Origin of the sequence: Aquimarina pacifica, from assembly GCF_000520955.1 — a bacterium.
GTDB classification, from domain to species: Bacteria; Bacteroidota; Bacteroidia; order Flavobacteriales; family Flavobacteriaceae; genus Aquimarina; species Aquimarina pacifica.
Genome location: NZ_JACC01000001.1, coordinates 1 through 115343, shown reverse-complemented (window position 1 = coordinate 115343; position 115343 = coordinate 1). Strand labels below are relative to the sequence as shown.

Genomic DNA, 115343 nt, shown 5'->3' with positions numbered 1-115343 from the left:
GTATAATAGTGGCGAAAAGCAAATTACATATGTCTTACCTAAAGAGATGAGTACAAAAAACTCTTATGATATAAGAATAAGTTTAATTCCCCCAGAATCAGCTACAAGTAACTCTATTAAGGAGTCCTATACTAAACAGAGTTTTGATGACGAAGGGAATGATGAAAATACGGTAGAGATTAAATCTAATTCTTTAGAAGGATTAGAAATAAAAGGTGATGAACGATTACTATTAACCTATAGTTTCGGTACAAGTGAATATACCACTTTTGCCAAAAAAATGGCAGATGCGGATAAGGTATTTGATTTATACGATCATATTCCTTACCCATATGGTGTTGCGCTCAAAACACGTATACAACCGATGGAACCTTTTGATATTTCAGAATTGACAGGAACGGCATATTCGGGCAACCAACCTCTGGTAGTAGCACGAGCAGTGATGGATAATGATTTTTATAAAAAGAAAGTATATCCATTATTGTATAAAGAATATCCATTGGCAGGTCAGTTTTCTGTACGTCGAAGCACAGAAAAAGTAGGAGTACCCCCAGTAGAAGGAGTAGAACCAATATCCTGGTATCTAACAAGTTTAGAAAATGATATCCCCGCAGATCAGTATAACTATTTTATTCCTTACCGATATGATTTGGGACTATATTACTATAGAGATTATGAAGATTTAAGGTATCAATTAATTAGTTCTGATTTGAATTGGGAACATATGATACAGTACGAACAACTGATTACAAAACCTTTCCCATTAATGGATAAGGGTAATTATAAAACCACACTAAAATACATCCTACCAGGGGCTATCAAAGAAGGAACAAGTGAAAATAGAAAATATTATAACCCTATTTATGAATAGATATTTAGTACAGGCAATTTTAATAATATTGATTAGCTTCTCTTCTGTAGCCTATGCCCAACAACCAATAGGGGATGAAGAACCAGAGGTAAAAGTAATCAGTGTAGCTACCAAAGATGCGATTAAGTTGCGATGGGGAGTTACTACTCCATTGGCATGGAAATATGCAAATCAATACGGGTACGTAATAGAAAGAAAAACTATTGCAATTGGAGATGAAATTCTAAAAGAACCTATTGTAAAAAGATTGACAGTAACGCCAATACTTCCTAAACCTATGATGGAATGGGAAAATTTTGTCGACGGAAATGACAATGCAGCAATTGCAGCTCAAGCACTATATGGAGAAGATTTTGCTGTTGATATGGAAGAAGGAGGAAATGCCTTAATGCAGATCATAAATAAAGCCAAGGTATTAGAACAACGGTTCTCATTTGCATTATTTGCTGCAGATCAAGATTATAAGGTTGCTGAGTATTCTGGATTGGCCTATGTTGATACTGATGTGAAACCTAATGAACGGTATCTTTATAGAGTTTATACCGCGATCCCAGAGGAAAGAATAAAGGTAAAGTTCGGAGGAGTATATACAGGATTATCAGAGTATCGACCACTACCTAAACCACAAGAGTTTATTGGGATTTTTAAGGACAAACATGCGTTATTAAGTTGGAATTATAAGTTGCTTAAAAGAGAATACACAAGTTATATCATTGAGAGATCTGTAGATGGTACTTCATTTGCTAAACTTAATGATAGACCCTTGGTTAATCTTAATGATAAAGATGAAAAATCATCAGAACGTATCTTTTATATTGATAGTTTACCACAAAATGACAAAACGTATTATTACAGAATTAAGGGAATCTCACCTTTTGGAGAGGTTGGCCCTACATCAGAAGTGATTTCGGGAGTAGGAAAGGCTCCTTTATTACATAATCCGGGGATTATAGAAGCCAGATTATTACCCGATAACCGCAGTGCAGTAATCAGTTGGGAGTTTCCTGAAGAAGGCATAGAGACTCTCGATCATTTTGAGTTATTCAGATCGGATATGGTAAACGGAAAATATACTGCCGTACGATCAGATATCCCAAAAGCTAGTAGAACTATTACGGTTACTCAACTTAACACCATCAATTATTTTAGTATTACCGCGGTTGGTAAGGATGGGAGTAGAAGAAAATCATTTCCTCAAATGATTCAACCAGTAGATGACACCCCACCAGCAGTTCCGTTTGGACTTATAGGTACAATTGATTCTACGGGTGTAGTTCAACTGCAATGGCAAATGAATACAGAAAAAGATTTTTTGGGATATCGCGTGTTTAGAGCAAATCTAGAGAATGAAGAGTTTACACAAATTACGATAAAACCAACCCCACAAAACAGGTTTATAGATACCATAAAAATTAAGAACCTAAACCCCAAAGTATATTATAAAATACAGTCTTTTGATAAGAGATACAATCCATCAAATTTTTCTGAAGTATTAACATTGGTAAAGCCTGATGTTGTGCCACCCACACAACCCGTGTTTGAATCTTTTAATGCAGAGAATGGAGTGATTGAACTTACTTGGATTACCAGCAGTAGTGTAGATGCAGCTAAGACATTAATATATAGAAAAGAAAAAGGAGCAGAGACCTCTTGGGCGCTTATTGCGGATATCAATATACCAGAAACTAAACATAGGGATACCAGTGTGCAATCTGGGATTACCTATCTGTATACCTTAGTTACTATAGACGAATCAGGGCTAGAATCAGAACCCATAACACCGCTAACCATTAGATCAGCAAAGCAAACAATAAATCCTGAGATTGATAAATTCGATGGACTTGTCAATCGTGACGAGAAAAGAATAATATTACAATGGAAATACAAAGAGGGCGAGATTAACGAGTTTTTACTCTATCGAGCAGAAGAAGATGAAAAACCAACACTCTATAAAGTATTTACTGATCAGGAAGAAAAATTTATAGATAACAACTTAAAAGTGAATACCCATTATACCTACTTGTTAAAAGCAGTATTAGATTCGGGTACTTCTTCGCCAATTAAGAAAATTGAAATAAACTATTAGAGATGATGAATGATATGAAAAAGATAATCTGGGTAGTTATATTGCTTTTTAGTATAGTGAATATACATGCGCAACAGACCGAAGAAGAGCGTGAATATGTAGTACGTATTTTTGGGTATATCGGACAAGGAAGAGCAACTTGTAGAAGTCATGGTTTACAATATATTGGACTTCATTTCGAAAATGGAGATATAGAGTATATTACAGGAGATCCCGATGATAATAGAGGGTATTCTAACCGATCTTTTTTTCCAAGAGCCCATACATTCACGAGTGATAATCCCTTGACACAAATAGAATTTTTGAGTTTTGACCGTAATAGTGGTTTTAATGGCTGTTCTTCTGCGATTAATAGGGATCATATATTTTTCGATTTTAGAAACGTAGATTACAATTGTTATTTTAGAGAATATACTAGGGCAGAGGTTTTTCCGCGGCAAACAAGGGGAAGAGAAGGGTTTGCACAGGTGTCCATTGTACCCAAAACGGAACTCTGGTATGCAGATACCGATGCACATGTGGGTTCTGTCCAGACAGGGTGTACCAGTAGCGGTATTGATATCGAAGCATCTCCAGGGTTTTCTGCAGTAGCATATCAGTGGGAGTTTTTAGACCCTATTAATACTGAAACCATTACACACCCAGATTATCAAGCTGTGTTAGATGCGCTTACTGAAGCCGAAGATGAAGAAAATGACTGTGCTAATGATGATGAAGGAAGCTGTGAAGAAGAAGAAGAAGCAGTTGAAGAAGCCCGACAAGCAGTAGAAGATTATGAAAATGCGGGATATCCATTGACCGCTCAAGCTCCTGTCTGGAATAGGATAACTCCGGTTCAAGGAGAATCATCATTTACATTAACCCCCGAGGTTTTATATCCTAATAGTATAAGCGATCAAGAGGCTATAGCAGGAGACTATACTATTTCTGTAAGAATTCGTACAGATTGTAATAATGACCTATATATAATACGAACGGATGAACAGGAATCCAATATTTTAACAGTTGATTTTTTACCACCTCCTCCAGAGCTAGTCGGTGATCCAATTGTTACACAATCCTGTGCAGATACTCCTGCCAGTATTGCTTTTGTATTTAACAGAAATTTGTATACCGATGAGGAGTTGTACATTAACTTACTTAAGTATAGACCAGATGGTACTTTGGATTCTGATGCCAATAATATATTACCAGCAGAAGGTACATTTGTTAATGTTGGGGGGCAATGGAGATATAATTTTGATACCAAAGACGTTGATATTACCGATGGTACTTATCGGTTAGAAATAGGAGGGTATGATGGTGGCTCAGCAACCTGCCTGACAACTAGTGACGATTTTGATATCGAAACATTAGATCCTATAACCTTTACAATGGAGGCAAGTACACCTACTTGCGAAACCGGAAACACAGGACGTGCTGTGATCACTTCATTAGATGGTGGATCTGGGGCATATCAATTCAGTGCAAATAACGGTCCCTGGTATACGATTACATCACTTCCAAGAGTGATTCCTGGTTTATCATCAGGGATCAATAGGGTACGAGTAAGGGATAGAAATAGTACCGCTTGTGAATCAGAAGAAGTAACAGTACGAATAGAAACCGCAACCAGAACAGTTTTAAACGATGTTGAATATTTTCCTCCAGCAACTGCAAATACTGCCACGGGATATTTAGAAATTGGCTCAATTACCGGAGATGTGCCTTTTGAAGATACTGATGGAACGTTGTATTATTTAATGGATGAGGCCATTTATGATTTAGATACAGGAGAAGCGGATAGAGATTCTTCTGGAATTCCCGTACCGATTTCAGGGTTATTAAGAGATAACTTGGGAGAAGGAGAATATAATTATCGGTTTTATGGGCAAAGTAGATGTTCAGTGAGTCTAAATTTTACATTAATAGATGCCGACCCTATTACTTTTTCTGAATCAGATATTCAAAAACAAGATCCAAGTTGTTCATCAGCTGAGGACGGTGTGCTTACATTATCAGATGATGATATAGAAGGAGGAACCCCTCCGTATAGTATATCTTGGAGAGAACAAGGAGATACAGTAGATACGGTTGGTAATTCTATCACTGGGGGAGATGGCATATATCAGGTGGTAGTAACTGACCAAAGAGGAATTGAAGCAGAACTTACCAATATTAGATTTGAGAATATTCCGTTACCGGTTGTAATATCTAATGTTAGTATAGGCGATATAGATTGTCATGGAGAAGAGGCTACAGTTACTATTACTGCCCGAGGAGGAACGTCAGGTGAATATCAATATGCCTTGTGGCAAGGAACCACGAATACCACTTGGCAAAATAGTAATGTTTTTTTGCTAAATGGTAATACAAGTACTGGCTATCGTTTTAGAGTTCGAGATCGCAATGTTACTGTTTGTACCTCTGATATCTCGGGAGTATATACCATCGCACAACCCGATGAAATAAGAATAACCCCACAAACCGTAGTTGATAATACTGTTTTTGAACAAGCCAATGGATCTATTACCATCTCGGTAGGAGGAGGAACTAATCCATACAACATTAGTTGGCAGAGAGCTGGAACGCCTCCTACAAATGCAGGTACAGGAACAACGATTAATAATTTGATTGCAGGTAGTTATATAGCTACGGTTACAGATGCCAATGATTGCGTACAACAATCGACTCCGATAGAAATTACAGAGCCCGAAGAATTATTAGTGTCTATTGATGCTCCTGCCATCATATGTAATGCTGGGATTATAACAATTACGGCCGAGGCAGAGGGAGGATCAGAAACCTATACGTATCAATGGTATAGAAACGGATCTGCTATAGCCAATGAAGATGACATTGAATTAAGCACAGGTGCAGGAACCTATTTTATTGAGGTAAACGATGGCTATACCACTGCCAGATCCGAAGAGTTAGTCATCTTACAACCAGAAGCTTTAAGCTTGTCTCTCTCTAAAACCGATGTATCATGTTATGGACAAGATGATGGTACAATTATATTAAATCCAGGAGGAGGAACACGACCCTATTCTTTTTCTATAGATAATAGGGTGAATTATATATTAGAGAGTGATTTAACTAATTTAACAATATCTAATCTAGAGCCGGAAACCTATGAAGTTTGGATTAGAGATGTTAATGGATGTGAGATAGCTGTTCCCCAGAATATTGTAATTGATGAGCCAACTGAGATTTCAATTACTCCGGTACTAGTAACAAATGCAACTACTGTAGATGGTACCAATGGCGCTATTGATATAAATATTGAAGGAGGAGTAGGGCCTTTTACATACACATGGTCCAAAACTGATGATGTATCATTTAGTGCTGCTACCCAAGATATCACTGGTATTTCTGCCGGTGAGTATGGGGTAATCGTAATCGATCATACAGGATGCGAGATGAGTAGAACTTTTGAAGTTATAGAACCGGATCCATTAGAGGTGACTATAGAACAAACCAATCCAATCCTTTGTTATGGAGATTTATTGGGAGAACTTCGAGCAACGGTGGTAGGAGGATACCCTATTACAGGTGCAACACCGGCAGATTATACGTACCAGTGGTATGTAATTGAAGAAGGAACAGAATCTCCGGTTACTACTGATTTAACACAAACCAGTATTGATGGTCTGGCAGCAGGAACCTACAGAGTGCTTGCTACTGATAGCCAGGGAGCAAGTGATGATGCTTTTTTTGAAATTATGCAACCTGATGATTTGACAGTAGTTTTGAGCGAAGAACCCACGAATGTAAACTGTTATGGAGAAGCAACAGGAGCTATAGATATTACAGTAAGCGGAGGTCCTCGGGATGAAATTACAGGCGAATATTTGCCGTATATTTATAGATGGACTAAGATAGAGGATCCAAGTTTTTTAGCATCCACCGAAGATCTAGAAAATATAAGTGCTGGGACGTATGAGTTGGTTGTGATTGATGATAATTTGTGTACGACGTCATTGAGTGAGTCTGTGGTTATTACTCAACCAGATGCTGCACTAGAAATTTATGATATTGAGCCAGTTAATTTGACAGGTTTTGAAACCCGTAACGGAAGTATATCTCTAGAAGTAAGAGGAGGAGTCTTACCATATCGTCATGCATGGAGTCGAATAGATGGAGTAGGTTACAATTCTTCGAGTCAAGATATTAATGGGATTGCCGCGGGAGTGTATCAATTAGTAGTTACAGATGCAAATAATTGTACCGCAACAATAACTCAAGAAATTACAGAACCAGATCCATTAATTGTTCTAATAACACCTCTATTACTAGAAGAAGGGATACAATGTTTTGGAGAAGAAACAATAATTCCGTTAAATACAACAACAGAAGGAGGAGTATCGCCATATTCTTATGAGTGGTATCAAGTAGGAGGAGGTTCTGATCCAATATTTACAGGCCCACAAACAATGACTACTGTTCTTGCAGGAACTTATATTGTTATAGTTACCGATAGTAATGGAAATACAGATAACACTTCTTATGAAGTCACAGAACCAGCAGTTCTTGAAATTGAATCTAGCGTAACTCATTTATTGTGTCGGGGATACGAAAATGGCCAGATTGATATTACAGTAGATGGTGGTGTGCCTCCTTACTCATATAGTTGGAGTAATGGAGAAGTTACAGAAGATATTTCCTCATTACGAGCAGGTAATTATACGGTCACTGTTACCGATGCAAATTTATGTACAGTGCAAGCAGAAATAGAAATAGAGCAACCCCCAGGTCTTTTTGTTAGCGGTGCAATTGTAAGGTTATATCCTTCGGTTAGCGGAGCTAACGACGGAAGTATTACGTTAACAATCGGAGGAGGAACACCGCCCTATCAGTATGAGTGGAGAGATTTTGATAATACTATTCAGCCTTCTACTATCAATGTGCTTGACAACATAGGTACTGAGGGATATGCTGTCACAATTACTGATGCCAATGGATGTATTCTTGAAATCGAAAATGTTGATTTATATGAACCACCACCATTAGAAGTAATCGTAGAACAGGTTAATGTAGTTTCATGTTTCGGAGATGAAAATGCTAGTTTAAGTGCTATTGCAGAAGGTGGAGCCCCATTTAACGCATCAAAGCAATATATATATCAATGGTTTGATGCCGATAGTAATTTAGAAGTAGGGGATGATTGGTTTTTATTAGAAGATAGAGGCTCTGGTACTTATTATGTAATCGTTTCTGATGCTGTTGGTACTACTGTTACAAGTACTACTTTTCAATTAGGACAACCGGATATATTAGAACTATCCTTAGAGGCGAATTTTGTCTTTTGTGGAGATGGTAATGACTGGACTATTACCCCACAGGTAGAGGGTGGAACGGCACCTTATAGCTATCAATGGAGCAATGGTGAGACTGGCGAACAATTAGAAAATATAGTTGCTGGTACCTACACCCTAGAAGTTACCGATATACGAGGATGTCAAATTACCGATCAGATTACTTTAACTGTACCACAGGCATTAGAAATAATACCGTCGTTAACTATACCCACATGTTATGGTGGATGTGATGGAATCATCTCTTTAGAAACCTTAGGCGGAACTCCTCCGTACACCTATATGTGGAGTACAGGTGAGACCACGAATAATATCAACAACCTTTGTGCAGCAACCTATACAGTAACAGTAACAGATAGTAAGCAGTGCCAAATAACAAGAGAGATTCTTCTGGATAACCCAGAAGAATTAGTTATTGATTTAGGAGAGGATGTTACATTATGTCTAGATCAAACCATTGTTTTAGACGCAACGATAGAAGATGATAACGCCACATATCAATGGACTTCTGAGAATGGTTTTAGGAGTTCTGAATCTACTGTAGAAGTTAGTGATTCTGGCATTTATGAAGTCCTAGTTACAGATTCTGATGGATGTACAGCTGTAGATTCTATTTTTATAGATACTACTACAGATACTATAGGATCGCAGTTTATTGCTTCTACACAGGTGTTTGTAGGAGAGGAGTTTGTGCTCGTTGAGAACAGTGATCCCTTTCCTGATACAGTAGAATGGATCTTTCCTGAAGAGGCAATAATAACTTATGAAGATGATAATTATGCCGAAGCATTTTTTGAAACTCCCGGAGAGTATGAAGTCACTTTAATAACATATAGAGGTTTATGTACTGCAAGTACTACAAAAACCGTAGTTGTTGTAGATAAAGAAATAGAAACAGAGGAAGGAAGCGAGAGTGGAGGTTCAAATACTGTACACAGTTATATTGACTATACTGCATACCCTAACCCATCACCTACTGGAAGCTTTACAGTAGATGTTGCCTTATCAAGTGTGCAATCGATAAATGTAAAAGTCTTTACAATGGTTGATAATAGAATTTTGGACTCAAGAATGGGAGAAGGTTCAGACACCTATGCATTTGAATATAATATGCAGCAGTTGGCCGCAGGTGTCTATTTTATTTTATTAGAAACATCGACAGTAAGTCAGGTTAGAAAACTAATCATCGAATAGCTGAATATTGATATCAAATCATAAGTAAGGAGTGAGATACTCAATAACTTAAAACCAATGACCAGAGAAATTTAGAATTCAATTTCTTTGGTCATTTAAAGTTTTAATCATGTATGTATATTTATTAAACTAAAAATTGATTAATAAGGAGATAGGGCAATATTTTTGTTAGTTAAAAGTTATTTTTTTGTGTTGGATTTGAAAACAAGATCAAGTAGATATTTCAATTTTGTTTTTACATAAAAATATTTTGAAAAGCCTCTATAGAGGTTTTATTCATGAATACAACTCAGTAATAAAAGTAACAGTAGGAATAGATCACATCCATATAAATCAACAGCCTTTTTAGAGTTTGATCATCTGAAAAGTTTATTTTTACAAAGCATATAAACTCAATATTTCAATATCATCATATTTTGAAACCACTGTCCAATTATCTTGTTCTTTTTTTAGTTTTTTTTTTCGCGTCACAAATGTTTTGCCAAAAAAGTCAATATGGGTATGATGAACTCGAAAAAAAACTTAAAAACATCAATGATCTTGATCATGATGATTTTTTTGCATTAGTAAAACCTATTCTTAAAAATAAAGATCAGCATTTAAAAGGGTTGAATTATTTAGGAAGGTATTTTATGGAAAAAGAGATTCCGGATTCGACTATTTACTACGGGAATAAAATTTATGAATTGTCTATTCGAAAATCAGACTCTCTATCGTATGCTATGCTTAGCAAAGCATATAATATGCTAGCCATTGGATATGGATTCAAAGGGCTTACCGGTATTAGAGGGCAATATCATTTAAAAGGACTAGATCTCTATGAGAACAAATTGGTTAGCAAAGAAGTTTCTGTTCACCATATAAGGGGGTTAGCAGATTACTACTCTGATGAAGGAGAATATGATAAGGCAATTCCTCTATATAAAGAGAGTATAGAAATAGATAAAAACAATCATACCATATACTTTGCATACAATAATTTGGGGCAGATATATACCAAAAAAGGAGCGTATGATAATGCTTTGTTATATTTAGAAAAAGCATGTAAAGCGCCCAGTGGTCATAAAGCAAGGGGGTATTGTCTAGAAAGCATAAGTGCATGTTATCTAAAGATGGGGAAATTAGATGAGGCGATAGAATATGGACTATTAGCAAAAAAAATGTTTGGGGATAAGGACTTAAAATTTATACTACTCTCTGATAATACAATCGGAAAATCATACCATCAGAAGCAACAGTACGACAAAGCCATAACTATTTATAAAAACCTTCTAAAAAAAGTACAGCAAAAAGGCTTTATAGATATCGAAATAGAAATTTTAGAGAACTTAAGTAACTCGTTGATTGCACAGAAAAATTATCAAGATGCAGATAAGTATACTATCAAAAAGTATAAGCTAAAGGATTCACTCGTTCAAATTCAAAAAAATAAAGAAAATAAAGAGTTAGAAGTAAAATATCAAATACTGCAAAAAGAAAAAGAAATTGAATTATTAAAAAAGGATCAGCAGCTAAACGAAAATCGACTCGAATCAGAAAAAAAGATGAAGCAGTTGATGTTTATCGCTTTATTAATAGTTTTAATATCTAGTGTTATTCTTTTGATTGTCTATTATCAAAAACTGGTTGCCAAGAATAAGTTAAGCAAAAAGCAGGAAGAAATAAATGGAGAAAAGATAAATACATTGATAAAAGAACAAGAGTTAAAGTTGATTCGGTCGTCTATAGAGGTGCAAAACTCAGAAAGAAAACGTATCGCACAAGATTTACATGATAGTATAGGAGGTAACCTTGCTGCTATAAAATTACAACTCGATTCAACCGAAAAGAAAGACACAGCGTTTGATATTATAAAAGGGCAAATAGATGAGACCTATAATTTAATACGCAAAATATCTCATAATTTGATGCCCGAAAAATTCTATCAAAATAAATTTACTAATCTTGTGCAAGAGTATTTGAATGATATCGGAACCGTTCATAATCTAACGGTTACTTTAAATGTATTTCCTGAAAATGAAATAAATGAAATTAGTGAAGATTTAGGTGTTGAAGTTTTTCGAATTATTCAAGAACTGTTAACAAATACACTAAAGCATGCGAAAGCTTCAGAAATACATATTCAAATAGATCTATTGAATGATAATATTCACATTATCTTTGAGGATAATGGCATAGGGTTTAAAACGGAACAAGTCAAAGAAGGTATAGGTTTACAAAACATAGAAAATAGATTAAAAAAGTTTGACGGAACTCTTCAGATCGACTCAGTGTTAGATAGAGGTACTATTTTGAATATACAAATCAAAAAAGTATAAATAGGTAATTAGAATTAGATTAAAAACAATGCTAGACATGTTATAATCTATAATGTCATTTTTATAATTACGCATCTAGTGAACTTTCATTTTTTAAATTTTAGAATTTTTTTTGATGGTATTCGTTTACAGCCTCATCCTTTTTTTCGGTTTAGATCATTTTCCGAAATTTCAGAAAGTAGAAATTATTTCCACGGATTGGTGGCATAGTTTTCTAAATATAATTTGATTTCTCCGTCATCGTAAAATTGATAAAGTACCCTAAGACCGTAATAGCTTCCCGAAGCACTTTTGTTTTGTTTGCCGAAACGTTCAATCTTTTTAGATTTTTTAAACGCCCTGAGATCTATTGTTTTTTTGAATTTTTTTGGGTTAGTTAAATTCCAATTTTTGCAATTTGATTTGGTATAGTATGCTTTAGCTATTTCTAATTCTCTTTTAAGTAGAGTATCATTAGAATTATGAATTTCTTTTATAGAAGGAATTAGTTTGACAATATCCCGAGTTCGCTTTAAGTAATACTCAGCTAGTTCCCATCTCATAACCACAGTGTCTCCTTTTTGGTAGGGTTTATAATCTTGTAAGAATTGTAGTTTAATGGTTTTGTCTTTGCGTGATACAGAACATTCAGAAATAGCAGCAAGTTGATATTCGAATGTAATATAATTAGGTAGTTGGTCATGAGGTACCCCTTTAAAATCATTTAACCACGTAGCATTCGCATGCTCTACAGAGGTTGTGGGATATATGTAAAGCTTACAAAAGTTATTTGCTCCAATTTTAATAGGAAGTGCAGCAGTAGTATGAGGAATTATTTTATTTATAATCACACCATAACCCTGTTCAGAAACTGCTGTGATTCCTATTTGATATTTTTTAGGTTTTGAACAAGAACTTAAAAGACCAGAAATCAAGATCATCAAAATGATATGTATATATCGTTTATTAATGTAATTCATATTTTGTACAAGTTATATCATTAGGATATTGTGAAGGGCTATCAAATCTAAAACCTATAAGTTCTTCAATCGTCCTGTGATGCCATTCATAAAATAGTCCTTGCCAAGTTATGAGTAGTCCTTCTTTTACCAAGTTTGGATCAATAGAAACGATTTGTCCTCGTTTATGCCCTTGTGGAGCCAATTCCTGAAAAGAGGTTACCACACCATCTGGGTGTACAGTAATAATTTGTTTTCCATAGACCCATTTTTGTTTAATAGGATGAAAAAGTAAAGAAGACATACCTTTTCTTGGCAAGGATATATGTAACAGTGTTACTAAATCAAAAGGTATATTTCTGTCTAAAGCATATTTTTTTAAGGCATTTTCTCGATGTATAGACTGGGGTAGTTTTATTCCGTTTTGAAACCAATCCCTTTGGTAAACATCAAAATTTTCTCCAAAACAAATACTATGTGTACATAAAGTTCCGTCCGAATAATATTTATACCCATATTCTCTACTATTTTTATGTTCTGAAAAATGAAATATTGTTCTTTTGGTTTTTTGAACAGTATCTGAGAGTTCTTTATTCATTAAAAAATATAGTGGATGCCCCAATAGTATAAATCGGTCTTTATATTCTGCTGCTATTATTTGATCATCTTTTAGGGTGTTTGTGGTTAGGTAATCTGCCAAGTGAGAGATGTCAGAACTTTTTTGCTTTATTTTTAGACCCAAAGCTGATATTGATTTTGATACGCGATCTCGTAAGAAAAACCCTTTTTTCTTTTCTACAATAACACAACCGAAGGTTTGATACATTGTTTAAACTATTGTGTGTGAATATTAATAATAAGAATTTTCGTCAGAATAAAAAAGCGGAATTTGCCTCTATCTGATTAAATAATTGATAAGTAGAGCTATTTTAAAGCGTATTGGTTTTAATCGAAAACTATCTAAAATCAAGTAGAAATATATAAAAAAAGCGCCTTAAAAAGACGCTTTTTTGTTGATTTTTGAATCAATTTTTCTGTATTTGTAGCGAGAGGGGGGCACGATCCCCCGACCTCCGGGTTATGAATCCGACGCTCTAACCAACTGAGCTACCTCGCCTTTTATATATCTCCCAAATAACAACATTATTTTATATGTATTCCTTAGGAGGGTGCAAATATAAAAACAAAATAGATTGACGCAAACATTTATGCATAATTAATTTTTTTTTCAATGTACTTTTAAAGTCGACAATTAATCTATATATTGGCTTATTAACAACAATGATTATGTCTGAAAAAACAAAATATGAACTTGAATTCGTGGTAAAGTCTTCTCCACAATTATTATATCAATATATTTCCACGCCATCAGGGCTCTCAGAGTGGTTTGCTGATAACGTGAATTCTCGAGGAGAGTTGTTTACTTTTATTTGGGATGATTCTGAGGAAGAGGCAAAACTACTTAGTAAAAAAAGTGGGGAGCGAATCAAATTTAGATGGGTAAGTGATGATGAGGATGATAATGATTATTTCTTCGAAATTCGTATTCAGGTTGATGAGATTACAAAGGATGTTTCTCTTATGGTTACTGATTATTCAGAGGATGATGAGATGGATGAAAATAAAATGCTTTGGGAGAATATGATTGGTAATCTTAAACATGTTTTGGGCTCGGCATAACTTCTCTTTTTTAATACAAAATATGTACTACCCATTCACATTTCTAGGTAATGGGAATTTTTTATGATTAATATCGACGGAAATTTATTAGACGATGACAAGGCTACGTTGCCTGTTAATAACAGAGGATATGCATACGGAGATGCATTATTTGAGACAATACGTGTTAATTCTGGTAGCATTCTTTTTTGGGAAGACCATTATTTTAGATTAATGGCTTCCATGCGCATTCTTAGGATGCAAATACCCATGCAATTTACACCAGAATTCCTTGAGAAGGAGATTTTGGATTTGATTACAGAAAATGGACTTACTAACAAGTCTGTAAGGGTCAAATTAATTGTAAATAGAGTTTCGGGTGGGTTGTATACACCTATATCAAATGAGGTTACCTATTGTATTACGATGTCTCAAATAGCGTCACCTTTTTATACTATTACTGATCAAGCATATGAAGTGACTTTGTTTAAGGATCATTATGTTGCAAAAGATCTTTTGTCTACATTAAAATCAAATAACAGATTAGTCAATATCCTTGGGAGTATTTTTGCTAAAGAAAATGGTTTTGATAATTGCTTGCTTCTGAATGCTGACAAAATGATTATAGAAGCACTTAATGGTAATTTATTTTTGGTCAAAGGAACAGTAATAAAAACACCACCTGTAGCAGATGGTTGTCTTAAAGGGATCCTAAGGACTCAATTATTAAGACTTCTTAAGAAATTACCAGAATTTCAAATTGAGGAAGCCTCAGTATCTCCTTTTGAACTTCAAAAAGCAGATGAATTATTTGTTACTAATGTAATTACAGGAATTGTTCCGATTACTCGCTTTAGAAAAAAAGAATACGATACAACAATTAGTAAAAGAATTGTGGGGTTACTTAATAGTAGAATCCGTTTAGGAGATTAATTGTATGCGGGGTTTTCTGGTGCATTTGACCATAAGATGTATTCACCTCCCAGTTCTATCATTTTTTCTTTCCAGAACGTGTCATATGATTTTCCGAAAATATTTTTGGTTGGATCATTTTCTACAATTACCCAAGAATTAGCTTCTAGTTCTTGATTTAGTTGTTTTGAATCCCAACCAGAATATCCAAGGAAAAAACGAATTTCATTTGGGGTGATTTTATCTTCTGCAATCAATTCTGACACAATACTAAAATCACCACCCCAATAAATACCACTAGATATTTCTACACTGTTAGGGATTAATTCGGGTATTTTATGAATGAAATATAGATTATCCTGTTCTACAGGGCCTCCATTATATATTTTGAACTCTACATCAATTTCTGGAACTAAGTCTGCAAGATGAAACTCCAGAGGTTTATTCATTATAAAACCAATAGACCCTTGTTCACTATGGTCAGCCAAAAGAACTACAGAACGATTAAAAGAAACATCACCAATTATAGATGGCTCTGCAACTAGCAAATGTCCTTTTGAAGGTTGAAATGATATCATGCGATGGTTTTATTCTTATTAAAGCTAAATAATTATTTTTAATAATCAAAGAAAGTTCAGCGTTTTTTTATAATAGAAACCATAAAAAAAGCTCCTTATTATTAGGAGCTTCTGTAATAATATCTAAAAAAGAACTGATTAGTTTACTGAACTAGATAAATCAGCACCAGCCTTAAACTTCACAACATTTTTTGCAGCGATTTTGATAGTTTTTCCTGTTTGAGGGTTTCTACCTTCTCTTGCAGCTCTTTCTGAAACCGACCATGATCCGAAACCTACTAAAGAAACACGTCCTCCTTTTTTAAGAGTACCTTCAACATTCCCTAAGAAAGATTCTAAGGCTTTTTTTGCTGCTGCTTTAGTAATTCCAGCGTCAGCTGCCATTGCATCGATTAATTCTGTTTTGTTCATAATTATGTTTTTTAATTAATTGTTTGGTTAGACCAATTTTTTATGTTAAACGCTTTACAAATTTATACGGTTTTATGATTCGTGCAAGGATTAGCCCAGTAAATACGGGGTTTTGTTGATAACTCAATGGGATTGTTAATAAACATTGTTGTTTTTTATCAATTTTTAAACCCTTATAAACACTAGGTTTTAACTCATTTTGGCATCTCTATAAAAAGTATAACCATTTAATAAGGCTTTTGATTCCATTGCTTTCTTACCCGGAAGTTGTAATTTATTAAGTATCATATACCCGTTTTTAACAGCTACTTTTATCACAGAATCTTCTATTATAATTTTTCCTGGCGCATGGGCATGCATTTCTTCAACGGGGTGACTATGGTATATTTTTACATTTTCAATATCATCATTATTCTGTAACTGGCACCATGCCGATGGATAGGGGCTTAATCCACGAATAAGATTATGTATAGTTTGCATATCGGCTTGCCAGTCAATTTTGGTGTTATCACGATTTAGTTTGTAGGCAGTCTTAAAATCACTATTTTCTGGTTGAGGTATTACGGTAACCGCATCATTTTGGATAGCTTTAATTGTTTTTATAACTAATTGTGCACCTTTGACCATAAGAGTGTCATGTAATATGCCCGCAGTATCATCTTTGTTGATATCAACTTCTTCTTTATAAATGATATGACCTGTATCAATTTTTTCATCTATAAAAAAGGTCGTAATTCCTGTTTTTTGTTCTCCATTAATAATAGCCCAGTTAATAGGAGCAGCGCCTCTATAATCAGGAAGCAGCGAAGCATGAAGATTAAAAGTGCCATATTCTGGCATATTCCAAACTACTTTGGGGAGCATTCTGAAGGCAACTACAATATTGAGATTAGCATTTAACGTCTTTAATTCATCAATAAATTTTTCGTCTTTTAAGTTGGTTGGTTGCAATACTTTTATTTTTTTTAACTCGGCAAATTCTTTTACAGCAGATGCTTTAAGTTTTCTTCCACGCCCTGCGGGTCTATCAGGAGCTGTAATCACACCGACAACTTTAAACTTATTTTCTAGAATTGTTTTTAAAGTTTCAACGGCAAAATCCGGGGTGCCCATAAAAAGGATTCGAATGTCTCTCATTATTTGTGTGCTAGTTGATAGTTGTTATCAAAATTAATTTTTATCACCCGATGTTCGTTCATTTGGCGTAATACAGTTAAGATTATTTTTTCGGGATACAACAATTTACTTACAATATCTCTTGAAGATAAGTTTTTTACTTCTAAAAGCTCGATAATCTCGTCTTGTATTTTTTGAGTATCTATGGGTTCAGTTGTATTGGCTCTAGATATACATACATCGCAAATGTTACAGTCTTCGGTATCTTCTTCGCCAAAATAGTGCAATAGTTGTCTGCTTCTGCAAACACTATTGTTTTTGGTGAATGTTAGTATGGCCTCTATTTTCTTAATTTTTGCAGTGTTTTGAGTGTGTAAATGATTGGCGATACGATGGATGGTATGGCTGTCTTCTCTAGGGACTAAAAATATAATTTCTGCATCAGAGCGCGTATAGGTGAATTTAGCGATTTCTACATCATTAAGACGCTCTAAGATGTTTACTATTTCTTTTTCTGGAGTATCTGTTTTTTTAGCAATTAATGGGATGTTGATAGAAACTTCTTCATCAAAAACACCACCATAAGTTCTCAAAATAGCCTTGGTAACCAATTCGTATTCTATATTACTCTTAAGAAATGTGAGAATATGATTTCCCGAGGTAAGCATCTGGATACTGCTTTTTTTGGTAAAACGTTGTATAAATCTAATTACACCACAGCGATCAAGAAACAGTAAGGTGTTATAGGTTAAAAGAGTATTTAGTTCATAGGTTTTGCAAAATTTTGTAAACTCAAAGTTATGACTTGTTTGTTCACCCTCACCGTAGGATATTCTGAAGTAATTACATAGTTTTCGATATACTAATTTTAATGAAGAGATATCGGGTAATACTTTTATAAATTGAGAGTTTAGACGATGAGTATCATGTTCATTTTTTAATAGAAAAGCATAAGAAGCCAACCCATCTCTTCCTGCTCTTCCTGCTTCCTGAAAATAACTTTCAATACTCTCTGGTGTAGTATAATGAATTACGGTTCGAACATTAGACTTGTCTATTCCCATCCCGAAAGCATTGGTCGCTATCATGACCTGAATATTTTCTGTTAGCCATTCCTGAAAACGTTTTGTTTTTTCTTTGGCATCAATACCGCCATGATAATATGTCGATGAATATCCATGAGATGTTACAAAATCACTTAATTCGATAGCTGATTTTCGATTTCTAACATATATAATCGAAGTGCCAGGGTACTTCTTTAAAATTTGTATTAATGCATGTTTTTTGTCTAAAACATGAGCAACCCGATACCCCAAATTTGGTCTAAAAAAGGACTGGCGAAATACCTTGGGACAAAATAAATCAAGTTCTTTAATAATATCTTCTACTACTTCTTTTGTAGCAGATGCTGTTAACCCTATCATCGGTACAGTAGGATGCAATTCCCTAAGAATAGCTATTTTTTTATAGGAAGGCCTAAAATCATTTCCCCATTCTGAAATACAATGTGCTTCATCTACAGCAATAAGATTAATATTCATTTTTCTTATACGCTCCTGTACAATTTCTTGTTGTAGACGTTCTGGCGATAGGTATAGAAATTTATAATTGCCATAAATGCAATTGTCAAGTAAGGTGTCTAATTCTTTGTATTTGATACCACTGGTTAATGCAATGGCCTTTATGTTTTTTTTTATGAGTCCATCTACTTGATCCTGCATAAGCGCTATTAATGGAGAAATAACAAGGCAAATTCCTTCTTTTACTAATGCAGGGACTTGAAAACAAACTGATTTTCCTCCTCCCGTTGGTAGCAAGGCAAATGTGTCATTACCCTCTAGAATAGAAGAAATAATTTCTTCTTGCATGGGTCTAAAACTACCATGCTTCCAGTATGTGTTTAATATCTCTAGAGGGCTACTCATTTATAAGTTATTGGCAGTTTTGAAGAATGAAATCAGACCGTTCACGAACAGTTCCAAAAGGAACCTCGATACACTTATATCCTAGATCAGTATATATCTTTTTAAGAGAAAGGTGGATTTCTTGTGCTTGTTCAAAACTTTCAAATCGTTCCTCATCAGATACGTAAATCTGTTCCCAGGGTGGCAGCAAAAAAACATAATCATAAACATGATTCTGACACACTTCAATAAACCCCTTTTCATATTCTTGTCCAAAGTAATTCATGTATGCTAATACATCAGGAATTCCCCGGTCATAAAAAAGAATGTCTTTTTCTATTTCTTGAGCAGTAACAAATTGTTTTGTTCGCTCAGTAAGGATTTGTTTGTTAAACAGGTAGGGGTCAGAGACAGAAACAATAGGGTTGGATATCATTGTCTTCGAACCCTCCTTCTTTTTTGCTTCCTGAGTCATGGTTCGTATAACTTCATGAAAACAGAAAAAATGTGTTTTTTCTAATTCATTAATAATGGATGTCTTACCTGTGCCGGGAGCCCCGGTAATTACAATTCTTTTTTTTGCCAAAGGAACGGTTTTTTACAAATTTCGTAATTATAAAAGAATTTTGAAAAGAAGTTGATCAAAGTTTTCCTTACAGATTAAGCTTTTTGGTAGGATTTACATAAAATCAATATGTATTATTGGTTATTAATAGTAGTCCTCAATTATTTTTTTTTACTATAAAGGTCTGTTAAAATCAATTTTTAAAAAACTATTTTTTAGTAACTTCCATGGGAAATTAATTTCAGATCACCTTATTTAGACTAGTTAAATATAAAATTTAAAACATACGTTTCATGCCAATTTATAATTTAAAAGTAAATGGTCAATCTCATGCCGTTGAGGCTGATCAGGATACCCCTCTTTTATGGGTGTTAAGAGATCATTTGAATATGGTAGGCACCAAATTTGGTTGTGGTATTGGTCAATGCGGTGCATGTACCATTCATTTAGATGGTTCAGCTACCAGAAGCTGCCTACTTCAGGTTTCTATGGTTGATGATATGGAAATTACAACAATAGAAGGATTATCAGAAGATGGTGGGCACCCTGTACAGCAGGCCTGGAAAGAAGTAGATGTTCCGCAATGTGGATATTGTCAAGCAGGGCAAATAATGACAGCAGCATCCTTCTTGTCTCAAAATAATACACCAGATACATCAGAAATTAGAGATGCCATGAGTGGAAATATATGTAGATGCGCTGCATACAATAGAATTGAAAAGGCAGTAGCTGTTGCTGCAACTAAAATGAAGTAACCAGTTCAAAAAAAGTTTTAAAATGAAGAATCCTTTATCACCTTCATTAAGCAGAAGGTCTTTTATAAAAACATCTGCATTAGCGGGTGGCGGAATGTTAATTGGTTTTAATCTATTTCAGGCATGCAAACCAGAGGTAACTCCACCAGTTGATATAACCCAACTTAATTTTAATGATTTTAATGCCTTTATCAAAATAGCAGATAATGGAATGGTTACTATTTTTTCACCTAATCCTGAAATAGGGCAAGGAGTTAAAACAGCTATGCCTATGCTAATCGCAGAGGAGCTTGATGTATCTTGGGATAATGTTCTTGTAGTACAGGGAGCTCTGGATACCAAGAATTATACGAGACAAGTAGCAGGGGGAAGCCAATCAATTCGACATGGTTGGGAGCCTTTGCGACAAACTGGGGCAACAGCAAAGCAAATGCTTATAAATGCAGCGGCAGCGCAATGGGGTGTTAAGGCATCAGAATGTACTGCAAAAAATGGAGTGATTTCTAATTCTAGCGGAGCTACTCTCGGTTATGGTGATGTAGTTACAGCTGCAGCTGGACTCGAAGTACCAGAAAATGTAACTTTGAAAGACCCCAAAGATTTTACCATCATAGGAAAAGATATCCCTAATGTTGATCTTGATAAGATTATAACAGGTAAATCGCTTTATGGGTTAGATTACAAGGCAGATGGTATGGTATATGCCTCAGTACTGAGGCCTCCTTCTTTTGGTAAAAAGCTTATAGATTGCGATGAAACTAGTGTTAAAAAAATAACAGGTGTACTAGACGTAATTAAGTTTGGGGATAAAGTAGCAGTACTTGCTAAGGATACATGGACTGCCATGAAAGGTAAGAAAGACTTAAAAGTTACTTGGGAAGTAGATTCTAAATTAGAAAACACAGAAGATCACGATCAAATACTTACTAGCCTGTTAGAAGGTTCTGAGTTTAAGACCATGAGAAAAGATGGTAATGTTAAAGAAGCATTTGCCCAAGCAGATCAGGTAATAGAAAGAACATATGAGTCTCCTTTTTTACCTCATAATTGTATGGAACCTATGAACTTTTTTGCCGATGTTACAGATGAAAAAGTTCGTTTAGTAGGCCCGATACAGACACCAGCAGGAACGGCAGAAAGAGTCGCTAGGTTGTTAGAGCGAGATGTAGAGGATGTATCTGTAGAAATGACCAGAATGGGAGGTGGTTTTGGAAGACGTTTGTATGGTGACTTTGCTTTAGAAGCAGCAGAAATATCGAAGCTTGCCAAAAAACCGGTCAAGGTTGTTTATTCTAGAGAAGATGATATGACAGCGGGTATATATAGACCAGCTATAAAATATAGAATAAGTGCATCTATAAAGGATAATAAAATTACAGGATATCATCTGAAAGAAGCTTCTGTCAACTCAAACATGTATGGGCTAATCCCTAATTTTTTTCCTGCAGGTGCCATAGAAAATTATCAGGTCGATGTAGCAAATTACAAAAGTAACATCACCACAGGAGCTTGGCGAGCACCATATACCAATTTTTTGTCATTTGCAGAACAGAGTTTCTTTGATGAATTGTCAGAAATATTAGAGATTGATAGAATTAAACTTCGATTGGATCTTTTACAGAAAGTAAAAGGAACCACAGATGAAAAAATAGAGTATTCTCCAGAACGTTTGGAGAAAGTAATCCAATTAGCGGTAGATAAATCTGGTTGGGGTAATGCGAAAGAAGGAGTATACCAAGGGTTCAGTGCGTATTATTGTCATAATACTCACGTGGCAGAAGTGGCAGAGGTGGTATTAGAAAATGACTTGCCCATAGTTAAAAAAGTTACTTGTGTTGTGGATTGCGGAATTGTTGTGAATCCCTTAGGGGCAAAAAATCAAATTGAAGGAGGAGTGATTGATGGGATTGGGCACGCAATGTATGGTGATTTTGCATTTAAAGATGGAGAACCACAATATAAAAACTTCAATACTTACAAATTGATTCGCATGAATGAAACACCACTGGTCGAAACTCATTTTGTAGAAAGTAATGCCTCTCCGACAGGTTTAGGAGAACCTACCTTACCTCCTGCAGGTGCAGCTGTGGCTAACGCTATAAAAGCTGCAAAAGGAATTCGATTATATAAACAACCCTTTATTAAAAATATGAAAAGTAAGGATTTGTTAGGATAATATTACCAAATGACACACGAATTTAAAGAGATAATCACGTCTTATAAGACAGCACTAGAAAAAGGAATTCCTGCAGTGATGGCTACTGTTGTTGATGTAGATGGCTCATCGTATAGAAGACCCGGTGTCGGAATGTTACTATTACAAAATGGTAAAATTACAGGTGCCGTTAGCGGTGGTTGCGTTGAGAAAGAAGTGTGGAGACAAGCACAATCGGTTTTTAGTACAGGTCAATCTCGAATAATGATATATGATGGTAAATATCGTTTGGGGTGTGAGGGAACATTATTTATATTAATAGAACCTTTTTCTATTGATAAAAACAAGGTTTTGACAATACAAAACTACCTCAAGTTAAGAATACCTTTTACGATATCTTCATGGTATACAAAAAACGATACTAGTAAATCTATTGGTATGGGATCAAAGGTCACTTTTGAGAGTAATGAGGATATTGTTTTTTCTAATAAAGTTACTGGTGACCAAGACATTTCTTTATTATGTTTTTCACGAAGGGTGCACCCATGTTTTAGATTGATAATTGTCGGGGTAGAACATGATGCTATTCAACTTAGTGCTTTAGCATCAATTACGGGTTGGGAGGTGATAATCGTGGGGTCTTCAAAAAATGGTTTGAATCATAATGATTTCCCAGGAGCACTTCAAGTTTTATGTACTTCTCCAGAAGAAATGGATGTAGAAGGGATTGATGGTCAAACGGCTGTAGTACTTATGAATCATAATTTTGCAAAAGATCTTCTGTATTTAAGAGCTCTTAAGGATACTACACCTGCGTATATTGGTCTTTTAGGGCCAGCAAAAAGAAGAGAGAAATTACTTTCAGCATTTATAGAATATTTTCCGGAGGTGTCAGATCATTTTTTAGATTTGATTCACGGTCCGGCAGGACTTAATATAGGGGCAGAAACACCTCAGGAAATAGCAATATCAATTATTGCCGAAATTTTGGCCGTAACACGTGAACAAAATCCTATTTCGCTTCAAGAAAAAAAAGGTGCTATACATGATCAATCAAAACAGAAGGAAGTAAGAATTATTAGTGACTCACATTAAAAAAGTCTAAAGTAAGAAATGTATTAGGAGTTTTGTAATGAAGTTTTAGTCATCGGGTTTTTGAAATATATTTGTGGGTTCAACCCGCTTCACTTCGTTAACCCAGTTTACAATAAAAATTTTTCTTTGCAATTGAGTTTATGGAAGGCAAAACAGAAAAAATAGAAATTGAATTTTTGGATCATGTAGCAATTCGTGTATCTGATATCGATGCATCCGTGAAGTGGTATGAAAAAGTATTGGGACTAAAAAAATATAAATTATCAGAATGGGGAGATTTTCCCGTTTTTATGTTAGCTAATAAATCCGGTGTAGCCTTATTTCCTGCCAATAGTAAGGATAGAGTATTGGATCCAAAATCTAGAAATGTTAAGATTGATCATTTTGCTTTTAATGTAACAAATGAAAATTTTAAAAAAGCCAAAAAACAATACGAACACCTCAATTTAGAATTTAATATTCAAGATCATCATTATTTTCATTCAATTTATACAAAAGATCCAGATGGTCATACTGTTGAATTGACAACGATTATGGTAGATGAGAAAAGCTTTTATAAAAAATAAAATAATTACCGGGCAGCTAGAGATTTTGTCTTTTTAAATGTTTTTTTTGCAAACATCTACCTTAGAAGAAAACGAATTGATAAGCTTTTGTAATTAATATGAATGTTTTTTTTTTGGTGATTACAATTTTTCAGATTTTGATTGCGTTTGATGCGTAGATAGGGAAAGAAAAAAGATAATCTTTAGCGATAGCGTTATTTTTTTAGGCACGATATATAATATTTGTGAGTAATTAGGATAATTTATAGTGTGTTTTTTTTGTTGAAAAAAATATATACAGGTGTTTGGTTTACTTTTATATTTATTTTTGATAACCGTATCTTTGGCACTTGTTTTTTTAGCAATACAATTTGTATTTTGAAAGGACATGAAAAAGAGAACATCCTGTCGTATTCAACTTAGCTATTTAATTAATGTAAAGAGTATTGATAAGAAATTAATAACATAATTATAATTTATTTGTGAAGGACTCCGAAGAATTTTATAAAAAACTAAAAGAACAATTAGCTGATACTGCCATGTGGCCAACAGCATATTTATATAAGTTTATTGTACCTACAGACACTGCCAAGATAGAACAAATTGAAGCTATTTTTGATAATTTAGGTTCAGTAATTAGTACGAAACAATCTAAAAATGGAAAATATACAAGTGTATCTATAAATGTTCGAATGAAAAACCCTGATGAGGTAATTAAGAAATATAAAGAAGTTGGGGAGAAGGTTGAAGGTGTGATTTCTCTATAGGGTTTAATTATTAGATGATTTTAAAATCATTAATGTTTAGTAGTTTCATCTTGATATAAACCACTGTGATTATGGGATGTTAAGAATAAATTTGATTTGAATATAGCTTCCTTGTTTTATTTTAGTATTTTGCGAAACGAATTATAGAATGGTTCTTAAGATTATCAATTGTCAAAGCTTAGATGCATAGTGTTCAAAACAAGTCTCTAAACACTCATTCTGACAACACTTATATATTGATTTTTTGAACTGTCTCTACACAATTTTTACATAGATTTTATGGATATTTATAATTTAGAATACAATACTGAGCGCGAAAAGCTCATTATACCCGAATATGGTCGTCATTTACAAAAAATGATTAATCATGCTGTGGCGATAGAAGATAAAGAAGAGAGAAATAAGGTGGCGAAGTCCATTATTGCGGTAATGGGTAATTTACAACCACACTTACGTGATGTGCCTGAATTTCAGCATAAATTATGGGATCAGTTATTCATAATGAGTGATTTTAAATTAGATGTTGATACTCCATTTCCTGTACTAACCAAGGAAAAATTACAAGAAAGACCAGACCCATTAGAATATCCTCAGAATTTCCCTAAATATCGTTTTTACGGAAATAATATTAAGAGAATGATTGATGTGGCTAATAGTTGGGAAGAGGGTGATATGAAATCAGCCCTAACACTTACCATCGCTAATCATATGAAAAAATGTTATCTTAATTGGAACAAGGATACGGTGGAAGATGGAGCTATTTTTAATCATTTATACGAGTTAAGTGATGGTAAAATAAACCTAAAGGGAAGTAGTGAAGATCTAACAGACTCCTCGAATTTGTTGAGATCTAAAAAGAAAAAACATTCTTCGAATAACAGTGGTTCTAAAAAGAATTACAGAAGTAACAATAATCGCGGTAAGAAACGTTACTAAACCATAACCATATAAACTAACCAATAATTTCTTTTAACTACATGGGTACTTTTCAAATAGAGGGAGGACATAAGCTAAAAGGGGAAATCACACCTCAAGGAGCAAAAAATGAAGCCTTACAAATTCTTTGCGCAGTATTATTAACTCCAGAAGAAGTGATAATTAAGAATATACCCGATATTCGTGATGTTAATAAACTTATTGATATACTTAAAAACCTAGGAGTTAAGGTTTCTAAGATTGGTAAAGGAGCGTATACTTTTAAGAGTGATGATCTTAAACTTGAGTACTTAGAAAGTGAGCAGTTTAAGATAGAAGGGAGCGGACTTAGAGGTTCTATTATGATTGTTGGACCTTTATTGGCTCGATTTGGAAAAGGATATATACCACGCCCTGGAGGAGATAAAATAGGTAGAAGACGTTTGGATACTCATTTTGAGGGGTTTATTAATTTGGGTGCAGAGTTTCGATATAATAAGGAAGAACGATTTTATGGAGTAGAAGCACCCCAAGGATTGACAGGGACCTATATGTTGTTAGACGAAGCTTCTGTTACAGGAACTGCTAATATCGTAATGGCTGCAGTCCTTGCTAAAGGAGTTACCACTATATACAATGCCGCATGCGAACCGTATTTACAGCAGTTATGTAGAATGCTGAACTCTATGGGAGCCAAAATTAACGGAGTAGGTTCAAATCTTTTAACAATAGAAGGAGTTGATTCACTAAAAGGGTGTGAGCATAGAATTTTGCCGGATATGATCGAAATAGGATCATGGATAGGTTTGGCGGCAATGACTAAAAGTGAGGTTACTATAAAAAATGTAAGTTGGGAAAACTTAGGAGTGATTCCTAATACGTTTAGAAAATTAGGAATTACCTTAGAAAAAGTTGGGGATGATATTTATATCCCTGCGCATGTTGATGGATATCAAATAGAAAGTTATATAGATGGGTCCTTTATGACCATTGCAGATGCACCATGGCCGGGTTTTACGCCTGATTTATTAAGTATTGTTTTGGTGGTAGCAACACAGGCTAGAGGAGAGGTGATGGTACATCAAAAAATGTTCGAAAGTCGTTTGTTTTTTGTAGACAAACTAATTGATATGGGCGCAAAAATAATATTGTGTGATCCGCATAGGGCAACGATAATAGGACATGATTTTAAGTCTACCCTAAAAGCGACAACAATGGTTTCTCCTGATATAAGAGCGGGAATTTCACTTCTTATAGCGGCATTGGGAGCTAAAGGTACTTCTGTTATTCATAATATAGAACAAATTGATCGTGGATATGAGAATATTGATGAGAGATTAAGAGCAATAGGAGCAAAAATTATAAGAACCTCTTAAAAAGTATTTTTATGTAGGATTATAAGGGATTGTAAAATGAAATGTAGATCCTTTATCTTTTTTGCTTTCTAGCCATATTTTTCCGTCTAGCATATCTACATATGCTTTAGCTATAGATAGTCCAATACCGGCGCCTTCAATTGCATAACGCCCCTCTATTTCGGCTTGTACAAATCGTTCAAAAATTGCTCTTTGACGGTTTTTTTCTATACCTAAGCCAGTATCTTTTACATAAAAATATAGTGTCTCATCCTTTAAGGAATACCCGAATTCGATACTGCCTTCATTTGTGTATTTAATTGCGTTTTTAACCAAATTTGTTAGTATGGCATAGAATTTTTCTTTATCCGTATTAATAAGTGCATCATCTCCTGTTAACCCGTCTTTGTATGACAGTAGAATGCCTTTCTGATCTGTTTGAGGTTTAAAAAAGTTATATAAATATTCTGTTTGATTATTTATATCAACGGCACTCATGGTGATGCTTACTTGTCTTGCTTCTATTTTTGAGATGTCTATAATATCTTTAATAATATTAAGCATGCGTTCTCCACTTTCCTTAATTAGGTCAAGATACAATAGATGATCTTTACTGTCTAAATTAGGTTCTGTTAATAGTTCAGCAAGCCCCATTATACCGTTCATAGGTGTTCTAATCTCATGACTCATGTTGGCAAGAAAAGCAGATTTTAATCGATCACTTTCTTCTGCTTTTTCTTTGAGCTCACTAAGCTCTTGTTCATATAGTTTAATATTCGTGATGTCTGTAACAGTGCCTACATAACCGATGATTTGTTGGTTATCATTGTATTCAGGAATTGCTTGTCCTAGCACCCATATTATGGTGCCGTCGGGTTTGAGAAATCTATATTCAGAATGAGAAATTTCTTTTTTAGAGGCCGACTTTTGCCAATCTTGTTTTAATTTTTTTCTGTCTTCGGGGTGAACAGCATTAAACCATCCGTTTTTAAGTACGTCTTTTTGCGATAATCCCGAAATCGCACTCCATTTTGGGTTTACAAAAGATGTTTTCCCGTCTAATCCAGTCATAAAAATACCAACAGGAACAAGATTTGTTAATGTATGATACCTGTTTTCTGTATGCTGCATTGCCTTCTCTATAACTTCAAACTTTTGTTTGTAAGTGAGGGGCTGAAAAAAATCTTTAAACATTAAGTAATTAGGTTCGAATTTATCCTTCTCAAAATATTTTAAATATATAGTAGATAAGATGCTATATAAGAAAACGATCACTGCTTTTGATAGTACCCCCGAGTAAATAATGTTTTTTAGATTGTCGAGGTGCCAAAATGCAATCAATGTAAAAAGTATAGTGTCAAAACTCAATACTAATAGCATGGTAATTAATATTCTAAAAAACAATATGGATGTTCGTTTTGAAACAAACTCAAATAAATACATGATAAGTAGTGAATCTATATAAAGTATAAGCGCCCCTATTAGTAATACAGATATATTGGTATAGAAGAATTCTGTAGAACCATCAAAGGATGTGAAATTTTGACCTTCTCCAATATTGAGTCTAAAAACTAGTAAGAGAAAACAAAGTACAATATTTGCGATCACTAGCGAATAGATAAGCTTTCTTGCGGTACTGGCGTCTTCTTTAACATAAATCAGTAATATAGTAAATAAGGTAGCAGAAAATAAAATAGTGGACCCAGGAGAGATTGAAATAGTATCTGATATTTTAAAATAGATACTTCTTGCCAGAAAAACCTGAATAAACTGAAATAACCCTAAAGAAGTATATAGAACTCCCAGACCAAACATTGTTCGCAATCGGAATAGCAGAAGTGTCAAGAAAATAACTACGACTCCCTGCAATAAAAAAATTAGTATTTGATAAAAAATTATTGAGTCCATGAGGTGTAAAACCAACACATTACTGTGATAATCTGGTTTGTGATAACACTGACCAAATCTTTATTTAAATTTTTTTCTGTTTCCCTTGTTTTTATAAATCTACGAACAATTGTCAAGTTTTAGAGGGAAATAGAGCTAAAAAGTACTATAATTCAGTAATTCTCTATTATTAATAAAGATTTTTTAAGATAATTCTTCTTATTTCATGGTTTATTGGTGTTAAGTTTTTCGAACGTTACTCTCTTTCTTTTCTTTACTCTCCAATATTAGAGGGGGTAAGTCTACCTTTTTTAAGGTATCTATATCAATTTGGATATAGGACTCTTAATAATTCTTTAAAAATTGAAAAATAGTTTATTCTACTTCAGGTTTAACTACCTTACCTTAATTCAGCACCTAATTTATTCTCAAAGTTATGCTGTAATTTATTCATTATTTTATCGATTTGTTTATCTGTAAGAGTCTTTTTATTGTCTTGTATAGTAAAGCTTACAGCATAAGATTTTTTACCTTTAGGTAAGTTATCACCTTGATATACGTCAAAGAGATTGACATTTTTTAGAAGTTGTTTTTCTGTTTGCTTAGCTATTGTATGAATTTCTTCGAATTTTATAGAATCGTCTAATAAAAGAGCAAAATCTCGCCTTACTTCCGGGAATTTTGGTATTTCAGAAAACTTCACTTTGTTACGTTTTGCAAACTCTATTACAGCATCCCAGTTAAAGTCAGCGTATAATACTTCTTGAGTGATAGAAAAGTGTTTTAAGACACTTTTTTTTACGATCCCGAAATCTACTATATTAGTTTTCCCGATTCGCAATGAAACTCCTTCAGAAAACAAATCATTTTTTGTAGGTGCCGTCTGTGTTTTATTTAACCCTAGACGTTCTAATATTGATAATACAATACCTTTTATGTAGAAGAAGTCACTATTTTTTTGACGCTCTAGCCAACTTTCTTGATGGTTATTACCCGAGACAATTAGGCTAAGGTGTTTGTTTTCTATTCTTTCTTTTGTATAGTTATGATATGTTTTTCCGAATTCATAAAGTTTGAGATCCGTTCTTTTTCTATTGATATTGTAGGATATCGTTTCTAATCCCGAAAATAACATTGATTGTCTTAAAACAGCTAAATCATTACTAAGAGGATTAAGCATTTCTATATTATTTTTTATATCTAGTTGCTCGCTTAAATCAATATAGTTGGCTGTGGTCAGAGAATTAGTCATTGTTTCATTAAACCCTTGTCCAACCAATTGATTAGATATTGTATTTTGTAAAGTATGATCAGAGAATTTATCAATATTAGCGATTGATGCATTTAGTTTTTGGGTAAAACCAATATTATTATATCCATATACTCTGAGTACCTCTTCTATAACATCAGCCTCTCGCTGTACATCATTTCTATATGAAGGAATTGTGAGTCCTATTCCTGTTTCGGTCACACTATTTACCTTAATATCAAGAGAAGCCAGAATACGTTTTATGGTTTCTTGCGGAAGTTCTTCGCCAATTAGCTTAGTAGCATTTTCGAAAGATAGAAATACTTGAAAGTCTTCGATTTTCTTTGGGTATAGATCTGTAATTTCGCTAGAAATATTACCGCCAGCAATTTCTTGTATTAATAAAGCCGCTCTTTTTAATGCGTATTCTGTTATGTTAGGATCAATACCTCTCTCAAATCTAAAAGAAGCATCAGTATTTAAGTTATGTCTTTTGGCTGTTTTACGGATACTTACAGGATTAAAATAAGCACTTTCTAGAAATATAGAAGTGGTTTTTTCTGAGACTCCAGAATTTAACCCTCCAAATACTCCGGCAATACAGAGGGGTTTTACTGCATCACAGATCATTAAATCATCCTGATGTAATTCGCGTTCTGTTTCATCAAGAGTGGTAAATTTAGTGCCACTGGATAGGGTTTTTACTTCTATTTTATTTCCCTCTATTTGTTGCATATCAAAAGCATGCAGAGGCTGACCCAATTCATGGAGGACATAGTTTGTAACATCAACAACATTGTTTTTTGGAGTTATTCCTATCGCTTTTAGTCTATGTTGAAGCCATGAGGGAGATTCTGCAATTTTGATATCAGAAATTGTTAAACCACAATATCTAGGAGCCAAATCACTATTTTCTACTGATATGTCAATTTTATTTAATCTGTTTTCTACTCTAAAATTACTTACCGAAGGGGTTATAAGTTCTATGTTCCGGTCTTTTTGTTGTAAGCCAGCTTTTAGATCGCGTGCTGTACCCCAGTGACTCATTGCATCTGCTCTGTTCGGGGTTAACCCAATTTCGAAGACATGGTCATTTTCAATATCAAATATATCAGAAACATTTTTTCCTACGGCCACATCTGCATTCAACACCATAATACCATCATGACCATTCCCGAGACCTAATTCATCTTCAGCACAGATCATACCATGACTTTCTTCTCCTCTAATTTTCCCTTTTTTTATAGTCCACTCATTTCCATCTTTATCATACAACTTTGTTCCTATTGTAGCGACAGGAACTTTTTGCCCAGAAGCTACATTAGGAGCTCCACAAACAATCTGAACCGGATCTCCAAGACCAATATCTACTTTGGTTACATTTAATTTATCGGCATTCGGATGTTTGGTACAGCTAAGAACCTGACCAACAATGACTCCTTCTAATCCACCTTTAATACTTTGATATGACTCAATCCCTTCAACTTCAAGCCCTAAGTCGGTAAGTAGCTCACCAGTTTTTTCGGCATCCCAATCAAGGTTAATAAATTGTTTTAACCAGTTGTATGAAATCTTCATTTGTGCTCTTTATAAATTCAGGCGGTAAAGATACTATATTGAATAGAGGTTACAAACTAGAACGATTTTATCTTCATAAAAAAGTGATACTCTAAGTGAGTTTGAAGAAACAATTTTGGTTTTTGTTCGTTAACCTTATTTTGTTGAATGATACTTTTTGTGACTGTTATTACTTTTTAAAAGGCAAAAAATAATGTATATTTAAAAATCGTGTCAACTAACATTATACACAAATGAAAATATGTATTAAATTAATTTTTTTGTTGTTTCTTATAGGAATTACTTCTTGTAAAGATCTTAAGAAGGAGGAAGAAGAAACAAAAGTGATAGTAGAAAAAATAGAAGCTATTGAGACAGAATTAGACCAAATTTCTGAAGATGTCGATGCAAAAGTTAAAGAGCTAGAGGCATCCTTAGAGGATTTAGACAGTATTTAGAACATTTCTAAAAAGTATCTTTAGAAATTTCATTAATTAAAATTGTGAAAAATGAAACATATAAAATATTTAGTAATTATTGTAATTCTAGTTTTAGGGAATCAAACGATAAGTGCTCAAGAAGAATCAAAAAGTGCAAAGGAGAAAGAAGAATATACTTCTGAGAAAGGCAAAAAGAAGATGAATGGAGTAGAGGATAAGGCTATGGATATGCGAAAATATAAAGCAGAACAACGGGCAAAATTAGAAGGTTTAAAAGGCAAAGAATTGGGAGAGGCCAAAGTAGAACAAGTTAAGAAAAAGACCAAGTTGCATGTGACCAAGTTTGAAAAAGGAGAAGATAAAGTAAAGATGGGGCGCGAAAAAATTAAGGAAGCAAAAGAGAGGTTAGCCATAGCAAAAGAAGGAAAGGAAGGACAAGCTAGATTAACACAAGAGCAGATAGCGCAAAAAGAAGCAAAAATTGCAAAAGCAGAAAAGCAAGTAAATGATTTAGAAGAGTCTGTTAAAAAAGGAAAACAGAAAGCAAAGAAAGGAAAAGAAGCTTTAGACAAAGTTTATTCAGAAAAGCACTAGTAGTAGTGCTTTTTGAAATAAGAAAATATCCATTCAAAAATGTAAACCGAATGGATATTTTTTTAGAGGAAAGGGATGAAAAATTTATTCCAATAATCATAAATTTAATTAAATAAAAGGATCGTTTTTAAATATTATTTTAATTACGCTTCTATGTTAATTTAGTACATTAGTCAATCGTTACACACCAAGTTTTTAATACATGAGTAAAGCTGTTTATATTGCTACTATAGAACCTAATAGTGGTAAATCTATTGTTGTTTTAGGTTTAATGCGTATGCTTTTAGGTAAAGTTGCAAAAGTGGGGTATTTTAGGCCTATTATTGATGATCTTCCTGATAATGAAATAGATAATCATATTAATACGGTTGTTTCACATTTCGAATTAGATATTAATTTCAAGAATACATATGCGTTTACTAGAAGTGAGGTTTTACAGAAGTATAATCAAGGTAAGCCAAATGAGGTCATTGATGGTATTATTGAAAAATATAAGTACCTAGAAGAAAAGTTTGATTTTATTCTGGTAGAAGGAACTGATTTTTCTGATGAAGGCAGTATTATAGAGTTTGATATAAATGTTATTATTGCCAAAAACTTAGGTATTCCTTCTATAATTGTAGCTAGTGGTAAGGACAAGACATTAGAAGAGGTGGCAGGTAATCTTAAATTGGCCCACGATACTTTTATATCCAAAGACGTCGAAGTAGTTGCAGTAGTTGCGAATAAAATAGCAAACGGTTATGATTTGCAATTAAAGGCTCAATTAGAAGAAGATTTTGACACTCCAGTAGAACAAATAATAATACCAGAAATTAAATCACTTATTCTTCCAACATTGAAAGAAATAGTTAAAGAGTTAGATGGTAAGGTTTTATTCGGAAAAGAATTTGTGAATAATCAAACAGATAGTTTTGGTGTAGGAGCTATGCAGTTAAGAAATTACTTGACGCATTTAAAAGAGAATAGTTTGGTGATTACCCCTGGAGATAGGGCAGACATTATTCTAGGAGCATTACAAGCAAATTTATCTGATAATTATCCTAAAATTTCGGGGATTATCTTAACCGGAGGACTTATCCCAGAAAATTCTATTTTGCGATTAGTAGAAGGAGTTTCACCTTCAGTGCCAATTGTTTCTGTGCCTCAAGGTACATTTTCTGTTACCAATAGAATAGGTGCTATCAAATCTAAAATCTATGCAGATAATGAACAAAAAATTAATACATCAATTAGTGTGTTCGAGAAGCATGTGGACCAAGATAAGTTAATAGATTCTTTGATTACTTTTGAATCAGATAGTCTGACGCCAAGTATGTTTCAATATAATCTTTTGCGAAGAGCATTACAGCATAAAAAGCATATCGTTTTGCCAGAGGGTGAAGATGAAAGGATTTTAAAAGCAACTTCTAGGTTACTAGAATCTGGTGTTGTCGATATTACTTTAATCGGAGACGAAAAAATCATAAAGAATAAAGCGGTAACACTTGATATTGTAATTGACTTTAAAAAAGTGAATATTGTCTTTCCTACAAAATCTCCCTTTTATGAAGAATATGTTACGACTTTTTATGAATTAAGGAAACATAAAAACGTAAATATGGATATGGCCAGAGATATGATGGCGGATGTATCTTATTTTGGTACTATGATGATTTATAAAGGACATGCCGACGGAATGGTTTCTGGAGCAATTCATACAACACAACATACTATTCGCCCCGCATTACAATTTATTAAAACGAAACCGGGTGTAAAAGTTGTCTCATCGGTGTTTTTTATGTGCTTAGAGGATCGAGTTTCTGTTTTTGGAGATTGTGCTATAAATCCCAATCCCGATGCAAAGCAATTGGCCGAAATAGCAATTTCTTCTTCAGAATCGGCTTTGGCATTTGGTATAGAACCTAAAGTGGCAATGCTATCATACTCATCGGGTACTTCAGGAAAAGGCGAAGATGTAGAGGTGGTTAGAGAAGCCACAGCAATTGTCAAAGAAAGCCATCCAGAACTAAAAATAGAAGGCCCAATACAATATGATGCAGCCGTTGATATGCGGGTAGGTAAAAGTAAACTTCCAGATTCTGAAGTTGCAGGACAGGCAAGTGTATTGATATTTCCGGATCTCAATACAGGTAATAATACCTATAAAGCTGTACAGAGAGAAACCGGTGCTTTGGCAATTGGTCCGATGCTTCAAGGGTTGAATAAACCCGTAAATGACTTAAGTAGAGGGTGCACTGTGGATGATGTGTATAATACAGTTATTATTACAGCAATTCAGGCACAAGGTCTTTAATTAAAATATAAAAAAGTGTTGACCTTCTGATCTTAGAGGGTTGACTTGTAAGAAAATATGCAAATACTCGTTTTAAATTCAGGAAGTTCTTCAATAAAATTTCAATTGTTCGTAATGCCAGAAGCAAAGGTTGTTTGTTCGGGTTTGGTAGAACGTATAGGTTTAGAAGATGCAGTAATTAAGTACCAATCAAATGATAATACGATTGAAAAAGTTGATACAATCAAAAATCATAAAGAAGGATTGCAATTAATATCAACATACCTTATGGATGCCAATGTGGGGGTAATTCGTTCGGCTTCAGAAATTGATCTTGTAGGACATCGAGTTGTTCATGGTGGAAGCACTTTTGCTAAAACAGTCGTAATAAATGACGAAGTAAAACAAAAAATAGAAGAACTTTCTTCCTTGGCACCTTTGCATAATCCGGCTAACTTACAAGGAATATTGGTTGCCGAGGAAATTTTTTCTAAAGCAACACAAGTAGCTGTTTTTGATACTGCTTTTCATCAAACGATTCCTGATAAAGCATATAGATATGCTATTCCCTCAAAGTTTTTAGATGAAGAAAAAATAAGACTATATGGATTTCATGGTACGAGTCATAAATATGTTTCAGAAAAAGCAATTGATTTTTTAGGAAAAACGAGTTCTAAAGTTATTACGATTCATTTAGGTAACGGATGTAGTATGACCGCTGTAGAAGATGGAAAAAGTATTGATCATACCTTGGGTTTTGCTCCTATGAATGGTCTTATTATGGGTACAAGATGTGGAGATATCGACCCTGCCGTGATTTTTTACTTGGTAAGCAATTTGGGTTATTCGATAGAAAAAGTAAGCACTCTTTTGCAGAAAGAAAGCGGTATGTTGGGATTAACAGGTTATAGTGATTTACGAGATATCGAATCTGAAGCAGAAAAAGGAAATAAACAATGTCAACTTGCCTTAGAGATGAATGCCTACAGGATTAAGAAGTTTATTGGTTCTTATTGTTCTGTACTTAATGGCCTAGACGCTATTGTTTTTACTGCTGGTATCGGAGAAAATTCTGATTTTATGCGACAATTGGCTTGTGAGAATCTAGATTTTTTAGGGATCCAGTTAGATGAAGAAAAGAACAGTGTGAGATCTAAAGAAATCCGTGATATAAGTACAGTTTCTTCAAAAGTAAAAATACTGGTTATCCCTACAAATGAAGAGTTAGAAATAGCAAAACAATCATTTGATTTGATATCATAATTTTTCTAAGAGGTACATTCATCAAATGTAAGATGAATGTACCTTTTTTTCAGGTTAATAGAGAAGTCTACAAATTCCTGTAGAACAGTCTCCTGGTTCGCAAATGCTTCCTCCTGGGAATGAAATTCTACATTTACTTCGGCTACAACAAGTAATTGCCGTTGCACTTCCTGAAATTCGCTGTTGTTGTTTTTTTGAGAGTTCTTGAACCCCTTTTAAATCTAAGATTTTTTTCATGTTATAATAAGTTTGAATTAGTAATGCTTAAATGTAAAAATGGTTCCCGAAAACGAATGCACGGTTTTCAGTGATTATCATTATTTTAACCAATATCAAAAGATGGATGCCAAAAAGTACTTTTTGTATGTTTGACTTAACTGGGCTAAAAAAGAGAAGTAGTAAGGTTTGTGTGTATATATTAGGTGGTCAAAAGTTATGTTTAAAGCTACATTGATTAAAAAAAGCAAGCTAAAAAAGCTTGCTTTAGATCTAGTTTTTAAAAAAATAGTTAATAGAGTATACAGCTGCTTCCAAAACGATTACATCGTCCCGGTTCACAAAAACTAGCTCCACTAGAAAGAGTGATTCGGCATTGGTTAGTGCCACAACAACTTATGTAAATAGCACTTCCTTTGATTTGTTGCTGTTGTCGCTTTGAAAGTTCGCGAACTCCTGATAAATTTAAGATTTTTTTCATTGTCTGTGAGTTTGAATTAGAATATAAATTTAAATTAAATATTTGAAAATCAACAAGGTGTAATCAGTAGAAAAAGTAAGGAATTTATCTCGATAAGTACTTGTTTTCGGTTATATTAAAGGAGGCTAAATAGATTTAGAATTATGAAAGAAAAAATAGTAACAGAGGCTATTGAATATAGGAGATCTGTGCGTGTTTTTAGACAAGACAAAGAAATCGATACCGAGTTGGTGCGAACATGTATAAAGAATGCCACATTAGCTGCAACTAGTAGCAATATGCAATTATGGGAATTCTATCATATTACGACTCCAGATACAATGGTAAAAATGACTAAAGCATGTCTTGGTCAAAACGCTGCGAAAACGGCAAAGCAATTAGTTGTAGTTGTTGTTCGGAAGGATTTATGGCGAAAGCGCAGAAAAAGCAATATAGAATTTTTGAAAAGTGTATATGGAAACAAAAGTTTTGAGAGTTACTCTAAAAGAGAAAAATTTGCTTTCAATTATTATAAAAAATTAATACCAACTGTTTATTTTGATTTTGCTGGAATTTTGGGCTGGTTAAAATATGGCTTTTTTTGGTCTATTGGACTTTTTAAGCCAATATATAGACAGGTACGAAAAAGTGATATGAGAATTGTTGCTCATAAAAGTTGCGGATTGGCTGCTCAGAATTTTATGATTAGCATGGCCGCAATTGGTTATGATACCTGTCCGATGGAAGGAAGTGATACCCTAAGAATAAAGAGTATTTTGGGTATACCGCATGGGGCAGAAATCAATATGGTTATAGGATGTGGTATACGTGATGAAAAAGGAATATATGGACCTAGATTTAGAGTTCCTTTTAAGGAAGTCTACTACGAGGTATAAGTCATGAATAAGTCTCATCGAAATAACTTATTAACATTTTTTTTGGTTTTTAAATTATTCTTTTTCAGTGTTTTAACACTTGAGTTTTGTTTAATATCTATATTATCAACAACTTACGTAACTATTTGGTAACGTGCGCTGCTTGCTATGTTAATATTATAGCGTTAGTTTAGATCGCTTAATTATAATTTGTATATCACAAACTCACCACAAACCATGAAAAATACATTTTTAGTAGTATTCCTATTAATTTCTATTTCAGGATATTGTCAAATTCCTTCGTATTATGATGATGTCGATTTGACTCTTACCGGTCAATCATTAATGAATGAATTGTCGGATAAAGTAACCAATACACATACTAATTTTTTGTCCTATACCCCTGGTGTTTGGGATGCTTTAAAATTAGCTGATGTAAACCCAACAAACTCTTCTCAAGTTATTTTAATTTATGGATATGATGATACTGATGGAGACTTATCAACAGATAGAACTCGTGGGGTAGACGAAAATGGAGGTAATTCGGGTAATTGGAATCGCGAGCATACCTATCCAAAATCATTAGGGGAGCCTGATTTAGGTACTTCGGGTCCGGGAGCAGATGCACATCATCTAAGACCTTCAGATATTACTGCTAATTCTAGTCGAGGAAATAAAAAGTTTGCAGATGGATCGGGTAATGCCGGAACGACTTCTCAAGGGTATTGGTATCCTGGGGATGAGTTTAAAGGAGATGTAGCTCGTATGATGATGTACATGTATATTAGATATGGTAGTCGATGTTTACCTACTAACGTGGGGGAAGGAAGCTCAGTTTCTAGTGATGCTAATATGATTGATTTATTTCTGGATTGGAATGCTGAAGATCCGGTTTCTCAACTAGAAGAACAGCGTAATCCTATATTAGAAGGGTTGCAAGGTAATAGAAACCCATTTATCGATAATCCTGCTTTTGCTACAGAAATTTGGGGAGGAGCACAGGCAGAGGATTTATTTGGAGATGGAGGTACCGGTGATGGAGGAGGAGATAACGAATTATGTGATGCTACAATAACTTCTTTTCCGTATAATGAAAGTTTTGAAAGTGGCTTTGGTCAATGGAAACAAGCTTCTACAGATGATTTTGATTGGACAAGAAATTCAGGGTCGACGGCATCAAGTAATACAGGACCTAGTTCAGCAAGCGCAGGTTCTTATTATATTTATATGGAATCTTCGAGTCCGAATTACTCGAGTAAAGAAGCAATTTTATATTCACCATGCTTTGATATTAGTAATGCAAGTCAAGCGGACTTCTCTTTTCAATATCACTTATATGGTTCAAGCGCAATGGGTAGTCTTAGTTTAGAGATCAGTCTTAATGGTACAAGTTGGACTTCTATCTGGAGTAGATCTGGAAATCAAGGAAATTCTTGGCAAGAAGCATCGGTGGATTTATCATCTTATCTAGGAAGTGAGATTCAGTTGCGTTTTAATGGAGTTACCGGTACAACATGGCAAGGTGATATGGCAGTAGATGATATTAGTTTTTCTACTTCGGGAGGAAATACTGGTGGAGGTGATTCTTCAGTAGATGTGGCGCTAACAATAACTTTTGATAACTACCCAGAAGAAACCAGCTGGCAAATAATTGATGATAATAATTCGATAGTGTATTCTGGTGGTACTTATGGATCCCAAAGTGATGGGTCTACGATCACTCTTTCGAGATCGTTAGATGCTGGATGCTATACTTTGATTGTAGAAGATGAATATGGTGATGGTATCTGTTGTAGTTATGGTTATGGATCTTATGAATTAACAGAGACAAGCACAGGGACTACTTTGGCTTCTGGCGGAGCATTTAGTAGTATAGATTCAAATGCTTTTTGTGTAACAACCTCATCAAAAATATATGATGAGTCAGTAGAAAAAGAGTTTACTAATGTTGATTTTGAGTTGTTTCCTAATCCAGCCAAGGATATTATTACGATTAGAACATTGTCTAAAAATACTACTTTTAGTATAGTTAATCATATTGGTCAGATAATAAAGAAAGGTCAAGTTATAAGTAATACTCCTATAGAAGTGAGTTCATTATCTCCTGGATTCTATTTTACAATTGTAGAAGAAGAAGATGGAAAACAAATAACCAAAAAGTTTATTAAGAAATAATGTAGTCATATAGAGATTATTTTTATTTTATCAGAAACTCCTTACTTCTTAAGTTTATAAGAAGTAAGGAGTTTTTTGCGCATTATATTAAGGTGTATGATTGTTTTTATTTACTGATATATGTGTAGTGTAAAGATGGGGTTCATTTAATCAAATTTTAAAAGGAACTGTGGTTTATGTTTTTACATTTCTAGGGACTATACATACTTTGTTAAAATTTACTTGTGAATAGTTTAAGGTTTATTCTACTGATTTAATGGGGTTTATGAGGTTTTACTGTTATACCGCATTAATTATGCGTTCTTTAAACGAATACATTTAACAATTTGTGCCTATATTTATTATGGCATTTGGATATGTGTTTATAACTAGTTTGATACATGGTTCGTGCTTTACTTTTTGTATTTATATATTATGGTAATAATCAGGTATCAATATTTTAGAAGTAATAAAATTTAAATAGTAATAACCCTGCAATTTTAGAACTTAGGCGAGTCAATAAAATTGGGGTTTGAATAACGATTAAATCGTAAATCAATTATTGTGAATAGGCTATCAATTCGAGTTTTCCAGATTTTTTTACCTAAAAGGAGGTATTTATTATTACTCTAAGTGTTCAATACATTTAGAGTTAAAAATAACATCTTGAAATTACTCAATATATTGTATGTTTTTATGGTAGTCTATGATCTGTACTTTTTTGATTATTGGGGCTGTTTGTTAAAGTAGAAAATTATTATGGGGACCTTATAAACTTGACTGGACAGGTAGTGTGTTTAATAAAAGGATGGTTTTAACGAATCATTCTTTTATTAACGACTACGTTATGCATGATTTTATTTATAGTCTTCATTATTTTTTGGGATTCTTCTTATTTTACTGTTAATCTATCAGGTAATAACTATTTGGTTTTGGTGTGGCGAGAGTTCGCCAAGTAAAGAGTAAATAGTGTATTTTGTTGTCTCTAAAATTGATACAATTATCTTAGTTTGTTTTTGAAACATGTTCTTTCAGAATTTTACTTTGTGATCTTACTCTAGAAGTATTGGTTTAATGTGGTTCTTTTCTGTAAAATTGGTTGTGATTCTATAAATAGTAGATGTTTTTTATATTTTAGCTTTATATGATAGATATAGAACTTTTAGAGTATTTAGAATCATTTCTTACACCAAGACGTAAGGGGTTAAATAAAAAAGTATTGAATGATAGGACGCATCATTTTACTGTCGCTGTAGAAGATGTTTATCAACTTCATAATACAAGTGCTGTGATTCGAAGCTGTGATGTTTTTGGGATTCAGGATGTACATGTTATTGAAGAAGTTAACGTGAAACGAATTGATAGAGAGATTGCTATGGGGGCACAGAAGTGGGTAGATGTTCATAGATATCCGACAACAAAAGAATGTATACAGACATTAAAAAATAAGGGATACCAGATCGTAGCTACAACTCCTCATGATGATTCTAAGGTGTTGTATGATTTTGATGTTAGCCAACCGGCTGCGTTCTTCTTTGGCAGAGAGCAACAGGGATTAAGTAATGCTGTACTGGATGCAGCAGATAGTAAATTGCATATTCCTATGGTTGGTTTTACCGAAAGCCTTAATATATCAGTATCGGCGGCTATCATTTTACAGCATGTTACCTCAGAATTAAAAAAAACAACGATCGACTGGCAATTATCAGAAGAACAAAAATTAGAAAAAAGAATGGACTGGGCTAAGAAAGTGATCAAAAGTCATGATCAGATTATTGCTAGATATAACGGCGAAAAGAAGTGAAATAAATGTAGGGTTTGAGTACTACTTTCTTTCCAGAATTTTATATTCTTCGTAACATTCGCTTATTGCATCCAAAATCTGAAGATCATTGGCGTATTTGATAAAATCAATTGAGTAGTTACAATTGCGTAAAATCTCATCAATATCCATTCTCTCAATTTGTAGTAATGCCATTAAGGTAGCTCGATCAAACTTGGTTTCTAGCAAATTTCGAATCTCATCATCTTTCTTCATTTTTCGAAGTTTTCGAAGCTCAGTAGATCGTTTACTAAACATATTATACAGGAAATCTGCGGGGTTAAAAATAGCACCTAATACTTTGTTCACCGCTCCAGGTTGTTTACTTCCTCCTTCGTATCCAGAATTGAGTCCTGCAATTCCGTATCTATAGTTGTTGTATATAGGTATTTTTTTTGCGTCTACTTCTAGGTATCCTGTGAGTTGTACATCGGCAACAACAATTTCTTCGAGAGCTATTCCTAGTTCAGTCATTTTTATTCTTACCTCTCCATATTTAATCCAATCATTGGTAACTCTTGCTCGCAAAGGTTTGTATCCGATATACGAAAAATACAGTGTATCATTTACTTTGGCTTGTATAGAAAAATCACCATCACTACTGGTTATAGTACCTATTACTTGACTAAGATTAACGATATGAACATTTTCTAACGACTTATCTGTACTTGCATTTAGAACTTTTCCGTTTACAATACCCGAATCGGTTGTTTGCGAATACATAGTTAAACTAACAAGTAATAGGATGTAATATAATATGTTTCTCATGTAATATTTTATAGCTATCAATTTTGATTTAAGTAACATAAAAATCAAGCCAAAAACAGTATTACTGTGTTAAAGTTTACAAAATTCAATGATTATTAAATAAAAGTAATACTATTAAATATTTGATTTTAATTAGTTACGATCACTACGTTTTCTTCTGTCTCTTCTCCCATTATTGCCTCTATCATCTTTGTTATAAGAATCAAAACGCTTCTTGTTTTTTGGCTTAAATCCATCGCTTCTTCTTTTTCCTTTATATCCGCCACCTTCATTACGACGTTTAGGACTTCTTCTTCGAGAATCTTTAGAAATTTCAACATTAACATTTCTACCCTGTAATTTGAAATCTTCAAAAACCTCAAGGACCTTTTCTTTATCTTCGGTATTGGTATTAAAAAAAGAGAAACTTTCTTTGACGTCAACACGCGTTAGGCTATCACTTCCTAATGAGAGAGCATCTTTAAGGAAATCTTTAAGAGTCATCCAATCAAACCCATCTTTTTCTCCAACATTTATAAAGTAACGCGTACTGTTTCCGTTAGATGTATATTCTCCTCTGTCTCTATCATTGACAGAAGTATTTAGGTCTCGTGATTTTTTATAATAATTATGAAAACGAGAAAACTCTACAGAAAAGAATTTTTTAATTAATTCTTCTTTGGTAAATTCTTCTAAAACTTCATTAATAGAAGGTAGGTAACTATCAATTTCGTGATTTATTTCTGATTTTTTAATATCACTAGCTAAATGAAATAATTGTATTTGACATATTTCTTCGCCACTAGGAATTTCTTTTTTCTCGAAACTTTTCTTGATAATTCGTTCTACAGACTTTATTTTTCTAAGTTCACTTTTAGAAACAATAACCATAGATACACCACTTTTTCCTGCACGTCCTGTTCGACCGCTTCTGTGGGTGTATGTCTCTATCTCGTCAGGTAGTTGGTAGTTAATAACGTGAGTAACATTGTCTACATCAATTCCACGAGCAGCAACGTCTGTAGCAACCAACATTTGTATTTGTCTGTTTCTGAAACTTTTCATTACCAGATCTCGCTGATTTTGACTTAGGTCACCATGAAGAGCTGCTGCATTATAACCATCTTCGATAAGATTTTCTGCCACCTTTTGGGTGTCTCTTTTGGTTCTACAAAATATGACCGAAAAAATATCAGGATTGGCATCAGCTAATCTTTTTAATGCCGCATATCTATCTCTAGAATTTACAACATAGTATTCGTGAGATACATTTTTAGAGCCTGTGTTTTTATGACCTACAGTAATTTCTACAGGGGCACTCATAAAACGCTTTGCTATTGTTGATACCTCTTTGGGCATTGTAGCTGAGAATAACCAAGTGTTCTTTTCTTTGGGAGTATGAGATAGTATGGCATTAATATCTTCATAAAACCCCATGTTTAGCATCTCATCAGCTTCATCTAGTACGCAGTATCCTATGTTAGAAATATCAACCATCTTACGGTTAATCATATCTTGCATTCGTCCGGGAGTAGCTACAATAATTTGAGCCCCACGTTTTATCTGTTTTGCCTGATCACTGATACTTGCTCCACCATAAATAGCAACAGTATGTAATCCAGGAATAAATTTGGAATAATTTTTTAACTCATTTGTTATTTGTAAGCAAAGTTCTCGTGTAGGGGATAAAATCAATCCTTGGGTAATTCTGCTACTACTATCCACTTTTTCAATCAACGGAAATCCAAACGCTGCAGTTTTTCCTGTCCCCGTTTGTGCTAAGGCTACAATATCTGTATCTTCATTCAGCAAAATGGGAATTGCCTTTTCTTGTACTTCACTAGGGGTTTCGAATCCCATATCTTCTACAGCCTTAATAACGGCTTCGCCCAGACCTAATGCTTCAAATTTGTTCATATAGCTAAAAATAAGCCGCAAAGGTACGGTTTATTATTCGTCTATTACAAAAACGAGTTACTTATTATGATGTTGCAAATTTTTAAGAGCGAGCAATATTTAAACTGATCGCTTTTTGTTTGTTATCCCATGTGCTTAAGTTGTTTATGATAACACTTGCTAATATATGTAAAGGATATTTTTTTAATTGTGTTTTACTTTTTGATTACTTCTATTTCAAACAATTTGTCCCAGTTTTTGCCAGTTACAAAAAGTTGTTTAGAATCTGGTTTGTAGGCAATACCATTTAAAACATCGATCTGGTCATGTTGTGTAACTTTTTTGCGTAGTCCACTTAAGTCAATAACGGCTTCTAAAGCACCATTTTTGGGATTAATAATAGCAATACCATCTTTTTGCCAAGTATTGGCATAAATTTTTCCATCAACCCATTCTAATTCATTAAACCTTGATTTTACACTTTTATTAGTAGTAATCTGTATGTAGTGTTTTTCTGCCAGAGTATTGGGGTCAAGTATCCAGATTTTATCTGTTCCGTCACTCTTATATATATTTTTACCATCATTACACAACCCCCATCCTTCTTTACTTTGGGTATATGCAAAGCTTCCTGTTTTTTCTAAAGTAGCAAGGTTGTAAATAAAACCTTCTTTAGCTAACCAGGTTAATTGCATTACTTTGTCATTAAGTATCGTAATCCCTTCGGCGAAATATTGCTTTGCTATTTCTTTTTTTACAAGTACCTCTCCAGTCGTATAATCAACTTTTCTTAAGGATGAAAAACCTTTTTTTCCAGTACTTTCATAAAGTGTATCTCCAGAGAATTCTAATCCTTGCGTAAATGCTTCTTTGTCATGTGGATATTCTGCCTTGATGGTATAAGAATAAAGTTTTGGTGATACATTATTGAGCAGCGTTATCTTTTTACTAATAGTATCAATGTTTCCGTCATAAAATACTTGAGCCTGTATAACATGATTCCCTAGTTTTTCGTCATCTAATTTTTCAGAATACTCAAAAGGTGGTGTTGCAACCGATTTTTTATTAGCAAGAATATAAATGACAGAATCAATTTTTATATTTTGATTATTTACAATAGTTGCTTTTAGAGTTTGTCCTAACGTAAGTTTTGTCTTACCATCAGCGATTGACAAAGAAAAATATTTTTTTTTCTTCTCTTGGTTACTTCCACAAGAAATTATTAATGTGCTTAAAATAATGATGATAAGAGAGTTACGAATATTCATTTGTGAATTTAAATTTTGATGAAAGATATTTATTTTATTTGGGTTTAAAAAATCATTGTTTTATTTACTAAAGATCGTATCTTTGCACCCGGCAAGTCCTACACAACTAGCTCCTGTTGAATCCTCCAGGGCGGGAACGCAGCAAAGGTAGATGGTTGTAGCGGTGTGATGTAGGTAGCTTGCCTTTTTTTGTACCCTAAAATGAGCAAACATCTTCTTCAAGATAACGTTAATTACTGTAATTATTAAGTTTAATTAGTACATCAGAATTGTATATTTGCGCTATGAGTGCAAATCATAAAAACAAGGTTGTTTTAATAACAGGAGGATCTTCTGGAATAGGGAAATCCATAGGTATATATCTTACAGAAAAAGGGTACATCGTTTATGGTACAAGCCGTAATCCGTCAAAGCTCAAAGACTTTAATCATTTTACATTATTAAAATTAGATGTAGCAGATACAATAAGTATTGAATCTGCTGTTGCGGTTATAGAACAAAAGCATGGGCAACTAGATGTATTGATTAATAATGCAGGAGCAGGAATTACAGGTCCAATAGAAGAAATTCCTGAAGATGAAATTATAAAAAACTTTACAACGAATTATTTTGGTCCTATAAATGTGACTAAAGCTGTGTTACCGCTAATGCGGAAACAAGGAGGTGGGCTTGTAATTAATGTCACTTCTATTGCAGGATATATGGGGTTGCCGTATCGCGGAATTTATAGTGCTTCTAAAGCTGCTTTAGAAATGACAACTGAGGCTTGGAGAATGGAGCTAAAGGCTTTTAATATTAAAATGACTAATGTAGCTCCAGGAGATTTTGCAACTAATATTGCAGCGGGACGATATCATGCCCCCGTAATAAAGAGCTCACCCTACGAAAAACCATATGGAGATACTTTAAAAATGATGGATTCGCATGTAGATTCAGGTAGTGATCCTTTAGAAATGGCAAAAGTAGTATATAAAATAATACGAACTGATACTCCTAAGGTGCATTATAAAGTTGGAGTTTTTATGCAAAAATTTTCAATTGTTCTAAAACGAATTTTGCCAGATCTGGTATACGAAAAGTTATTGATGAATCATTATAAATTATAATTTTAGTTGCCCGGACTCGGACGATTATTTTTATATTCGCATACATAAAAATGAATATATAAAATCTAAATATAAGAGTATGAAGTTTTTTATTGATACCGCAAACCTTGACCAAATTAAAGAAGCTCAAGACTTGGGAGTTTTAGATGGGGTTACGACCAATCCATCTTTAATGGCTAAAGAAGGTATTACAGGCAAAGAAAATATTATTAATCACTACAAGAAAATATGTGAGATTGTAACTGGCGATGTAAGTGCAGAAGTGATCTCTACAGATTTTGAAGGAATGATTAAAGAAGGAGAAGAGTTGGCAAAACTTCATGATCAAATAATAGTAAAAGTGCCTATGATTAAAGAAGGGGTAAAAGCTATTAAGTATTTTAGTGATAAAGGAATTAAAACAAATTGTACACTTGTGTTTTCGGCAGGACAAGCCTTATTGGCGGCAAAAGCTGGAGCTACCTATGTTTCTCCATTTATTGGACGATTAGATGACATATCTACTGATGGACTTAACTTAATTGCAGAAATTAGACAAATATATAATAACTATGGGTTTGCAACTCAAATATTGGCAGCCTCTGTAAGACATACTATGCATGTTATTGATTGTGCTAAGATAGGCGCAGATGTGATGACTGGACCTCTTTCGTCTATTGAAGGGTTGTTAAAACACCCACTTACTGATATAGGTTTGGCAAAATTTCTTGCTGATTATAAAAAAGGAAATTAAATAAAAACCATCCATTTTTATTTTATTACGATATAAAAAAGTTACTTCTTTGTGGAGTAACTTTTTTTAGTTTTCAATACTAGCCAACTGCGTATATTGCATTAGTTGTTTTTCAAAAATAGATGCAAATAAATCCGCTCTTGCATTGATGATTTTACCCTCATTATCCACTAGTATTACCTTGTTCCTGTAATGAATTACTAGTTCTTCAAAAGAACATTTTGGGTATTTGAACCCATATTCTTGGTTTAAGTTATATTGATGTCTTTTTACGGTATTCAACCAGTTTTCGGTTTCGTTATCATCAATATTGACAGCTATAAAATTAATATCAGGATATAGAGTATTGAGATATGTTGCTTTTTGATGTGCACGAACATAATGATTTTTATGATTCATAGACCAGAAATAAAGAGCAGTAATAGGTTTGTTAAATAGAGAAGATAGCTGTACCGTTTCACCTTCTAAATTGACAAGTTCTTGATCAGGAATTACACTATTAGGTCTTAATTTAGAAATTGCATGGTAGAGTGTGGTCATTTTTGCTCTCGACTTTTTATTAGAAGTAGTTGCCAAAAATTGTGTAAGAATTGAATCTGACTCAATATTGTTTTTACTATTTAATAAAAAATTTAAAGTTGATCTTCGTAATAAATTATTCTTAATATTGGGATTCTCTACTTTGCAGTCGATCAGATTGAGTTGATGCTGTGTTTTTTTAAAATTAGTAGAAAGTTTAGAAAGATTCCCCTTATCGTCTGTTAATGCCAAATTTGTAAAATAGTGATGCAAAAATCTATTGTAAGAATATAACCTTTTTAAATGACTATCGTTAAAGTTGATTTGATTTCGATATGCATAAAATGATGCAGGGATTTCTTTTAGAACACTTTGATTTCCTTGGTCATACTGGCTTTTAAAATATTGCTCATGTCTGTTATAATAGCCAAATATAAAACTAGATTCGGTTACTTTTTTTGCCAAATCGGTAAGTTGATATTTATTTACTAATTTTTGAAATGATTTTTGATGAAACTTAAGGATTGAATCTTGATTTTCTTTAAAAAGTTCTGGGGTCTGTGCAAAACGATTTTTTTTGAGTTTGTCTAAATCCGTTTCGTTTTTTAAAAACACATCAATCAAAAAATTATTTTTACGTGCACCAATACCTGTAAAAACTAGAGATTCATCAAATTCTAATGTGTTAACTCGAATAAGGATACTATCTCCTTTTTCTATTAACATGATTTGATGCTCTGGATTATGCTTAAATGAATACAATCCGTCCTCAACATTTTCGATTTTATGCAAAAACCGGTTGTTTTTGTCTAGTAATATGGTGTCCTTATGTCCTCTGGTATTTCTCAGCACTACATAATCGGTGAGAGGGTTTACAATTTCTCCACCAAAATAAGTGTATGCTCTACTTGTGTTTTCTGGAGCAGAACAACCTACTAAAAGAAAATGTAATAGAGAAGTAAGAACAAGACTCCGTGCGACGATAAATGGCATTATAATGACTGTATTATTGCTAATTTTTGTTTCAAAAATAGTAGGAAACTTTTGTCAGACTAGTTAATAATACGTTAATTCTATTTGGATTACATTTTTTTGATTTTTTTTTATTACGGTTTTTCTACTTTAATTTTTCAAGTTTTACATTTCCAAATTATATGAATACAAATTAATCATTGATTGTTTCAAGTTGTGGAACCATTTTTCTACTTTTGCGGGAAATTCAAACAATACAATTTTTATAAACATGCTATCAGTTTCTAATCTTTCGGTTCAATTTGGTAAACGAATACTTTTTGATGAAGTGAACACCGCTTTTACTCAAGGTAATTGTTACGGTATTATTGGCGCCAATGGTGCTGGTAAATCTACTTTTCTTAAAATTCTTGCGGGAGTCATGGAGCCTACTTCGGGCCATGTGCATTTAGAGTCAGGAAAAAGGATGTCTGTTCTTGAGCAGAACCATTATGCATATGACGAATATACTGTCTTGGAAACTGTCATTATGGGAAATAAGGATTTGTATAAGATCAAGACAGAAATTGATGCATTGTATGCAGATTATACAGACGAAAATGCAGAGAAAATAGGAGAACTTCAGGTGCAATTTGAAGAAATGAATGGTTGGAATGCCGATAGTGATGCAGCTTCTATGCTTTCTAACCTTGGGATTAAAGAAGATTTGCATTTTACCCAGATGTCTGATCTTGATACCAAGCAGCGTGTACGTGTATTGTTGTCTCAATGTTTATTTGGAAATCCAGATGTTTTAATCATGGATGAGCCGACAAATGATCTTGATTATGAAACCATATCATGGTTAGAGAATTTTTTGGGGAATTATGATAGTACAGTTATCGTCGTATCTCACGACCGTCACTTTTTAGATGCTGTATGTACTCATATATCTGATATTGATTTCAGTAAAATTAATCATTACAGCGGTAATTATACATTTTGGTACGAGTCCTCACAATTAGCAGCAAGACAGCGTGCTCAACAAAATAAAAAGGCTGAAGAAAAGAAGAAAGAGCTACAAGAGTTTATAGCTAGATTTAGTGCCAATGTAGCTAAGTCTAAGCAAGCTACTTCTCGTAAGAAGATGATCGACAAGCTTAATATAGAAGAGATTAAACCTTCTAGTAGAAGATACCCAGCGATTATTTTTGAAAGAGATAGAGAAGCCGGAGATCAAATTCTTAATGTAGAAGGATTAGCAGCTAATAGTGAAGAGGGAGAGGTGTTGTTTAAAGATGTTAATATCAATTTAGCAAAAGGTGATAAAGTAGTCGTTTTTTCTAAAGATTCTAGAGCTACTACAGCTTTTTATCAGATTCTTAATAATAAACAAGAAGCAGAAGCAGGTACATTTGATTGGGGGATTACTACAACACAATCATATTTGCCTGCAGATAATAGTGAGTATTTTCAGAATGATTTATCTCTAGTAGATTGGTTGCGTCAGTGGGCAACAACCGAAGAAGAAAGAGAAGAGGTATTTCTTAGAGGCTTTTTGGGGAAAATGATTTTTAGTGGAGAAGAAGCATTGAAAAAATCTAATGTACTTTCTGGAGGAGAAAAGGTACGTTGTATGCTCTCTAAAATGATGATGACCAGAGCAAATGTTTTAATGCTCGATGAACCTACAAACCATTTGGATCTTGAGTCTATTACTGCATTTAATAACTCTTTGGCAAAATTTAAAGGTACCGTGTTGTTTACTACCCATGATCACGAATTTGCCCAAACGGTTGGTAATAGAGTCTTAGAGTTAACACCTAACGGAGTAATTGATAGGTATGCAACTTTTGATGAGTATATGAGCGATCCTAAAACTAAAGAATTACGAGAAAAAATGTATGCAGTGAATGCATAAAAGTAGTATTCTCAAGCAAAATAGAATAATTTAATTTTTAAAAAAGTCTAAAGGGGATTATCACCTTTAGGCTTTTTTTTAGAGCATTATTATTTGATATAAAATGTGATTTTAGGCTAATAACCCGTTTCTTTTTCTAGTATTTTTTTTCCAGAAAAGTAAATCGTGGCTATGCTTAATTTTTATAGTTTGGACTAGTAAAATATTTTAAACTAGTTATACTTATAATTGCTTTTTCAATGATATTATTACACTATTGCTATCTATATATTATCTCAATATAATTTGTAGAGGGTTTAATGAATAGGCCAAATAAAAGGATCAATCTTTTTTAGAATTCTGAAAATGACGATATACCAAATATCCGCCATACCCTATAAATAATAACGTAAACATTGCTCTAAAATCCCAGTCAATATTTGTCTTAAATTGATTGTAAAGGCGAAGTCCGCCAAAGACCACCAAAGTGATCCCGATCATAAGGTCCCAGCTTTTTCGTTGAGAGTCATTTTCTTCTGGCATACTCAGATTTTGATTTTTACATGTTTTTTTCGATTAGTGTAAGGGCCTTAGTATATTCCTCTTTTTTAACAAAAAGTTGAATGTGGTCAGGAACTCCACCTCCGAAACCTGCCATCATTCCTGATTTCATATCATCTCTGGTTATCGAAGTAATGCCTTGATCAATTAATAGGGTCTGAATAAATTGTACATTAATCATACTCCCGGTATACGCTCTCTCATATTCACTTTCTGTAAACATAGTTTTGTAGTTTAAGTTATGCATTAAAATATTTACTATTCCATATAGCAGTATTAAAATTTTTGCCCAGAGCGAATCCATAAAATAAAACAATGGCCGCAACGGATTTAAACATAAATAAAAATACCATAATGTGTGTAGAGGTTGTACTTTGTTTACTAAATAATCCTTCAGGGATCATAAAGGTGCATACAACACTTACCAAAAATGTAAGTAGGAGTAAGTTTTCAAAACTTTTAAAAAACCACATCATTATTTTTCGAAATGGATGAAGGTCATTTCCCCATGTATGAATGAGGTAAAAATAATCATTTCCCATAGGAGCAAAGAGTAGAGGATCATCGGCATTTTCTAATTTGAATAGCTTAGATGGCGCTATGATTTTAAATCCTTTTAACTCGGTTTGATGTTTTTTTTCGAGCTCTTTGATCTCGGAAATAGCCGAATACGGTAGTTTTCCCTTAAAATATTTTGAGTCTAAAAAACGAAGTCGATAGTCAATACAGATTTTTTTTATTTGATCAATATGATAAATACGATGCGTTTCTAATTGATCAAAATCGAAGGTATTACAAAGTATTACAGAAGAATTTTCTAAATTTTGAATTATTTGCTGGCTATGCTTTTCTTCTTGTTTAAAGATTTTATGAATTTGATGTTTCCATGTACTAGGGTCAAACTCTTTGGACCTTACTTTATCTAATTTTTGTTGAATGTTTGTTCTGGGAAGTGAGAGTTTCATGTTTTCTTTTTCTTTAGCCTTACTAAGTTAATGATTTACCTTTGGTTTTGCAAGCTAAAGAGCTGAGTAGGAGGTGCGATGCTAATAGATACTTCAAGTTTATGACTTTATTTTATTTTGTAGTATATTTTTTTAAACTAAAACAGCCACATCTTTTTACAAATGCGACTGTTTTTACTATATTTCTTACTGTTATCTACCAATCTGATACGGCACGAAGTCAGAAGATATTCGCGTAGTAATACACTTTTTATTTAATCCCTCTTAAGAGAGCTGGGAAACTAACCGTAGCGCATACTAAACAAGTGGGGCAATATATATTACTGTAGATTCTCTTATCCGTGATTTTAGTGCTAAAAAAGCATATGCCTCGTTAATATAAATTACAAATTGTTACGATTTCTTTTTCTTTTTTAGGAATAAAATTTGTTGAGAGTTTGATTTTTTCAATTTTCAAAGAAGGGTTATCCCAATCTTTATTTAGTATAAATTTATCACTATAAATTATTCTATAATAGTTCAAATAATTAGAATTGTCTAAATAAAATAGTTTTTCATCATTAGATAAACTTTTGAGCATATACGTTTGATTATTTTTAATATCTATTATAATTACGTCGTATAAATTTGACATTAAACCGGTTGCATTATCTGGAAGCAAAAATCCAATAATTAACTTTTTATTGTCATTGTACACCTCATTTATAAAAGGTTCATTTTTATTTGGATTATTATTGAGCCATTGCTTTATTGAATGATTAGTACTATACTCACTTATATCCAGATTTTTATATTTAGTGGTAGTATTTATAAGTAATTTTAAGCTATCTATACAATTATTCTCATTTATGCTTTCAATATCACTTTTTAATGATAACTCATTTTTATTATTCTTACAACTCAATACAACTATTAGAAGAATAGCTACATATATAAATTTTAGTTTAGTTATTGTCCATTCCATCTAGTACTCCCATTTGCGCTTTGCCAAGCAGTTGTTAATCGCATAAAAGTTGTTCCTCCAGAAGCTCCAGTAGATTCGTATTTATAAAGCCAACTATGCTTCGATTTATGATTTCCTAAATTCCATAAATCATGTGCTGTATCAGTAAATTTAAACCCTACCAAATAATAACTTTTGTATGCTTGCCAGTTCTTTTTTCCAAAATCAGTACCATGCCAAAAATAAGCTCCTCCTGAAGTATCTGCATTAAAATATCCGTTCCTTACACCTAAATAAGAATTATTTACCTGTGCCTTGTTTGCGTATATACTATTTATCTTATCTCTGTGTCCCCAACCATAAATACCACCACCAGAAGCTATGTCTAAAACTGTTTTTCCATCTGCTGCTGCTCGATTTTCCATTACAGAGTATATACCTGTTGCTTCAGCAACAGACATTTGAGTGCTTCCTTCTGCAAATAATGTACCTGCAATATCTTTGAAATTAGCATGCGACATTTTAATGATTTGACTATAATCTGATAAATGTCCCCAGTATGCTGATTTATGACCTCCTGTCCATAATGATGATAATGTCCCAAATACTCCCGAATCAACAAAAGCAACTTGGTCAATTCCATCATCAATATTACCTAAATATGCTCCAGAATCTTTATCGTAATAATCAGTAGGTGGACTAAAAGCCCCATCAGGGTCAACTTGATTTGCCCAATTATTACCCATGGACATATAAGGCGAAGCATATTGTTTAGCAGGGTCAGTAGTCATCCATCTATTTATTCTTGGGTCATAGAGGCGAAGTTCGAACGCCACTTTCCCAGTCTCTGGGTCAGTTTCGGCAAATTCTCCTTGATAGCCATACCTATAATCTCCAACCATATTCCTATTAGGCATCACCATCCCACCAGGATAGTAATCTGTAGCACTTTTGATTTCGAATTCTGTACCATCTGTAGTTTTACCCACTACAGCTCTTACATTACCCAAATGATCGGTAAGTTGATATAGACTTGTGCCATCAGATTTATGCACCCCTAATCGATTGGTTCCATAAATGGTATTTTCTATAACTGCACCATCACGATAAATAGCCATCGCCGTACCCGAAGCATCTCGTACATAATGTTCGGTATATGTCAAATTACCATTCTCAGGGTTATAAGATTCTTTTCGTACTCTATGGTTTTTGTCATTGTAAAAGAACTTCACCAGAGGTATGTCATCTTTTTGTATCTCGGCTACCAATCCACTGGTATTGTAAATATAGCTAATATTTTCTTCATTATTTTTGATCAGTTGTCCGATGGTATTGTACTCATAGTTTTGACCATTTTGGTCCCCAATATCATCTGCACCTGCCACATTTCCTGTGGCATCATCAACACGTAATAATTGATTTGGTTTATCGGTTTTGTATTGATAGGATAGTTGATCCATTTTGTTAGCAGCACTGCCTCCATCTTTATTACGATTTAAGGTCTGGATATTCCCATTGGCATCATAGGTGATGTCATATACGTTATAGTCACCATTACTGTTGACCCCAGCCCCATTAGATATTTTGGCTTTAAATGTTAAGGTATTTGTGGCGGTAATACTAAAACCATCAGTTAACTTCACTTTTTTAGTAGCTTCTGCGATTTCTGAAGTTAGAACAGGTTGGTTTCTGAGTTCTTCTGGTTCTAAACTAGAGTTTATCTCAATTTCTTCATTAAAACTTGCTCCTTCTAGCCAGTTATTTTTGTTATATTTATAATAATATCTATCCTTATCACTATGTCCATTTGTACTCCAAATGATAGATTTAATATTTCCATTGTATTGATCAATACCTTCTGGTAGGGAAGGTACATAAGTTGGTGTATTTGTTCTTTTATAGTCACCATTGTAATAATTAATGGTCATTCCAAAGAGATCTTTATTGTCATTACCAGGGTCGCTACCGGCCAGATTCGGATGATTTATTCCCTTTAGTGCTCCATTGAGGTTATAAACATAGTCAATACCTTGTAATCCTTCTGCTAGATTTAATCGTTTTAGAGCCCCTGTTTCGTAATATTCATAGGATGCATGTTCGGTATAGGTACTATTGTCTGTAGAGGTTTCTACTTTAACAAGACTATAATCAACAGGATCATAGGTATATCGATGAATAAATGTATCAGAATTATCCCCTTTTTGATACCAGACTTTGTTGACCTGATTTGTTATAGGGTGATATTCATAATCAATCGTTTTATAACCGCTAAGCCCTTCAATACGCTGTACTATCCACTTTACACGTCCATAGATATCATAACTGTACCAGGTGGTTGTATTTTCATTTTCTGTTTTGGCTATATTACCAGATAAAAAAGTTGGAAACTCATAATCATCAGGTAAAAGATTAGTATAGCTAGATACGTCATATTGGGTTTTATGTACTTCGCTACAATTTACATCTGTTAACCCATCACCATCTTGTGTGTCAACAAGATTTTTTAAGGAAGTTTTAAAAGCTTCCGTTGCACTAGTTACAGTATTACTATAGACAGCAAGATAGTCGAGGTTGACATCAGAATATACTCCACTTTCTATGGGGCGTCCTTTTTGGTCGTAATTAGTATATGAAAATTCTTTATTTTCCCATTGTTTGCTATTGATAGAAAACCGAATCTGTCCATCTTTTCTATATAAGAACCAGGCATCTCCTTCATCAGGACTATGGGTTTGGGTGAGTTGCCCCAGAGCATTGTATTCAAAGGTGCTTTCTAGTTGTTGTAGTGGTTGTTTGCTGCTAATAATTCGTCCTGCTTCATCATATTCATTTAGGCTATAATCGTAGTAGTTTTCTGGATAGGTCACAGTCATACCGTCTTTAGGGTATATATCCGGTTTACTCATGGCGATTCTGTAGAAACCATTCGGTAAAGCTCCGGTAGCCATAGTTTCTTGTTCCTCTGTAATAAGGTTGTATACTTTATATCCCATGTTTGTTGAATTATTAACACTAATCCCAGATCTTCCTACAGGAATATGAATGTCTACATAGGCTTGCTCGCCAATTTTTACGTATGATGTTCGCCCATTTACAACATTACCCGTTTCATTGCCACTGCGGGCTGAGGCTATTACTTTACCATCGGTATCGGTAAAAACAACAGATTCGACTCCATGAACATCTCTAGAAACGGTTTTAATAATTTTATAGTTTTCGGGATTATATGCAGGATCTCCAAAAGCTACAGAACGAGCCAATTCTTGTCCAGCAGGCATGGAGAAGGTATATCCATTTTTCCATGCTCCATCTATTTTATTACCTCCAATAGTTTTGTTTACCGTGCCTGGGTTGAGTTCACTATATATGGTTCTGGAGTAGGGGCGAGGAGTAACATCTTGATAGTCATTTCTGGTATTATTTTCACTATAATACCAGCCCAATGTTCCTTCTCTGTCATTTTCTACTACTGAAGGATCTTCTATATCATCTTTTTCATAATCCGTTATTGATATTCGTGAGAGTTTATAATCTCCTTCTATCTCCCCTAAATTTGTAGGAGCAGAAAGAGTTTGTAAGGCTGCTCTTCCCTGATAATCATAAAAAGTTTCTGACATCCAAATTGTATTGGTTTTGAAATCCCAACTTATAGTTTTATTAGGTTTGGCGAGGGCATCAAAATAGTTTACACCATGTGATTTTATATTCCCTAGTCGATCATAACTTTTTGTTCCTACAAGGTTTTGATTATAGGAGTATTGTGGGATTTCTACAGGACACCCATCTAATGTACCATAGGTGTATGGACAAAAATCTCCTTGATCATCTTGTATATTACCGTTTTCACTCCAATTACCATCTGTTACCCATCCCGTATATGGTGGACTAGTCGCCATAATAGGCAAGGTACTTGAGTACCCCAAACCATCTCCGTCTTCATCAGGATACCAATATTCTAAATCCCCTTTATTTTGATATACAGGGATTCCATTATCGCTATAGGTCACTCTATTACCATTGCCATCATATATAAACAATCGAGCACTTCTGCTACTTGGAGTAGTGACCGGTGCACAAATAACCTTTAAGTAATATTCGGTATCCCCAAGTTCGTCGTTTTCATAATAACTAATGGATGCACTCGTTATCCACCCTTCTTGTGTCCCTACATAATCGATCTCAACATACGCATCATCAGTGTTTGCCAAGTAACAGTCAGAACTAGGGCCATTACTGGTATAACTATCCATTTTAATTTCAATTTCCCCACCATTATTACCAAAGCTAAATGCTTGATTGGTATCTAATTCTATACATGTTTGTGCTGTCAAGAAATTACTTATGAATAAAATAGTTCCTAAAACAAATATTATTTTAAAATACTTTCTCATCTCTAGTTATATTGATAGTTATAAAAATTCTCAGTTGTTTTTTTAAACCCTCCAGAATCATTGGTGTTGTCTATTACTTCTGTATAGGTCGTTTTTAATTTTCCTGCATCATTATATTCGTATTTGATAGCCAGATTATTTGGTCCTATGATATAGGTGAGCTCATTCCATTGATTATATACATATGAAGTCATAGAAGATTCTGGTGGTAACATTCTAAAATCATCATAGATTGCATTGCCAGTGGTATTAAATATGTGTACTTCTTCTGCTGTTGTAACATCATCAAGATAGAAATTGAGTAGTACCCAATCCCCAGCAGAAACTACTTCAAAAGGATTATAGCTAATAAGAGCACTTTGATTTTCTATCTTTACTTGGGTATTTGTATAATTATATCCAGTACCCTTATATGCCCAAACGGATATCTTGTAATTTCCAGCTTCAGGTTTGACAGCAAATGCTTTAGTATTTGCACTTACCTGAACAGCTTTAGATCCTGTGTGGAAGGTGTCAGAGAGTACCGCATTTGTTCCTGTATAGACTTGCCCACTAAAATAATTGGTTTGTATATCCAGATCTTCAGCACCCGAATAGAACATTTGATCATACGCAGCATTACCCACAGCATAAACCTTAGAATTATCATCTCCCATTTTGGTACTTGCTTTATTGCCATTAATATCTTCTGATTCTAAGGGCATAGAGTAGTGGTCATACAGGGTAGTGGTACTGGTGCTGATCCAGTCAGTATTTGTTTGATCGTTAGGGTTCAACCAGGTAAAATCATCATCATCATCTGTGTATCCGTCATATGCTCCGTCACTATCAAGTGTTCCTTTCCATATAAAAGTTTGATGTTTACGCCAGATTTTTGCATCACCTATTGCAGGAGTTTCCTGGGATCCATCATAGGTTCGATAGTCCCAATCATTGTTCCAGGTTGTAATTGCTGAATTTATAGTTTTCCAGTTATCATTATCATCTTTTAGTTGTGTTAGTGTGAGAGCAGTTTGTGCCAACATGTTTTTGGCTGTGGCATTATCTACTTTTGCACCCATCCCATAGTCATATACCGAGCTACCATACGATGTGATTTGATAGGCAGGAATGGTTTTTGTTTTAAACTCTATGCCCTCACTGTTAATAGATCTTGTTTCTAAAACTTGTCCCGTTAGCATATCATGGTTTTCGTAGTAAGTAGTATTCGAGAAGCTTCCCTGAATGGTTGTAGAGCTTTCTATCAAGCTAGGATAGTCTACTTTACTAGAAGAACTTATCGTATAACTTGCAACATCATTTTTCTGAATCTTTTTAAGCGTTTTATGAGATTGTTGCGACACCCCAATTTGTCCATCACCATCGAGGTTTTGTTTGTAGTTTGAGATTGTTTTATTGAGTAATTGACCCTTAGCATTAAAAGAAGCGACGGATTTTACACGACCAATATCCGATAGCTTGTTGTAAATGGTGTATTTATTTACTTGAACTTCATCATTGATAAATGTTTCATTCTGTTGTTCTTCTACCTTAAAGAAATCTCCGAGACAGAATAAATAATTAGGATCTTCTTCATAAGGTTCAAGGACATCAAACTCATAGGTTGTACTCCCTAATAATTTGTCATTATGATCATAGTTTTTCATAGTTACGTTACCATAGGTAACCAATGGAGCAGGTAATTCACTTACATATGGAATCCCTTTTTGTTCTTCTGAGGGAGCATAGGATGTTATTCCTGATATATTAGTGTCATTTAAATTGGTGTAGTCATATACTGTTTTTACAGAAGTATCATTTCCGCTAACTTCTATACTGGCTACACGAATACCGCCACCTTTACGACCGTTAGGATCGGTATTAGTATATACTACATTTGGTGCCTTAGTACTTTTAATAGAAGGTTTTGAAAAACAATAGGAAGAATGACAGTATTCACCGCTACTTCCTAAATTAGCGATAGCATGATTATTTATATGAATATTCCATCCCTCATCTTCATATTCTGTAACTTCAAATAGTATTTTCTTATTAGTGTTATCAATATTAACAGCTTTTACTATGATTTTTGGCTCAAAATCTCCACCACCAATTGCACTTATACGAAGGTGTAAAAATAAGTTTGTATTTACATTTAAATTGAAATACTGAGTAAGGTCAATACTAGTATCTAAAAAATCAATTTCTATTATATTGCTATCTTCATTTTTATTGATTACTATATTGTCAATACTCTCAGTAGCATCGTAAGCAGCTTCAGAATAATACGAATCAGGTTCATGATTAATAATTATTTTTCCACCTGTTGGGGTGGTTATTTTATTCAGACTCCAGGTTTGTGGTACAACTTTATGGTACCCCCATTCATCTTGATTGGCTTTGTCATATTTTGTAGACGAATAGGCATAATCAAATCTATATGGAGGAATAACAGCAACTCCTTGTTTTCCTTTGAAATTAACTGATTTTAAAGTTAATCTACCTTTAGAAGTATCCCAGTCAGAATTAAATCCGGGTACTTTGGGAGCATCAGAATTTGGAGATTGTGTAGCTAAAGAATAGTCATAATTAAAATTAATAATTTGACTAGCGTTTTCTTCTAGATTTAACCCTATAATATCATTCTCATCCAGTATGTTATAGTCCTGATGTACATTAAAACTTTTAATATTTGTAGGTTTTTTTAAATATACACCACTGGGAAAAGGAAATAAATTATTTTCGACACACTCTTGCGTTTCTTTTTTTATAAGATCATAATGACAGGAGTTAATATTAGTATAACCGGTATTTTGAATAATGTGTCCAGTTTTTGTAATTATCATATTATTTTGATCCTTACTGATATCGGATTCTTGATTTTTTACTAATATGATTTTTTTTAACTTAAGAACTTTATTCTCTGGTGCATCTATATATCTTGCTGATGTTTTGTTACCTCTAAGTACCTCAATATGATTTGCGTAATAAGGCCATCCATCAATATCTGGAAGGGTATAAGTAGATCCATCATCTTTATAAACAATATCATTTGGGTATCCCATAATGGGCCTTCTAAACATATCTTCATTGGATTTTATTATCTCACTATATTCACCGACATTGAACGTACCACCGGTATACTTTTTGTTATAAATTTCGAATTCTTGTGATTTGTTATCATCACGCAAGTCTTTTACAAAAAGTGCCGTATGCGTTCTGGTTTTAACAGCATCTAAATAATAAATCTGCTTTCTTCCCCAATAATATGAGTATGTTTTGTCATTTGGATCTTTAGCATTGATGTGTTCATCATATCCGTCCACAGGACCTTTCCAGACATAACCGTCAGTCCATTTTCCATAATCAAATTCAACCCAATATCCATAGTCAGCTTTATCAACTTGTCCATTAGAATTGGTGTCGATATAGTCAGGGCCTGTGATAGCGGTTAATAACCAATGAGTAGCGTAAGGTTCTGTTTTTTGGATTTCAAAGAAATTTTGGTCTTCATTATCCTTATTTTTGAAATTTTTATAAAATAGCTCGTAATTATACACAGGCAATGAATAATGATATGTTTTTCCGTCGAGAGCCGTAATTCTAAATGCTCCTATTCCTTCATCTAAGAACGTATCTGTTTCTTGAATTCTATCAATATGTTTTGCTTCTATAAAACCTGTTGTGTTTTGGTTATTTCTTATTTGTTTGTTTGTGAATGTTTCTATGTAATTACCTGTACGTTTTTTACCACCCAGACCCGTCATATTTTGATTAAAATTTCCTGAGTCATTTGTCCCAAAACCATTAAGAAGTTCCCATCCACCTGCTTGGGGAGCAAGAATTGGATTATGATAAATCGATGCTTTGTCATTACGTAAAAAAGAACTTATTTCATTTTGAAAATAAAAGTTAGTGAGATATCCCAGGTCATAGGCCCCATCAGCACTACTAAAGCTTTCTCCTATATAACCAGTCAGTTGTTCATCTGCTGCACCCTTAGTATTTCCTCGATTAGTTAAGTTAAGCTCTTCATATGTTTGAGGCGCAATACTCCCAGATAAGCCTTGTGATGTTACTGTATATTTATCATATGCGGGTAACGTCATATTATTTTTACCCTCAGTATAGTTTTGATCAACCAGATAATCTAAGCTCATATTTTGATGAGAATATGGAAGAAATTCATCAACATCCATAAAGTGATTTTCTTTAATTTGAAAACTAGTTGTTGATTCTGTTTCTAAAGCATGATATGGGTACGCTGAACCCGATACGGTGAGATTATTTTGCTTAAATAGCGAATATTCAACTCTTTTATGTCCAAAACCAATATAAAATATATAGATAGGAATTGACGTTTGAAAAGCATCAACATTTATATTGTAGTCATTACTAGATATTCCATAATTTGCTGTAGAAATACCGCTGCCTTTGCCATTAATAGATCCACTTAATGATGGTCCGTTTGCACTAAAACTAATACCAACTGATGCAGATTTTGTTCTTCCTTCTTTTCCATATGTTGTGTTTGATCCGGTTATTGATATTCCTCCTGATAACCCTGAGTTATAATTATAATTGAGACTAAGTCCGTAGCCCATCTCACTCCCTTTACTAAATTTACTGCCGTATCCAATACCAACTCCATTTGTCCCCATACTAATGTTGAATCCTTTGTATCCTACACCTATAGAAGCTCCATCAGTTCCGATAGATGTATTTACTCCTATTCCTTCATATCCATAACCTAACGAAACAAAACCGCCTGTAGAACGGTGAGATCCCCAAGAGGCTCCTAATCCTATATTAAAACCATATACATCTACACCAACACTAAAATTATATTCATCTTCTGTCCACCCAGCATCATAAAAGAATTCTTCATACCCCGTTTTTCCCCAATCATCAGGGAAACCATTTATATTTCGATTAATAGACCCTGGATTTAGGTTCCAGCCTAAGCCCACCCATGATGCTTCTTGATTATGTGCAATACCTCCATGATATGACAAAGACAATGGATATCCTCCTTCGGGAGAGGGGACATTAAGTAGAGGTAATACATATGAAAAATCACCGGTTAATAGATTTACCATATCAGTAGCATCCACAGGCTCAAAAGCAGCCGCTTCTGGCGCATTTGGGCCATTATTATTTGCCCAGATTTGATTGTACGGGATGAGTGTTTGTAAAAAGGTAAGCACAAAAAATAATGCAATTGCTCTGTGAGAAAGAGGATGAGCTCCTCGACTCGAAAAGGTAGCCCCTGACTTTTTATACCTTGATAATATGTCAAGTAACTTCTTTGTATGGATAAGAAGTGATTTCGTGAGTATTGATTTTAGATGCATAGATTTATTATTTTTTATAAACTATTTTTGTTTTCGCATTAAGCTTGAATAGGTTAATTCTGTTCTTGTTTCTAAGCCAAATCCTAGTGTTTTCAATCTGATTTTCTGATTAAAATTTCAACTTAGGTTCATTATTCATCACTTTTGTAGGTATCTTAAATTTGACCTCGCCTGTATAAAAGCCTAAATCCTCAATACTAAGTGTTAAATATTCTTGATCATTTATTTTTTCATCTCTTGGATATACTAATAACATAGTGGTAGCTCCGCTCATGCCGTACATTCTGGGATAGATATAGTCTGCCATGGTAATCGTATCCTTTTTTTGGGTGTAGAGATGTGCTTTTTGTTCCATACCAAATGCCAATTCGTTAACCATCGCTCCAAACTGTTGTTTATTGCCCGCAACATTACTGAGTAGTTCTTGGTTGTTTTTGGACATGGATAAATTGAAATAGAGGTATCGATTATATTTATCTCGTACACTATCAATTTTTGATGACGACGCCTCTCCTGATAGTTCTTGCTCTACCAATAGATCTGTTGGTTTATAGAATAGTGTATACTCAACTCCGTTGATGTTTTTGCTATAGAAATACTCATTTTTGGGATTTTTTAGATATGCCCACATTTCTTCTGATGTTTCAAAACTTTTGGAAGAGCATGAGAACAATAACAAGAGTTTTGTAATAATTAGTATAGCAATTTTTTCCTTTGGCATTTTGATTGTTTTTTTGTTTGAAGTCCTAGGTCAGATATTCATAGTTTTAACAAGAGAATCTTTTACTCTTGAGTCAGACCTAAGACTTCAATCCCCAACTTATTTTCCTTCAAACTCAGCATTTAGTTCTTCTAATACTTGATCTGTAAGATCTGCGGATTCCTCACCATACATGATGGTTCCACTTCCTGTGGCTCCAAAAATGACTTTGTATCCTTTTGTCTTACCATATTCTTTTACAAAATCATTGATGTCATTAATTACTGTTTGAGTAACTTTTTTATCTTCTTCTTGTAATTGTTTTTGTACGGCCTGCTGATAATTATTGATTTGTTGTTGTTTGTTTCCTAATAATTCTTGTTTTAATTCCAATTCTTTTTTACTTAATCCGGCACGCTCTTTTTCGTATACTTTTAATTCATTTTGCCACTCAGATAAAAGGCTATCGACATTGGACTTCATCGTTTTTGCTTTTTCGTCGAATGCCGCTTTTACGATCTTTGTACGTTTATAACCATCTAATAGTTTGTTGACATCTACGTACACTAGATCTGATGATGATTGGAGAAAGAAAAATGAGCTTATCGCAGCTATAAGTGCGATAAGTGCTATAGGTAATGCTAGTTTATTCATTTTTGTTTTTTTATTGTAATCGGAAACCAGAAGTCTGATATCAGAAATTTTATGAGGTGAAACTTCTTTGTTGATTTCCGTCTTCCAATTTTTTATTTTTTTAGTAATAAAGATTCTAACCTTGCCAAACGTTCATTTTGAGCTTTGATTTTTTTCTCTTGATCAATGGTGTATAATGTCAGTTCTTCAATTTTTTCTAAAAGTTTTGAGTTGATTTCACCTAATTTGATACCTTTTTCTAGTACTTCAGTTTCAGAAGGGATATTGATTAAGTGGCCTTTTTCAATGATATGCTCTTCTACCTGTTGCAGCGTAGGTAGGTCATATTCTTTTTTGAAAACATAATCAGGCCAGCCTTCTAAGTCAACCACAACTTCTTGACTATGAATACTTCCGTTTACGGCGAGTTCGTATCCTTGGGTATCTGTGGTTCCGATTCCGATGTGTCCATTAGTGTAAATTGCATCCTCGATCATTGCAGGACCACCTTTTACTACAAGATTATATCCTTTATCAGCTAGATATCCACCATATTCTCCTATTACAATTCTTGATTTGGGTAATGGCATATGAATGTATGTTAGGTCATCGGCACTAGAAACCTTAAAGAAATGTTGATTGTTATGATTGTCTAAATCAATCCAAGTATGAGTGTTTTTTGATACGAAGTCATATCGTAATATTTTTGATTGATCTGTTATGCCAAATGAAGTATATCCAGAACCTGTATCGGTAGGGGCTACGACAAATTCGAAAGTTCTTCTGTCGGTATCGTATTCACGTCCTATAGAAACAGGGATCCAACCATCATCCCCACGACTACTTGAATCAAATATGCCGTGAAGTGCAGATAATTTTCCGTTCACCTCAAAATCCCCATTGTCGTGATATACTAATTGTTTACTCCAATCCCATTCGTTATTATTTTTTGGTGCAATAAATAAACGATTTGATGTATCTGTCCAATGCTGAGTATGAAAAATAAAGTCTTTGTGGGTACCACCAATTACCATACTACCGTTTTGAATATCTAATTCGGCACTAGGAGTGATGGTGCCAATTCCTATTTTTCCGGATGTGATGATGTCTCCTGTAAAATCTGCACTACCATCTATAGCAAGAGTGGCATAATCAGGGATGGTTTTGGTGTTAATTCCTACTTTATTACTAGCAAAATCTCCAAAGATTAACGGTGTTGAAGTACTTGAATTGTCAATATAGAGTTTGTCATTACCAGTTTCATTATACCCAGCAGCATATCCAAGGAATACGTTTCCTATTCCTGAGATGTTTTTCATTCCCGCTGTAGCTCCTAAGAATGTATTGCCTCTACCTGTAGTATTGTTTGCGCCAGCGGAGCTTCCCAAAAATGTATTAAAATATCCGGTAGTAGTTACTCGACCAGAAAAGTTTCCTATAAAGGTATTGCTAAATGCGGTAGTATTTGCGGACCCTGTTTGTGATCCATAAAAAGTATTAGAATGTCCAGTAGTATTAGCAAATCCAGCATTAGTACCTGTAAAGGTGTTTTGAACACCTGTTGTATTTCTGTTTCCTGCATTATCACCAATAAAAATATTGCCGTTTGCGGTTGTGTTGTAATATCCTGCATTGTTGCCGATGAATACATTTTGGTAGCCTGTCGTATTATTAAAACCAGCAGATCTTCCTAAAAAAGTATTAGAATGTCCGGTTGTATTCAAATAGCCTGCCGTAGCTCCGTAAAAACTATTTACATCACCAGTGGTAAGAGATCCTGATGCGTATCCAAAGAAACTATTGCTGTTTCCGCCAGTTCCTGATCCTTCTCCAATATTAGTTGTTTTTGTAGTTGTTTTTTGTGCAGAAATTATATTAATAAATAAGATATGTGTTATTGCGACAAGTAGATAAGTTTTTTTCATTTGACGTGATTGATTTTAGTTATAAGTTCTTGAATTATATTCCTTTTTTTTATTGTATTTATGTTAATGATGTTGTCCTAAAAAAACATAACAACTTTTTTTTAGGGGAATGAGTTTTTTGTTCATTTTCTGAATTTAAAAGTTGAAAATACATACTCAAAAAAAGTATAAGGTTTTTGTTTTTTGTGCTTAAAATGAGTTGTTTTTTGAATACAATACTTATTGATTCTCTTTAATGAATTTTGATAAAAGATGTTGTATTTTCTGCAATTCTAGTTGATAAAGGAGGAATTATGGTTCTGTATTTTTAGAAAGTTTAAGATCCAGAACTTATTTTTTGGTGTTTTTTATATTGATTAGGAGTTTGTCCTGAAAATTTCTTGAACGAAGTATAGAAATTTGATTTTGATTTGAAACCGCATTCAAGTCCAATAGATTCTATAGTGTAGTTATTATATCGTATGTCTGATAACATTCTTTTTGCAGCTTTAATACGTAATTCATTGATGTAATCATTAAAACTTTTTTTGGTATGCCTATTAATAAGTTGTGATAAATAGCCACTACTAAGGTCAAAATGGCTTGCTATTGTAGTAAGTCCTATATCTTGAACTAAATATTTTTTTTCTCTTAGAATATGCTCATTAATTTTAATAAAAGTAGGGTGTCCTATTTTTTTTGACATCTGGTTTTTGGCAAGTATCTCTAATTTTTTATGAGAAGACGATTTATTAATACCAATATATCCTACCCAATATATCCATATGGATAAGGATATAAAAAAAGGATAAGCAACAAATGAAGTGTGTGCTTGGGTAATTAAAATATAGACAACAGAGATCATTCCTAGAGTAACTATCCCAATACCAATATGAATTAGTTGTTTTAACCAACGAGTCTCTTCCTGAACTTTTTGTATTACATTTTTTGCGTTATTTTCATAAGAAGTAATCATAGTATACATCTTATAAACAATTACAGGAATATAGATAAAGGAAATTAGATTAGTATATAAGAATAATCCTTTTTCATAATAATCTGCAATGGTATGATTTACATTAAATTTGGCTTGATATATAAGTTGGCATAGATGAATTAATGAAACCACAAAAAAAGGGGCGATAAGGAATATCAATAATTTATGACTCATTTTTTCTTTTTTCAAGAAATAGTGAGCAAAAAAATAAAACATGGAACCTACTAGCCATTGCCATGGGATATATAGATTTCTAATAACGGATGTTTTTGTAAAATAATTGATATCAATAAGCATGTGTTGAATATTGCTTAGAGATAGAAATAATACTGTCAAAGCAAGAAAAAACACACTTTTAGACTGATATTTTTTTACAGAAAATACAATACCGCTAAATACAATCCCCTGAATTGAACCAAAGAGAATCAAAAGTTGAAAAAAATTAAAATTGATGGTTTGAAAAGCCATATGACGTGAATTGACGTTTTTTTTATTACTATTATATTCCTATAATGCGAAATAAATAAAGCATAACATTATTTGGGTGAAATAGTGTTGCAAAAGCATCAATCCTCTTTCTTACCTAATACATAGATAAGTAGTAAGAACAATATGTAAATAGGCAGTTGAGCTAACTTATTGTGGTCTACATATAAGTATTCCCGTATTGTTTTTTATTTTTTGTAAGTATTCTACTAATGGTAGTTTTGATATTTCTACATGCCCTTTTGATGATGCATGTAATAAGTGAATTCGACCATCTGATTTGTCACGAAATGCGATACCAGTATGCGTAACATCTAATCCCTTTATTGATGTAGTAAGTGCAATGATATCTCCGGATTTTATGAGTTCTTCATTTTCTTTGATTTGATTTCTAGGTAAAAAACATAACTCTGAAGTACTAATTTGGGTTTCGGATTTTTGTATCCTTTCAAAATTTTGTTGATTACTAAGAAAAGGGTATAGATCACGATGCGTACTCATAAAATCGATTTTTTTATTGATCTCTATTCCACCGATTTCTCCAGTAATGTCTTTAATAATCTTCTTATTTTCATTATCACTAATCCATTCAGAGAAATAATGTAAACGCGAAGCGTAGCCATCTAATTTCCCATTTTTGTAGCGTATTTTTTCAAGATATGATACGTAAGAGTCAAAATCATCTCTATTGTTTTTTAGCATAAGACTAAAAGCTACTACGTTTTCTACAAAAGTCGTACAATCTAGTCCCTGTAGATTAATGACCAGAGATTCCTTAGTGCCGACTTCTAGGGTTTTTGCAACATAAGGAGTGCCTAAAAATGTTTTTCCAACATTCACAACAGTTACTCCAAAGTTACTAGTTGGTATGTAGTTGTTTTTAAGTGCCTCTATTTTTTTTGAAAACAATTCTTTGTCCTTAACAGAGCATGTAATGTGTTGCGCGGATAGTATGTTGGTAATTACAAAAAAAAATAAAAGTATATTCTTAGGTGCCATTGATTAAGTTGTTTGCAATTGATATTAACTGATTTTATAGATTAAGGAAGAGTGTTCTAATTTATGTAAGGACTAATGAATATGTAAAGTACAAAATGTTGGGGGCTTTTCCTTGAAGTATGGTAGATTTTTAAAATGTTTTTCTTTTTATAATAAGAAGGAGTTTATAAAAAGAACCTTAAGGAGCCGAATAAAATGGAGTCATAAAAAAACCTGTCTATTGACAGGTTTTGTACTGTGAAAAAATTAAAAGTATATTGTTGGTACAATTAAAGTACCTTAACATTAACTGCGTTTAATCCTTTTCTTCCTTCTTGTAAATCGAATTCGACAGCATCACCTTCGCGAATTTCATCGATTAACCCAGAGATGTGTACAAAATGTTCCTTGCTTGAATCTTCTTCAGTGATGAATCCAAAACCTTTGGCATCATTAAAGAATTTTACTGTTCCTTTATTCATTATTAAAATTTAAATGTTAGTTAATAGTAACGAAGATACAGTCTAAATAGTTAAATAACTATAAACAAGGAGTTTTATTTGTTAAGCAAATATTATTTATTTTATCTGGTTTTCTAATTTTTGTATTTCTATTTGATAGTCATATTGTAAATCTTCATGCAGTGTAGTTACTTTTTTTCTAATGGTCGTAAGCTCCCGATTAAGTATATTTTTTAAAACAGTATTTTTTAGAACAGAAGGTTTAAAGTTTTTGAGTTGAATGCAGAAGTAGAGTAGGAGTTCTATTTCGGTTTCCACATTTTTAGAATAACGGATGTACTTTTTTATAGACCGTAAAATTTTGCGAATACTTTTTTTTATATAATAAAATGACGAAGTATTGATCGTTTCAAATTGGATAACAACTTCTTCTTTTACACTATTTATATATTTTTCTTCATTTTCTGATTCAAAAAGCAAGTAAGTGATCAGTTCTTTATTTTCTTTTTTAAAGCGGGACAGTCTTAAGCATAGTCCTATTAATTCTTGCTGTGACCTGTCTTGTAATTCGTCTTTGATCTCTTTTACGGTTGCAGTTTTCATAGGTGCAATTTAGGCAATACTATGTTTTTTAGTTAAATATTGAGACTAAACATAAATAATATTTGGGCAAATAGTTTTTCTGAAAACCATTTCTTTTTTGAGCTGTTGTTTGTGTTATTGTTATCAACATAGTTATTAACAATTATTGCAAGTATTTACTTGTTAATATTCAATAATTGTATAAAAATATAGTTTTTTAGCATTATTTATTGGTTTTTGAACATTTAATAAACAGTTTATCAACAATTAATTTGGATAATTGTTAATAAGTTTATATATTGGCATCATAAACCTTAAATCATACAAAGCATGAATCATTTTTACACTACTTTCGGAATTAATATTAAAGGAATATTTAGTTTTTTACGTGAGCTTCCTGAAGCTTCTAGCTACGCGATGCGTAAATAATATATAAAAACATTTTTCGGGAATTTTTTAAATCTATTAGGGGAGTTATTTTTGGGGTAACTCCCCTTTTATTTTGTTATATCTACTCTAAAGTCCCGAAAATTGTAATCATTAAGGTATCTGTATATTTTCTATGATGTAAAGAGCTAATTGGGCAGCTAATCTTGCAGTGCAATTATCGATATCATATTTAGGGTTCAGTTCAACAATATCAACACTGATTAGTTTTTTAGACATACAAATCAGTTCTAGAGTTTTTAGAGCTATGTCTGGAGAAAAACCTACGGGAGAAGGAGCACTAACTCCCGGAGCATACATAGAAGAAAACCCATCAAGGTCTATAGTGCAGTATATAATGTCTACTTGCTTTATAAAATCTTCAAGTACTGAGTATATAGTTTCTTGATTTTGGATTGTGAATGTTGAGTTTTCTAGATATTCAACATCTAGTTTGACTGCTGTTGCGTATAAATTTCTGTTGTTTGAAGATTTTTGTATTCCTAGGCATAAATAGTTACAAAAATTATTTTCAGTAAGGATTTGAAAAAATGGTGTACCTGAATTGCCTTTATCTTCGACTTTTCTAAGATCAAAATGTGCATCCATATTTATGATTCCGATAGTTTTTTTGGGAAACTGCTTTTTGATTCCGTTAAAGTGCGGATATGCGAGATCATGACCTCCCCCCAGTACAATAGGCATAGTATCATTTTCTAATATTTTAGAAATAACTTCTGATATTGATAGTTGGCTTTCTTCTAAGTCTTTATTTTGGCAGTATATATTTCCGACATCCCAAATTTGTGTTTGATCCGCCATATGATTTGATAAGGGAGCCAGTCTATTGCGAATCGCATCTGGTCCTTCTGCTGCACCTATTCTTCCGAGGTTTCTTCGAACTCCTTCATCAATGGCATATCCCAAAATAGCAAATGACGGCACTTTGGTTTTTGGTAGTATCTTTTTTTGTAGATCTATACATTCTACAATTTCATGAAAATACAAGTTGTCATTAGATTCACGCCCTTTCCATATCGTTGGATTAGAAGCTCTGTAGTTGTTAATTTGAGATCTCATCGTTTTTATTTTTTACTTATAAGTCTATCCAAAAGATCATCTTCTACTATAGATGGTACTGTTACCTTAAGTTCGGGGGTTCTTTTCATCTCACGTTTAATGGCAAATAAGGCTTCTTTATTTCGTGCCCAACTTCGTCTGGCAATACCGTTATTTACATCATATAATATCATTTGTTCTAGCTTTTCTGAAGCTTCTTCAGACCCATCAAGAACCAACCCAAAGCCTCCATTGATTACTTCGCCCCATCCTACACCGCCACCATTATGAATAGAAACCCATGTTGCTCCTCTAAAACTATCGCCTATAACATTATGAATGGCCATGTCGGCAGTAAATTTGCTGCCATCTGTAATATTACTTGTTTCTCTATATGGTGAGTCTGTACCACTTACATCATGATGATCCCTTCCTAATACGATAGGAGCTGATAGTTCATTATTTTTTATCGCATTATTAAATGCTTTGGCAATTTTAATTCTTCCTTCTGCATCTGCATATAGAATGCGAGCCTTGGATCCCACAACAAGGTTGTTTTCTTTTGCTTCACGTATCCATGTGATATTATCTTGCATTTGTTGCTGTATTTCTTCGGGTGCTGTTGTTTTTATTGCTTGTAGAACTTCTAGAGCGATTTGATCGGTGAGTTCTAGATCTTTTGATGTTCCTGAAGTACAAATCCATCTAAAAGGACCAAAACCATAATCAAAACACATAGGTCCCAAAATATCTTGTACATAGGAAGGATACTTAAAATCAGTACTGTTTTTTACAAATATGTCTGCTCCAGCTCTAGAAGCTTCTAGTAAAAATGCATTGCCATAATCAAAGAAATAAGTGCCTTTAGCAGTGTGCTTATCTATAGCTTTGGTTTGTCGACATAAAGATTTTTGTACCATTTTCTTAAAAGTTTCTGGAGATTGACTCATCAATGAATTGGCTTCTTCGTAAGTAACACCCACAGGGTAATATCCGCCAGACCATGGATTGTGCAATGATGTTTGATCAGACCCCAAATGCACATAAATATCTTCTTGATCAAAACGTTCCCATATATCTACTATATTACCTTGATAGGCAATAGAAATGACTTCTTTGGTAGTAACAGCTTTTTTTACTCTTGTAACCAAGGTATCTAGAGTATATACTATTTCATCTACCCAACCTTGCTCATGTCTTTTTTTTGCTGCATTTGGATTTATTTCTGCGCATATAGTTATGCAACCTACAATATTTCCCGCTTTCGGTTGTGCACCGCTCATGCCCCCTAATCCCGAGGTTAGAAATATTTTGCCGGCGGGTGTTTCTGTTGGAAGTAATGTTTTTCTAAATGCGTTCATAATAGTGATAGTAGTCCCGTGTACAATACCTTGTGGTCCTATATACATATAGCTACCTGCGGTCATTTGTCCATATTGTGTTACTCCTAATGCATTATATTTTTCCCAATCATCCGGCTTAGAGTAGTTTGGGATCATCATGCCATTCGTTATGACAACTCTAGGAGCATGCTCTGAAGAGGGAAATAATCCCATTGGGTGTCCCGAGTATATATGAAGGGTTTGCTTCGTATTCATTGTAGCGAGATATTGCATAGTCAATAGATATTGTGCCCAATTCTGAAACACCGCTCCATTACCACCATAGGTAATTAATTCATTAGGATGTTGAGCAACTAATGGGTCAAGATTATTTTGTATCATCCCCATAATTGCTGCAGCTTGGGATGTAATTGCTGGGTATTCATTTATTGGTCGAGCATACATTTTATAGGTTGGCATAAAGCGATACATATAAATGCGACCAAGTTCATTTAGTTCATTAAGAAATTCTTGAACAAGTTCATTATGCCATTTTTTTGGAAAATAGCGTAAAGCATTTCTGAGGGCTAATTTTTTTTCCTCAGATGTAAGTATTTGTTTTCGTTTGGGTGCACGATTACCAACATTTTCTACGCATTTTTTGGAAGGTAATACTTTGGGAATACCCTGACGTATTTGTTCTTTGAAATTCATATTCTTTTCTTTTAAAAAATACTTTCACCATTTACATTATTTGTATGTACCATGATACACGATCCTTTTTTATTCAATTTCTTCTCTAGAAGCTTAATCAGATGCTAATTGAAGCTAGTGTTTACTCTTAGTAAAACCTATGCCTCATTTAGGATTTGTGAACTAATACACCTTGTTTCCAGACTTGTGAGGGTATTAATGTGCCTTGGTGATAACAGATTTCATTGTAATGATCTGCTTTAAAAAGGTTAAAATCTGCTTTCATCCCTTTAATTAATTTTCCTCGATCAGTAAGATTAAGAGCTGAAGCTGCTCTATTGGTAATCCCTGCCAATACTTCTGCATTCGTTAGTTTTTCGAATGTACCAAGAATACATGCCTGAGTTAACAGATCTCCCATAGGGGCAGAACCCGGGTTCCAATCACTGGCGATAGCTACGGTTCCTCCTGCATCAAGAATTTTTCTTGCAGGAGCAAAATCACAGCCAAGTCCTAATGATGCTCCTGGTAGTGCTATTGCGATAACATTACTTTTGGCGAGTGTCTGTATTTCTTTGTCAGTACTTGCTTCGAGGTGATCAGCGCTAATGGCATTCATTTTTACGGCTACTTCACTACCACTGGTACTAAATTGATCGGCATGAATTGTAATGTCAAACCCCATTGCTTTAGCCTTTTTTAGATATGGGTAGACATCTGTGGGGAGAAAAGCGCCTTTTTCTACAAACACATCAATACGATTTGTTAGTTTTTCTTTTTTTAGAATTGGAAATAAGGAATTGCTGATGGTTTCTAGGTACTGTTTATGATTACCTATAAAATCATTTGGTAGTATATGTGCAGCCAGACATGTAGAGACCAAATCCACTTTTGTGAGATTGTCTGCGCTACGAATTGCATGCAGCATTTTTAGCTCTTCTTCTACCGAAAGTCCGTAGCCACTTTTTACTTCTATCGTTGTAATTCCTTTTTGTAATAAGGTATTTGCTCTTTGAACGATTTTTTTGGTTAATTCCTGTTCTGAGGCTTTTCTGGTCTGGATAACAGTATCCCATATACCACCTCCTGATTCGGCAATCTCTTGATATGATTTTCCTGCATTGCGTAAGGCATAATCTTGAGCTCTGGATCCAGAAAAGCAAATATGTGTATGAGGATCGATAAACCCAGGAAGACAAACATATTTCCCTGATAACTCTATGATTTCTGTCTCGTTAATAGCCGTGTTTTTTTTTAGGTCTGCAAACGATCCTATGTCAGAAATAATATCATTTTTGATTAAAATACCTGCATTAGAATAAATTGTCAGCTCATTGTCTTGTATCGGACCTCGTTTTGGCAAACCTTCCATGGTTACTAATTGAGTAAAAGGACCTATTAATTTGTATTTCTTCATAATCCAGGTTTAGTATATATCGAATTCTGACGAGAATTGCGTTTCTAGAGATAACTTTTCTTTACTAGAAATTTTACTAGCAATAGTAACAATAGTTTTGTTTTTGATGATATCGATTCCTTTTTGAATATCATCCGCGAATACTCGATCCTCATTGGCGAATGTTACAGACTTTCGTACCTCTTTATAAATTTCGTCTAGAATTATTCCTGATTTTAGCGGTTTTCTATATTCAAATGCTTGTGCAGCTGTTAATAATTCTATCGCTAATATTTTTTCTAAATTTTCTATTACTCTTAGCGCTTTTCTACCTCCAATAGATCCCATACTTACATGATCTTCTTGTCCCAGAGAAGTAGGGATACTATCTGCACTTGATGGAAAACATAATCCTTTATTCTCACTTGCCAGTGCTGCTGTAGTGTATTGTAGTATCATATACCCTGAGTTAATACCTGTATCTTTCATTAATAATTTGGGAACTCCAGGAGCGTTTCCCTCTAGTGCAAGGTATATTCGTCGATCAGAAATATTACCTAATTCTGATGCGGCAAGACAAACATAATCTAAAGCCATGGCTAGCGGTTGTCCGTGAAAATTTCCGCCACTTATAGTAAGCTCTTCATCTATAATTATGGGATTGTCGGTAACAGCATTTAATTCAATCTCAAGAAGCTCTTTGAGGTGTAGCCAGGCATTTCTTGATGCCCCATGTACCTGTGGGATACAGCGTAGTGAATAGGGATCCTGAACACGATCACAATTAGTATGTGCTCTCATGATCTCTGAACCTTTTAAGATGGCTTTTATTCTTGCGGCAACGTGTATATTTCCTTTAAAAGGACGAAGATGATGTAGTTCTTTATAAAAAGGTTTTACAGACCCTTGTAGCCCTTCGATCATCATTGCGCCTATAATATCAGCCTGAGAGAGACAATTATGCAGTTTTACAATGACTTCTACAGCATGGGCAGCTATAAACTGAGTACCATTGATAAGTGCCAGCCCTTCTTTAGGCTCTAATTCAAGTGCTTGTAACCCTGTAATTGTATATAATTCTGAGGTGCTGATTACTTTATTTTGAAAAGTTACTTTTCCTAATCCGATCAGGGGCAAAAAAAGATGGGATAGGGGAGCGAGGTCACCAGAAGCACCAACAGAACCTTGACAGGGAACAATAGGAATTGCATTATTGTCGATATGCCATAAAATGCGGTCTAACGTTTTTTCTGCAATTCCCGAATGTCCTTGGGATAATGATTGAACTTTAAGAATCATCATTATTTTGGCTATTCGAGTATCGATAGGATCTCCTACACCTACACTATGACTTTGTAGAATGTTTTTTTGTAAAATTTTGGTCTCTTCTTTTGATATTTTTGTGGTACATAGTGGTCCAAAACCAGTATTGATACCATAGACAGGGGCTCCTTTTTTAACAATATTATCAACCACTTGTCTATTGCGCCTTATTTTTTTTCTTGCAATTTCAGAAATGATTCCCAGAATATCTCCATTTACAATCTTGATCACTTTTCCTGTTGTTAAGTGATCTTCTCCAAATAAAAAATGTTCTTTTATATCCGACATTGAAGCGTTTTGTGTTTTTATCACTAATTTAATGCCTATTTTTGATAATTAGAAATACCAATTAGATCATTAATTAATGCCTATGGGTTATCAATTAGAGCTTCGTCATTTTACTTATTTTTTGGCTGTAGCCGAAGAGTTACATTTTAGGAAAGCTGCAGAGCGGTTGTATATTTCCCAACCTGGATTAAGCAGGCAGATTAAGCAGATGGAAGAAATTATAGGTGTTGAACTTTTTCTGCGAGATAAGCGGAAAGTCACCCTTACAAATGCGGGGGTATATCTTAAAAATGAATTAGATTATATTTTTAATCATATTGATTTTACTTTAAAGCAGACACGTCTCATTGATCAAGGTAGTGAAGGAGAGATACGTGTTGGTTTTCTTGGGTCGGCTATGCAAACGATACTTCCCGAATTATTAGTAAATGTTAATAAAGAGTATCCGAATTTACAATTTAGCTTAGAAGAGATGTCTAATTATTTGCAAGTCGATGCTGTACAAAAGGATCAATTAGATATAGGTTTTGTTCGATTAGCGAGAGTTCCTAAAGAAATGCAAATAAAAACAATACATACAGACACGTTTTCACTGGTTCTGCCCTTAGAACATCTGCTAAATGTAGGTAATTTTGTGAGTGTACAGCAGGTGTCTGATGAACAGTTTATTTTATTTTCTTCTGATTATAGTTCTGTGTATTATGATCAAATAATGAGTATCTGTGAGGACAAAGGGTTTACTCCCAAAGTTTCACACAAATCTGTTCACGCACAGACTATTTTTAAATTGGTAGAGAGTGGGTTTGGGGTTGCAATTGTTCCTACTTCTTTGCAATATGGTTTTGATCTGAAGGTGAAATTTCTTGAGATCCCTGAGATACTTCAAAAAGCCGAACTTTCTGTAATTTGGAAAAATGATAATAGAAATCCAGCCTTAAGGCAGATCATGAAATTTTTATAATACCTTGTTTATTAAATGATAGAATTTGTGAATTTTGATGTTATTTGGTAATTACTAAAGTTTTTGCAGGTTCGATAAGTTCTGATATGTAGGTATATCCTATTCCTATAAGAATTGCAAATCCAAAACTTATGAGGGTTCCTATCAAAATATACTCTGTTAATTTTCTGTCTTTGGTTTTTGATAAATCTCCATAACGAAAGACAGATTTTGCAGCTAATAGAAAGCCGATACCTTCCCAGTGATTACTTATAATAAAGATAAAAACAAAGGTACGTTCTAACATGCCTATATAGGCGCCAGCCATCTCTAATGAATCAGAGTCATCTTGTATATCCCATCTTGATATGATAGTTTTCATTAGTACTGATGTGACTATAGTGGTAGATATAATAGATACGATAAATAGTAATACGATTGGGTGTTGTAAAAATAGGATTTCTACTTTATAGGGGTGATAATACCCCACTACCAATGCAATTATCAAAAGGTGTAATATTTGATCTGCAAAGAATAGCACTCTCTTATTGAAGGTTTGATTTAAAGTGGTTTTTAGGAGGTCAATAATAAAATGCGATATGATAGTTATTAGGATGCCTACCCAGTATGTCATATTAAAAAGTAGAATAACAAGTAATAGTACCGTATGTATAGCAATGTGTATGTATAGATAAACAGATTTGTGTTTTTTTTGTTCTTTGTCTTGTACCCATGAGGTTGGTTGAAATAAAAAATCCCCCATTAAATGTGATAGAAGTAATTTAAGAGCTAGTGTTATCATTTGGTGTGTATGTAATTTTGATAATATGTGATCATTTTTTTGACTTCGTCATGTCCAACCCTTTTGAGACCTGCACTTATAGTACTTTGTGTTTTGTCTAATAGTGATGCTAATTGTTGTTGTGTCATGTCTGGATATTCTAGAGCTGTTTTCATAATTTTTGAATATTCTGGACTCCAATTATCCATTGTAAGGTTACCTAATTGTATCATGGTGTTCATAGATACATCAAAATCGCTCCAGGGGCTTTTTATGGCAAGTGTATGTTTTTTTAGTTGTTCAAAACATTCTCCAGAATTAATAAACGCGCTACCATTAGATTCTTTGATAGTATTATTTTGAAATGTTTTATTGCCTATACCTATTGCCATTCGTACATCAAGTGGTTTGTATTGTTTTATGGTTGCTTTTATAAGTATAGCGGCTTCTAATGCTTTGTTGACGGGCACTTCTAATTGAAAACTATCTCCTCTATAAATCTCCCATTGAGAAGGTTGTGCTCCATATTTATTGAGTTCGGTTTTTAGTGATGATAACCATAGTTGCGGTTCAACTTTTCTGGAGTTTATAATATCGCCTGTAATAATACTGATCATCATTAGTGTTGAGTCAAAGTTTTGTAAAAAGGAGTAAATATATGCTTTTTAATCGATAATAAAAATAATTATCACCTAAAAAGACGATATTTTAAATTATCGTTTAATTAGGTGATAATTTTGATTATGGATAAATTAATCTATAATCGATTACTTATCTAGACTTTTATAATTTATACATAAATAACCTTTTTGAATAGCGTTAGGGATAGTAGCAGAAATCCCACAGCCCGACCCAAGGAGGAGCGAGGAATTGTAGCGAATAGCCCGCTCGAACGCCCAAAGATTATGTTTTTAATAGCAAAATAACCCCTCTCGACATGTTATTGAGGCGGTGTTGCATAAAAAAATTGTTCTTCAGTAATTTTTCCGTTTTGTACCTGATATACGCAAACTTCTTCTATTTGCATACGTCCTTGCCCTTTAAAAGTACAATCCATTTTCATCGAACAGCTAAAATGGTTGTCAGCTACAATTGGATCAGAGATTTGTCCGCCATGAAACTCTTCGACAGTGGCATACCAATCTTGACTTTTTTTGGTTACTTGGTCTTTACCCGATGTAATCGAATTAGGCATTCCGGGCATTTCTTTACTTACGATGTTTTGATCATACAATTCGCTAATGGCTTGCATGTTTTCTCCTAGTCGACATAATTCGACTAAGCGAGAAGCTACTTGTTGTGTGTTCATTAGTTTTAAGTTTTAGACATACATATTCTATAAAATTTGTGCAGTTAACTTGTATTATTTATTAGAAAATCCATAGACGTAAGCCCAATTCAAAAAAAATATTGAGTATCCGTATTTTCTGATGCTCGTTTATTGATTCTTTGAAATGAGAATGTTAGCATGAGGAGATTTTTAATCAAAAAAACTCAAAATGATTTCTAATACAAGAACTGGGTATAAATTACAAAAAAAGAGTGAATATAGATATTACCCCAATACCTTTTTGTAAGTTTTTAAGCAGCGTTCTCTTGCCATTTTGTGATCGACTATCGGCATAGGGTAGGAGAGTTCATTTAGGTCTTTTACCCAAGTATGAATGTATGTATGTTGTTTATCAAATTTAGTGATTTGCGTTGTTGGATTAAATATTCTGAAGTAGGGTGCAGCATCTACACCAGACCCTGATGCCCATTGCCAGTTACCTACATTTGCAGACATATCATAGTCAATCAATTTTTCTGCAAAATATGCTTCTCCCCATCTCCAATCTATCAACAAATGTTTGCATAAAAAACTTGCCACTACCATTCGCACCCTATTGTGCATATATCCGGTTTGATTAAGTTGTCTCATTCCTGCATCTACCAAAGGGTATCCTGTTTGTCCCAGTGTCCACTTTTTGAATTCATTTTCATTATTACGCCATTCGATCCTATCGTATTTGGGCTTAAATGATGAACTTTTGGTGTAGGGGTAGTGCCATAAAATTTGCATAAAAAACTCTCTCCAAATTAATTCTGACCAAAATATTTCGTTTTCTTCTGCAATGGCTTTTTTTACAATAGATCGAATCCCGACCGTTCCGAAACGTAGATGAGGTCCGATTCTAGAGGTTCCGTTTTCTTTTGAGGGAAAGTTTCTGGTTTCTTCATAATTCTGAATTAGTTCTGAAGATGCATTATAATTGGGGACTTTTATGGATGAGGTGATGAATCCCATCTCATCTAATGTTGTATTTGGTAAGTCTTGATCTTGAATTAGTTTATGAAGATGTTTCTTGGTTGGGTATATCTTAAGTTTAGAAATATCAAAAAGTTCTTTCCATTTATTTTTGTAAGGAGTGTATACCACATAAGGGTTTCCGTCTGCCTTTACAACTTCATCTTTTTCGAATATAACTTGGTCTTTGTATGTAATAAGGTCAATGCCTTTTTCTTTTAAAAGGTCACTAATCATAGAATCACGTTCTCTGGCATAAGGTTCATAGTCGTGATTGGTGTATACATTTTGTATTGAATACTTGTCAAGAAGCTGTTTAAAAACTGTTTCTGGAGTATCATAATAGATACCCAAAGAGCTCTGATAGGTGTTCTTAAGTTCATGCCTTATTTTTTGAAGTGTTTCAAAAATAAATGTTACCCGTGCATCGTTCTTTGGTAAATGATCTAAAATAGTAGGGTCAAAAATAAATATAGGAAGTACGGTGTGTTCGCTTTCTAGCGCAGCAAGAAGTCCTATATTATCATCTAGTCTAAGATCTCGTCTAAACCAAAATACTGAAACTTGTTTTGACATAGGTTATGATATATTAAGCGTTGACATACCACCATCAACGCCAATAACTTGTCCGGTTATCCAACTACTGTCGTCACTTAATAAAAACCGTGCAATATGTGCAATGTCTTCTGCTTGTCCCACTCGTTTCATAGGGTGACGATTACTCATAAGTTCTTGTTTTTTTTCATTTCCTAATAATCTCTTTGCAAGTGTTGTATCTGTAAGTGAAGGAGCAATAACATTTACCCTGAATTGTGGTGCGTATTCTGCTGCCAATGCTTTTGCAAATCCTTCGATGGCACCTTTTGCTGCTGCAATACTTGTATGAAACGGCATACCTACTTTTACCGCTACGGTACTAAAAAATACCAGACTAGCTTGTTCTGAGTTTTTAAGTCGTGGCAATATTTGATGTATAATTTTTATTAAAAACATAAAATTGATTTGCATGTCTTCATAAAAAGCATCAGGAGAGAGCATTTTAAAAGGCTTCAAGTTGATGCTTCCGGGACAATATACAAATCCATCAATTCTTTCGGGAAGGGCAGAAGTATCAATTTCATCTTTTGAGGCATCATAAGGTATGTGCGTTACTTCTAAATTTCCGAGGTTTTCGGATGTTCTAGATGCAATAAAAATAGTATGTTCGCTGTATAGTTTTAAGGCAATTTCAAACCCTATTCCGTGACTACCTCCAATAAGCAAGATGTTTTTTCTCATTATTTGTGGTTTTATTTTTTTAGTATATTTTATAGCTTAGATTCTCGAAGAAGAAACATATTTATAGACTCAAGGTAACAATACTTCGAATATGAAAAAAATTATGTGAACTCAATTGTTTGATTAGCTTCATTTGGGAAGGAACCAAATAACTCAATTAATTTTTTTGTACGGTATTCGAAGATTTCAGTTAGCTTCGGTTTTACAAGAATAGGATGCACTAGTTGCCCTAAAATGCCAAATGGAACTTTATAATCAATAATATCTTCCATTTCTACTCCTCCGGGAATTTCTTTAATAAAGTGTTTATGATGCCATAAGGCATAAGGACCAAATCGTTGCTCATCTACAAAATATTGATGGTCCTTGACATGTGTTATTTCTGTAACCCATTTATTTTTAATCCCAGCGATTGGAGTAACTATATATTGGATAATTTGCCCTGGGTACATATCACGATCAGCACCAGATAAAATTTCAAATCCCATGTAATCAGGGGTAATGGTTTTTAGGTTTCCGGGGTCTGAAAGAAATTGCCAAGCCTCTTGTAGAGAGATAGGGAGATTTTGTTTTGATTTTAAAGTATATATTTTCATAAAGTCGTGCTAATTCTATAAATAATCCTTAAAAATACAATCGTTTTGTTTAACAAAAAAGACTTATTCGTTAAACAATTTTTTTTAAGAGTAATTTAAGAATTAACAGTCGTCACAACATTGGTCAGGTTTTACCAGTTTGCAAGTTAGTACAGCTAATAATGCTCCTATTATAGGAGCGATGTAATACAGCCATTGGTGTTCCCAGTGACCTGATAAAAGTGCTGGTCCTAAGGATCTTGCTGGGTTCATCGAGGCATTTGTCATTGGACCTGCAAACATGGCTTCTAGTAATACAACACCCCCAATTGCAACTCCTGCCATAATTCCTATTTCTTTGGCACCTGTAGAGACATTAATAATTACAACCATCAAGAAATAGGTAAGCAATAATTCTAATATAAATGCTCTGGGTTCATCAAGTACGGGTATTGTTCCTCCTAAAAATTCACTTTGAGGAAAAAGGTATCGTAGCACACTACTTGCTGCTATAGCTCCAATACATTGCGCAAGAATATATTTTGGAACTTCTTTCCATTTGAATTTTTTAGCATAAGCAAAAGCAATGGTCACGGCTGGATTAAAATGTGCTCCGGATATTTCTCCGAATGCATAAATCATAGCCATTACAATTAATCCCCATGTGATTGCAATACCTACATGTGTGACATCTCCATTGGTAACTTCATTGACAGCCATAGCCCCTGTGCCACAAAAAACCAAAATAAATGTTCCTATACTTTCTGAAATATATGTCCTCATTGTCTTTATTAATGAAGGCAAAGATACTACTCCTTATTTTAAGTTTTTGTTAACTCTAAAGACATTCGTAATTCTTAATTTCGTCATAATCAAAAAACAAAAACATTATAAATACTACACACAATGAAAAAGGTTATTTTATTTATATCTGTTGCTATATTCTCTTTGGGAATAGAAGCTCAGGTAAAAGCGCCACAACCAAGTCCTGCATCAAAAATTAATCAGGTAATTGGATTAACAGATGTATCTGTAGAATATTCTCGTCCTAGTATGAAGGGAAGAACTATTTTCGGAGATTTAGTACCTTATGACAAGTTATGGAGAACAGGTGCTAATAAGAACACGATGATCACATTTGGTGACGATGTAAAGGTAGGTGGTAAAGAACTTAAAAAAGGATCGTACGCTATTTTTACCAAGCCAGGTAAAGAAAGTTGGGAAATTACTTTTTACAGTGATACAGAGAATTGGGGAACACCAAAGAAATGGGATGATGCTAAAGTTGCTGCAAAAATTTCAGCAAAAGTAAGTACAATCCCTATGAAGGTTGAAACGTTTACTCTTATGTTCAGTGACCTTAAAATGGATTCTGGGGTTCTTAATTTTATTTGGGAAACTACAGAAGTAGCTATTACTATAGAAGTGCCTTCAAAAGAGATGACTGTTGCGAGTATAGAAAAGACCATGGCTGGTCCATCGGCGAATGACTATTATAAAGCAGCGGCTTTTTATCTAGAGACAGAAGATTTTGCAAAAGCGAAAACTCATATTGATAAAGCTATATCACTTCGTAAAGAACCTGCATTTTGGATGTATAGAAAGCAGTCGTTAATCTATGCAAAAGCTGGAGATAAAGAAGGAGCAGTAAAGGCTGCAAAAACTTCATTAGAATTGGCTGAGAAAGCAGGTAATTCTGATTATGTAAAGATGAATAAAGACTCCCTTTTAGAGTGGGGGGCACAATAGACACTCTTTTTTTTCACACACATCACGTTAAGAAGCGTCTTCCTACCTACGGGAGGCGCTTCTTTTTTATTTTTTAATTGGTATTATTTACATAATGAAGCCCTATTATATTTCTAACCGAATCAAGAAGACTAATTAACTCAATACTCCTATCAAAACTCATAATAGTACTTTCTTTACAATCTTGAGAGAGCATTTTTTGAGCATGGATAATTTCATAACTGTATCCATGAGTTTTGGTGTCAAAATTTATTTTTTCTGATACTCCATTTTTTTGGATGGTTAGATGAGAAGGTTCGTGAAATTTACTGTGTATAAAAATGGTTCCTTTTTCACATTCAATAATAGCTTCTGTATTTGTTTTTTGTGTAATGCTACTAAAAAGAGAGGCTATTACATCATTTTTGTAAAAAAGTTGCATCGTACACGATTCATCAACTCCTGTTTTACCTAAAGTGGCTTCGGCTTCAATTTTTTCGGGATATCCTAAAATGCTTACTGCAGCAAATAATGGATATATACCGACATCGAGAAGACTTCCTCCTCCTAAGTTTTTATTAAATAATCTTTCGTCAGGATTAAAGTCTGCAGCAAAACCAAAATCTGCCTTTATTTTTTTTACAGCGCCAAATTCTTTTGATTCTAATGCGTTTAAAACATATTGATAATGAGGAAGAAAATAGGTCCATAAACCTTCCATTAAAAATACATTGTTGTTTTTTGCCGTGTCAATCATTTCTTCTACCTGAATTCTGTTCATTGCAAAAGGTTTTTCGCATAAAACTGCTTTTTTATGACGTAGACACATCAACGTATTTTCGTAGTGAAATACATGAGGAGTGGCAATGTAAATAATATCTATATCCGAATTTTTAGAAAGTTCTTCGTAGGTTCCGTAACAATGTACTGCATTATAGGTGTCTCCGAAATTCTTTGCTTTTTCTAAACTACGACTAGAAACTGCAAATAATAAGGCATCTGGTACGGTACTTAAATCTTGCGCAAATTTGTGGGCTATTTTACCACAACCTATAATTCCCCATTTTGTTTTTTTAATCGTATTCATCAAACTATATGTTTTATAGTTGTATTGATTTTTCTAGATATTGTGTTTTTGTGGATCGGTATTTTTTTGATTCGGCACACCTATTTGAAATAGAATAGCTAAAAACATAACGACCCCACAACCTAAAGCATTAAGCCAAAGAAAAGGGAGCCAATCAAGCCACCATACATAAATAATAATAACCTGAGTAATTAGTGCTGCAACAAAGGTGGCATTACTTTTAACGAATTTAACAAAGAAAGCTAGCATAAATATACCTAATACATTTCCATAAAAAATAGAACCAATAATATTTACCAATTGTATCAGATTGTCGAATAGGTTTGCAAAACAGGCAATTAGAATAGCTAGGATTCCCCAACATAAGGTAAAAAGCATTGTCATTTGCACATAGTGTTTTTCACTTTTTTCTTCACCAACATTTCTTTTGTACAAATCTATTGTAGTAGTAGATGCCAATGCATTTAACTCTGATGCTGTAGACGACATTGCGGCACATAGGATTACAGCTAGTAATAAACCGATTAACCCTCTTGGTAGGTTGTTTAATATAAAATGTATAAAAACGTAATCTTTGTCATTAGTCTCTTGGTTAGGATCGGCTTTATGTATAAGTGTTTTGGCTTGTTCTCTAATTTTTTCTTCGGCACTATTTAGTTCTTGAATTTTCTCCTTGTACTCGGTCCCTTTTTCTGTATCAATATACTTCTGAATAGCAATTTTTTTGTCATTTTCAATTTCGATTTTTTTTAATTCCAGTCTGCTGTATTCATCAAGATATTCTGAGTTTTCGATGGCAATTTTTGTTGATGGATTAAAATTAAGAGGGGAGGCGTTAAATTGATAAAAAACAAATACCATAACCCCAACTAAAAGAATGAAAAATTGCATGGGCACTTTCATCAAACCATTAAATAAAAGTCCTAATTGACTTTCTTTTATAGATTTACCAGATAAATAACGCTGTACTTGACTTTGATCTGTTCCGAAATATGAAAGCATTAAAAAAGTTCCTCCCAAAATACCTGTCCAAAAGGTATATCTGTTATTTAGATCAAAAGAAAAATCTAAAACTTCCATTTTGCCACTTGCACCAGCAATTTCTAGAGCTTTAGAAAAAGTTATATTTTCGGGTAGGTAACTAATGACAAGAAAAAAAGCGATAAACATTCCTGTAAAGATAATTCCCATTTGATGTTTTTGAGTAACACTTACGGCTTTGGTTCCGCCAGAGACGGTATAGATAATTACAAGAATACCGATAATAATATTTAGAGAGGTAAGATTCCACCCTAGTACTGCTGAAAGTATAATCGCTGGAGCAAAAATAGTAATCCCCGCACCAAGTCCTCGTTGCACCAAAAATAATATTGCAGTAAGACTGCGGGTTTTTAGGTCAAACCTACTTTCTAGATATTCGTAGGCAGTGTATACATTAAGTTTGTGATATAAGGGAATGAAAATCATGCAGATAACTACCATCGCAATAGGCAGTCCAAAATAAAATTGAACAAATCCCATACCACTATGAAATGCCTGTCCTGGAGCAGAAAGAAAAGTAATAGCACTTGCTTGCGTTGCCATTACAGAAAGACCAATGGTCCACCATTTTGCATCGTTTCCTCCTCTAATGTAATCCTTTACATTTTTGCTGCCTCGGGTTTTCCAGGCGCCATAGGATACAATAGCTGTCAATGTTGTAATAAGTACAATCCAATCAATAAGTTGCATAGAGTAAAAGGGATATAATTACTAGTGAGAAAAATGATCTGTAATAAAATAGAATATTAATATATAGATGGCATTAGCTATAAGAATGGCTGAGTACAATTTTTTCCACACTATTTTTTCTTTCTTTTTTTCCATTTCTATTTAATTATTTTCCTAATGATAATAAGTTTGCAAAGAGACGATATGCCCCTGATACTCCGGCGGGAAACTCTCTAAAGAAGCTAAGACCCGTATAAACATAATATCCTTTACCGTGTTGGGCAACTAACAAAGCTCCTTTTTTTTCGGACTCTCCTTTGTCATTTGCAGCCAAAATAGGAGTGTATTCTTCGGACCATTCATTCGGAAAGTATAAACCACGTTCTTGCACCCAACCTTCAAAATCTTGTGCTGTTATTTTATTGGGAGAACTTAAAACGGCATGTTCTGGGGATAAAAAAGTAATTGTCGCATTTTCATCGGTTACCCGGTCTCTAGATAGTTTTAATGGGTAAGGACCCAAATTTTCTGAAATTTTTAGTCTCCTGTTTGTGTTGTATTGCACGACCAGGTTTCCTCCATTCTTTACATAGTCTAATAAGTATTGTTGTTTAAATTTTAATTCTTCGACGGTATTGTATGCTCGTATACCCATAACAATAGCATCAAAAGATTTTAAACTCTCTGTTGATATTGATTCTGGATCGATGATACTTACTTGATATCCAATTTGGCGAAGGCTTTCTGGGACAATATCTCCAGCTCCTTTTATGTATCCAATGTTTTGCCCTTTCTTTTTAATATCTAAACGTACAATTTTGGTTTCTGCTGGTAAGACTACCGTCTGAAAGGGAATATGGTCATAATCTACCGTAATTACCTCATTACTATATTCAATTCCATTACTTGTAACGACGGGTTTAATGTATCCTTCACTTTGATCTGAAGGAGGTGTCAGAGTAAAAATGACCGTTTTTTCTTCACCTTTTTGTGTGAGAGTAATATCAAATTGATCCGGAGCTATGCTCCATCCTTTAGGATGTTCTAGTTTTACTGTTCCTGTTATGTTTTCTTTTCCAGATTTTATAGTAACTGGGATTTGTTTAGAGGCTTCGGTATCATATATAATTACTTTGTCTTTGAGACTTGCAGAAATTCTGGGTATAATTTCAAAAGGTTGATACATTTCTCCTTTTACAGGGTCATTTTTTTTGTAAACAATATCTCTGGTAAATGGAATGCTTGTACCTTCTATCGATAGTGTAAATAACACCTTAATTTTGTGATCTGTTTCTGGCTTACCTATTAATGTTTGATCTTTAACATCATACATGCCTAGGGATCCTTTTTTATTTAACCAATACGGAGTAGTGTATTCAAAATCATCAGGGATCATACTTGTGAATTTTAACTCATTTTTGGTATTATCGGTTAGCTCTTTTTTTGTAAGTTCATGGATGTTAATTGCATCAATATCGATTGACTGTAATGTAACTTTGCTGGTACTTCGATTGATTGCTTCGATAGAAAGGTTGATAGTGCTTCCTTTGGTAGTGGTAGGTGTATCGGCAACAACTTCTAGGTATAAACCAGCCGCTGCAGATATGATTTCCTTAATCTCTTTAGATTTGATGATTTTCCAGTGTGTATCCTCTAATCCCTGAATCAATTGATAAGCGCGTACTAGTTGCGGAATTGATTTGGACGGGTTTCTAAAATCAAAATCTTTTTCTACCTGATATAGAATTTCACCAATTGCTTGCCCTCCTTTTACCCGATTCCACGAAGTGTCAATCCCTTCAAAAAGATCGCTATTGTCTTTTGGTAATTCACCTTTAATAATTTGTATGTACTCATCTTGATTGCCACGCGTACCTGTACTACCGAATCCTTGAGATTTGTGCTGACTTCTACTGAGTGATGCAATTTCAGAGTTAGAAAGACCTAATTCTGGATAATAGATACCTGTATTAAATTTTAATAAAGAACTCTTATCGGCCTTTTCGAAGTTTTCCCTACTACCGTAAAACCACCAAGATGTATTAAAAAACAGCCTTTTGGGTTGCCATGTATTTGTAAATTTTAATTGTTCGGGGTATATTGATTTATCATTTGTAAGATCAAAAGCTTCTACACTTAACATTGCCGAAGATGTATGATGCCCATGGGTAGAACCAGGAGTTTTATGATCAAAACGATTAATAATGATATCTGGTCTAAAATTTCTAATGGCCCAAACAACGTCACTTAACACTTCTTTTTTATTCCAGATAGAAAGTGTTTCATCGGGGTGCTTAGAGTATCCAAAGTCATTAGCACGTGTAAATAGTTGTTCTCCGCCATCTGTTCTTCTAGCTGCTAATAGTTCTTGTGTTCTTATAACACCTAATAATTCTCGTATTTCTGGACCTACTAGGTTTTGCCCTCCATCACCACGAGTTAAAGACAAATATCCTGTTCTTGCTTTTAGATGATTAGACATATACGATATAAGGCGTGTATTTTCATCATCGGGGTGCGCTGCTACATAAAGGACTGATCCTAGAAAGTTTAATTTTTTTATGGCAAGATGGATCTCAGCTGAATTTGGTTTTTCGGGTTGCTGCGACCAAATAATAAAAGGAAATAACAAAACAATATAAGGTACAAAAAGTAATTTTCGCATAAGTACTGATGAAGTTTTTGATTGAGTTTCATCAAATATAAAAAGATAAACTCCCCAGAATTATGGTTTAAGGATAATTTAACAAGGACCCTAATACTATTATAGACTGTAGATCTATTACTTTTTTCGCTCTACAAACTCTAGTTGATCTAGTGCTACATTCGTGGTAAAAATCCCATAATTTACAATTGCTTTTCCTTTTTCTATGGTATCGATAGTTCCTATAGATTTACCGTCATGCATGCGTACACGGTCTCCAATTTTTAAGGTGATTTTTGGTTTGGATTCAAGAGTTTTTTCTTCTTTCTTTTTTTCTGCAATTTTCTTTTTTCGGATGACCTGAACTTTTTGCTCGACTTCTTTAGCGATTTTGTGTTCTTTGGCTTTTTTGACCTGTCTTTGTTTTGCGTTTTGCTTTTTACGTTTAGAATTTTCTACCTGAACGATTTTAAAAAACTCATTTATAAGCTCTTTTTTTTGTTTATTGTTAAAATATTTTTCGCTTAAAATATCTATTTTTTGTCCAAGATAGATCATTCGTTGATTGGTGTCGTACAATTCCTGATAGCTTTCAAGTTTATTTTGTACACGCTCATTTATTTTTTCTAAACGATCTTTTTCTTCTGCTGCCTTTTGTTCTTTAGTTTTTAGCGTAGAAGTTGTTTTTTGTAATTTTGATCTTTCTTTTTGAAGGTTTGCAATACTTTTGTCAAATCGAATTTTTCCTCGTTCGACTTTTTTCTTAGCCTTATTAATTAAACTATAGGGTATTCCGTTCTTTTGGGCTACTTCAAATGTAAATGAGCTTCCTGCTTCTCCTAGATAGAGTTTAAATAATGGTTCGAGAGTCTTTGCGTCAAAAAGCATATTGGCATTGCTCATATTAGGCAGTTCATTGGCTAACATTTTGAGATTCGCATAGTGTGTTGTAATGATGCCAAATGATTTTCTTTCATAAAAAACTTCGAGAAAAGCTTCTGCAAGGGCTCCACCTAATTCGGGATCACTCCCTGTACCAAATTCATCAATTAGAAATAAGGTTTTGTCATTACATTTTCGCAAGAAGTAATTCATGTTTTTTAAGCGATAACTATAGGTACTCAAATGATTTTCTATGGATTGGTTATCACCAATATCGGTAAGGATAACATCAAATAAGCACATTCTACTGTATTCATGAACAGGTATAAGCATTCCGCTTTGTAGCATAACTTGTAGTAAACCAATAGTTTTTAGGGTTATACTTTTACCACCTGCGTTTGGGCCAGAAATAACAATAATCTGATTACTTTTATTAAGCGTAATTGTTTGAGGATGTGTTTTTTTGCCTTGCGCTTTATTTGTGTGATATAAAATAGGGTGGTATGCATCCTTGAGCGTAAGTTCTCTTTCTTCCGTAATTTTAGGAAGCACAGCGTCTAATTGTTTTGCATATTTTGTTTTTGCAGCTACAATATCAATATCACTAAGATATTCTTGATACTGCTCAAACAATGCTATAAAAGGACGAAGTTGATTTGTGAGGTTTTTTAATATTTTAACGACTTCTTCTCGTTCTTCATATTTTAGGTTACTAAGTTCTCTACTATATTGTAGGGTTGCTTCGGGCTCTATATAAACGATACTTCCTGTTTTAGAATTTCCCATAATAGCACCTTTTACCTTACGGCGATACATTGCTGATACGGCTAGAACACGACGATTATCTACCACGCTTTCTTTAATCTCATCTAAATAGCCAAGACTATTATATCTAGAAAGATCCTTACCAAAACTACCATTTAGTTTTCCTTGTACACTATTGATTTCCTTTCTAAGTATTAGTAATTTAGAAGAGGCATTATCCTTAACTTCACCAAACTTGTCTATTACAGCATCAATGTACAATATTATCTCTTTGGTAAAAGGAACTTGCGTTGATGTTTGGTGTAAGGTAGGGTATAGCTCATTAAATTTTCTCAAGAAAGTGAGTAATTCATTAACAGTAGTGCTAACAGAGGCTATGCGCTTTAAATTTGGAGCTTCAAGAAATGTGTTCTCGATCTTTAATAATTGAATTTCTCTACTGATACTATCAAAGCCATGATTTGGTATTCTAGCATCATTTAGATAGGAAGAAGAATATTCATAGACTTCTTGTAATGCTATATCTACAAGCTCTTTTGTAGCGAATGGGACAATTCCCGTAGCTTTTGCTGTTCCCAAATCGGTAGTACAGAGCGTTGATATATGATCGAGTATTGTACCAAATTCAAGATCATCAAGTGTTTTTTTAGAAATGCGAATCATACTTTTTTTTACCCCTTTTTTGGGTTATATTCGATCGTTTTTTAGAACAGGGCAAAAATACACAATTGCACTAATTTTTGGACATCTATATGAATGTAAATATTGAAACTAGTTGGTATAATCAACTTAAAGGAGAATTTAATGAGCCTTATTTTACCAAGTTAACTGATTTTGTCAGATCAGAATATACATCTTTTACATGTTATCCTAAAGGAAGTAAAATTTTTTCTGCCTTTGATTATTGTACTTTTGATGATCTTAAGGTAGTAATTATTGGGCAAGATCCATATCATGGCCCGGGACAAGCTAATGGTTTATGTTTTTCGGTAAATGAAGGAGTCCCTAATCCTCCCTCATTGGTTAATATTTTTAAGGAAATAGAATCTGATTTGGATATTCCTTTTCCTACGAATGGAAATTTAGAACGTTGGGCGCAGCAAGGAGTTCTTTTGCTAAATGCAACGCTAACAGTTAGGGCACACCAAGCAGGGTCACATCAAAAACAAGGTTGGGAGAAATTTACAGACGCTGTAATAAAATCGATATCTGATCATAAAGAAAACGTTGTTTTCTTATTATGGGGAGGGTATGCAAAGAAGAAAGGGGCTAAAATCGATTTGTCAAAACATACTGTTTTAACTAGTGGGCATCCGTCACCACTAAGTGCGAATAGAGGATTTTGGTTTGGTAATAAGCATTTCAGTAAAGTAAATGAATATCTACAAAACAATAACAAAATTCCTATTGAATGGTAACTACTTGGTTATTATGCTGCGTTAGAAATATCAGAAGCATTTGCACCAGAATTAGAAATACTATTTATTTTAGATTTTTTACTTTGAATTTTTTTTCTGTCTGTATCAACAGATTGCGTACTAAACTTTAATAAGATAAAATTGAAGGCGACTAGACCTGCAAGTATTGACAAAAAAGTTACCATAATAGACATTTTAATTTAACTATTAGATGCACAAACCAAAAAAGGTTGCGTCTTTAATAATAATTAGTTCACGACTGTGGGGGTAGGCGTTGCAAATGTACAAAAATAATTTAGTTATCTTAAAGCTAGGGAGATAGATAATTTAACAATTAATTAATTGTTAAATTATCTGGTTTTATTTGATGTATATGTTATTTGAACTCTTAATTTTTTAAGGTATTCTCTTTTTAACTTCTAATCATTTATTAAAGATTTTATAACATTTGAATTAAAGAAAATAGTTATACCCGATATGCGCATTGAAAAATCTAGTATAACTTTGAGCTACTACAAATACTGTTGCTTCGCTGTATTTTTAATGTCACCATAGCGCTACTACGCTAAAATTAAGAAAACACCAGTATTTATTGTATCTCCATAAAACGGGTTAAAGTTCAAAAGTCAATTTATTCGGTGCTATTTTCTTATCAATAATTTGCAAATCGAATAAGCAATCCTGAATTTCCTGAAGAGTTTCTTGTTTTATTTGAGATTGACTCCATTCAGTTATTTGTATCCATTGTTGTATATCTTCTAGCTTTTGGTCGTATCTATGAGATAAGGTTTTATCAATACTTGGGATTTCTTTAAAGTCAGAAGTAGTCGTATTTATAATATCTAAAATGGTTTTTATTTCTGCTCTGTTCTTAGTTAATATTTCCTCTCTAACTGCAATTACAAAACAGGGCCATGGAGTAGGACAATCTTCAATTCTCCTAAATGTACCATCATCAACCAAAGGTTTTGTAGTAAAATGCTCCCACATAAAATAATCAGCTTTTTGATCAGTAAGATTTTCAATGGCTCCGTTTAAGTTTTTAACTACTTCGAACTGAAGTTTACTTGTGTCCCATTTTTGATGCTGCGCATTTACATATGCCATCAAATGTGATCCAGAACCGTATCTACTAATAGCGGCTTTGGTATTTTCTAATTGAGATATGTCTGTGTATTTTGATTGTGCTGCTACATGAATTCCCCAAATAAGTGGAGTTTGTATGTATGTTTGTACAATTTTACTAGGGTTTCCTGCAATAATATCCTTAATAATACCTTCGGTAAGGATAATAGCTATATCAATATCTTTGTTTCTTAGGGCTTCGCACATCGCTCCTGTCCCGCCAGGAAATTCTGTCCATTGCAATTTTATATTCTCTTTAAGAAAGCTTCCTTCTTCTATTGTAAGATGCCAAGGTAGATTAAAATGTTCTGGTACTCCGCCGATTTTTATGGTATTCATAAAGTATAAAAGTTAATAATTTGTGCTTTTTATCGATTTTTTATGTTTTTTGACGTAAAAATGTAATTAATTGATGTATATTTGAGATATCATTTTCCTACTTATAATTATTTTTAAATACCTAAACCCAAAATAAAAACAATATTGCTATGAAAAAGAATTTTTTAAATAATAAAAAAACATATGTTAAGGTTGCGAAGTTAAAAAATAATTCTCTGGAGAATGGTATCGTGATCTTTATTGCAGTATTGTTGATTACTAATTTTTTAATTAGTCTTAGAATATTATTTAGTTAATAGCTGTTGCTAGTAGCTAATACCTAAATAATATAGTGTTCAGGATGAAGAATTAATTCTTCATCCTTTTTTATTTATCCCACATTATAAAGGGTAACATCCGAAGATAATGTGGGTTTTTTGTTTGAAAACAATTATTTAAATCGTGCTTATATAGAATTTAGGTATAGGATCAGTCTATCTAATGTGTATCGGATTAATTCATCTACAGTTTTTTTAGGGTTTTTGCTGAATTCTCCTGTAACACGGTTAGCTAATATGGCATTCATAGATACCGCTTTATGTCCCAGAAGTTTTGATAAACCATATATACCAGCGGTCTCCATTTCGAGATTGGTGATACTTTTTCCCGAATAGTTGAATGATGTAATTTTTTTATTCATTTCTGGATCTTGTGTAGCTAATCTTAACTTCCTTCCTTGCGGTCCATAAAAACCTACATTAGTAATTGTAATTCCTGATAAACAATTTTTATGCATCATATACTGTCCTAGCTTTTCGTCATAAAGGACAGTATAAGGTGTTGATTTGTCTTTGTTCCAGTTAAGATGTGTGGTTAATAATTCTGTGAAGGAGGTATCTTGAATATGTTTACTGTCATAAAAGTGTAAAAGACTGTCAAAGCCAATGGCAAACTCTGAAACAATAAAAGAATCCACTGGTATCTCAGATTGTACAGCCCCCGATGTTCCTATTCTAATGATGTTAAGAGGTGTATGTGTTTTTTTTATTTGTCTGGTTTCAAAATCAATATTCACCAATGCGTCTAATTCATTGAGAACAATATCAATATTATCGGTTCCTATACCCGTAGAAATTACGGTTATTCTGTGTTTATTATAGATACCAGTTTGCGTATGAAATTCTCTTTTTTGAATTTTATATTCAATAGAGTCAAAATATTGAGTAACTTGATCAACTCGGTCTGGATCACCAACTGTTATAATATTTTGTGCAATATGTTCGGGTTTGAGATGCAAATGGTATATACTACCATCTTCATTAAGGATGAGTTCGGATTCGGCTATTGCCATACTATAATTTTAAGAGTGTGTTGGTTTCATTATTATATAGATAATCGTACTTCTTAACTCCGCCGTAATGCCAATCAAGAACTTGTGTGTTATAGAAGTTTTTTTTGTGTTGTAAGGCAAGTTTTCCTCTTTCTGATAATAGAAGTTGGTCTTTTGTTTGATTCAAAAATTGAAATAATCTGGCAAAAACACGTTTTATTTGCATATCACCATATCCATAATACCCTTGATACTCGAGTGTGTATCCCATTAAGTGTTTTATATTTTTGATATGGTGGTTGTCAATCATTTCAAGAATATTATGTTCTAAAACATTTAAACCTGTAAGCATATTAGGAAAACGTTGTAAGTGAGCTCTTAGGCAAATAGATAGATATTGGAAAGAAGAGCTTTTCTTTATTTGTCCTGCAATTTTTGCAGGTTTTGATTCGCAATACAAAGTCCATATATGAGATGCAAGTTCTAGATCGTCATTGGTAAGTAATGTTTTGTTTTGGTAATGCTTATTAAGTAGGGAGTCGGATAATTCACAGAGTCCATAAAGTCTTTGTTCATTTTCTACTCGACCACTACAGACTAAATATACAGGAATATTCGAAATTTCTTTTCGCATTAGCAGACTAATGGCGGCAATCATATTAATATGGCAGAAGAGATCATATTCAAACCATAATATTATTTCGTCATATTCATCAACGCTATCTAGTTTTTTAATCTGAGAAATGAATTTGTCTTTGTAATCTATAGCAGGTATTCTGTAATATTTTTTTAAGAAAGCCTTTCTTTTCTTGATAGCATCTTCTGTTTCTATTTTAATATCTGTTGGTCCCTCACATAACATTTCTCGCCAGGTCAGGAATTCTCCTGTTACAAGATTTGATTCTTGTAATCTTGTGGTGAGGCTATCTCCGTTTGTAATATGTAGTGTGTTTACTTTCAAAATTGACGTATGTTTGTTTATCCCCCTACACGTTTTACTTTAAATCCTTTTTCTTTAAGTATTTTCATAATTTGATCTCTATAATCTCCTTGAATGATAATAGCATCATTTTTGAAACTTCCGCCAACGCTTAGTTTCGTTTTAAGCTCTTTGGCTAGTTTTTTAAAATCTTCGTCAGCTCCGGTATATCCTTCAAGTATTGTTACCGGTTTTCCTTTTCGTTTTTCATATTTACAAAGTATAGGATCTTCTTGCATCCATATTTTGTCATTAGATTTTACTATTTCTTCCTCTTCAGTAGGTTGATGATCTGGGAAAAGGTTTTTTAATTGATCTTGCAAATCCATGATAAAGGTTTTATTTTTTTATTAATCCAATTTCTACTAACCTTTGGTGTAAAAACTCTCCTGCAGTAATATCATCATATTGCTTAGGGTTATTTTCAGAAATACATGCATCCAGACAATTTAATTTCATATCACTTCTGGGGTGCATAAAAAAGGGAATAGAGTATCTAGGGGTTCCCCATTGTTCCTTAGGAGGATTAATTACCTTATGTATCGTAGATTTTAGTTTATTATTCGTTAGTCTTTCTAACATGTCTCCTACATTAATCACAAGTTCATCTTCTTGAGGAATTGCATCAATCCATTCTCCATCTTTTCTTTGAACCTGTAGTCCGCCTGTTGATGCTCCCATTAATAGTGTGATTAGATTAATATCACCATGTGCACCTGCACGAACTGCTCCTTTTGGTTCTTCTTGGATCGGAGGATAGTGTATAGGGCGAAGGATGCTATTACCATTACTTGCCCAATGATCAAAATAATGTTCATCAAGTCCAATATATAGTGCTAGTGCTCTAAGTACATAAATCCCTGTTTTTTCTAACATTCTATAGGCTTCCATCCCGGTATCATTAAAATCGTCAAGTTCTTCGACGACCACATTAGGAGGATACTCTTCAATTAGTGCTGCATCAGCATCGGGTTCTTGACCAAAATGCCAAAATTCTTTGAGATCTCCTTCTTTTTTACCTTTAGCATGTTCTTTCCCAAAGGAAGTATATCCGCGTTGTCCGCCTAATCCCTTAATTTCATACTTCTCCTTAATATCCAGTGGTAATGAGAAAAAACCTTTAACTTCTGTATATAAATTCTCTACAAGTTCATCACTCAAAAAATGATTTTTTAAAGCTACAAAACCAATCTCTTCGTAAGCTTTACCTATTTCATTGACAAATTTCTGCTTTTGTGATGAAGAATCAGATAAAAAATCGGCCAAATCTACACTTGGTATATTGTTCATTGGTATAATCTTAGTTTATTAAATCCCTAAAATAGATGTATTTCATTAAAAATACATAAAAGGGTAGTATATTTTTATTTACAATTTTTAGATATAATTATAAGGGAGCATGTTGCAAACTATAAAGTACAATTTTTTCTATTACTTCTTTTTAAACCTTAAAGAGAACTTCTGCGGTACTTTAAAGAAAAGTGTAAATTAATAAAAAACGAGTTTGCATTTTTTTGCGAAACTATGGTTAATTTGATTTTATTAGATTCTTAAAAATTTTGCTTTCCTAACAGTTAGTAAATTTAGCAAATTCATATAATTGAGTAGTGAAAATTAACAACTACTTAATATTTTTATATAAGGTAGTGTGTTCTGAAACAAAAATAAGTATTTTTATATGACCAAATTTTCTTTCATGGACCACGTTTCAACAGAAAAGCTATATTTTGATAGGAAAGAGTATAGCAATGATCTTCTTATTTCTTTATATCTAAAAATGCTTACCCCTAGACTTGTTGAAGAAAAGATGCTTATACTTTTACGGCAAGGTAAAATTTCAAAATGGTTTAGTGGTATTGGGCAAGAGGCGATTTCGATAGGTGTTACGGCATCTCTCAATGATGATGAGTATATTCTACCAATGCATCGCAATTTAGGTGTATTTACCACACGTAAAATTCCTTTGTATCGTTTATTTAGTCAATGGCAAGGTAAAGCAAATGGATTTACGAAAGGGCGAGACCGTTCTTTTCATTTCGGAACTCAGCAATATCGTATTGTTGGTATGATATCCCATTTAGGTCCTCAGATGGGAGTGGCTTGTGGGATTGCATTAGGTAATTTGCTAGATGGTCAGGCAAAGGTAACAACTGTTTTTACAGGAGAGGGAGGAACGAGTGAAGGTGATTTTCATGAGGCGCTTAATGTAGCTTCTGTTTGGAGTTTACCTGTGTTGTTTTGTGTAGAGAATAATGGATACGGCCTCTCAACACCAACACAAGAGCAATATAATTGTAAGGACTTGGCTGATAGAGGAAGGGGTTATGGTATGGAGTCTCATGTTATTGAGGGGAATAATGTTTTAGAAGTTTATACTAAAATAACAGCCATTACTCAAAGTATTCGTCAAAACCCAAGGCCTGTATTGGTAGAGTTTAAGACATTTAGAATTAGAGGTCATGAAGAAGCTAGTGGTGTTAAGTATGTCCCTACAGAGTTAATAGAGTTCTGGAAAAAGAAGGATCCAATTGAAATGTATAGAGCATATCTGATTAGTCAACAAGTTATATCATCAGATAAAGATTTTCATTTTCATAATACGATAAAAAAAGAGATAGATGAACATTGGGAAAATACCAATAAAGAGAAAGGTATTAATGTTGATTTAGAACAAGAATTGTCAGATGTTTATGCCCTAAATACTTATAATGCTGTCCCGCCAAATAATTCTGGAACCGAAATTAGATTGATTGATGCAATCTCTAATGGTTTAAGAGCCGCAATGCAGAAATTTGATAACCTTATCATTATGGGGCAAGATATTGCAGAATATGGAGGTGTTTTTAAAATTACTCAAGGTTTCTTAGAAGAGTTTGGTTCAGAACGTGTTAGGAATACGCCTATTTGTGAATCTGCCATAGTATCTACAGCATATGGACTTGCTATAAAGAATTATAAAGTAGTTGTAGAAATGCAATTTGCAGATTTTGTATCCTCAGGATTTAATCCTATTGTTAATTTATTAGCAAAATCGAATTATCGATGGGGACAATCGGCAGATGTGGTTATCCGAATGCCTTGTGGAGCAGGAGTCGGGGCAGGTCCTTTTCATAGCCAAACAAATGAAGCGTGGTTTACGAAAACTCCTGGTCTTAAAGTTGTATATCCAGCTTTTCCATTTGATGCAAAAGGTTTGCTTATATCCTCAATAGAGGATTCTAATCCGGTTTTGTTCTTTGAGCATAAAGCATTGTATAGAAGTATAAGACAAGAAGTTCCTGAAGAATATTATAATCTACCTCTAGGAAAAGCTGCTGTTTTAAGAGAAGGAACAGGGGTTACTATAATCGGTTATGGAGCGAGTATTCATTGGGCTCTAGAAACTCTGGATACGTATAAATATATTGAAGCAGATCTTATAGATCTAAGGACATTGCAACCTTTGGATACAAGAACTATTTATGAATCAGTAAAAAAAACAGGAAAAGTAATTATTGTTCAGGAGGATACTATTTTTGGAGGTATGTCTTCTGATATTTCAGCGTTAATTACAGAAAATTGTTTTAAGTTTTTAGATGCTCCTATTAAACGAGTAGGGAGTTTGTCTACCCCAATCCCTTTTAATGGTGCATTAGAAGATCAATACTTAGGAAGAAACAGGTTTGAAAAAGAATTACTGGATCTTATTGCGTATTAGATTTTGAAATACTATGTAATATTTGATCTGAAAAAATGTTATTAATCTTGCCTTATGGTTAATTAATTATTAAATGAATAGAACTTTAATAAGTTAAAGGAAAGGGGTAATAGTGTGGGTGTGTGTTAAGTTGTTGTTTATTAGTTCTTTGTGTTTCTTTTTTTAATAAAGATTTAAACAAGAAAGATAATTTAACAGTGTAAATTTTAAATAGGGGTAAAATCCCCGTTGCCATATGTTGTGAGTTCTAATCCTAAATGTTAATTTCGCGCCGTCTATGGTTATAAGTACATAGTTTTAAGGGGATTTTGAAAAAAAAGAAGGTTATACAATAAAAATATGAATACTAATCAATTAGAATTACTGAGTTCTTCAAAAGTTTTAGTAACTGGAGCAGCTGGTTTTATAGGGTCAAATTTGTGTGAAGCTTTGCTAGAAAGTGGTAGCACAGTGGTAGGTTTGGATAATTTTGCTACAGGACACAAAAAAAATATATCAGAATTAGAGAAGCATGCTAATTTTACATTTATAGAAGGGGATATCAGGAATCTTGATGACTGTCATAAGGCATGTAATGGAGTTAATTACATTTTACATCAAGCTGCATTGGGATCAGTTCCCAGATCAATTAACGACCCGATAACTTCTAATGATGTAAATGTGGGTGGTTTTTTGAATATGTTGGTAGCTGCAAGAGATGCAGAAGTCAAAAGATTTATTTATGCTGCTAGTTCTTCTACGTATGGAGATTCTAAGTCAATGCCGAAGGTAGAAGAAAAGATTGGTAAACCACTATCTCCCTATGCAATTACTAAATATGTAAATGAGTTGTATGCAGATAATTTTAAGAAAACATATGATCTTGATACGGTAGGATTGCGTTATTTTAATGTATTTGGTCGAAAACAAGATCCGAATGGAGCCTATGCGGCAGTAATTCCAAAATTTGTAATGCAATTAATGGAGCATGAGTCACCTGTAATTAATGGTGACGGTTCTTTTTCTAGAGATTTCACTTATATTGATAATGTAATTCAGATGAATATGTTAGCAATTGTTACAGATAATAATGAGGCATTAAATAATGTATACAATACTGCTTTTGGTGAGCGAACTACATTGAATGAATTGGTTATGCTGTTAAAAGAGTATTTATCAGATTTTGATTCTGAAATAGCGAAGATTGATGTTAAGAATGGTCCAGAGCGTCGAGGAGATGTTCCGCATTCACTGGCATCCGTTGATAAAGCAAAAAGCCTTCTGGGTTATAACCCCAAGTTTGATATAAAATCAGGATTAAAAGAAGCCGTAAAGTGGTATTGGGATAATCTTAAGTAAATGTACCTTATAAAATAAAACAACCATGAAAGATATTAAAGTAGCCATTATTGGATTAGGATATGTAGGATTACCTCTGGCTAGATTATTTGCTACAAAACTACCAGTAATTGGTTTTGATATTAATCAAAATAGAATAGAAGAGTTAAGATCAGGTACTGATTCTACCCTAGAGGTAGAAGACGAGATATTACAAGCTGTATTGTCTGAGACACCTACTATGGATCAGGGATTATATTGCTCATCTGATCTAAAAGATATAGAAGATTGTAACTATTATATTGTTACAGTTCCGACTCCAGTTGATAAAAACAATAGACCAGATCTTACACCTTTGTATAAGTCTAGTGAAACTGTTGGAAAAGTACTCAAAAAAGGAGATATTGTGATTTATGAATCTACAGTATACCCAGGAGTTACAGAAGAGGAATGTATCCCAGTATTAGAGAAGATCAGTGGACTCGTATTTAATAAAGACTTTTATGCAGGGTATTCTCCTGAACGAATCAACCCTGGGGATAAATTGCATACAGTAGAAAAAATATTGAAGGTAACTGCAGGATCCACTCCTGAGATTGGCAAAAAGGTAGATGATCTGTATCGATCAGTAATTACGGCAGGAACACATCTGGCGCCAACAATCAAGGTTGCAGAAGCGGCTAAGGTGATCGAAAATTCACAACGAGATATAAATATTGCTTTTGTTAATGAATTAGCAAAGATTTTTAATCTGATGGATATTGATACCAATGCTGTATTAGAAGCTGCAGGAACAAAATGGAATTTTCTGCCATTCAAACCTGGTTTAGTAGGAGGTCACTGTATTGGAGTAGATCCATATTACCTGGCACAGCGTGCTCAAGAATTTGGATATCACCCAGAAATTATATTGGCAGGAAGAAGGCTTAATGATAGTATGGGGCCTTATGTTGCTTCTGAAGTGATTAAGTTGATGGTTAAAAATGATATCAGAATCAAAGGTGCCAATGTACTAGTTTTAGGGATTACTTTTAAGGAGAATTGTCCAGATGTTCGTAATACCAGAGCAGTAGATGTAATTAACAACCTTAGTGATTTTGGTACAGATGTTACTGTATATGATCCATGGGCGAATCCTGAGGAGGTAAAACATGAATACAATCTCGATATCACAACAACATTACCAGATTCAAAATTTGATGTGGTAGTTCTCACTGTAGCACATAAGGAGTATATCGGTTTGGATCTTAAATCTTTATTGACACCAAACGGAATCATATATGATGTAAAGGGGATTTTGGAAGAAGAAGTAGACGGAAGATTGTAGTAAATATGTTCTCTCTGAGTATTCAGTAATAAGATAAATAATTTATTTTGAGTCAATTAAAAAAAGGAGCCTTTCTAAACTATTTGACTATTATTTTAACGAATGTAGTAGGATTGTTTTTGACTCCTATGATTGTAAGGACCTTAGGTGATGCCGAATACGGAGTGTATATGGCAATAGGTGCTCTGGTTGGTACTATATCAGTACTAGATTTTGGATTAAACAATACGATCATTCGTTTTGTAGCCAAATACAAAGCCGAAAAAAATCGAGAAAAAGAAGAAAATTTTCTGGCAACCACCATGATTATTTATTTTTTTATTTCGATTCTGGTGCTCTTTTTTGGTCTTTTTTTTTATGGGTATATTGATACCTATTTTGATCAGATGACCCCAGAAGAGATTGAGATCTCTAAGGTTATGTTTGTACTGATGGTCTTCAATTTGTCTATAACGTTACCTGGCGGTGCTTTTACCGGTATTTGTTTAGGATATGAACAATTTGTTTTTCCTAAAACACTTAATATTATTAAATATCTTTTTAGAGCGGTATTAGTAATTTCTATTTTACTTCTCGGAGGTAGGGCTATTTCTTTAGTGATATTAGATACCATTCTTAACTTGGTGATTATTTTGTCTACAATGGTGTTTGTGTTTAAGAAATTAAAAGTCAGGTTTAAGCTACATAAGTGGGATGTCGCTTTTATAAAACAGATATTTAGTTATTCAGCCTGGATTTTTGTATACAGTTTGGTTTCTCAATTTCAGTGGAAAGCTGGACATATTGTATTAGGAGGAATTAGTTCACCAGAAGTGTTGGCAATTTATGCCATAGGCTTAATGTTAGGAGGATATTATGGTGCTTTTTCTTCAGCGATTACAAGTGTTTTTTTACCAAGAGCAACACAAATGACTGTGGCTAATGCCTCTGCAGAGGACTTGACTAATATGATGATAAAATTAGGAAGAATATCCTTTATCGTCTTATTGTTTATTTTGGGAGGATTTATTTTGTATGGACAACAATTTGTCATTCTGTGGGTAGGTGAATCCTATCACGATGCTTGGATTATTGCTCTATTAATAATGATAGCCTATACAATACCTCTTACGCAAGGATTTACGGGAGCGATTATAGAAGCACAGAATAAAGTTGCTTTCAAATCAATAACATACTTAGTATTTATGATTTTGGGAACAGTTTTAGGGTATTTCTTAGCAAAGGAGCATAGTGCTTTGGGAATGATTGTTGGGTCTATAGTAGGATGGATTATTGCTCAAAATATTATGAATGTATATTATTACCGAGTTCTGAAACTTGATCTTCTGAGGTTTTTTAAAGAATTATTCATAAAAACATTCCCCGTTCAAATTCTTATTGTAGGTATTGGCTATGGGATTAATTTTATTCCGGGATCAGGTTGGGTTAATTTTATAATCAAAGGAGGGTTATATGCACTCACTTTTGCTGTGTTAATGTTTACTTTTGGGATGTTACCATATGAAAAACAACTGTTTACAGGAGTGTTGTCTAAGTTTTACAAAAAGCGTAAGTCATGATGTGTCGTTTAAGAATCTTTTTATGGAGGTTGTTGGGGATTGATTATCATCAAATATTAAGAGTACAAGACAATGTGTTTCTTAAGAAAGATAAATTTTCAGAACTCGGAGAAGGAACGTATGATAATGGCGCTCTGGTTTTTAGGTGGACCCAAGCACCACTGCGAATAGGTAAATATTGCAGTATTGCTAATAATGTACGATTTATCGTAGACGAAGGATATCATACTGCGTCAGGAATTACTTCGTTTCCGATAGTTAATACGTTGTTTAAAGAAGAAAAGACTTTACCCGATGGAGTTGATAAGAACGAATTTCTAAGTGCAGTTAATCAGCGTGAAGGAATTACAATTGGTCATGATGTATGGATTGGTATGGGCGTTCATATCATGCCGGGAGTAACTTTGGGAAATGGAATAACAATAGCCGCAAATTCTGTAGTTACAGGAAGTACCGAAATCCCTGATTATAGTATCATAGCAGGAACCCCTGCTAAGGTAATAGCTATGAAACATGATAAGGATGTTATCAATAAATTAAATGATATTGCATGGTGGGATTGGGACAAAAAAACAATAAAAAGTAGAGTTAAAGATTTTTATTCTTCTGGGCAAACAAAAGAAGAATCTATAGAACAGTTTATAAAGAAATATGGAAAGTAATCGAGTAAATAAAAAGAAAGTACTTTTTGTAATTGATTCCTTATCATCTGGGGGAGCAGAAAAAAGTTTAGTTACTGTACTCAGTCTTTTGGATAAGACCAAATATGATATTCATCTCTTAACTTTCAAAAAAGGAGGATTATATGAACCTTTGGTACCAGAAGAAGTGATCCGATTAGAGGCTCCAGATTATTTTAAGTACTTATCGAGAAACCCTGAGATTTCGTTTTCAAAACAAATAAGTTTTTCGTTCAATAAATACCTTGCTGCATTCGGATTAAGGTTTAATCGTGTGATTGGTAATTTAGTGTCAAAGTACAAATTACACCCCGCTCAGACAAATTGGTTTTTTACAAAATCTGGATTTGAACCCCTGGAGCAAGAATTTGATGCTGCAGTGGCTTATAGCCAAGGATTACCAACATATTATGTAGCTACCAAGGTAAAATCAAAAACTAAATTTTGCTGGATAAATATCAATTATAGCCATGCTGGGTATTCTTCAAAATTTGACTATCCCTTTTATAGTAAGTATACTAATATAGTAACTGTTTCTGATAAAGCGAATGAGGTTTTTGGAATGGCACATCCTGATTTTAAAGAAAAAACGGGCGTAGTATATGATATTCTATCAGGAGAAGTAATAAAAAAGATGGGAGAGGATACGACTGTTGGTTTTACAGATGGTTATACAGGTACTCGTATTCTTACTATCGGCAGATTAGCAACGCAGAAAGGATATGATATGGCTATTAAGGCTTGTTCTATATTAAAAAAGAAAGGCATTGATTTTAGATGGTATGCAATCGGTGAAGGTCCTTTGAAAATTGAATTAGAAAAATTAGTAAAAGAATTTGATGTCGAAAGTAATTTTATCTTTTTAGGAACGTTTTCAAACCCATACCCTTTTGTAAAACAATGTGATATATACTGTCAGCCTTCAAAGTTCGAAGGCTTTGGACTAGCAATTGCAGAAGCTAGAATACTGGCTAAACCAATAGTAGTTACCAACTTTGAAATTGTTTACAACCAGATTAAACATACTCATAACGGATTTATTACAGAAATGAATGCAAATGCAATTGCTGATGGATTAGAAGAAGTAATTGGTAATGAAGATATACAAAATAAGTTTGTTGCCAATCTCGAAAAAGAGGTGATAAGTAACGAATCAGAAATAAGTAAAGTTAGCGCACTTTTAGACGCTTAAACAGGGTTTTAAAAAATAAAATGCCATAGTCAATGAAAATAAAAACAATAACCTGCCACGAAGTATATAATTACGGAGCTAGTTTGCAAGAGTATGCATTATTAAAACATTTAGAAAACCTTGGGCATGAGTCCGAAACGATTCATTTTAAACCCCCTTATTTAAGTAAGCATTTCAAATTATGGAGCCTGCCTGGTAATATTGCTGGTAAATTCTTTTTAATTCAATGGGCATATCTAATTTTGAAATTACCAAAACGACTTGTTAATCTAAAACGTAAAAGGAATTTTGATAAATTTTCAGAAAAACATATTAGAGCGACAAAAAAGTTATATAGATTCAATGATGAACTAAAAGCAGATTTGCCAGAAGCAGATGCTTATGTATGCGGTAGTGATCAGATTTGGAATTCATATTTTCAGAATGGATGGGACCCAGCATTTTATTTAGACTTTGTGCCAGATCATAAACTAAAACTTTCGTATGCGGCAAGTTTTGCAATAGATTCATTGGCAGAAGAAATCAAAGACTTTGTTAAGGAAAAGGTTGCTCGTTTAGATCATGTTGCGGTAAGAGAATCTTCTGGAAAAACAATTCTTGAAGATCTTGGTTTTGATAACGTCACCCAAGTGTTAGATCCTGTTTTTTTATTAGATACAGATGAATGGACTCCACTAATGACCAAAGATGTACCAAATGAAGGAGAATATTTAATTGTCTATGATTTTGATAATGATCCTCTGATACAAGGGTTAGCAGAAAGATTAAAAAAAGAGAATGGTTGGAAAATCTATGCATTTAATGAGTTAATTTCTTATGCAGATACCAATTTTTATCTAGATGGTCCTGATGTGTTTTTGGCACTGGCAAAAAATGCATCTTGTATTTTGGCAAATTCATTTCATGCAGTGGCTTTTTCCCTTCTTTTTCATAAAAATTTAGCAGTTTTCAATAGAAGCGATAAAATCAATACTCGTATGCGAGACATGCTAAAAAGTGTGGGACTAAGCGAGTTTTTGATAGAAGACCAAGAAATGGCAAATAATTATACGCTTAATACGGTAAACTTTGATGAAGTACAGTCAAAATTAGATGTACTCATAGATAAGTCCAAGATGTATTTAAGCAATGCATTAACAAAATAAGTACATGCGTAAATTAGTATATATAACGAATCAGGTATGTGGACCAGGAGGGCTAGAAAGAGTACTTTCTATAAAAGCCAGTTTTTTAGCAGAAAACCTAGACTACGAAGTGCATATTTTGACCTTAAATCAAGAAGATGATTCATTATTTTATGATTTTAGTACTAAAATTAAGTATCACAATATTTCTGTAGGTGGAAATCCGATTTCTTATTTTCTTTCTTACCGAAAAGGAATTAAATCCATTCTTTCTAAAATAAAGCCCGATGTAGTTAGTGTTTGTGATGATGGGATTAAAGGACTTTTGTTACCTCTTTTAGTAGGTAAGCAATGCCCTATGGTTTATGAACGTCATGTATCTAAAAATATAGAGGCTAAAGGAGATCAATCAGGAATAAGAGGGATGATAACCAAAATCAAGTTTAAACTTATGGATTTTGGAGGAAGTTTTTATGACAAATTTATTGTGCTTACTAATGGTAATCTTAATGAATGGAAACTAAAAAATACAATGGTGATCCCTAATCCATTGTCATTTTTCCCTGATGCGCAAAGTACCGTAGAAAATAAAAAAGTTCTGGCTGTAGGTAAGCAAAGTTTTCAGAAAGGGTATGACCGGTTACTTCAAAGCTGGAAAACTGTGCAGAAGAAAAATCCTGATTGGCAATTAGATATTTATGGCACTATAAACGAATCAGAAGGGTTAGATCAATTAGCCAAAGAGTTAGGCGTATCAGAAACCGTTAATTTCTATGCACCTGTAAAGAATATAGCAGAAAAATATAAAGAAGCATCTATTTATGTAATGTCATCGCGTTATGAGGGTTTTGGAATGGTACTTACAGAAGCAATGGCTTTTGGAGTCCCATGTGTTTCTTTTGATTGTCCGTTTGGTCCGTCGGATATAATTTCAGATCAAGAAAATGGTATCTTGGTAAAGAATGATGATATACAGGGATTGGCAGACGGAATGATAGCATTGATATCTGATGAGGAAAAAAGAAAGGCTATGGGGCAAAACGCCAGAGAGTCGGTCGCATATTATTTTCCAGAACGAATAGCGTCTATTTGGGATGATCTCTTTAAAAGTATAACTAAACAAGCTTCCTGATGAAAATAGTATTTATTATTGATCAAGTCTATTTGCACGGGGGAATTGAAAGAGTACTTTCTATCAAGGCAAACTATTTTGCTTCATTACAAGATACAGAAGTGTACATAATAACAAGTGAACAAAAAAATCAGAAACCTTGTTATGAGTTTGATGACAAGATAATTTTTGAAGATCTTGAAATTAATTACGAAAGAAGAAAATCATATTTTCACCCAACAAATCTCAAAAAATTACCAAAACATATTTTCGGTGTACGATCGGCAATAAAAAGAATACAGCCCGATGTGATCGTGGTTTGTAGTCATAGCACGGATACATATTTTATGCCTTTCATTAATAAGAAGGTTCCTAAGATTAAAGAGTTTCATTATTCAAAACATATAGAAATTAAGAATAGGAATAATCCCAAAAGGCCTCATAAAAAGTATTTCTTTAAATTTACCGACTTTGTAGAAAAAAAATATGACCAATTGGTCATCTTGAATAAGGATGAAGCAAGTTATTATAAATCAAATAATACAAGAGTAATTCCTAATCCATTAACTTTTTACCCATCAACTACTTCTCAGGTCTCAAACCCAATTGTCATTGCCGCAGGGCGGATAGCTCAAGTAAAAGGATATGATATCTTAATTGATATTTGGAGTAGTGTTTATAAAAAAAATAAAGATTGGCAGTTACACATTTACGGAAGCGGAGAACCTGCTTACATTAAAATGTTACAGGATAAAATAGATGGCTATGGGTTACAGAATGTGGTTATATTGAAAGGAGCAACAGACAGTATACAATCCAAAATGTTAGATTCTTCTATTTTTGCTATGACCTCTCATAACGAGTGTTTTCCATTAGTTTTATTAGAAGCCCAGGCTTGTGGTCTGCCGATAGTGTCTTTTGATTGTCCTAATGGACCTAGGAATATAATCAGTTCAGATTCAGGTATATTGATACCATTATATGATAATGCTATTTTTTCTGAACAATTATTGAACTTAATGAAGGATCCAGATACTCTTAGGAGACTAGGAGAACATGCAAGAGAAAATGCTTCAAACTTTAAGTTAGAAAGTGTTATGCAACTTTGGAGAAAATTATTTAATGATGTAACAGTACATTAAAAACTTTTTAAAAATGAGAAAGTTATTAATTACCGTTTATAAAGTTTTTTTGATACCTCATATAATTCTTTATAAATTTAGTAAAAATAAAAGGGATATAGATAAGGATATTGACCGCTGGTCTGATGCCAAAGATATAAGAGGAGGGAAAATTTCTTTGCTTTTAAATTTTCTGGCTAACTCAACAGATTTTAGATCAATTTTTTATTTCAGAAATAGGGGAATGATATCGCATGTACTTAATGTATATTGTCCTAAGGAGAAATATTTTAAAATCGATATTACTACCAAAGTAGGAGGAGGTATTTTAACAGGACATCCCTATAGTACAATATTGAATGCAGATTCTATAGGAGAAAATTTTTATGTGAATCATTTAGTTACAATAGGTGCCGTAGACGGAAAAAGACCAACAATCGGCGATAATGTTTCTGTTAATACAGGGTCCATTATTATTGGTGATATCAAAATAGGCAATAACAGTGTTATAGGAGCAGGATCGGTTGTTGTAAAGGATGTACCAGATAATTGTGTAGTTGTAGGAAACCCTGCAAGGATTATCAAAAAGGATGGAAAACGAGTATAAATGAGGTAATACTAGGGTTATTCCCTTTTAGATTATAGATAAGAAGTGAAATTGAGAACCATAACCATATCAACTAAATTCGTTTAAGAAGATGAACACATTTGTGCCTTTGGACTTATACTATCCGCTGTACGTAAACCTGTGTTTATTTCTGGTTCTTTTTACCTTATTACATTCGAGAGTTTTAGAAATTAATGATCATAAGAATCTCGTTTTCATCAATTTTTCTGGATACCTTTTAGTATTCTTTCTAATTTTATATATGGGGCAACGGCCCATTAGTAGTGTGTTCGGAGATACCGTTAATTATATTGTCACATTTGATGGATATCGGTATGGAGGGGAGATTCCCGAAGAAGTAAAAGATTATGGATGGCATGTTTTTATGAAAACTTTGTCACAGTTGATATCGGCACATACGTTTTTTACCATTTGTGCTTTTATCTATGTATTTCCTCTATATAAAATTTCTAAGTTCTTGTTTAAAGAGTATTGGTATTATGCCTTTATGATGTTTATTGTTTCTTTCTCTTTTTGGACATATGGGGTAAACGGAATGAGAAATGGTGCAGCGACTTCACTTTTTTTATGGGGAGTCAGTTATCATCGTAACAAAGTAGTTATGGCAATTTTTTTTATGGCCGCAACCTTTTTTCATAAAACACTCTTTTTACCAATTTTTGCATTTATAATGACCTATTTATACAATGACCCTAAGTCTTATTTTAAGGGGTGGCTTGCTTGTATTCCTTTGTCCCTAGCATTAGGAAGTTTATGGATTGGGCTATTCGCTAGTTTGGGGTTTGGGGATGATCGATTAACAGGGTATCTTACTTCTCAGGCAGAAGAAGGTACATTTTCAAGAACTGGTTTTCGTTGGGACTTCTTGTTTCATAGTGCGTTTGCGGTATTTGCAGGATGGTATTTTGTTATCAAAAGAAAGTTCGAAGATAAATTATATAATCAATTATTGAATACCTATTTAATTTGTAATGGATTCTGGATTTTGGTAATTAATGCAAACTATTCGAATAGATTTGCTTATTTGTCATGGTTTATGATGGGATTGGTAATTATCTATCCATTATTAAAAGAAACATTCTTTAAGAAACAACATTTTGTAATTGCCCAAGTCATGTTCGTATACTTTATGTTCACCTATTGTATGTACTATTTATATTCATAATAACTAACTACTAATTATAAAAAAACATGAAAACTATTACGGTGTTTACACCAACTTATAACCGAGCCTATTGTTTGCATAAATGCTATAACAGCCTGGTTAGTCAGTCAAACCAAGATTTTGTTTGGTTGATTATTGATGATGGTTCTTCGGATAACACAGAGGAGTTAGTTGCTTCCTGGATAAAAGATAATAAGATTGATATCATCTATCATTATCAAGAGAATCTAGGAATGCATGGGGGGCATAATGCCGCATACCGACTTATTGAAACTACTCTTAATATTTGTATTGATAGTGATGACTTCATGGCTGATGGGGCTATTGATAAAATCTTAACTGCTTGGGAACGTATCAAAGATAAACCACATTATGCTGGGTTAGTAGGATTAGATGCTGATGAGAGTGGAAGTATTATTGGTTCTAAAATGCCCGAAAATTTAGAAGAAACAACACTTTACGATATATACCATAAACATAAGGTTCAAGGGGATAAAAAAATAGTATATAGAACAGAAATAGTAAAGAAATACCCACCATATCCTATTTTTGAAGGTGAGCGTTTTGTACCACTAGGGCATCTATATCTTTTAATCGATCAGGATTATAAATTATTACCAATTAACGAGGTGTTGTGTATTGTAGAGTATATGACTGATGGATCAAGTATGAATATACTTAAGCAGTATAGAAGACACCCTCGTGGCTTTGCTTTTTCTAGAAAAAGTAGAATGAAGTTGACAAAGAGTTTTAAGGATCGTTTTAAGAATGCTGTGCACTATGTATCTAGTGCTATGTTTACAAAAAATGGAGCGTTTTTATCAGAATCTCCAAAAAAGTTTATTACCGTTTTAGCCATTCCTTTCGGGATTCTTCTCAACCTATATATTCGTTTTAAAACTAAAAATAATTTTTAGATGGCAGTGACACGAGTTTTACAGGTTTTTGCGATAATGAACAGAGGAGGAGCAGAAAGTATGATTATGAACTATTATCGAAATGTTGATAGAACTAAGATTCAATTCGATTTTTTGGTTCATAGAAAAGAAAAAGCAGCCTTTGATGATGAAATTGAAAGTATGGGAGGGAAGATATACAAATTTGATCCTATTAATCCTATATTTCCTGGAGCTTACTATCAGAAATTACGCGCTTTTTTTGAAGAACATAAGGAGTTCTCTGTAGTACATTCTCATACCAATACGTTTAGTTCTTTTACACTTAAGATTGCCAAAGAATTTAATATACCATGTAGAATTGCCCATGCCCATAATGCTTTAGAGAAGATTAAGGTAAAGGACCTTTTTGATGGTAAGGAAGCGATCAAGGAAGTATTTAAAAAAATAATAAAACTAAGAGTGAAGAATAACATTCATGCTTCTACTACTCATAATTTTTCATGTGGAGATAAGGCAGGAAAATGGTTATTCGGAAAAAATAGTACGTTTAGGATTATGAACAATGCGGTTGATGCAAAAGCATTTGCCTATGACAATGAGGTCAGAAATAAATACAAAAAGGAATTTGATCTAGAGAATGATTTCGTTTTAGGACACATAGGTAGTTTTACAGTGCAAAAGAATCATTCTTATTTATTAAAGGTTTTTGCCTCTGTAGTAGAACAAAAACCGAATTGCAGTTTACTAATTATAGGTGATGGCCCGTTAAGAAAAAGTCTAGAAAAGGAGGCAGCATCCTTATCTATAGAAGATAAAGTGCAGTTTCTGGGTATACGAACTGATATAGCACAATTGTGTCAACTATTAGACGTTTTTGTTTTTCCTTCTTTATACGAAGGACTGCCAGTTACTTTGATAGAAGCACAATCAGCAGGGATAAAAATTGTCGCATCAGATAGAATTACAGAAGAAGTATTGCTAACCAATGATATTGAGTTTTTACCCATTGAAATTGAGCCAAAAGTATGGGCAGAGCATATTTTACAAAAAGTAGCTGCAGATAGAGTAAATAACTACGAAACTATAAAAGAAAAAGGTTACGATATAAAAAATAATGCCGAGATCATACAGAATTTTTATTTAGAGCAAAGTGGTACCATAGAGTAAGTATTTTCTATATTTTAAACACAAGCCTTTGTACCCAAAAATATAAAGGCTTGTGTTTACTATTATTATTTCAATCCATCCATTAATTCTTTTGGGAATTTATCACCGATTAAGTTTAATTGTATCGAATGCTCTAACCACGCTTTTGCCCCTGCAATAACCAAAGTAAAACCTCCTGTCGAGTCGACTACTTGACTTACCAATTCATTTCCTATCCCTTTAAAATCATAGTTCGTAATAGTAACAAATGTTTTTTGAGAGGCTAATGATTTAAACTGCCATTTGACTGTTGACCTATGTTTTTCCTTACCCCATTCGATTATTATTTGTTCATTAGGAATTATTTTTTTCACGTCAACAGGAACGTGTAGATTATACATTTTCCAACTCCAAATTACACGCATTCCTTCTTCTAGTTTTCCTGAGCTATGCGTAAACCAGAATTGCGTAGTAATATCAGGATTTGTAAATGCATTAAAAACATCCTTTACAGGCTTTCTGATCAACATCTCTGCCTTTGCAATATTAATAGGTGTTTCCATAATTCATTTTTATGTTAATGTGACTAATAATGTTTCAGAATATATAATTATCTATTTTATTCAGATGGTGTAATTACTCTAATTGTCTGTTTTTTGTTTTCATACATTATAATATAATAAATCATAGAGGTCTTTGTTTATAGTATAAATTTTATACTAAAAAATTACAAAAAAATAGGTATATTGTAATAAAACCAATAATTATTTTGATTATGAAAAAAACATTCTTCACATTATTATCAGTAGTCTTCTTGTTTGCAGCTTGTGTTGACAAGAAAGCAGCAGAAGAAGAGAAAAAGAAAGCTGCGGAGCTCAATGAGAAAATCGAGGCCATTGAGCAAGAGACCACAGAAAGTCTTGAATCTTTAGAAAAAGAAGCTAAAGAAATGGATAACGCTTTGAATGAATTAGATAACCTTTAACCAAAAATCAAATCAATGAAACTATCAAAATATATACTTGTCCTATTACTTTTAGGTTTTTTTGGAGTCGCAAATGCTCAGAATTCTGAAGAGATTGTTAAAGAGGGTAAGGAAAAAGTAAAAGAAAAGAAGGCCAAAATGAAGGCTCACCATAAAGAAATGAAGGAGAAAAAAGGTGAGCTTAAAGAAAAAAAAGGAGAGCTAAAAGAGGCTAGAAAAGAATTAAAAGAAGGACGCAAAGAAGTTCTAGGAGAGCATCATGAAAAAATGAAAGCAATGTCTCCTGAGGAGAGAAAGGCGTATATCTCAGATCATCCCGAATTAAAAGAAAAATTGGCTACTCATAAAGAGGCAACCAAAGAGAAAAGAGATGAACTAAAGGCAAAGAGAGTCGAGTTTAAAAATGAAAAAGCCAATCTTGTTCAAAAAGGTATTGAAGGTAAAAAAGAAAAACTAGCCTTTTACCAAAATAGAAGTTCAAAAGGAGCTGATAAAATTCAAACTACCAAAGATCGCTTAGCTGCTCAAAAAGAAGCGGGCGAAATAACAGAAGAAGAATTTGCAGAAAAAATGGCTAAAGTAGCAAAAGTAGAGGCACAGCTTAAAAAACACCAGGATAAGGTGACCAAAGTGCAATCTAATATTGATAAAAGCGAAGAAAAACTTCTTAAGCTGAATTCTGAAATACCAGAAGAAAACTAAAAGAAGGTACTTCTCGTAAATTTAATTTGTGACGTCCTGAATAATCGTTACAAG

The 115343-nt window shown here is 33.6% G+C and carries 91 protein-coding genes, 1 tRNA gene and 1 other RNA gene (1 of these 93 running past the window's edge); 42 read left to right on the top strand and 51 right to left on the bottom strand.

All coding sequences use genetic code 11. The features are described 5' to 3' along the window. The 4 genes from DZ60_RS0100455 to DZ60_RS22160 all read left to right on the top strand — a co-directional run. Positions 1-871: the 3' portion of a hypothetical protein gene (locus DZ60_RS0100455; protein WP_152537331.1), read on the top strand. Its footprint begins 3767 nt before the window's first position; 871 of the gene's 4638 nt are visible here — the last part of the coding sequence; its start codon lies off the left edge, out of view; it ends in the stop codon at positions 869-871. Beyond that, complete coding sequence (locus tag DZ60_RS0100450) at positions 864-2957, top strand: fibronectin type III domain-containing protein (RefSeq protein ID WP_034228257.1); 2094 nt, start codon at positions 864-866, stop codon at positions 2955-2957. Before DZ60_RS0100455 ends, DZ60_RS0100450 begins: the two co-directional genes overlap by 8 nt. 14 nt (positions 2958-2971) lie before the next feature. After that, entirely contained in the window at positions 2972-9448 is a 6477-nt protein-coding gene (locus DZ60_RS0100445; RefSeq protein ID WP_161634355.1) for a T9SS type A sorting domain-containing protein, read from the top strand. Between the two features lie 473 nt (positions 9449-9921). Beyond that, entirely contained in the window at positions 9922-11766 is a 1845-nt protein-coding gene (locus DZ60_RS22160; RefSeq protein WP_025739513.1) for a tetratricopeptide repeat-containing sensor histidine kinase, read from the top strand. A 185-nt stretch (positions 11767-11951) separates the two neighbouring features. On the opposite strand, the gene DZ60_RS0100435 is transcribed toward DZ60_RS22160, so the two are convergent. From DZ60_RS0100435 to DZ60_RS0100425, 3 genes are all read right to left on the bottom strand, one after another. Continuing rightward, positions 11952-12725 carry a hypothetical protein gene (locus tag DZ60_RS0100435; RefSeq protein WP_025739512.1) on the bottom strand — a complete coding sequence of 258 codons (774 nt, stop codon included), beginning with the start codon at positions 12723-12725 and terminating at the stop codon, positions 11952-11954. Then, on the bottom strand, positions 12712-13530 hold the full coding sequence (locus tag DZ60_RS0100430) for a hypothetical protein (protein WP_025739510.1): 819 nt from the start codon (positions 13528-13530) through the stop codon (positions 12712-12714). Before DZ60_RS0100430 ends, DZ60_RS0100435 begins: the two co-directional genes overlap by 14 nt. Before the next feature lie 217 nt (positions 13531-13747). Next, a tRNA-Met gene (locus DZ60_RS0100425) sits at positions 13748-13821 on the bottom strand. Positions 13822-13991: 170 nt separating this feature from the next. Here DZ60_RS0100425 and DZ60_RS0100420 point away from each other — a divergent pair. Continuing rightward, entirely contained in the window at positions 13992-14384 is a 393-nt protein-coding gene (locus tag DZ60_RS0100420) for an START-like domain-containing protein (RefSeq protein ID WP_025739508.1), read from the top strand. A gap of 63 nt (positions 14385-14447) precedes the next feature. Then, complete coding sequence (locus tag DZ60_RS0100415) at positions 14448-15296, top strand: aminotransferase class IV (protein WP_025739506.1); 849 nt, start codon at positions 14448-14450, stop codon at positions 15294-15296. On the opposite strand, the gene DZ60_RS0100410 is transcribed toward DZ60_RS0100415, so the two are convergent. The 5 genes from DZ60_RS0100410 to DZ60_RS0100390 all read right to left on the bottom strand — a co-directional run bounded on the left by DZ60_RS0100410 (position 15293) and on the right by DZ60_RS0100390 (position 19870). Beyond that, on the bottom strand, positions 15293-15853 hold the full coding sequence (locus tag DZ60_RS0100410; protein ID WP_025739505.1) for a YqgE/AlgH family protein: 561 nt from the start codon (positions 15851-15853) through the stop codon (positions 15293-15295). The genes DZ60_RS0100415 and DZ60_RS0100410 overlap by 4 nt on opposite strands. Before the next feature lie 138 nt (positions 15854-15991). Further along, on the bottom strand, positions 15992-16264 hold the full coding sequence (locus DZ60_RS0100405) for an HU family DNA-binding protein (RefSeq protein ID WP_025739504.1): 273 nt from the start codon (positions 16262-16264) through the stop codon (positions 15992-15994). A gap of 189 nt (positions 16265-16453) precedes the next feature. Further along, positions 16454-17401: a methionyl-tRNA formyltransferase gene (gene fmt, locus DZ60_RS0100400; RefSeq protein ID WP_025739502.1), complete on the bottom strand. Its 948-nt coding sequence runs from the start codon at positions 17399-17401 to the stop codon at positions 16454-16456. Continuing rightward, the gene (locus DZ60_RS0100395; protein ID WP_025739500.1) at positions 17401-19305 is read right to left on the bottom strand and encodes a RecQ family ATP-dependent DNA helicase; all 1905 of its coding nucleotides are present in this window, start codon (positions 19303-19305) and stop codon (positions 17401-17403) included. Before DZ60_RS0100395 ends, fmt begins: the two co-directional genes overlap by 1 nt. Before the next feature lie 7 nt (positions 19306-19312). Next, entirely contained in the window at positions 19313-19870 is a 558-nt protein-coding gene (locus DZ60_RS0100390) for an AAA family ATPase (protein WP_025739499.1), read from the bottom strand. A 272-nt stretch (positions 19871-20142) separates the two neighbouring features. On the opposite strand from DZ60_RS0100390, the gene DZ60_RS0100385 reads away from it, so the two are divergent. The 7 genes from DZ60_RS0100385 (at position 20143) to murA (ending at position 27457) form a co-directional block, all read left to right on the top strand. Further along, entirely contained in the window at positions 20143-20604 is a 462-nt protein-coding gene (locus DZ60_RS0100385) for a (2Fe-2S)-binding protein (RefSeq protein ID WP_025739497.1), read from the top strand. A 22-nt stretch (positions 20605-20626) separates the two neighbouring features. Further along, a complete protein-coding gene (locus tag DZ60_RS0100380) occupies positions 20627-22780 on the top strand; it encodes a xanthine dehydrogenase family protein molybdopterin-binding subunit (protein WP_025739496.1) in 2154 nt (717 codons plus the stop codon). 9 nt (positions 22781-22789) lie between these two features. Further along, the gene (locus DZ60_RS0100375; RefSeq protein ID WP_025739494.1) at positions 22790-23854 is read left to right on the top strand and encodes an XdhC family protein; all 1065 of its coding nucleotides are present in this window, start codon (positions 22790-22792) and stop codon (positions 23852-23854) included. Positions 23855-23994: 140 nt separating this feature from the next. Beyond that, positions 23995-24420 carry a VOC family protein gene (locus DZ60_RS0100370; RefSeq protein WP_025739492.1) on the top strand — a complete coding sequence of 142 codons (426 nt, stop codon included), beginning with the start codon at positions 23995-23997 and terminating at the stop codon, positions 24418-24420. A gap of 518 nt (positions 24421-24938) precedes the next feature. Continuing rightward, the gene (locus DZ60_RS0100365) at positions 24939-25166 is read left to right on the top strand and encodes a DUF493 family protein (protein WP_081740339.1); all 228 of its coding nucleotides are present in this window, start codon (positions 24939-24941) and stop codon (positions 25164-25166) included. A gap of 279 nt (positions 25167-25445) precedes the next feature. Then, a complete protein-coding gene (locus DZ60_RS0100360; protein ID WP_025739488.1) occupies positions 25446-26102 on the top strand; it encodes a DUF4290 domain-containing protein in 657 nt (218 codons plus the stop codon). Between the two features lie 41 nt (positions 26103-26143). After that, positions 26144-27457: a UDP-N-acetylglucosamine 1-carboxyvinyltransferase gene (murA, locus tag DZ60_RS0100355; RefSeq protein WP_025739486.1), complete on the top strand. Its 1314-nt coding sequence runs from the start codon at positions 26144-26146 to the stop codon at positions 27455-27457. A 9-nt stretch (positions 27458-27466) separates the two neighbouring features. Here the strand turns inward: murA and DZ60_RS23875 are convergent, their stop codons facing one another. After that, a complete protein-coding gene (locus DZ60_RS23875; RefSeq protein WP_081740334.1) occupies positions 27467-29344 on the bottom strand; it encodes an ATP-binding protein in 1878 nt (625 codons plus the stop codon). A 379-nt stretch (positions 29345-29723) separates the two neighbouring features. Then, positions 29724-32150, bottom strand: a complete 2427-nt coding sequence (gene pheT / locus DZ60_RS0100345; RefSeq protein WP_025739483.1) for a phenylalanine--tRNA ligase subunit beta — start codon at positions 32148-32150, stop codon at positions 29724-29726. Positions 32151-32383: 233 nt separating this feature from the next. Between pheT and DZ60_RS0100340 the strand changes: the two genes are divergently transcribed. The 4 genes from DZ60_RS0100340 (at position 32384) to DZ60_RS0100325 (ending at position 36701) form a co-directional block, all read left to right on the top strand. Then, positions 32384-32587, top strand: coding sequence for a hypothetical protein (locus DZ60_RS0100340; RefSeq protein WP_025739482.1), 204 nt, complete (start codon positions 32384-32386; stop codon positions 32585-32587). 51 nt (positions 32588-32638) lie between these two features. Then, positions 32639-33163 (top strand): hypothetical protein, encoded by a 525-nt coding sequence (locus tag DZ60_RS0100335; RefSeq protein WP_025739480.1) that lies wholly within the window; start codon positions 32639-32641, stop codon positions 33161-33163. A gap of 202 nt (positions 33164-33365) precedes the next feature. Continuing rightward, a complete protein-coding gene (gene pta, locus DZ60_RS0100330) occupies positions 33366-35459 on the top strand; it encodes a phosphate acetyltransferase (protein WP_025739478.1) in 2094 nt (697 codons plus the stop codon). A 57-nt stretch (positions 35460-35516) separates the two neighbouring features. Further along, entirely contained in the window at positions 35517-36701 is a 1185-nt protein-coding gene (locus DZ60_RS0100325) for an acetate/propionate family kinase (RefSeq protein ID WP_025739476.1), read from the top strand. A 54-nt stretch (positions 36702-36755) separates the two neighbouring features. On the opposite strand, the gene DZ60_RS0100320 is transcribed toward DZ60_RS0100325, so the two are convergent. Then, the gene (locus DZ60_RS0100320) at positions 36756-36938 is read right to left on the bottom strand and encodes a hypothetical protein (RefSeq protein ID WP_025739474.1); all 183 of its coding nucleotides are present in this window, start codon (positions 36936-36938) and stop codon (positions 36756-36758) included. 271 nt (positions 36939-37209) lie between these two features. Then, complete coding sequence (locus tag DZ60_RS24790; protein WP_152537330.1) at positions 37210-37398, bottom strand: hypothetical protein; 189 nt, start codon at positions 37396-37398, stop codon at positions 37210-37212. Between the two features lie 143 nt (positions 37399-37541). Between DZ60_RS24790 and DZ60_RS0100315 the strand changes: the two genes are divergently transcribed. The 3 genes from DZ60_RS0100315 (at position 37542) to DZ60_RS0100305 (ending at position 42210) form a co-directional block, all read left to right on the top strand. Beyond that, on the top strand, positions 37542-38273 hold the full coding sequence (locus DZ60_RS0100315) for a nitroreductase family protein (protein WP_025739472.1): 732 nt from the start codon (positions 37542-37544) through the stop codon (positions 38271-38273). A gap of 216 nt (positions 38274-38489) precedes the next feature. After that, positions 38490-40427, top strand: coding sequence for an endonuclease (locus DZ60_RS23870; RefSeq protein WP_025739469.1), 1938 nt, complete (start codon positions 38490-38492; stop codon positions 40425-40427). 1123 nt (positions 40428-41550) lie between these two features. Beyond that, entirely contained in the window at positions 41551-42210 is a 660-nt protein-coding gene (locus tag DZ60_RS0100305; RefSeq protein ID WP_025739467.1) for a TrmH family RNA methyltransferase, read from the top strand. A gap of 21 nt (positions 42211-42231) precedes the next feature. On the opposite strand, the gene DZ60_RS0100300 is transcribed toward DZ60_RS0100305, so the two are convergent. The 3 genes from DZ60_RS0100300 to DZ60_RS0100290 form a co-directional block, all read right to left on the bottom strand. Further along, entirely contained in the window at positions 42232-42996 is a 765-nt protein-coding gene (locus tag DZ60_RS0100300) for a carboxypeptidase-like regulatory domain-containing protein (protein ID WP_025739465.1), read from the bottom strand. 132 nt (positions 42997-43128) lie between these two features. Continuing rightward, a complete protein-coding gene (locus tag DZ60_RS0100295) occupies positions 43129-44892 on the bottom strand; it encodes a DEAD/DEAH box helicase (protein WP_025739464.1) in 1764 nt (587 codons plus the stop codon). A gap of 194 nt (positions 44893-45086) precedes the next feature. Continuing rightward, complete coding sequence (locus DZ60_RS0100290; protein ID WP_025739462.1) at positions 45087-46139, bottom strand: glutaminyl-peptide cyclotransferase; 1053 nt, start codon at positions 46137-46139, stop codon at positions 45087-45089. Positions 46140-46228: 89 nt separating this feature from the next. Between DZ60_RS0100290 and ffs the strand changes: the two genes are divergently transcribed. The 3 genes from ffs to fsa all read left to right on the top strand — a co-directional run bounded on the left by ffs (position 46229) and on the right by fsa (position 47978). Next, an RNA gene (gene ffs / locus DZ60_RS24595) (signal recognition particle sRNA small type) lies at positions 46229-46327 on the top strand. A gap of 96 nt (positions 46328-46423) precedes the next feature. Beyond that, positions 46424-47245: an SDR family oxidoreductase gene (locus tag DZ60_RS0100285; RefSeq protein ID WP_025739460.1), complete on the top strand. Its 822-nt coding sequence runs from the start codon at positions 46424-46426 to the stop codon at positions 47243-47245. A 79-nt stretch (positions 47246-47324) separates the two neighbouring features. Beyond that, positions 47325-47978, top strand: a complete 654-nt coding sequence (gene fsa, locus DZ60_RS0100280; RefSeq protein WP_025739459.1) for a fructose-6-phosphate aldolase — start codon at positions 47325-47327, stop codon at positions 47976-47978. A 66-nt stretch (positions 47979-48044) separates the two neighbouring features. Here the strand turns inward: fsa and DZ60_RS0100275 are convergent, their stop codons facing one another. Beyond that, on the bottom strand, positions 48045-49490 hold the full coding sequence (locus DZ60_RS0100275; RefSeq protein ID WP_025739458.1) for a TlpA family protein disulfide reductase: 1446 nt from the start codon (positions 49488-49490) through the stop codon (positions 48045-48047). Between the two features lie 250 nt (positions 49491-49740). Here DZ60_RS0100275 and DZ60_RS0100270 point away from each other — a divergent pair, with 250 nt between their 5' ends. Continuing rightward, positions 49741-51369, top strand: coding sequence for an ABC-F family ATP-binding cassette domain-containing protein (locus DZ60_RS0100270; protein ID WP_025739456.1), 1629 nt, complete (start codon positions 49741-49743; stop codon positions 51367-51369). Between the two features lie 321 nt (positions 51370-51690). On the opposite strand, the gene DZ60_RS0100265 is transcribed toward DZ60_RS0100270, so the two are convergent. The 17 genes from DZ60_RS0100265 to hutH all read right to left on the bottom strand — a co-directional run bounded on the left by DZ60_RS0100265 (position 51691) and on the right by hutH (position 76789). Next, positions 51691-51891: a hypothetical protein gene (locus DZ60_RS0100265; protein WP_025739454.1), complete on the bottom strand. Its 201-nt coding sequence runs from the start codon at positions 51889-51891 to the stop codon at positions 51691-51693. A 16-nt stretch (positions 51892-51907) separates the two neighbouring features. After that, positions 51908-52132: a putative signal transducing protein gene (locus DZ60_RS0100260; RefSeq protein ID WP_025739452.1), complete on the bottom strand. Its 225-nt coding sequence runs from the start codon at positions 52130-52132 to the stop codon at positions 51908-51910. A 16-nt stretch (positions 52133-52148) separates the two neighbouring features. Beyond that, complete coding sequence (locus tag DZ60_RS0100255) at positions 52149-52874, bottom strand: hypothetical protein (RefSeq protein WP_025739449.1); 726 nt, start codon at positions 52872-52874, stop codon at positions 52149-52151. Between the two features lie 373 nt (positions 52875-53247). Continuing rightward, a complete protein-coding gene (locus tag DZ60_RS0100250) occupies positions 53248-53838 on the bottom strand; it encodes a hypothetical protein (protein WP_025739447.1) in 591 nt (196 codons plus the stop codon). Beyond that, on the bottom strand, positions 53823-58208 hold the full coding sequence (locus tag DZ60_RS0100245) for an RHS repeat domain-containing protein (RefSeq protein WP_025739446.1): 4386 nt from the start codon (positions 58206-58208) through the stop codon (positions 53823-53825). Before DZ60_RS0100245 ends, DZ60_RS0100250 begins: the two co-directional genes overlap by 16 nt. A 2-nt stretch (positions 58209-58210) precedes the next feature. Then, positions 58211-63541, bottom strand: coding sequence for a hypothetical protein (locus DZ60_RS0100240; RefSeq protein WP_025739445.1), 5331 nt, complete (start codon positions 63539-63541; stop codon positions 58211-58213). A 109-nt stretch (positions 63542-63650) separates the two neighbouring features. Beyond that, positions 63651-64262, bottom strand: coding sequence for a hypothetical protein (locus DZ60_RS0100235; RefSeq protein ID WP_025739443.1), 612 nt, complete (start codon positions 64260-64262; stop codon positions 63651-63653). A 99-nt stretch (positions 64263-64361) separates the two neighbouring features. Further along, positions 64362-64895: an OmpH family outer membrane protein gene (locus DZ60_RS0100230; protein ID WP_025739441.1), complete on the bottom strand. Its 534-nt coding sequence runs from the start codon at positions 64893-64895 to the stop codon at positions 64362-64364. Positions 64896-64987: 92 nt separating this feature from the next. After that, on the bottom strand, positions 64988-66799 hold the full coding sequence (locus tag DZ60_RS0100225) for an autotransporter outer membrane beta-barrel domain-containing protein (RefSeq protein ID WP_025739439.1): 1812 nt from the start codon (positions 66797-66799) through the stop codon (positions 64988-64990). A gap of 316 nt (positions 66800-67115) precedes the next feature. Then, a complete protein-coding gene (locus tag DZ60_RS0100220; protein WP_161634354.1) occupies positions 67116-67949 on the bottom strand; it encodes a helix-turn-helix domain-containing protein in 834 nt (277 codons plus the stop codon). Between the two features lie 462 nt (positions 67950-68411). Then, positions 68412-69260, bottom strand: a complete 849-nt coding sequence (locus DZ60_RS0100215) for an N-acetylmuramoyl-L-alanine amidase-like domain-containing protein (RefSeq protein ID WP_025739435.1) — start codon at positions 69258-69260, stop codon at positions 68412-68414. A 269-nt stretch (positions 69261-69529) separates the two neighbouring features. Beyond that, positions 69530-69721, bottom strand: a complete 192-nt coding sequence (locus tag DZ60_RS0100210; protein WP_025739433.1) for a cold-shock protein — start codon at positions 69719-69721, stop codon at positions 69530-69532. A 96-nt stretch (positions 69722-69817) separates the two neighbouring features. Continuing rightward, positions 69818-70303 (bottom strand): hypothetical protein, encoded by a 486-nt coding sequence (locus tag DZ60_RS0100205; RefSeq protein WP_025739432.1) that lies wholly within the window; start codon positions 70301-70303, stop codon positions 69818-69820. Between the two features lie 519 nt (positions 70304-70822). After that, positions 70823-71788 (bottom strand): formimidoylglutamase, encoded by a 966-nt coding sequence (gene hutG, locus DZ60_RS0100200; protein ID WP_034228227.1) that lies wholly within the window; start codon positions 71786-71788, stop codon positions 70823-70825. Between the two features lie 5 nt (positions 71789-71793). Beyond that, positions 71794-73803 (bottom strand): urocanate hydratase, encoded by a 2010-nt coding sequence (locus DZ60_RS0100195; RefSeq protein ID WP_025739428.1) that lies wholly within the window; start codon positions 73801-73803, stop codon positions 71794-71796. Between the two features lie 148 nt (positions 73804-73951). After that, positions 73952-75199 (bottom strand): imidazolonepropionase, encoded by a 1248-nt coding sequence (gene hutI, locus DZ60_RS0100190; protein WP_025739427.1) that lies wholly within the window; start codon positions 75197-75199, stop codon positions 73952-73954. 9 nt (positions 75200-75208) lie between these two features. Continuing rightward, positions 75209-76789, bottom strand: coding sequence for a histidine ammonia-lyase (hutH, locus tag DZ60_RS0100185; RefSeq protein ID WP_025739425.1), 1581 nt, complete (start codon positions 76787-76789; stop codon positions 75209-75211). A gap of 82 nt (positions 76790-76871) precedes the next feature. Here hutH and DZ60_RS0100180 point away from each other — a divergent pair, with 82 nt between their 5' ends. Further along, a complete protein-coding gene (locus DZ60_RS0100180; protein WP_025739423.1) occupies positions 76872-77750 on the top strand; it encodes a LysR family transcriptional regulator in 879 nt (292 codons plus the stop codon). Between the two features lie 40 nt (positions 77751-77790). Here DZ60_RS0100180 and DZ60_RS0100175 read toward each other — a convergent pair whose 3' ends face one another. The 7 genes from DZ60_RS0100175 to DZ60_RS0100145 all read right to left on the bottom strand — a co-directional run bounded on the left by DZ60_RS0100175 (position 77791) and on the right by DZ60_RS0100145 (position 83433). Next, positions 77791-78531 (bottom strand): DUF3307 domain-containing protein, encoded by a 741-nt coding sequence (locus DZ60_RS0100175; RefSeq protein ID WP_025739422.1) that lies wholly within the window; start codon positions 78529-78531, stop codon positions 77791-77793. Continuing rightward, on the bottom strand, positions 78528-79130 hold the full coding sequence (locus DZ60_RS0100170; RefSeq protein WP_241448694.1) for a SatD family protein: 603 nt from the start codon (positions 79128-79130) through the stop codon (positions 78528-78530). The genes DZ60_RS0100175 and DZ60_RS0100170 overlap by 4 nt, the downstream gene beginning before the upstream one ends. A 320-nt stretch (positions 79131-79450) precedes the next feature. Next, entirely contained in the window at positions 79451-79819 is a 369-nt protein-coding gene (locus DZ60_RS0100165; RefSeq protein ID WP_025739419.1) for a SnoaL-like domain-containing protein, read from the bottom strand. Between the two features lie 246 nt (positions 79820-80065). Further along, positions 80066-81373 carry a cryptochrome/photolyase family protein gene (locus DZ60_RS0100160; protein ID WP_025739418.1) on the bottom strand — a complete coding sequence of 436 codons (1308 nt, stop codon included), beginning with the start codon at positions 81371-81373 and terminating at the stop codon, positions 80066-80068. Positions 81374-81376: 3 nt separating this feature from the next. Next, complete coding sequence (locus tag DZ60_RS0100155; protein ID WP_025739417.1) at positions 81377-82075, bottom strand: SDR family NAD(P)-dependent oxidoreductase; 699 nt, start codon at positions 82073-82075, stop codon at positions 81377-81379. 101 nt (positions 82076-82176) lie between these two features. Next, positions 82177-82671: an SRPBCC family protein gene (locus tag DZ60_RS0100150; RefSeq protein ID WP_025739415.1), complete on the bottom strand. Its 495-nt coding sequence runs from the start codon at positions 82669-82671 to the stop codon at positions 82177-82179. Positions 82672-82773: 102 nt separating this feature from the next. Then, a complete protein-coding gene (locus DZ60_RS0100145) occupies positions 82774-83433 on the bottom strand; it encodes an MIP/aquaporin family protein (RefSeq protein WP_025739413.1) in 660 nt (219 codons plus the stop codon). Positions 83434-83556: 123 nt separating this feature from the next. Here DZ60_RS0100145 and DZ60_RS0100140 point away from each other — a divergent pair, with 123 nt between their 5' ends. Continuing rightward, on the top strand, positions 83557-84399 hold the full coding sequence (locus DZ60_RS0100140) for a DUF2911 domain-containing protein (RefSeq protein ID WP_025739411.1): 843 nt from the start codon (positions 83557-83559) through the stop codon (positions 84397-84399). Positions 84400-84472: 73 nt separating this feature from the next. Here the strand turns inward: DZ60_RS0100140 and DZ60_RS0100135 are convergent, their stop codons facing one another. The 4 genes from DZ60_RS0100135 to DZ60_RS0100120 all read right to left on the bottom strand — a co-directional run bounded on the left by DZ60_RS0100135 (position 84473) and on the right by DZ60_RS0100120 (position 92129). Next, positions 84473-85465 carry a Gfo/Idh/MocA family protein gene (locus tag DZ60_RS0100135; protein ID WP_025739409.1) on the bottom strand — a complete coding sequence of 331 codons (993 nt, stop codon included), beginning with the start codon at positions 85463-85465 and terminating at the stop codon, positions 84473-84475. A gap of 33 nt (positions 85466-85498) precedes the next feature. After that, positions 85499-87196, bottom strand: coding sequence for a sodium:solute symporter (locus tag DZ60_RS0100130; protein ID WP_025739408.1), 1698 nt, complete (start codon positions 87194-87196; stop codon positions 85499-85501). 145 nt (positions 87197-87341) lie between these two features. After that, complete coding sequence (locus DZ60_RS0100125) at positions 87342-89840, bottom strand: PIG-L family deacetylase (protein ID WP_025739407.1); 2499 nt, start codon at positions 89838-89840, stop codon at positions 87342-87344. Positions 89841-89957: 117 nt separating this feature from the next. Then, the gene (locus tag DZ60_RS0100120; RefSeq protein WP_025739405.1) at positions 89958-92129 is read right to left on the bottom strand and encodes an endonuclease MutS2; all 2172 of its coding nucleotides are present in this window, start codon (positions 92127-92129) and stop codon (positions 89958-89960) included. A gap of 89 nt (positions 92130-92218) precedes the next feature. Between DZ60_RS0100120 and ung the strand changes: the two genes are divergently transcribed. After that, entirely contained in the window at positions 92219-92884 is a 666-nt protein-coding gene (ung, locus tag DZ60_RS0100115) for a uracil-DNA glycosylase (RefSeq protein ID WP_025739403.1), read from the top strand. 11 nt (positions 92885-92895) lie between these two features. On the opposite strand, the gene DZ60_RS25025 is transcribed toward ung, so the two are convergent. From DZ60_RS25025 to DZ60_RS0100085, 6 genes are all read right to left on the bottom strand, one after another. Then, positions 92896-93069, bottom strand: a complete 174-nt coding sequence (locus DZ60_RS25025; RefSeq protein ID WP_161634353.1) for a hypothetical protein — start codon at positions 93067-93069, stop codon at positions 92896-92898. 427 nt (positions 93070-93496) lie between these two features. Then, positions 93497-94348, bottom strand: coding sequence for a substrate-binding domain-containing protein (locus DZ60_RS0100105; protein WP_025739400.1), 852 nt, complete (start codon positions 94346-94348; stop codon positions 93497-93499). Between the two features lie 445 nt (positions 94349-94793). Further along, positions 94794-95678 (bottom strand): nucleoside phosphorylase, encoded by an 885-nt coding sequence (locus DZ60_RS0100100; protein WP_025739398.1) that lies wholly within the window; start codon positions 95676-95678, stop codon positions 94794-94796. 1 nt (position 95679) lies between these two features. After that, a complete protein-coding gene (locus tag DZ60_RS0100095) occupies positions 95680-96618 on the bottom strand; it encodes a DUF1835 domain-containing protein (protein WP_025739396.1) in 939 nt (312 codons plus the stop codon). Between the two features lie 17 nt (positions 96619-96635). Continuing rightward, on the bottom strand, positions 96636-96965 hold the full coding sequence (locus DZ60_RS0100090) for a translation initiation factor (protein WP_025739394.1): 330 nt from the start codon (positions 96963-96965) through the stop codon (positions 96636-96638). A 10-nt stretch (positions 96966-96975) separates the two neighbouring features. Then, positions 96976-97926 (bottom strand): isopenicillin N synthase family dioxygenase, encoded by a 951-nt coding sequence (locus DZ60_RS0100085; protein ID WP_025739393.1) that lies wholly within the window; start codon positions 97924-97926, stop codon positions 96976-96978. Between the two features lie 406 nt (positions 97927-98332). Here DZ60_RS0100085 and DZ60_RS0100080 point away from each other — a divergent pair, with 406 nt between their 5' ends. The 13 genes from DZ60_RS0100080 to DZ60_RS0100020 all read left to right on the top strand — a co-directional run bounded on the left by DZ60_RS0100080 (position 98333) and on the right by DZ60_RS0100020 (position 113623). Beyond that, complete coding sequence (locus DZ60_RS0100080) at positions 98333-100333, top strand: alpha-ketoacid dehydrogenase subunit alpha/beta (RefSeq protein WP_025739392.1); 2001 nt, start codon at positions 98333-98335, stop codon at positions 100331-100333. A 339-nt stretch (positions 100334-100672) separates the two neighbouring features. After that, positions 100673-101671, top strand: a complete 999-nt coding sequence (locus DZ60_RS0100075; protein WP_025739391.1) for an SDR family oxidoreductase — start codon at positions 100673-100675, stop codon at positions 101669-101671. Between the two features lie 25 nt (positions 101672-101696). After that, a complete protein-coding gene (locus DZ60_RS0100070; protein ID WP_025739389.1) occupies positions 101697-102977 on the top strand; it encodes a nucleotide sugar dehydrogenase in 1281 nt (426 codons plus the stop codon). A 47-nt stretch (positions 102978-103024) separates the two neighbouring features. Next, positions 103025-104536, top strand: a complete 1512-nt coding sequence (locus DZ60_RS0100065; RefSeq protein ID WP_025739388.1) for an oligosaccharide flippase family protein — start codon at positions 103025-103027, stop codon at positions 104534-104536. Then, positions 104533-105198, top strand: a complete 666-nt coding sequence (locus DZ60_RS22135) for a CatB-related O-acetyltransferase (protein WP_081740330.1) — start codon at positions 104533-104535, stop codon at positions 105196-105198. Before DZ60_RS0100065 ends, DZ60_RS22135 begins: the two co-directional genes overlap by 4 nt. Further along, positions 105188-106408, top strand: a complete 1221-nt coding sequence (locus tag DZ60_RS0100055; RefSeq protein ID WP_025739384.1) for a glycosyltransferase — start codon at positions 105188-105190, stop codon at positions 106406-106408. The genes DZ60_RS22135 and DZ60_RS0100055 overlap by 11 nt, the downstream gene beginning before the upstream one ends. 32 nt (positions 106409-106440) lie before the next feature. Then, on the top strand, positions 106441-107553 hold the full coding sequence (locus tag DZ60_RS0100050; protein ID WP_025739382.1) for a polysaccharide pyruvyl transferase family protein: 1113 nt from the start codon (positions 106441-106443) through the stop codon (positions 107551-107553). 4 nt (positions 107554-107557) lie between these two features. Continuing rightward, a complete protein-coding gene (locus DZ60_RS0100045) occupies positions 107558-108664 on the top strand; it encodes a glycosyltransferase family 4 protein (RefSeq protein ID WP_025739380.1) in 1107 nt (368 codons plus the stop codon). Further along, entirely contained in the window at positions 108664-109785 is a 1122-nt protein-coding gene (locus DZ60_RS0100040) for a glycosyltransferase family 4 protein (RefSeq protein WP_025739378.1), read from the top strand. The genes DZ60_RS0100045 and DZ60_RS0100040 overlap by 1 nt, the downstream gene beginning before the upstream one ends. A 13-nt stretch (positions 109786-109798) precedes the next feature. Beyond that, positions 109799-110371 carry a serine O-acetyltransferase gene (locus DZ60_RS25705; protein WP_025739376.1) on the top strand — a complete coding sequence of 191 codons (573 nt, stop codon included), beginning with the start codon at positions 109799-109801 and terminating at the stop codon, positions 110369-110371. Positions 110372-110462: 91 nt separating this feature from the next. Beyond that, positions 110463-111557: an EpsG family protein gene (locus tag DZ60_RS0100030; RefSeq protein WP_025739374.1), complete on the top strand. Its 1095-nt coding sequence runs from the start codon at positions 110463-110465 to the stop codon at positions 111555-111557. A gap of 26 nt (positions 111558-111583) precedes the next feature. Continuing rightward, a complete protein-coding gene (locus DZ60_RS0100025) occupies positions 111584-112474 on the top strand; it encodes a glycosyltransferase family 2 protein (protein WP_025739372.1) in 891 nt (296 codons plus the stop codon). Then, on the top strand, positions 112475-113623 hold the full coding sequence (locus DZ60_RS0100020; protein ID WP_025739370.1) for a glycosyltransferase family 1 protein: 1149 nt from the start codon (positions 112475-112477) through the stop codon (positions 113621-113623). A 65-nt stretch (positions 113624-113688) separates the two neighbouring features. Here the strand turns inward: DZ60_RS0100020 and DZ60_RS0100015 are convergent, their stop codons facing one another. Beyond that, entirely contained in the window at positions 113689-114165 is a 477-nt protein-coding gene (locus DZ60_RS0100015) for an SRPBCC family protein (RefSeq protein WP_025739367.1), read from the bottom strand. A 212-nt stretch (positions 114166-114377) separates the two neighbouring features. Here DZ60_RS0100015 and DZ60_RS0100010 point away from each other — a divergent pair, with 212 nt between their 5' ends. Then, a complete protein-coding gene (locus DZ60_RS0100010; RefSeq protein ID WP_025739366.1) occupies positions 114378-114587 on the top strand; it encodes a hypothetical protein in 210 nt (69 codons plus the stop codon). A 15-nt stretch (positions 114588-114602) separates the two neighbouring features. After that, positions 114603-115289 (top strand): hypothetical protein, encoded by a 687-nt coding sequence (locus DZ60_RS0100005; RefSeq protein ID WP_025739364.1) that lies wholly within the window; start codon positions 114603-114605, stop codon positions 115287-115289. The last annotated feature ends 54 nt before the right edge of the window (positions 115290-115343 follow it).

Excerpts from the sequence above, each read along its gene's own strand:
- DZ60_RS0100450 (WP_034228257.1), top strand. The coding sequence starts at position 864 with ATGAATAGATATTTAGTACAGGCAATTTTAATAATATTGATTAGCTTC.
- DZ60_RS0100445 (WP_161634355.1), top strand. The coding sequence starts at position 2,972 with ATGAAAAAGATAATCTGGGTAGTTATATTGCTTTTTAGTATAGTGAAT.
- DZ60_RS22160 (WP_025739513.1), top strand. The coding sequence starts at position 9,922 with ATGTTTTGCCAAAAAAGTCAATATGGGTATGATGAACTCGAAAAAAAA.
- DZ60_RS0100435 (WP_025739512.1), bottom strand. The coding sequence starts at position 12,725 with ATGAATTACATTAATAAACGATATATACATATCATTTTGATGATCTTG.
- DZ60_RS0100430 (WP_025739510.1), bottom strand. The coding sequence starts at position 13,530 with ATGTATCAAACCTTCGGTTGTGTTATTGTAGAAAAGAAAAAAGGGTTT.
- DZ60_RS0100420 (WP_025739508.1), top strand. The coding sequence starts at position 13,992 with ATGTCTGAAAAAACAAAATATGAACTTGAATTCGTGGTAAAGTCTTCT.
- DZ60_RS0100415 (WP_025739506.1), top strand. The coding sequence starts at position 14,448 with ATGATTAATATCGACGGAAATTTATTAGACGATGACAAGGCTACGTTG.
- DZ60_RS0100410 (WP_025739505.1), bottom strand. The coding sequence starts at position 15,853 with ATGATATCATTTCAACCTTCAAAAGGACATTTGCTAGTTGCAGAGCCA.
- DZ60_RS0100405 (WP_025739504.1), bottom strand. The coding sequence starts at position 16,264 with ATGAACAAAACAGAATTAATCGATGCAATGGCAGCTGACGCTGGAATT.
- fmt (WP_025739502.1), bottom strand. The coding sequence starts at position 17,401 with ATGAGAGACATTCGAATCCTTTTTATGGGCACCCCGGATTTTGCCGTT.
- DZ60_RS0100395 (WP_025739500.1), bottom strand. The coding sequence starts at position 19,305 with ATGAGTAGCCCTCTAGAGATATTAAACACATACTGGAAGCATGGTAGT.
- DZ60_RS0100385 (WP_025739497.1), top strand. The coding sequence starts at position 20,143 with ATGCCAATTTATAATTTAAAAGTAAATGGTCAATCTCATGCCGTTGAG.
- DZ60_RS0100380 (WP_025739496.1), top strand. The coding sequence starts at position 20,627 with ATGAAGAATCCTTTATCACCTTCATTAAGCAGAAGGTCTTTTATAAAA.
- DZ60_RS0100375 (WP_025739494.1), top strand. The coding sequence starts at position 22,790 with ATGACACACGAATTTAAAGAGATAATCACGTCTTATAAGACAGCACTA.
- DZ60_RS0100370 (WP_025739492.1), top strand. The coding sequence starts at position 23,995 with ATGGAAGGCAAAACAGAAAAAATAGAAATTGAATTTTTGGATCATGTA.
- DZ60_RS0100365 (WP_081740339.1), top strand. The coding sequence starts at position 24,939 with ATGTGGCCAACAGCATATTTATATAAGTTTATTGTACCTACAGACACT.
- DZ60_RS0100360 (WP_025739488.1), top strand. The coding sequence starts at position 25,446 with ATGGATATTTATAATTTAGAATACAATACTGAGCGCGAAAAGCTCATT.
- murA (WP_025739486.1), top strand. The coding sequence starts at position 26,144 with ATGGGTACTTTTCAAATAGAGGGAGGACATAAGCTAAAAGGGGAAATC.
- DZ60_RS23875 (WP_081740334.1), bottom strand. The coding sequence starts at position 29,344 with ATGGACTCAATAATTTTTTATCAAATACTAATTTTTTTATTGCAGGGA.
- pheT (WP_025739483.1), bottom strand. The coding sequence starts at position 32,150 with ATGAAGATTTCATACAACTGGTTAAAACAATTTATTAACCTTGATTGG.
- DZ60_RS0100340 (WP_025739482.1), top strand. The coding sequence starts at position 32,384 with ATGAAAATATGTATTAAATTAATTTTTTTGTTGTTTCTTATAGGAATT.
- DZ60_RS0100335 (WP_025739480.1), top strand. The coding sequence starts at position 32,639 with ATGAAACATATAAAATATTTAGTAATTATTGTAATTCTAGTTTTAGGG.
- pta (WP_025739478.1), top strand. The coding sequence starts at position 33,366 with ATGAGTAAAGCTGTTTATATTGCTACTATAGAACCTAATAGTGGTAAA.
- DZ60_RS0100325 (WP_025739476.1), top strand. The coding sequence starts at position 35,517 with ATGCAAATACTCGTTTTAAATTCAGGAAGTTCTTCAATAAAATTTCAA.
- DZ60_RS0100320 (WP_025739474.1), bottom strand. The coding sequence starts at position 36,938 with ATGAAAAAAATCTTAGATTTAAAAGGGGTTCAAGAACTCTCAAAAAAA.
- DZ60_RS24790 (WP_152537330.1), bottom strand. The coding sequence starts at position 37,398 with ATGAAAAAAATCTTAAATTTATCAGGAGTTCGCGAACTTTCAAAGCGA.
- DZ60_RS0100315 (WP_025739472.1), top strand. The coding sequence starts at position 37,542 with ATGAAAGAAAAAATAGTAACAGAGGCTATTGAATATAGGAGATCTGTG.
- DZ60_RS23870 (WP_025739469.1), top strand. The coding sequence starts at position 38,490 with ATGAAAAATACATTTTTAGTAGTATTCCTATTAATTTCTATTTCAGGA.
- DZ60_RS0100305 (WP_025739467.1), top strand. The coding sequence starts at position 41,551 with ATGATAGATATAGAACTTTTAGAGTATTTAGAATCATTTCTTACACCA.
- DZ60_RS0100300 (WP_025739465.1), bottom strand. The coding sequence starts at position 42,996 with ATGAGAAACATATTATATTACATCCTATTACTTGTTAGTTTAACTATG.
- DZ60_RS0100295 (WP_025739464.1), bottom strand. The coding sequence starts at position 44,892 with ATGAACAAATTTGAAGCATTAGGTCTGGGCGAAGCCGTTATTAAGGCT.
- DZ60_RS0100290 (WP_025739462.1), bottom strand. The coding sequence starts at position 46,139 with ATGAATATTCGTAACTCTCTTATCATCATTATTTTAAGCACATTAATA.
- DZ60_RS0100285 (WP_025739460.1), top strand. The coding sequence starts at position 46,424 with ATGAGTGCAAATCATAAAAACAAGGTTGTTTTAATAACAGGAGGATCT.
- fsa (WP_025739459.1), top strand. The coding sequence starts at position 47,325 with ATGAAGTTTTTTATTGATACCGCAAACCTTGACCAAATTAAAGAAGCT.
- DZ60_RS0100275 (WP_025739458.1), bottom strand. The coding sequence starts at position 49,490 with ATGCCATTTATCGTCGCACGGAGTCTTGTTCTTACTTCTCTATTACAT.
- DZ60_RS0100270 (WP_025739456.1), top strand. The coding sequence starts at position 49,741 with ATGCTATCAGTTTCTAATCTTTCGGTTCAATTTGGTAAACGAATACTT.
- DZ60_RS0100265 (WP_025739454.1), bottom strand. The coding sequence starts at position 51,891 with ATGCCAGAAGAAAATGACTCTCAACGAAAAAGCTGGGACCTTATGATC.
- DZ60_RS0100260 (WP_025739452.1), bottom strand. The coding sequence starts at position 52,132 with ATGTTTACAGAAAGTGAATATGAGAGAGCGTATACCGGGAGTATGATT.
- DZ60_RS0100255 (WP_025739449.1), bottom strand. The coding sequence starts at position 52,874 with ATGAAACTCTCACTTCCCAGAACAAACATTCAACAAAAATTAGATAAA.
- DZ60_RS0100250 (WP_025739447.1), bottom strand. The coding sequence starts at position 53,838 with ATGGAATGGACAATAACTAAACTAAAATTTATATATGTAGCTATTCTT.
- DZ60_RS0100245 (WP_025739446.1), bottom strand. The coding sequence starts at position 58,208 with ATGAGAAAGTATTTTAAAATAATATTTGTTTTAGGAACTATTTTATTC.
- DZ60_RS0100240 (WP_025739445.1), bottom strand. The coding sequence starts at position 63,541 with ATGCATCTAAAATCAATACTCACGAAATCACTTCTTATCCATACAAAG.
- DZ60_RS0100235 (WP_025739443.1), bottom strand. The coding sequence starts at position 64,262 with ATGCCAAAGGAAAAAATTGCTATACTAATTATTACAAAACTCTTGTTA.
- DZ60_RS0100230 (WP_025739441.1), bottom strand. The coding sequence starts at position 64,895 with ATGAATAAACTAGCATTACCTATAGCACTTATCGCACTTATAGCTGCG.
- DZ60_RS0100225 (WP_025739439.1), bottom strand. The coding sequence starts at position 66,799 with ATGAAAAAAACTTATCTACTTGTCGCAATAACACATATCTTATTTATT.
- DZ60_RS0100220 (WP_161634354.1), bottom strand. The coding sequence starts at position 67,949 with ATGAGTCATAAATTATTGATATTCCTTATCGCCCCTTTTTTTGTGGTT.
- DZ60_RS0100215 (WP_025739435.1), bottom strand. The coding sequence starts at position 69,260 with ATGGCACCTAAGAATATACTTTTATTTTTTTTTGTAATTACCAACATA.
- DZ60_RS0100210 (WP_025739433.1), bottom strand. The coding sequence starts at position 69,721 with ATGAATAAAGGAACAGTAAAATTCTTTAATGATGCCAAAGGTTTTGGA.
- DZ60_RS0100205 (WP_025739432.1), bottom strand. The coding sequence starts at position 70,303 with ATGAAAACTGCAACCGTAAAAGAGATCAAAGACGAATTACAAGACAGG.
- hutG (WP_034228227.1), bottom strand. The coding sequence starts at position 71,788 with ATGAGATCTCAAATTAACAACTACAGAGCTTCTAATCCAACGATATGG.
- DZ60_RS0100195 (WP_025739428.1), bottom strand. The coding sequence starts at position 73,803 with ATGAATTTCAAAGAACAAATACGTCAGGGTATTCCCAAAGTATTACCT.
- hutI (WP_025739427.1), bottom strand. The coding sequence starts at position 75,199 with ATGAAGAAATACAAATTAATAGGTCCTTTTACTCAATTAGTAACCATG.
- hutH (WP_025739425.1), bottom strand. The coding sequence starts at position 76,789 with ATGTCGGATATAAAAGAACATTTTTTATTTGGAGAAGATCACTTAACA.
- DZ60_RS0100180 (WP_025739423.1), top strand. The coding sequence starts at position 76,872 with ATGGGTTATCAATTAGAGCTTCGTCATTTTACTTATTTTTTGGCTGTA.
- DZ60_RS0100175 (WP_025739422.1), bottom strand. The coding sequence starts at position 78,531 with ATGATAACACTAGCTCTTAAATTACTTCTATCACATTTAATGGGGGAT.
- DZ60_RS0100170 (WP_241448694.1), bottom strand. The coding sequence starts at position 79,130 with ATGATGATCAGTATTATTACAGGCGATATTATAAACTCCAGAAAAGTT.
- DZ60_RS0100165 (WP_025739419.1), bottom strand. The coding sequence starts at position 79,819 with ATGAACACACAACAAGTAGCTTCTCGCTTAGTCGAATTATGTCGACTA.
- DZ60_RS0100160 (WP_025739418.1), bottom strand. The coding sequence starts at position 81,373 with ATGTCAAAACAAGTTTCAGTATTTTGGTTTAGACGAGATCTTAGACTA.
- DZ60_RS0100155 (WP_025739417.1), bottom strand. The coding sequence starts at position 82,075 with ATGAGAAAAAACATCTTGCTTATTGGAGGTAGTCACGGAATAGGGTTT.
- DZ60_RS0100150 (WP_025739415.1), bottom strand. The coding sequence starts at position 82,671 with ATGAAAATATATACTTTAAAATCAAAACAAAATCTCCCTATCTCTCTA.
- DZ60_RS0100145 (WP_025739413.1), bottom strand. The coding sequence starts at position 83,433 with ATGAGGACATATATTTCAGAAAGTATAGGAACATTTATTTTGGTTTTT.
- DZ60_RS0100140 (WP_025739411.1), top strand. The coding sequence starts at position 83,557 with ATGAAAAAGGTTATTTTATTTATATCTGTTGCTATATTCTCTTTGGGA.
- DZ60_RS0100135 (WP_025739409.1), bottom strand. The coding sequence starts at position 85,465 with ATGAATACGATTAAAAAAACAAAATGGGGAATTATAGGTTGTGGTAAA.
- DZ60_RS0100130 (WP_025739408.1), bottom strand. The coding sequence starts at position 87,196 with ATGCAACTTATTGATTGGATTGTACTTATTACAACATTGACAGCTATT.
- DZ60_RS0100125 (WP_025739407.1), bottom strand. The coding sequence starts at position 89,840 with ATGCGAAAATTACTTTTTGTACCTTATATTGTTTTGTTATTTCCTTTT.
- DZ60_RS0100120 (WP_025739405.1), bottom strand. The coding sequence starts at position 92,129 with ATGATTCGCATTTCTAAAAAAACACTTGATGATCTTGAATTTGGTACA.
- ung (WP_025739403.1), top strand. The coding sequence starts at position 92,219 with ATGAATGTAAATATTGAAACTAGTTGGTATAATCAACTTAAAGGAGAA.
- DZ60_RS25025 (WP_161634353.1), bottom strand. The coding sequence starts at position 93,069 with ATGGTAACTTTTTTGTCAATACTTGCAGGTCTAGTCGCCTTCAATTTT.
- DZ60_RS0100105 (WP_025739400.1), bottom strand. The coding sequence starts at position 94,348 with ATGAATACCATAAAAATCGGCGGAGTACCAGAACATTTTAATCTACCT.
- DZ60_RS0100100 (WP_025739398.1), bottom strand. The coding sequence starts at position 95,678 with ATGGCAATAGCCGAATCCGAACTCATCCTTAATGAAGATGGTAGTATA.
- DZ60_RS0100090 (WP_025739394.1), bottom strand. The coding sequence starts at position 96,965 with ATGGATTTGCAAGATCAATTAAAAAACCTTTTCCCAGATCATCAACCT.
- DZ60_RS0100085 (WP_025739393.1), bottom strand. The coding sequence starts at position 97,926 with ATGAACAATATACCAAGTGTAGATTTGGCCGATTTTTTATCTGATTCT.
- DZ60_RS0100080 (WP_025739392.1), top strand. The coding sequence starts at position 98,333 with ATGGACCACGTTTCAACAGAAAAGCTATATTTTGATAGGAAAGAGTAT.
- DZ60_RS0100075 (WP_025739391.1), top strand. The coding sequence starts at position 100,673 with ATGAATACTAATCAATTAGAATTACTGAGTTCTTCAAAAGTTTTAGTA.
- DZ60_RS0100070 (WP_025739389.1), top strand. The coding sequence starts at position 101,697 with ATGAAAGATATTAAAGTAGCCATTATTGGATTAGGATATGTAGGATTA.
- DZ60_RS22135 (WP_081740330.1), top strand. The coding sequence starts at position 104,533 with ATGATGTGTCGTTTAAGAATCTTTTTATGGAGGTTGTTGGGGATTGAT.
- DZ60_RS0100055 (WP_025739384.1), top strand. The coding sequence starts at position 105,188 with ATGGAAAGTAATCGAGTAAATAAAAAGAAAGTACTTTTTGTAATTGAT.
- DZ60_RS0100050 (WP_025739382.1), top strand. The coding sequence starts at position 106,441 with ATGAAAATAAAAACAATAACCTGCCACGAAGTATATAATTACGGAGCT.
- DZ60_RS0100045 (WP_025739380.1), top strand. The coding sequence starts at position 107,558 with ATGCGTAAATTAGTATATATAACGAATCAGGTATGTGGACCAGGAGGG.
- DZ60_RS0100040 (WP_025739378.1), top strand. The coding sequence starts at position 108,664 with ATGAAAATAGTATTTATTATTGATCAAGTCTATTTGCACGGGGGAATT.
- DZ60_RS25705 (WP_025739376.1), top strand. The coding sequence starts at position 109,799 with ATGAGAAAGTTATTAATTACCGTTTATAAAGTTTTTTTGATACCTCAT.
- DZ60_RS0100030 (WP_025739374.1), top strand. The coding sequence starts at position 110,463 with ATGAACACATTTGTGCCTTTGGACTTATACTATCCGCTGTACGTAAAC.
- DZ60_RS0100025 (WP_025739372.1), top strand. The coding sequence starts at position 111,584 with ATGAAAACTATTACGGTGTTTACACCAACTTATAACCGAGCCTATTGT.
- DZ60_RS0100020 (WP_025739370.1), top strand. The coding sequence starts at position 112,475 with ATGGCAGTGACACGAGTTTTACAGGTTTTTGCGATAATGAACAGAGGA.
- DZ60_RS0100015 (WP_025739367.1), bottom strand. The coding sequence starts at position 114,165 with ATGGAAACACCTATTAATATTGCAAAGGCAGAGATGTTGATCAGAAAG.
- DZ60_RS0100010 (WP_025739366.1), top strand. The coding sequence starts at position 114,378 with ATGAAAAAAACATTCTTCACATTATTATCAGTAGTCTTCTTGTTTGCA.
- DZ60_RS0100005 (WP_025739364.1), top strand. The coding sequence starts at position 114,603 with ATGAAACTATCAAAATATATACTTGTCCTATTACTTTTAGGTTTTTTT.